The organism is Sulfuricella denitrificans skB26, assembly GCF_000297055.2.
Taxonomy (GTDB): domain Bacteria; phylum Pseudomonadota; class Gammaproteobacteria; order Burkholderiales; family Sulfuricellaceae; genus Sulfuricella; species Sulfuricella denitrificans.
The window spans coordinates 1,147,605-1,262,947 of sequence record NC_022357.1 but is presented as its reverse complement, the minus strand read 5'-3'; the positions used below and the strand labels follow the sequence as shown (position 1 = coordinate 1,262,947).

105 protein-coding genes and 5 tRNA genes (1 of these 110 only partly in view) are annotated in these 115,343 nt (G+C 55.6%); 50 read left to right on the top strand and 60 right to left on the bottom strand.

Features of this window, described 5'->3' with window-relative positions:
• Positions 1-129 precede the first annotated feature (129 nt).
• Complete coding sequence (locus SCD_RS16070) at positions 130-363, top strand: hypothetical protein (RefSeq protein WP_084607451.1); 234 nt, start codon at positions 130-132, stop codon at positions 361-363.
• A gap of 61 nt (positions 364-424) precedes the next feature.
• On the opposite strand, the gene SCD_RS06170 is transcribed toward SCD_RS16070, so the two are convergent.
• The 22 genes from SCD_RS06170 to SCD_RS06065 all read right to left on the bottom strand — a co-directional run bounded on the left by SCD_RS06170 (position 425) and on the right by SCD_RS06065 (position 19,967).
• On the bottom strand, positions 425-1,189 hold the full coding sequence (locus SCD_RS06170; protein ID WP_009205974.1) for an MBL fold metallo-hydrolase: 765 nt from the start codon (positions 1,187-1,189) through the stop codon (positions 425-427).
• 17 nt (positions 1,190-1,206) lie between these two features.
• Positions 1,207-2,352, bottom strand: a complete 1,146-nt coding sequence (gene bamC, locus SCD_RS06165) for an outer membrane protein assembly factor BamC (protein ID WP_041673353.1) — start codon at positions 2,350-2,352, stop codon at positions 1,207-1,209.
• Positions 2,353-2,368: 16 nt separating this feature from the next.
• Positions 2,369-3,247 carry a 4-hydroxy-tetrahydrodipicolinate synthase gene (gene dapA, locus SCD_RS06160; protein ID WP_021035810.1) on the bottom strand — a complete coding sequence of 293 codons (879 nt, stop codon included), beginning with the start codon at positions 3,245-3,247 and terminating at the stop codon, positions 2,369-2,371.
• A 55-nt stretch (positions 3,248-3,302) separates the two neighbouring features.
• Complete coding sequence (locus tag SCD_RS06155) at positions 3,303-5,123, bottom strand: adenosylcobalamin-dependent ribonucleoside-diphosphate reductase (RefSeq protein WP_009205977.1); 1,821 nt, start codon at positions 5,121-5,123, stop codon at positions 3,303-3,305.
• 77 nt (positions 5,124-5,200) lie between these two features.
• A complete protein-coding gene (locus tag SCD_RS06150) occupies positions 5,201-5,428 on the bottom strand; it encodes a hypothetical protein (protein ID WP_009205978.1) in 228 nt (75 codons plus the stop codon).
• 93 nt (positions 5,429-5,521) lie between these two features.
• Positions 5,522-5,962: a class I SAM-dependent methyltransferase gene (locus SCD_RS06145; protein ID WP_232504436.1), complete on the bottom strand. Its 441-nt coding sequence runs from the start codon at positions 5,960-5,962 to the stop codon at positions 5,522-5,524.
• Between the two features lie 83 nt (positions 5,963-6,045).
• Positions 6,046-6,840 (bottom strand): flagellar biosynthetic protein FliR, encoded by a 795-nt coding sequence (gene fliR, locus SCD_RS06140; protein ID WP_009205980.1) that lies wholly within the window; start codon positions 6,838-6,840, stop codon positions 6,046-6,048.
• Positions 6,841-6,850: 10 nt separating this feature from the next.
• A complete protein-coding gene (fliQ, locus tag SCD_RS06135) occupies positions 6,851-7,120 on the bottom strand; it encodes a flagellar biosynthesis protein FliQ (RefSeq protein WP_009205981.1) in 270 nt (89 codons plus the stop codon).
• Complete coding sequence (gene fliP, locus SCD_RS06130) at positions 7,117-7,845, bottom strand: flagellar type III secretion system pore protein FliP (RefSeq protein WP_051338838.1); 729 nt, start codon at positions 7,843-7,845, stop codon at positions 7,117-7,119. Before fliP ends, fliQ begins: the two co-directional genes overlap by 4 nt.
• A gap of 115 nt (positions 7,846-7,960) precedes the next feature.
• The gene (gene fliO / locus SCD_RS06125) at positions 7,961-8,422 is read right to left on the bottom strand and encodes a flagellar biosynthetic protein FliO (RefSeq protein WP_021035809.1); all 462 of its coding nucleotides are present in this window, start codon (positions 8,420-8,422) and stop codon (positions 7,961-7,963) included.
• Positions 8,419-8,922 carry a flagellar motor switch protein FliN gene (gene fliN / locus SCD_RS06120; RefSeq protein WP_009205984.1) on the bottom strand — a complete coding sequence of 168 codons (504 nt, stop codon included), beginning with the start codon at positions 8,920-8,922 and terminating at the stop codon, positions 8,419-8,421. Before fliN ends, fliO begins: the two co-directional genes overlap by 4 nt.
• Positions 8,915-9,916: a flagellar motor switch protein FliM gene (gene fliM / locus SCD_RS06115; protein ID WP_009205985.1), complete on the bottom strand. Its 1,002-nt coding sequence runs from the start codon at positions 9,914-9,916 to the stop codon at positions 8,915-8,917. The genes fliN and fliM overlap by 8 nt, the downstream gene beginning before the upstream one ends.
• A 38-nt stretch (positions 9,917-9,954) precedes the next feature.
• Positions 9,955-10,449, bottom strand: coding sequence for a flagellar basal body-associated protein FliL (gene fliL / locus SCD_RS06110; protein ID WP_009205986.1), 495 nt, complete (start codon positions 10,447-10,449; stop codon positions 9,955-9,957).
• A gap of 253 nt (positions 10,450-10,702) precedes the next feature.
• The gene (locus SCD_RS15640) at positions 10,703-11,734 is read right to left on the bottom strand and encodes a flagellar hook-length control protein FliK (protein ID WP_009205987.1); all 1,032 of its coding nucleotides are present in this window, start codon (positions 11,732-11,734) and stop codon (positions 10,703-10,705) included.
• A gap of 61 nt (positions 11,735-11,795) precedes the next feature.
• On the bottom strand, positions 11,796-12,257 hold the full coding sequence (gene fliJ, locus SCD_RS06100) for a flagellar export protein FliJ (protein WP_009205988.1): 462 nt from the start codon (positions 12,255-12,257) through the stop codon (positions 11,796-11,798).
• A 19-nt stretch (positions 12,258-12,276) separates the two neighbouring features.
• Positions 12,277-13,677, bottom strand: coding sequence for a flagellar protein export ATPase FliI (gene fliI / locus SCD_RS06095; protein ID WP_009205989.1), 1,401 nt, complete (start codon positions 13,675-13,677; stop codon positions 12,277-12,279).
• A 35-nt stretch (positions 13,678-13,712) separates the two neighbouring features.
• Complete coding sequence (locus SCD_RS06090) at positions 13,713-14,318, bottom strand: flagellar assembly protein FliH (RefSeq protein WP_009205990.1); 606 nt, start codon at positions 14,316-14,318, stop codon at positions 13,713-13,715.
• Positions 14,311-15,303 carry a flagellar motor switch protein FliG gene (gene fliG, locus SCD_RS06085; protein ID WP_009205991.1) on the bottom strand — a complete coding sequence of 331 codons (993 nt, stop codon included), beginning with the start codon at positions 15,301-15,303 and terminating at the stop codon, positions 14,311-14,313. The genes SCD_RS06090 and fliG overlap by 8 nt, the downstream gene beginning before the upstream one ends.
• Positions 15,296-16,912 (bottom strand): flagellar basal-body MS-ring/collar protein FliF, encoded by a 1,617-nt coding sequence (fliF, locus tag SCD_RS06080; protein ID WP_009205992.1) that lies wholly within the window; start codon positions 16,910-16,912, stop codon positions 15,296-15,298. Before fliF ends, fliG begins: the two co-directional genes overlap by 8 nt.
• A 96-nt stretch (positions 16,913-17,008) precedes the next feature.
• The gene (fliE, locus tag SCD_RS06075) at positions 17,009-17,329 is read right to left on the bottom strand and encodes a flagellar hook-basal body complex protein FliE (RefSeq protein ID WP_009205993.1); all 321 of its coding nucleotides are present in this window, start codon (positions 17,327-17,329) and stop codon (positions 17,009-17,011) included.
• A 107-nt stretch (positions 17,330-17,436) separates the two neighbouring features.
• The gene (locus SCD_RS06070; protein WP_009205994.1) at positions 17,437-18,771 is read right to left on the bottom strand and encodes a sigma-54-dependent transcriptional regulator; all 1,335 of its coding nucleotides are present in this window, start codon (positions 18,769-18,771) and stop codon (positions 17,437-17,439) included.
• Positions 18,772-18,800: 29 nt separating this feature from the next.
• The gene (locus tag SCD_RS06065; protein WP_009205995.1) at positions 18,801-19,967 is read right to left on the bottom strand and encodes a sensor histidine kinase; all 1,167 of its coding nucleotides are present in this window, start codon (positions 19,965-19,967) and stop codon (positions 18,801-18,803) included.
• Between the two features lie 336 nt (positions 19,968-20,303).
• On the opposite strand from SCD_RS06065, the gene SCD_RS06060 reads away from it, so the two are divergent.
• The 6 genes from SCD_RS06060 (at position 20,304) to SCD_RS06035 (ending at position 26,564) form a co-directional block, all read left to right on the top strand.
• Entirely contained in the window at positions 20,304-21,257 is a 954-nt protein-coding gene (locus tag SCD_RS06060; protein WP_009205996.1) for a chemotaxis protein, read from the top strand.
• 12 nt (positions 21,258-21,269) lie between these two features.
• Positions 21,270-22,202, top strand: a complete 933-nt coding sequence (locus tag SCD_RS06055) for a chemotaxis protein (RefSeq protein ID WP_009205997.1) — start codon at positions 21,270-21,272, stop codon at positions 22,200-22,202.
• 107 nt (positions 22,203-22,309) lie between these two features.
• Positions 22,310-22,699, top strand: a complete 390-nt coding sequence (cheY, locus tag SCD_RS06050; protein WP_009205998.1) for a chemotaxis response regulator CheY — start codon at positions 22,310-22,312, stop codon at positions 22,697-22,699.
• A gap of 16 nt (positions 22,700-22,715) precedes the next feature.
• A complete protein-coding gene (cheZ, locus tag SCD_RS06045) occupies positions 22,716-23,462 on the top strand; it encodes a protein phosphatase CheZ (protein WP_009205999.1) in 747 nt (248 codons plus the stop codon).
• A 37-nt stretch (positions 23,463-23,499) separates the two neighbouring features.
• Positions 23,500-25,332: a chemotaxis protein CheA gene (locus tag SCD_RS06040; RefSeq protein WP_009206000.1), complete on the top strand. Its 1,833-nt coding sequence runs from the start codon at positions 23,500-23,502 to the stop codon at positions 25,330-25,332.
• 14 nt (positions 25,333-25,346) lie between these two features.
• On the top strand, positions 25,347-26,564 hold the full coding sequence (locus tag SCD_RS06035; RefSeq protein WP_009206001.1) for an EAL and HDOD domain-containing protein: 1,218 nt from the start codon (positions 25,347-25,349) through the stop codon (positions 26,562-26,564).
• A gap of 74 nt (positions 26,565-26,638) precedes the next feature.
• Here the strand turns inward: SCD_RS06035 and SCD_RS06030 are convergent, their stop codons facing one another.
• Together SCD_RS06030 and SCD_RS06025 are read right to left on the bottom strand one after the other, a co-directional pair.
• A complete protein-coding gene (locus SCD_RS06030; protein WP_009206002.1) occupies positions 26,639-27,022 on the bottom strand; it encodes a gamma-butyrobetaine hydroxylase-like domain-containing protein in 384 nt (127 codons plus the stop codon).
• Between the two features lie 130 nt (positions 27,023-27,152).
• Positions 27,153-27,998 (bottom strand): SDR family oxidoreductase, encoded by an 846-nt coding sequence (locus tag SCD_RS06025; protein WP_009206003.1) that lies wholly within the window; start codon positions 27,996-27,998, stop codon positions 27,153-27,155.
• Between the two features lie 120 nt (positions 27,999-28,118).
• Between SCD_RS06025 and SCD_RS06020 the strand changes: the two genes are divergently transcribed.
• The 3 genes from SCD_RS06020 (at position 28,119) to SCD_RS06010 (ending at position 29,993) form a co-directional block, all read left to right on the top strand.
• Complete coding sequence (locus SCD_RS06020; RefSeq protein WP_009206004.1) at positions 28,119-28,589, top strand: hypothetical protein; 471 nt, start codon at positions 28,119-28,121, stop codon at positions 28,587-28,589.
• A 129-nt stretch (positions 28,590-28,718) separates the two neighbouring features.
• Positions 28,719-29,129 (top strand): hypothetical protein, encoded by a 411-nt coding sequence (locus tag SCD_RS06015; RefSeq protein WP_009206005.1) that lies wholly within the window; start codon positions 28,719-28,721, stop codon positions 29,127-29,129.
• A 117-nt stretch (positions 29,130-29,246) separates the two neighbouring features.
• Positions 29,247-29,993 (top strand): MlaA family lipoprotein, encoded by a 747-nt coding sequence (locus tag SCD_RS06010; RefSeq protein WP_009206006.1) that lies wholly within the window; start codon positions 29,247-29,249, stop codon positions 29,991-29,993.
• A 43-nt stretch (positions 29,994-30,036) separates the two neighbouring features.
• Here SCD_RS06010 and SCD_RS06005 read toward each other — a convergent pair whose 3' ends face one another.
• From SCD_RS06005 to SCD_RS05990, 4 genes are all read right to left on the bottom strand, one after another.
• Positions 30,037-30,963: an MBL fold metallo-hydrolase gene (locus SCD_RS06005; RefSeq protein WP_009206007.1), complete on the bottom strand. Its 927-nt coding sequence runs from the start codon at positions 30,961-30,963 to the stop codon at positions 30,037-30,039.
• A gap of 27 nt (positions 30,964-30,990) precedes the next feature.
• Entirely contained in the window at positions 30,991-31,965 is a 975-nt protein-coding gene (locus SCD_RS06000; protein WP_009206008.1) for a dimethyl sulfoxide reductase anchor subunit family protein, read from the bottom strand.
• A gap of 99 nt (positions 31,966-32,064) precedes the next feature.
• Positions 32,065-32,796 (bottom strand): 4Fe-4S dicluster domain-containing protein, encoded by a 732-nt coding sequence (locus tag SCD_RS05995; RefSeq protein ID WP_009206009.1) that lies wholly within the window; start codon positions 32,794-32,796, stop codon positions 32,065-32,067.
• Positions 32,793-35,690, bottom strand: a complete 2,898-nt coding sequence (locus SCD_RS05990) for a molybdopterin oxidoreductase family protein (protein ID WP_009206010.1) — start codon at positions 35,688-35,690, stop codon at positions 32,793-32,795. Before SCD_RS05990 ends, SCD_RS05995 begins: the two co-directional genes overlap by 4 nt.
• Positions 35,691-36,448: 758 nt before the next feature.
• Between SCD_RS05990 and SCD_RS16580 the strand changes: the two genes are divergently transcribed.
• From SCD_RS16580 to SCD_RS05975, 3 genes are read left to right on the top strand one after another with little or no spacing between them, the layout of a single operon-like run.
• Positions 36,449-36,634 carry a hypothetical protein gene (locus SCD_RS16580; RefSeq protein ID WP_009206011.1) on the top strand — a complete coding sequence of 62 codons (186 nt, stop codon included), beginning with the start codon at positions 36,449-36,451 and terminating at the stop codon, positions 36,632-36,634.
• A complete protein-coding gene (locus SCD_RS05980) occupies positions 36,631-38,403 on the top strand; it encodes an autotransporter assembly complex protein TamA (RefSeq protein WP_009206012.1) in 1,773 nt (590 codons plus the stop codon). The genes SCD_RS16580 and SCD_RS05980 overlap by 4 nt, the downstream gene beginning before the upstream one ends.
• On the top strand, positions 38,403-42,155 hold the full coding sequence (locus tag SCD_RS05975) for a translocation/assembly module TamB domain-containing protein (protein ID WP_009206013.1): 3,753 nt from the start codon (positions 38,403-38,405) through the stop codon (positions 42,153-42,155). The genes SCD_RS05980 and SCD_RS05975 overlap by 1 nt, the downstream gene beginning before the upstream one ends.
• A gap of 117 nt (positions 42,156-42,272) precedes the next feature.
• On the opposite strand, the gene SCD_RS05970 is transcribed toward SCD_RS05975, so the two are convergent.
• Complete coding sequence (locus tag SCD_RS05970) at positions 42,273-43,577, bottom strand: chloride channel protein (RefSeq protein WP_009206014.1); 1,305 nt, start codon at positions 43,575-43,577, stop codon at positions 42,273-42,275.
• Between the two features lie 551 nt (positions 43,578-44,128).
• Positions 44,129-44,665 (bottom strand): MarR family winged helix-turn-helix transcriptional regulator, encoded by a 537-nt coding sequence (locus SCD_RS05965; protein ID WP_084607579.1) that lies wholly within the window; start codon positions 44,663-44,665, stop codon positions 44,129-44,131.
• A gap of 348 nt (positions 44,666-45,013) precedes the next feature.
• Here SCD_RS05965 and SCD_RS05960 point away from each other — a divergent pair, with 348 nt between their 5' ends.
• Entirely contained in the window at positions 45,014-45,397 is a 384-nt protein-coding gene (locus SCD_RS05960) for a DUF6394 family protein (RefSeq protein WP_009206016.1), read from the top strand.
• A 20-nt stretch (positions 45,398-45,417) separates the two neighbouring features.
• Positions 45,418-47,148 (top strand): potassium channel family protein, encoded by a 1,731-nt coding sequence (locus SCD_RS05955; protein ID WP_009206017.1) that lies wholly within the window; start codon positions 45,418-45,420, stop codon positions 47,146-47,148.
• A gap of 24 nt (positions 47,149-47,172) precedes the next feature.
• Here the strand turns inward: SCD_RS05955 and SCD_RS05950 are convergent, their stop codons facing one another.
• From SCD_RS05950 to SCD_RS15635, 5 genes are all read right to left on the bottom strand, one after another.
• Positions 47,173-48,084, bottom strand: a complete 912-nt coding sequence (locus SCD_RS05950; RefSeq protein WP_009206018.1) for a mechanosensitive ion channel family protein — start codon at positions 48,082-48,084, stop codon at positions 47,173-47,175.
• Positions 48,085-48,200: 116 nt separating this feature from the next.
• The gene (locus SCD_RS05945; RefSeq protein WP_009206019.1) at positions 48,201-49,220 is read right to left on the bottom strand and encodes a carbohydrate kinase family protein; all 1,020 of its coding nucleotides are present in this window, start codon (positions 49,218-49,220) and stop codon (positions 48,201-48,203) included.
• A gap of 412 nt (positions 49,221-49,632) precedes the next feature.
• Positions 49,633-50,970, bottom strand: a complete 1,338-nt coding sequence (locus tag SCD_RS05940; RefSeq protein ID WP_009206020.1) for an ArsB/NhaD family transporter — start codon at positions 50,968-50,970, stop codon at positions 49,633-49,635.
• A 1-nt stretch (position 50,971) separates the two neighbouring features.
• Positions 50,972-51,433, bottom strand: a complete 462-nt coding sequence (locus SCD_RS05935; protein WP_009206021.1) for a CBS domain-containing protein — start codon at positions 51,431-51,433, stop codon at positions 50,972-50,974.
• A gap of 46 nt (positions 51,434-51,479) precedes the next feature.
• Positions 51,480-51,884 (bottom strand): hypothetical protein, encoded by a 405-nt coding sequence (locus SCD_RS15635; RefSeq protein ID WP_009206022.1) that lies wholly within the window; start codon positions 51,882-51,884, stop codon positions 51,480-51,482.
• Positions 51,885-52,326: 442 nt separating this feature from the next.
• On the opposite strand from SCD_RS15635, the gene SCD_RS15630 reads away from it, so the two are divergent.
• The 10 genes from SCD_RS15630 to SCD_RS16830 all read left to right on the top strand — a co-directional run bounded on the left by SCD_RS15630 (position 52,327) and on the right by SCD_RS16830 (position 59,297).
• Positions 52,327-54,342, top strand: coding sequence for a GGDEF domain-containing protein (locus tag SCD_RS15630; protein WP_084607447.1), 2,016 nt, complete (start codon positions 52,327-52,329; stop codon positions 54,340-54,342).
• Positions 54,343-54,609: 267 nt separating this feature from the next.
• Positions 54,610-55,863, top strand: a complete 1,254-nt coding sequence (locus SCD_RS05920; RefSeq protein ID WP_009206024.1) for a tyrosine-type recombinase/integrase — start codon at positions 54,610-54,612, stop codon at positions 55,861-55,863.
• Positions 55,860-56,435 carry a hypothetical protein gene (locus SCD_RS05915; protein WP_009206025.1) on the top strand — a complete coding sequence of 192 codons (576 nt, stop codon included), beginning with the start codon at positions 55,860-55,862 and terminating at the stop codon, positions 56,433-56,435. Before SCD_RS05920 ends, SCD_RS05915 begins: the two co-directional genes overlap by 4 nt.
• A gap of 39 nt (positions 56,436-56,474) precedes the next feature.
• Positions 56,475-56,705 (top strand): helix-turn-helix transcriptional regulator, encoded by a 231-nt coding sequence (locus tag SCD_RS17105; protein ID WP_009206026.1) that lies wholly within the window; start codon positions 56,475-56,477, stop codon positions 56,703-56,705.
• Between the two features lie 2 nt (positions 56,706-56,707).
• Complete coding sequence (locus SCD_RS05905; RefSeq protein WP_009206027.1) at positions 56,708-57,004, top strand: helix-turn-helix domain-containing protein; 297 nt, start codon at positions 56,708-56,710, stop codon at positions 57,002-57,004.
• A 4-nt stretch (positions 57,005-57,008) separates the two neighbouring features.
• Entirely contained in the window at positions 57,009-58,058 is a 1,050-nt protein-coding gene (locus SCD_RS05900; protein WP_009206028.1) for a plasmid recombination protein, read from the top strand.
• A complete protein-coding gene (locus SCD_RS05895) occupies positions 58,055-58,324 on the top strand; it encodes a hypothetical protein (RefSeq protein WP_009206029.1) in 270 nt (89 codons plus the stop codon). Before SCD_RS05900 ends, SCD_RS05895 begins: the two co-directional genes overlap by 4 nt.
• Positions 58,311-58,484 carry a hypothetical protein gene (locus SCD_RS16535; RefSeq protein WP_009206030.1) on the top strand — a complete coding sequence of 58 codons (174 nt, stop codon included), beginning with the start codon at positions 58,311-58,313 and terminating at the stop codon, positions 58,482-58,484. Before SCD_RS05895 ends, SCD_RS16535 begins: the two co-directional genes overlap by 14 nt.
• A gap of 17 nt (positions 58,485-58,501) precedes the next feature.
• Positions 58,502-58,693: a hypothetical protein gene (locus SCD_RS16370; RefSeq protein ID WP_009206031.1), complete on the top strand. Its 192-nt coding sequence runs from the start codon at positions 58,502-58,504 to the stop codon at positions 58,691-58,693.
• A gap of 304 nt (positions 58,694-58,997) precedes the next feature.
• The gene (locus tag SCD_RS16830) at positions 58,998-59,297 is read left to right on the top strand and encodes a hypothetical protein (RefSeq protein WP_009206032.1); all 300 of its coding nucleotides are present in this window, start codon (positions 58,998-59,000) and stop codon (positions 59,295-59,297) included.
• A 225-nt stretch (positions 59,298-59,522) separates the two neighbouring features.
• Here SCD_RS16830 and SCD_RS05885 read toward each other — a convergent pair.
• A tRNA-Ser gene (locus SCD_RS05885) sits at positions 59,523-59,612 on the bottom strand.
• Between the two features lie 35 nt (positions 59,613-59,647).
• On the opposite strand from SCD_RS05885, the gene mltF reads away from it, so the two are divergent.
• Positions 59,648-61,138, top strand: coding sequence for a membrane-bound lytic murein transglycosylase MltF (gene mltF, locus SCD_RS05880; protein ID WP_009206033.1), 1,491 nt, complete (start codon positions 59,648-59,650; stop codon positions 61,136-61,138).
• 79 nt (positions 61,139-61,217) lie between these two features.
• Here the strand turns inward: mltF and serS are convergent, their stop codons facing one another.
• Genes serS through lolA form a run of 3 tightly spaced genes read right to left on the bottom strand, consistent with a single transcriptional unit; the run spans position 61,218 to position 64,461 of the window.
• Positions 61,218-62,504, bottom strand: coding sequence for a serine--tRNA ligase (serS, locus tag SCD_RS05875; protein WP_009206034.1), 1,287 nt, complete (start codon positions 62,502-62,504; stop codon positions 61,218-61,220).
• A gap of 12 nt (positions 62,505-62,516) precedes the next feature.
• Positions 62,517-63,830: a replication-associated recombination protein A gene (locus SCD_RS05870; RefSeq protein WP_009206035.1), complete on the bottom strand. Its 1,314-nt coding sequence runs from the start codon at positions 63,828-63,830 to the stop codon at positions 62,517-62,519.
• Positions 63,823-64,461 (bottom strand): outer membrane lipoprotein chaperone LolA, encoded by a 639-nt coding sequence (lolA, locus tag SCD_RS05865; protein ID WP_009206036.1) that lies wholly within the window; start codon positions 64,459-64,461, stop codon positions 63,823-63,825. Before lolA ends, SCD_RS05870 begins: the two co-directional genes overlap by 8 nt.
• Before the next feature lie 827 nt (positions 64,462-65,288).
• Here lolA and SCD_RS05860 point away from each other — a divergent pair.
• The 3 genes from SCD_RS05860 to SCD_RS05850 all read left to right on the top strand — a co-directional run bounded on the left by SCD_RS05860 (position 65,289) and on the right by SCD_RS05850 (position 69,002).
• Positions 65,289-66,050 (top strand): VPLPA-CTERM sorting domain-containing protein, encoded by a 762-nt coding sequence (locus SCD_RS05860; protein ID WP_041673348.1) that lies wholly within the window; start codon positions 65,289-65,291, stop codon positions 66,048-66,050.
• A gap of 487 nt (positions 66,051-66,537) precedes the next feature.
• The gene (gene hflX, locus SCD_RS05855) at positions 66,538-67,893 is read left to right on the top strand and encodes a GTPase HflX (protein ID WP_009206038.1); all 1,356 of its coding nucleotides are present in this window, start codon (positions 66,538-66,540) and stop codon (positions 67,891-67,893) included.
• Between the two features lie 68 nt (positions 67,894-67,961).
• Positions 67,962-69,002, top strand: a complete 1,041-nt coding sequence (locus tag SCD_RS05850; RefSeq protein ID WP_041673347.1) for an RNA methyltransferase — start codon at positions 67,962-67,964, stop codon at positions 69,000-69,002.
• A 212-nt stretch (positions 69,003-69,214) separates the two neighbouring features.
• Here the strand turns inward: SCD_RS05850 and SCD_RS05845 are convergent.
• Positions 69,215-69,289, bottom strand: a tRNA-Val gene (locus tag SCD_RS05845).
• Positions 69,290-69,421: 132 nt separating this feature from the next.
• Here SCD_RS05845 and gltX point away from each other — a divergent pair.
• The 4 genes from gltX to SCD_RS05825 all read left to right on the top strand — a co-directional run bounded on the left by gltX (position 69,422) and on the right by SCD_RS05825 (position 71,181).
• Positions 69,422-70,810, top strand: a complete 1,389-nt coding sequence (gene gltX, locus SCD_RS05840; protein ID WP_009206040.1) for a glutamate--tRNA ligase — start codon at positions 69,422-69,424, stop codon at positions 70,808-70,810.
• 54 nt (positions 70,811-70,864) lie between these two features.
• Positions 70,865-70,940: transfer RNA gene (locus SCD_RS05835), tRNA-Ala, on the top strand.
• Positions 70,941-70,951: 11 nt separating this feature from the next.
• Positions 70,952-71,027 (top strand) — tRNA-Glu (locus tag SCD_RS05830).
• Between the two features lie 77 nt (positions 71,028-71,104).
• Positions 71,105-71,181: transfer RNA gene (locus SCD_RS05825), tRNA-Asp, on the top strand.
• 51 nt (positions 71,182-71,232) lie between these two features.
• Here SCD_RS05825 and zwf read toward each other — a convergent pair.
• Together zwf and gnd are read right to left on the bottom strand one after the other, a co-directional pair.
• Positions 71,233-72,738 (bottom strand): glucose-6-phosphate dehydrogenase, encoded by a 1,506-nt coding sequence (gene zwf, locus SCD_RS05820; RefSeq protein ID WP_009206042.1) that lies wholly within the window; start codon positions 72,736-72,738, stop codon positions 71,233-71,235.
• Positions 72,735-73,655 (bottom strand): phosphogluconate dehydrogenase (NAD(+)-dependent, decarboxylating), encoded by a 921-nt coding sequence (gnd, locus tag SCD_RS05815; RefSeq protein WP_009206043.1) that lies wholly within the window; start codon positions 73,653-73,655, stop codon positions 72,735-72,737. The genes zwf and gnd overlap by 4 nt, the downstream gene beginning before the upstream one ends.
• A gap of 386 nt (positions 73,656-74,041) precedes the next feature.
• Here gnd and SCD_RS05810 point away from each other — a divergent pair, with 386 nt between their 5' ends.
• The 3 genes from SCD_RS05810 (at position 74,042) to SCD_RS05800 (ending at position 75,256) form a co-directional block, all read left to right on the top strand.
• The gene (locus SCD_RS05810) at positions 74,042-74,458 is read left to right on the top strand and encodes an AF1514 family protein (protein ID WP_009206044.1); all 417 of its coding nucleotides are present in this window, start codon (positions 74,042-74,044) and stop codon (positions 74,456-74,458) included.
• Between the two features lie 74 nt (positions 74,459-74,532).
• Positions 74,533-74,901 carry a hypothetical protein gene (locus tag SCD_RS05805; RefSeq protein ID WP_009206045.1) on the top strand — a complete coding sequence of 123 codons (369 nt, stop codon included), beginning with the start codon at positions 74,533-74,535 and terminating at the stop codon, positions 74,899-74,901.
• Between the two features lie 127 nt (positions 74,902-75,028).
• Entirely contained in the window at positions 75,029-75,256 is a 228-nt protein-coding gene (locus SCD_RS05800; RefSeq protein ID WP_009206046.1) for a hypothetical protein, read from the top strand.
• 9 nt (positions 75,257-75,265) lie between these two features.
• Here the strand turns inward: SCD_RS05800 and SCD_RS05795 are convergent, their stop codons facing one another.
• The 4 genes from SCD_RS05795 to SCD_RS05780 all read right to left on the bottom strand — a co-directional run bounded on the left by SCD_RS05795 (position 75,266) and on the right by SCD_RS05780 (position 77,924).
• The gene (locus SCD_RS05795; protein ID WP_041673745.1) at positions 75,266-75,937 is read right to left on the bottom strand and encodes a methyltransferase family protein; all 672 of its coding nucleotides are present in this window, start codon (positions 75,935-75,937) and stop codon (positions 75,266-75,268) included.
• 68 nt (positions 75,938-76,005) lie between these two features.
• Positions 76,006-76,713, bottom strand: coding sequence for a DNA polymerase III subunit epsilon (gene dnaQ, locus SCD_RS05790; RefSeq protein ID WP_009206048.1), 708 nt, complete (start codon positions 76,711-76,713; stop codon positions 76,006-76,008).
• Between the two features lie 3 nt (positions 76,714-76,716).
• Positions 76,717-77,193, bottom strand: coding sequence for a ribonuclease HI (gene rnhA, locus SCD_RS05785; protein ID WP_009206049.1), 477 nt, complete (start codon positions 77,191-77,193; stop codon positions 76,717-76,719).
• Positions 77,190-77,924: a class I SAM-dependent methyltransferase gene (locus tag SCD_RS05780; protein ID WP_232504435.1), complete on the bottom strand. Its 735-nt coding sequence runs from the start codon at positions 77,922-77,924 to the stop codon at positions 77,190-77,192. Before SCD_RS05780 ends, rnhA begins: the two co-directional genes overlap by 4 nt.
• A gap of 34 nt (positions 77,925-77,958) precedes the next feature.
• On the opposite strand from SCD_RS05780, the gene gloB reads away from it, so the two are divergent.
• On the top strand, positions 77,959-78,720 hold the full coding sequence (gene gloB / locus SCD_RS05775) for a hydroxyacylglutathione hydrolase (RefSeq protein WP_009206051.1): 762 nt from the start codon (positions 77,959-77,961) through the stop codon (positions 78,718-78,720).
• A 179-nt stretch (positions 78,721-78,899) separates the two neighbouring features.
• Complete coding sequence (locus SCD_RS05770) at positions 78,900-80,549, top strand: lytic transglycosylase (protein WP_161626924.1); 1,650 nt, start codon at positions 78,900-78,902, stop codon at positions 80,547-80,549.
• 25 nt (positions 80,550-80,574) lie between these two features.
• Here SCD_RS05770 and SCD_RS05765 read toward each other — a convergent pair whose 3' ends face one another.
• From SCD_RS05765 to SCD_RS05750, 4 genes are read right to left on the bottom strand one after another with little or no spacing between them, the layout of a single operon-like run.
• Entirely contained in the window at positions 80,575-82,584 is a 2,010-nt protein-coding gene (locus SCD_RS05765) for an ABC transporter ATP-binding protein (RefSeq protein WP_009206053.1), read from the bottom strand.
• On the bottom strand, positions 82,581-83,987 hold the full coding sequence (locus tag SCD_RS05760) for an ABC transporter permease (protein ID WP_041673742.1): 1,407 nt from the start codon (positions 83,985-83,987) through the stop codon (positions 82,581-82,583). Before SCD_RS05760 ends, SCD_RS05765 begins: the two co-directional genes overlap by 4 nt.
• Positions 83,987-84,964, bottom strand: a complete 978-nt coding sequence (locus SCD_RS05755; protein ID WP_009206055.1) for an ABC transporter permease — start codon at positions 84,962-84,964, stop codon at positions 83,987-83,989. The genes SCD_RS05760 and SCD_RS05755 overlap by 1 nt, the downstream gene beginning before the upstream one ends.
• The gene (locus SCD_RS05750) at positions 84,961-87,111 is read right to left on the bottom strand and encodes an ABC transporter substrate-binding protein (protein WP_009206056.1); all 2,151 of its coding nucleotides are present in this window, start codon (positions 87,109-87,111) and stop codon (positions 84,961-84,963) included. The genes SCD_RS05755 and SCD_RS05750 overlap by 4 nt, the downstream gene beginning before the upstream one ends.
• A gap of 120 nt (positions 87,112-87,231) precedes the next feature.
• On the opposite strand from SCD_RS05750, the gene fabI reads away from it, so the two are divergent.
• Positions 87,232-88,035: an enoyl-ACP reductase FabI gene (fabI, locus tag SCD_RS05745; protein WP_009206057.1), complete on the top strand. Its 804-nt coding sequence runs from the start codon at positions 87,232-87,234 to the stop codon at positions 88,033-88,035.
• Here fabI and SCD_RS05740 read toward each other — a convergent pair.
• Positions 88,032-89,216: an iron-containing alcohol dehydrogenase gene (locus SCD_RS05740; RefSeq protein WP_009206058.1), complete on the bottom strand. Its 1,185-nt coding sequence runs from the start codon at positions 89,214-89,216 to the stop codon at positions 88,032-88,034. The genes fabI and SCD_RS05740 overlap by 4 nt on opposite strands.
• A 202-nt stretch (positions 89,217-89,418) precedes the next feature.
• On the opposite strand from SCD_RS05740, the gene SCD_RS05735 reads away from it, so the two are divergent.
• The 8 genes from SCD_RS05735 to SCD_RS05700 all read left to right on the top strand — a co-directional run bounded on the left by SCD_RS05735 (position 89,419) and on the right by SCD_RS05700 (position 97,831).
• Positions 89,419-89,964, top strand: a complete 546-nt coding sequence (locus SCD_RS05735) for a DUF302 domain-containing protein (protein ID WP_009206060.1) — start codon at positions 89,419-89,421, stop codon at positions 89,962-89,964.
• 64 nt (positions 89,965-90,028) lie between these two features.
• A complete protein-coding gene (locus SCD_RS05730) occupies positions 90,029-91,750 on the top strand; it encodes a tetrathionate reductase family octaheme c-type cytochrome (protein WP_009206061.1) in 1,722 nt (573 codons plus the stop codon).
• 4 nt (positions 91,751-91,754) lie between these two features.
• Positions 91,755-92,357: a cytochrome b/b6 domain-containing protein gene (locus SCD_RS05725; protein ID WP_009206062.1), complete on the top strand. Its 603-nt coding sequence runs from the start codon at positions 91,755-91,757 to the stop codon at positions 92,355-92,357.
• A gap of 246 nt (positions 92,358-92,603) precedes the next feature.
• On the top strand, positions 92,604-92,996 hold the full coding sequence (locus SCD_RS05720; protein ID WP_041673345.1) for a hypothetical protein: 393 nt from the start codon (positions 92,604-92,606) through the stop codon (positions 92,994-92,996).
• Positions 92,997-93,071: 75 nt separating this feature from the next.
• The gene (locus SCD_RS05715; RefSeq protein ID WP_009206064.1) at positions 93,072-94,316 is read left to right on the top strand and encodes a YeeE/YedE thiosulfate transporter family protein; all 1,245 of its coding nucleotides are present in this window, start codon (positions 93,072-93,074) and stop codon (positions 94,314-94,316) included.
• 25 nt (positions 94,317-94,341) lie between these two features.
• Positions 94,342-95,496 (top strand): rhodanese-like domain-containing protein, encoded by a 1,155-nt coding sequence (locus SCD_RS05710; RefSeq protein ID WP_009206065.1) that lies wholly within the window; start codon positions 94,342-94,344, stop codon positions 95,494-95,496.
• Between the two features lie 93 nt (positions 95,497-95,589).
• Positions 95,590-97,224, top strand: coding sequence for a tetrathionate reductase family octaheme c-type cytochrome (locus SCD_RS05705; RefSeq protein WP_009206066.1), 1,635 nt, complete (start codon positions 95,590-95,592; stop codon positions 97,222-97,224).
• 4 nt (positions 97,225-97,228) lie between these two features.
• Positions 97,229-97,831 (top strand): cytochrome b/b6 domain-containing protein, encoded by a 603-nt coding sequence (locus SCD_RS05700; RefSeq protein ID WP_009206062.1) that lies wholly within the window; start codon positions 97,229-97,231, stop codon positions 97,829-97,831.
• A 187-nt stretch (positions 97,832-98,018) separates the two neighbouring features.
• Here SCD_RS05700 and SCD_RS05695 read toward each other — a convergent pair whose 3' ends face one another.
• Genes SCD_RS05695 through SCD_RS15625 form a run of 3 tightly spaced genes read right to left on the bottom strand, consistent with a single transcriptional unit; the run spans position 98,019 to position 105,296 of the window.
• Positions 98,019-101,378 (bottom strand): EAL domain-containing protein, encoded by a 3,360-nt coding sequence (locus SCD_RS05695; protein WP_009206067.1) that lies wholly within the window; start codon positions 101,376-101,378, stop codon positions 98,019-98,021.
• Positions 101,379-101,385: 7 nt separating this feature from the next.
• Positions 101,386-101,817, bottom strand: coding sequence for a response regulator (locus tag SCD_RS05690; protein WP_009206068.1), 432 nt, complete (start codon positions 101,815-101,817; stop codon positions 101,386-101,388).
• On the bottom strand, positions 101,814-105,296 hold the full coding sequence (locus SCD_RS15625) for a PAS domain S-box protein (protein ID WP_051338781.1): 3,483 nt from the start codon (positions 105,294-105,296) through the stop codon (positions 101,814-101,816). The genes SCD_RS05690 and SCD_RS15625 overlap by 4 nt, the downstream gene beginning before the upstream one ends.
• A gap of 652 nt (positions 105,297-105,948) precedes the next feature.
• On the opposite strand from SCD_RS15625, the gene SCD_RS05675 reads away from it, so the two are divergent.
• Positions 105,949-106,362, top strand: coding sequence for a glycine zipper 2TM domain-containing protein (locus tag SCD_RS05675; protein ID WP_198408612.1), 414 nt, complete (start codon positions 105,949-105,951; stop codon positions 106,360-106,362).
• 99 nt (positions 106,363-106,461) lie between these two features.
• Here the strand turns inward: SCD_RS05675 and SCD_RS15620 are convergent, their stop codons facing one another.
• From SCD_RS15620 to clpB, 3 genes are read right to left on the bottom strand one after another with little or no spacing between them, the layout of a single operon-like run.
• Positions 106,462-107,319 carry a TlpA family protein disulfide reductase gene (locus SCD_RS15620; RefSeq protein WP_051338780.1) on the bottom strand — a complete coding sequence of 286 codons (858 nt, stop codon included), beginning with the start codon at positions 107,317-107,319 and terminating at the stop codon, positions 106,462-106,464.
• 2 nt (positions 107,320-107,321) lie between these two features.
• Positions 107,322-107,744, bottom strand: a complete 423-nt coding sequence (locus SCD_RS05665; RefSeq protein WP_021035803.1) for a secondary thiamine-phosphate synthase enzyme YjbQ — start codon at positions 107,742-107,744, stop codon at positions 107,322-107,324.
• Positions 107,745-107,776: 32 nt separating this feature from the next.
• Positions 107,777-110,389: an ATP-dependent chaperone ClpB gene (clpB, locus tag SCD_RS05660; RefSeq protein ID WP_009206073.1), complete on the bottom strand. Its 2,613-nt coding sequence runs from the start codon at positions 110,387-110,389 to the stop codon at positions 107,777-107,779.
• 163 nt (positions 110,390-110,552) lie between these two features.
• Here clpB and SCD_RS05655 point away from each other — a divergent pair, with 163 nt between their 5' ends.
• Together SCD_RS05655 and SCD_RS05650 are read left to right on the top strand one after the other, a co-directional pair.
• Positions 110,553-111,314 carry a hypothetical protein gene (locus tag SCD_RS05655; protein WP_009206074.1) on the top strand — a complete coding sequence of 254 codons (762 nt, stop codon included), beginning with the start codon at positions 110,553-110,555 and terminating at the stop codon, positions 111,312-111,314.
• Positions 111,311-111,805, top strand: a complete 495-nt coding sequence (locus tag SCD_RS05650) for a TlpA disulfide reductase family protein (RefSeq protein ID WP_009206075.1) — start codon at positions 111,311-111,313, stop codon at positions 111,803-111,805. Before SCD_RS05655 ends, SCD_RS05650 begins: the two co-directional genes overlap by 4 nt.
• 114 nt (positions 111,806-111,919) lie before the next feature.
• Here SCD_RS05650 and SCD_RS05645 read toward each other — a convergent pair whose 3' ends face one another.
• The 3 genes in view from SCD_RS05645 to glcE are tightly spaced (at most 28 nt apart) and all read right to left on the bottom strand, a layout consistent with a single transcriptional unit that may run on beyond the window.
• Positions 111,920-113,101 carry a pyridoxal-phosphate-dependent aminotransferase family protein gene (locus SCD_RS05645; RefSeq protein WP_009206076.1) on the bottom strand — a complete coding sequence of 394 codons (1,182 nt, stop codon included), beginning with the start codon at positions 113,099-113,101 and terminating at the stop codon, positions 111,920-111,922.
• A gap of 28 nt (positions 113,102-113,129) precedes the next feature.
• Positions 113,130-114,353: a glycolate oxidase subunit GlcF gene (gene glcF / locus SCD_RS05640; protein ID WP_009206077.1), complete on the bottom strand. Its 1,224-nt coding sequence runs from the start codon at positions 114,351-114,353 to the stop codon at positions 113,130-113,132.
• Positions 114,354-114,357: 4 nt separating this feature from the next.
• Positions 114,358-115,343 carry the 3' portion of a glycolate oxidase subunit GlcE gene (glcE, locus tag SCD_RS05635; protein ID WP_009206078.1) on the bottom strand. It continues 79 nt past the right edge of the window, so only the last 986 of its 1,065 coding nucleotides appear in the window; its start codon lies off the right edge, out of view; it ends in the stop codon at positions 114,358-114,360.

The window sequence follows — 115,343 nt, the reverse complement described above, 5'->3', positions numbered from 1 at the left end:
ACCTGCTAAAATTGCGGAATCGGTTGGACATCGTTGATGTGAAAGCCGATTTGCATCAATGATATTTAAATTGTATAAATAGCGTGTAGTCAAATCTTAAAACCCAAGTTTTTATTAAGGAAACAATAAATGAAACATTCCATTCTGCTCGCCGCTCTGTTGGCCCTGACCTTGACCGCTTGCGGCAAAAAAGAAGAAGCTGCTGTTGCCCCTGCTGTTGAAGCTCCTGCTGCAGTCGCTCCAGTTGTTGAAGCTCCTGCTCCTGCCGCTCCTGCTATGGAAGCGCCTGCCGCTCCTGCTGCTGACGCTGCTGCACCTGCCGCTCCTGCTGCTGACGCTGCTGCACCTGCTCCAGCCAAGTAAGCTTCACGGCTCAGCAAAAAAAAGCCGGCCTACGGGCCGGCTTTTTTATTTCACTCCGCCGCTAAACAATCTGGCGCCAGCCAAACCCATCCAGTTGATCGGCCACCCCGATCCATTCCGGCTCACAATTTAGAACATCACTCAATGCGGCGCGGGCAAGCTTCGGCGTATTGTTCTTTTCGCTAAGATGCGCAGCAATCAAGTGCTGCAACTTACTGTTATCCAGACTTGCCAGCAACCTGGCCGCCATGCCGTTATCGAGATGGCCGAAACGGCCCGCAACCCGCTGCTTCAGCATGGGCGGATAAGACCCATCGCGCAACATGTCAGAATCATGATTGCATTCCAGCACCAGCGCATCGCAGCCACTCAGAATGGCTTCGATATGTGGCGTGGATCCGCCGGTATCGGTCAGCACGCCCAATCTTTTGCTACCGCTGCTAAAGGCATACTGCACCGGCTCGCGAGCATCATGGGGAACGGGGAAAGGCTGCACTTCGATCTCGTCTGCCTGAAATACACTGTGGCCATCAATCAGACGAATATCTGGCAGGGTTTGCGCAAGGGGGTGGTTTGTGAAGGTGCCGTGAGTCAGCCATACCGGCAACTCATACCGGCGCGCGAATCTGACTGCACCGCCGATATGATCGGTATGTTCGTGAGTGATGAGGATACCGGTCAGGTCTTCCGGCTGTAAATTGAGGCGCGATAGCCGAGCAACCGTTTCCCGGATGCCGAAACCGCAGTCTAGAAGCAAGCGGGTTTGCTTGACCTCGACCACCAGGGCATTGCCCCGGCTGCCGCTACCCAGAGATGCGAAACGCATTGACGCGCCCCGCAGTATTATTTTAACTGCTCTAACAGCAAGTTAAGAATTCTGGTTGCAGTCTCGGAGTTGTCAACCGCACCGTCCTTGTTCAAAATATTGACCGCACTACCCTCGCTCGTGGCCATTACCTGTATACGGTACTGCTCCTGCTTGTCCTGGTTTTTGCTATCGCTTTTCCAGAAGGCTAGCTTGGACATGAAACCTTTTTCATCCTTCTTGCCATCAATATCGGGGTCGACATAGCGAACGAAATACAGCCCCTTGGAGCGGTCACGATCAACCACGGTAAAGCCGACCCGGTCAAGAGCCAGTCCGACACGACGCCAGGCACGATCAAAAGTATCGTATACCGTTAGGCTACCGGCACCTTCCTGAGTACGCGTCACCTTGGCCCGCTCGCGCTTGCCATCTGCCACCATCATGGCCTGGGAACGCACCTCATCGACTCCGAAGCGCACCATCAAGCGACGCAACATGTCGGCCTCAAGTTCCGGGTCGGCTGGGCGTGGCTGCCACACGGTCCGGTTACCGCCATCGCCACCTTCGATCACTTCGTACATGCCGCGATGGCTGATATAGATTTCAGTAGTGCCCTGCTCTACTCCGCGTTCCAGTCGGGTGCGGAATTTATCGCGTTCGGCAGTGGAATAAAGCCCATCCATGACCTTACTCAACACGCTACGAATCGCATCCTGAGGAATTTTGGCGCGGTTTTCCGCCCAGTCAGTTTCCATCACACCGGATTCAGGCACTTCCAATTTTATGAGGAAACCATTTTCCTGCCAGAACTCCTTGGCAACCGGCCATATCTGCTCAGGCGTAGCATTCACCACCAACCAGCGCTGCGAGCCCGCACGTTCCACCCTGACCTTGTCCTGAGAGGGCAGAAGATTGGACGTCGCCACCGTAGTCTGTGGCTGACCCGCTCTTTCCTTGTTGTACACTGACAAGGTAGCACTGCCTTGCGGGCTGACATCGGGCACGGCAAAACGGTTATCCGCTGTCGGCGAAGTCAGGTCGGGCGGAATTTCCAGTGGCGGAAGCTTGCCTGCCGACTTGTAGTCAATCTTTTTACTCTCCAGCAAGGACGTCGAACCGCAACCCGCCATTAGCGCGACCGCTGCTATCACCACAAATGAAGACCAGAACCTGTTATTCATAGACACCTTAAATAATTTATTGCAGCACGCCGGCCTGGCGCATAGCCTGTTTCAAAACTTCGTGATGAACAGCAGAAAGCGGGGTCAACGGCAGGCGTATGCCCTCGCCAGTCAATCCCATCTGCGCCACCACCCATTTAACCGGAATCGGATTGGCTTCGACAAACAACTTCTGGTGCAAGCCCAACAACTTGTTATTGATGATGCGCGCCGCAGGCAGATCACCCCTGAATGCCGCCTCGCACATTTCATGCATCAAACGGGGCGCCACGTTGCTGGTCACCGAGATTACACCATGACCGCCGAGCAGCATCAATGCCAAGCCACTACCATCGTCACCGCTGTATATGGCGAAATCCTGAGGGGCGCGCAGCAACAGGTCGCTACCGCGCTCGATATTGCCGGTTGCATCCTTGATGCCGACGATGTTGGGAATCTGCGCCAGCCGCAACACTGTGTCGTTCAACAGGTCGCAAGCGGTGCGGCCTGGCACGTTGTAAAGAATTTGCGGAATGTCCACCGCCTCGGCAATCGCCTTGAAGTGACGGTACAATCCTTCCTGGGTGGGCTTGTTGTAGTAAGGCGTAACCAGCAAGCAATAATCCGCGCCAGCCGCCTTGGCACATGCCGTCAGTTCGATCGCTTCGCTGGTTGAGTTGGCGCCAGTTCCAGCAATCACCGGAATGCGCCCGGCCACCTGATCCACCACGGTGCGGATCAGCAGGCAATGCTCATCGAAATTCACCGTCGGGGATTCGCCCGTGGTGCCAACGACGACGATGCCGTCGGTCCCTTCTGCCAGGTGAAAATCCACCAGCGCACGCAAACGATCCAGATCCAGACTGCCGTCATCGTGCATCGGCGTAACGATCGCGACCAGACTGCCTTTAAGCATGAAAGTTTTCCACAAAAGTTTGTATTTTACCCGAATATCAAGTTGCGCGAAATGCTCAATCCGCTTCGCGCTCAATCGAGCAGCACTGCTTTTCGACAGAGCCTCCATTGGCATGCAAAACCTGCCCGGTGACCGGGTTGGGACGAAAAACGGTACAGCCCTTCAGGCCCATATCATAGGCCATTTCATAAATCGAGCGAAATGCGTCGAAGTCAAATTCAGCCGGCACATTGATGGTTTTTGAAATGGCGCTATCAACATGAGACTGAAGCGCTGCCTGCATCCGGATGTGCGCCTCCGGCGCAATTTCATCCGCACGAACGAAGGCTTTGGGTAACGAAGCATCCTCGCCATATTGCAGGCGAAATTGACGACAGGCATAGTCGGCCAGATTCACCTCACTAAGGCCACCATCAGCCCCGCGGATGCGCCGAGTGTACTCCCAATCGAAAATCGGCTCGAGTCCGCTTGAAACATTGTTCGCCAGCAAGCTGATGGTTCCGGTCGGTGCGATAGCGGTCAGATGGCTGTTGCGCAAGCCGTGACGCCTAATCCCCTGAACGATATCAACAGGCAGGGAGCGAATGAATTCACCAGCCAGGTACGGATCGGCCTGGAATGCCGGAAAAGCCCCTTTTTCACGTGCCAGATCGATCGATGCCCGGTACGCACTGTGACAGATCATCTCCATCACCTTCTCTCCCAGCGCAAAAGATTGCGGGCTGCCATAGCGTATTCCGAGCATCACCAGAGCATCGGCCAAGCCGGTAAGACCAAGTCCGATACGCCGCGATGCGCACGCGGTATGCGCCTGCTTTTGCAGTGGGAAATGGGAAAGGTCGTAAACATTGTCGAGCAGGCGCACGGCCGTCCCCACAGTCGCTGAGATTCTTTCCAAATCCAGATCGCCATCAACCATAAAGGGGCGCCGGACAAATTGCGTCAGGTTAATCGCACCCAGATTGCAAGCACCATAGTGCGGCAGAGGGATTTCGCCGCAGGGATTTGTGGCGCTGATCTGTTCGCAGTACCACAGGTTGTTCATGCGGTTGACACGATCAATAAAGATCACGCCGGGCTCGGCGTAATCATAGGTTGCCCGCATGATTTTGCCCCAAAGTGCCCGAGCTCCGACACGACGCAGCACTTTGCAACGGCGCGGCTTGCCGCTGCCTGACCACGTTCGCTCCACCACCTCACCGATCGATTCATCCCCGGAAAGCGGAAACACCAGCGGCCAGTCGGCACCCTCCCGAACCGCGCGCATGAAATCGTCCGTCACCAGCACCGACAAATTGAAATGCCGCAGCGCACCGGGATCCCGTTTTGCCGCAATAAAAATTTCGATGTCCGGGTGGTCACAGCGCAATGTTGCCATCATCGCACCACGACGCGCACCGGTGGAAAGAATGGTGGCGCACATGCTATCCCAGATACGCATGAACGAGACCGGCCCGGAAGCAGTTACGCCGACACCACGAGCCGGTTCTCCGCTCGGTCGCAGGGTAGAGAAATCATAGCCGACCCCTCCGCCTTGCTGCATGGTCAGCGCGCCTTCCTTGAGGGCTTCAAAAATGCCGTCGAGAGAGTCTTCCACTTCACCCATGACGAAACAGTTAAACAGCGTAACTCGGTGAGAGGTGCCTGCTCCGGCGAGAATACGCCCACCCGGCAGAAAACGGAAACTCTCGAGAATCTGGTAGAAACGCTGCTCCCAGATTGCCTTATCCCGCCGCTCCATCCCGGCAAGCGCGCTGGCGACACGACGCCATGTGTCCTCGACGTTCAGGTCGATGGTCTTGCCCGACTCGCGGTAACGATAGCGGGTATCCCAAATATGGGAAGAGATGTCTGAGATAAAGGGCCCATCACTCATCGAGGACTTCCAAAATAACAAAGGCGAGAACCGCGTTCGCAGTTCTCGCCAATTTTAAAGGACTCAACGTCCGCTAACTATCTCTGGGAAGAGTACATCCGTTCCAGAAAAGTCTCGGCGTCCATAGCCGCCACATCCACCGGCATCCCGCCAGCGCATTGGAACTGATAATGGATCAACTGTGCGGCAATTTCTGCCGCCCTGTCTTGCATCATCGCAATAACGGGATTCCAGCCAGCGCACATCACCTCAGAAGTATAGTCGCTCTCCACTTTTACAGAGCACATATCCATAGTCACTATCATGATTCACCTCCATTATCTCGCCCATATGTTTATCTTGCGCCTGTAAAGGTTATATCGGGTACGGCTGAGAAAAATAAAGGGATAAATGAAAATTTACTTCTTGGTCTTAATTGCACAAACCCGCTGCACTACGGCACGGTTATTTTCAAAAACGCACAACTCCTCATAAGCGTTGACTTCCAGCTGACCTTTTATTAGATCAAGCAATTCCCCTGACTTGAGAAGATAGTCCGGGTTACGTGGCCTGCCTAACCATTCATTGCCTTCGGAAAATGTTTCATAAATCAGCACCCCACCCGCAGCGAGTGCTTCGAACAGACGACAAAACAGAGGGCGATGCAAATAATTGGTAACCACAATACCATCGAACTCTCCGGCAGAATATGGCCAGGCTTCGCCTTCAAGGTCTGCCTGGCGTATAACAGCACCAGACAAAATGGACAATGTGGAAACATCACGATCCACCGCTTCGACCTGAAACCCAGCCTGAATCAGGAAGCGAGTGTGTCTGCCGGTACCGCAAGCTACGTCCAATACCCGACCGCCGCCACGAATAAGCGGAGCGCAACGCACCACCCATTCGGAAGATGCGGAAACAAACCGTAGATATGGAACCATCAGGGCTCTGTGGGATTTGCCAGACGCAAGACTTGCATCGCCATCTGCAAAGCGTCATGAAGCAAACGGTCAAACAAGGGAACGAAATAAGGAAAAGCGATGCTCAGCACGACAAATCCGGCTGCCAGCGTGATCGGGAATCCAACCGAGAACACATTCAGTTGCGGCGCGGCACGAGTCATGATGCCCAGCGCCAGGTTGGTAACTAACAGGGCCGCCATGATAGGCATGGAAAGCAGCAACCCGGCAAGAAATATCTCCCCACCCCAACCTGCCAGAGCACGCCAACCGGCCGCGGAAAAAGGTTTGAGTGACACCGGTAATGCCTGAAAGCTTTGAGCCAATAGCTCGATCATATACAAATGACCATTCAGGGCCAGAAACAACAAGGTGGCGAGCAAACCCAGAAGCTGCGCCACCACGGGAGACTGGGAAGCATTTTGCGGATCGAAAAAGGTGGCAAATCCCAACCCCATCTGCATGCCAGCAATATTACCGGCCATTTCCACTGCTGTGAAGATGATGCGCATGATGAATCCAATCGCCACGCCAATCACGACCTGTTGTGCCAGAATCAAGAGACCGATTGCAGAACCCGGTTCCACCGCTGGCATGCTACCAAGAATGGGCGACAGAACCAGTGTGAGGACAAGGGCCAGACCAATTTTCACCCGCAAAGGAACGCTGGGATTGCCTAAAATAGGTGCGCTACTGACTAAGGCAAGGATACGAAAAAATGGCCAGATGAAAGCACTCAGCCAGGCGCTTAACTGGACTGAAGTGACGCTGATCATCCCGGCACGGCTAGCCCACCAAACCTGGAATACTGGTATACAGGCGGCGGGTAAAATCCATCAACAGATTTAACATCCATGGCCCTGCCACTACCAGCATGACAAACATTACCAGCAGCTTGGGGATGAACGACAGGGTCATTTCATTGATCTGCGTAGCGGCCTGAAAGATACTCACCACCAAGCCGACGGCCAGTGCTGAGAGGAGCAACGGCGCCGACACCAGCAGGGTGATTTCTACCGCCTGCTGACCAATAGTGATCACGCTTTCCGGTGTCATGTGTAGAAACTCTGCACCAGGGAACCGATAAGCAGATTCCAGCCATCCACCAGCACGAACAGCATCAGTTTGAAGGGCAATGAGATCACCATCGGCGACAGCATCATCATACCCATAGACATCAATACGCTGGCCACCACCATGTCTATAATCAGGAATGGTAGAAACACCACAAAACCAATCTGGAATGCGGTTTTAAGCTCGCTGATCACATAGGCCGGCACAAGAATTTTCATCGGCACCGCTTCCGGTCCGGGCAAAGGTGCGCTGTTGGAAAGTTTGACAAACAGCGCCAGATCATCCTGGCGCGTCTGCCGCAACATAAAGGCTTTCAATGGTGCGGCCCCCTTCTCCAGCGCCTGGTTAAAATCGATTTTTTGTTCCGCATAAGGCTGATAAGCCTCTGCATAAATCTTATCGAACACCGGCGCCATGACGAAAAATGTCAAAAACAGGGAAAGGCCGATCAGAATCTGATTGGGAGGTGCCTGCATCGTGCCGATTGCCATGCGCAACAGCGACAGAACGATGATAATACGGGTAAACGCCGTCATCATTAGCAACACCGCTGGCAAAAATGTCAGCGCTGTCATCAATAGCAGTGTCTGAATACTAAGGGTATAAGTCTGGGCACCACCTGGCCCTGGCACGCTGGTAAAAGCAGGCAATCCTGAATTGACCGCCATGGCAGTTAACGGCAGAAGTACACCCAGCGCCAGCAACATGGCGGCAAACAACGATTTTATCCCAAGGGTAGTGGTAAGCCTCAGCCACAACCGATGAAACAGCGGTACGCCATGACCTCTTCCCTCTCTCACTCCAAGAGGAAGCAACCCTGTTCTATTTCCCAAGTTTGCGCCCCTGCATTGCCTGTTTGAGCCATACCGAAAATCCGTTCTCTTCTCCACTGGACGGCACTTCGGAAAATGCCCCCCCTTCCGGTTTAACCAACGTATGCAGGGTGTTCACCTGACCCGGTGCAACCCCCAGTACCAACCAGGTTTCACCAATCTCCACCAGCACCAATCGCTCCTTGGGACCTAGCGCAACACCGCCGATTACCTTGACTGCTCCGCCCGCACCTATCTGACCAGGGGAGAAACGTCTGAGCAGCCAGGCTGAGCCGGCCACCGTCACCAGCACCAAGCCTAGACCTAACAGAACCTGGAACATACCCCCAAAGGAAATTGGTGAAGCAATCGGTACTGGAACGACTGGCTCAGCGGCCAGGATCGTGAAAGATAGTAAAAACAGAGAAAGCCCAACGGAGAGTCGCGCCACCGTCTCGTTCATCGGACTCATTTATGTAGTCTGCGTATGCGTTCGGTAGGCGAAATAATGTCGGTCAGGCGAATTCCGAATTTGTCGTTCACCACCACCACCTCACCCTGGGCGATCAGGCAACCATTGACCAGCACGTCCATCGGCTCGCCCGCCAGACCATCCAACTCCACCACGGATCCCTGGGCCAGTTGCAACAAACTGCGAATTGCCAGCTTGGTGCGCCCCAGTTCGACTGTGAGGTTGACCGGGATGTCCAGGATCATGTCGATGTTATTAGGCGCACCGGCAGGAATACCGGAGGGGGAAAGCTGCTCGAACTGGGCCTTCGCTGCGGCTGGATTGCTTCCGGCAAACATGGCTGAAGCATCCTGCGTCGCAGAGGTGGCCTGCTCGGCTAGTGCCGCACCCCAATCGTCCTCAGCCGGAGTACCGGCAGATGTATCCGCTGTCGCCTGCTCAGCCATCGCAGCCGCCCAATCGTCTGTACCAGCAGAATTTTCAGCGTTTTCGTCAGCCATGTTGGCCTCCGAGGCCGGATTCGTCATCCGCGCCGGCAATGATTTTGTTCACCTTGAGCGCGTACTGACCATTGAGAATACCATAATTGCATTCCAGCACAGGAACGCCATCCACTTCAGCAACAATCGCTTCGGGAATATCAAGGGAAATCACATCCCCCACTTTCATATTCAGAATTTGTCCAAGATTAACCGGGGCCTCGCCCAGGTTCGCAACCAGATCCACCTCTGCTGATTGCACCTGCTTCGTCATCAGTTTTGCCCAGCGATGGTCCACCTCCATGCGCTCGCCCTGCATGCTGCTATACAGAATATCGCGAATCGGCTCGATCATAGCATAGGGCATACAGATGTGAAAATCGCCACCACCAGATCCTAATTCGATGTTGAACGTGGTGACTACCACTACTTCGCTGGGCGTGGCGATATTGGCAAACTGGGTATTCATTTCGGAACGGATATATTCGAAGTCAACCTGGTAGACTGATTCCCAGGCTTTCTTGTATTCGGAAAAAACCACTTCCAGCATACGTTGAATGATGCGCTGCTCTGTCGGCGTGAAATCACGACCTTCCACGCGCATATGAAAACGCCCATCACCGCCAAACAGGTTGTCCACAACCAGAAACACCAAATTCGGATCAAAAATAAACAGCGACGTGCCGCGTAGCGGCTTGATTTGCACCATGTTCAGGTTGGTCGGCACGACCAGGTTGCGAACAAATTCACTGTACTTGAGAACACGCACCGGGCTAACAGAAATTTCAGCGGTGCGACGCATAAAATTGAACAATGCAATACGGAACAATCGGGCAAAACGCTCGTTGATAATTTCCAGGGTGGGCATACGACCCCGGACGATTCGCTCCTGCTTGGCCAGATTGTAGGGACGAGCACCCTCTCGGCCCTCGTCAGCGGCGACAGCCTCCTCCTCTCCGGTTACACCCTTGAGTAAGGCATCAACTTCGTCCTGAGACAGTATGTCGTCTGCCACATGCGCCCTTTAGGAATTATTACTGCCCAACACCCTCATCACTGAATGACAAAGGATGTGAAAAACACACCTGTCACGCCCTTGCCCGCAACTTTGGCATTAAGTGGTTTGTTTACCTGCTCCTGAATTTCAGCACTCAATTTCTGCTTGCCCTCCAGGCTGGCGATCTGCTCGGCACTCTTGCTCGAAAGGAGTAACAGCACACCATTACGAATTTCCGGCATATGTAGTTTAACCAGATCAACCACAGTAGAGTCAGTCACTTTCAAATCAATCCCGACCTGGAGATAATGTTCGCCGCTCCCATCTGCCTGCAAATTGACGGTAAAGGTCTCCAGCGTCACGAAAACCGGCGACTTCGGCTTTTCTTCCTTGTGCTCGGTAGACTTTGTATCTGACTGGGAGAAGTACCATGCCGCACCACCACCCGCACCGCCCAACGCCAACAGAATACCGAGAATCAGAAACAGTTTTCCCTTCTTCTTGGGTGGCTCATCCGCCACGACCTCTTCTTTCGCCTTGTCCCTTGCCATGCCTCGTGTCCCTTTGCCCTGCTACTTCAGTTGCCCATTCCAGTTAATTCCAAAATAGACAGCTAAACAATATTAAAAACAACCAGTTTCAGATGATATTTTATGTTCTTTATAATATCAACTCAAATATAATGCAAGGACTACCGTAAACCAAAACCTGTTGCTGCCCACCATTTTATCGCCAGATAAAACAAAAAGCAGCTATCTCATTGAGATAGCTGCTTTATTTTTGCCAAATGGTCGTATATTGATTTCAGGCAAAAATATCAACCATGCCATCGCGAGCCAGTCCAGCAGGCCGCCCCGACATGGTCAACGGGGCTATAGCACCCTCCGATCCCAGCCCACCGCGATTTCCCTCTTTACCATTCCTCTGATCAGACGCTTGTTGCTGGCTGAAGGATTCCGAGCCAACCGTCACATTGCCCAGCATGATACCGCTGTCTGCCAGCATTTCGCGCAACCGCGGCAATGCCGTCTCGATTGCCTCGCGCACAGCGGAATGATGGGAAACGAACAAAGCGCTAGCCTGATCGTTACTAATCGTCAAACGCACCTCGAGCGGCCCGAGATTGGGCGGGTTAAGACGCAGTTCAGCCACTTGATGACTCTGGTTAGCCATCCAGACAACTTTCTCGCCGACCGCTCCACCCCATTCAGCTGAACCGACTCTAGGTGCGACGGGCAAAGTCGGTAACGGCTCCGGATTTCGGAACATGACTGCCGTAGCGGAAGGATTTGCCGCAGCAGGTAAGTAAGTCGAATGAAATTCCCCACCCGTATCGCCTGCTGGAACTTCCACCAGATCAGCCAGCTTGCCGGCAAACCCCTGCTCCGGGGACATCCCTGGCGGCAAGTTTTTGCCGTTGGCGGCAAATCCTGCCGCCAACCGGATTTCGCCAGCCTTCGGCAAGTGTATCAGCGGCTTTTCCGAATCGGTTTCGGCTGGAATTCCTGCTCCAGCCCCTGCACGAGCGGGAGATACCGAAACAAACATTGCAGCAGTCAAGACAGACAAATCAACGGGAAGCACTGCTGCGTCTGCATTCGCAACAGGCTCTGCAGTTTCGTTAGCTGCGGCCAAGGAAAGCCCATCGTCTTCTTTTTTCTCAAGCAGCGAAGCAATCCCCCTCAACTGTTTGGTAAGAACCGCCCCGAAATTAATTTCCGACGCGCTCTCCAAGCCATCCCCAGCTTCCGTGGCAGGGGCGACTAAGGCTGATACCTGACTGATGCCGGCACTGGCTTGCGGAGAGACAGCAGGAGTAATAGATAATTGTGGCATCGGCCATCCTTTCGCAATCACTTTAGGTTTAGCCGTAAATTAAGCAAGACGCATACCAACATCAGGTGTCAGGAGGATCCGTTGGCTCTTCATGCTTGAATTTATTGCCGGAAAGCTCATCCTGCTCACGCTGCTCGAGCTTGTCTTCACGCTTTCGCTCGCTGATCAGATGACGCTGAGACAGCGTATCGAAGGCCTTGAGTTTGCGCTGCTTCGCCTGCCATTCATGACGACCATCTTCCCAGCGTTTTTTGCAGCGTTCCACTTCTTCTGCTTGCTGGCGGATGGCGGCCTCGATTTTGCCTAGGAAAAGTTGAAAGTCCCTGAGGGAGCTCACCTGCATGCCCAATTTCGTGGTCTGCAACAACTTTGCTCTGTAATCTTCACGATAGACTGCCAACTGCTGGAACTTTTCTTCTGCAACCTGCCACTTTACCTTAAGCGTGTGCAGATCGCGCGCCGCAGCATCCGTATGATTCTGGGCAAGATCCAGAAGGGGCTGGAGAGGAAATCGCCTCGGCATATCTATTCAAGTTTCGCGCTTAAGTATTGAACATTGTGGTCAGGCGACTGCGACTGTCAGCGTAGCTATCGCACTGGTGCATATCCTGCTGCAGGAAAGCCTCCAGTTGGGGATAAAGCGCCATTGCCTCGTCCAGCAATGGGTCGCTGCCTCTGACATAGGCGCCCACGCTGATCAGATCCCGGCTGCGCTGGAAGCGGGAATAGAGCAGCTTGAATCTGCGCACCCGTGCCAAATCTTCCGGCGCAAGAAGTTCAGTAATTGCCCGACTAACCGAAGCTTCGATATCAATAGCAGGGTAATGTCCCTGATCGGAAAGGCTGCGCGACAACACGATGTGGCCATCAAGAATAGCTCGGGCGCTGTCCGCGATCGGATCCTGCTGGTCATCACCTTCCACCAGCACGGTATAAAATGCGGTAATGGACCCCCCGCCTGCCTGGCCGTTGCCGGCGCGCTCGACCAGTTGTGGTAGCTTGGCGAATACCGAGGGCGGGTAACCTTTAGTAGCCGGCGGCTCGCCGATGGCCAAGGCAATTTCGCGTTGAGCCATGGCATAACGTGTGAGCGAATCCATAATTAATAGAACATGTTTGCCCTGATCGCGAAAATGCTCTGCGATCGACGTCGCATAAGCTGCGCCGTGCAACCGCAGCAATGGCGGGGTATCAGCCGGTGCGGCGACTACCACGGAACGCGCCAGCCCTACAGGCCCCAGGATATTTTCGATGAACTCCTTGACCTCGCGACCACGCTCGCCGATCAGGCCAACCACGATCACATCTGCGCTGGTAAAACGCGCCATCATACCGAGCAAAATACTCTTGCCGATACCGCTGCCGGCAAAAAGACCCATCCGCTGCCCACGACCAACAGTCAGCAAGGCATTGATGGCACGCACGCCAACATCCAGAACTTGCCGGATAGGAGCTCGACTAAGTGGATTGCAGGGACGACTGTGCAGCGGCACGTGGTGAGCCAGATTCAGAGGCCCAAGAAGATCCAGTGGACGCCCGGCACCGTCCAGAATGCGCCCCAGCAACTCATCGCCCACCTGGACCTGGCGCACACGGTCTTCGGAACGACGCCGTACGTGAGGCGATCCACCCTGCCTGGAGACACGTTGCACCGGGGTATCCACCGGCGTCACCCGTGCACCCGGCACCAGTCCGTACACGTCGGTGGAGGGCATGAGAAACAATTTTTCACCGGAGAAACCGACCACTTCGGCATCCACATCATGCCCTTCAGGCAGATGAACGGTACAGCTACCACCTACCGCAAGCCTCAGACCTACCGCCTCCATCACCAGCCCGGCAACCCGGGTCAGACGACCAGTCAAGAGCCAGGGGCTGACAACGGATACGGTCTCACTGCATTCCTGCAAAAAACTATTCCAGCGTTCAGAGGGAGACGTCATAATTTCTGCCCGGACGACCCATACGTCCCAAGGGACTATTCAAGCCATGCACCTTCTCTACCCAGGGCGACGAGGATTCTTTCCCAGCGATTTTCCATGGTTGCGTCAATCTCGCTGTTCGTCGTTTCCACTCGGCACCCGCCCCGCTCCACGCGGCTGTCTTCGATCAGCTTCCAATGAAAGTGGCTCAACTCGTCCGCCATCAGCGATCGCACCAGTGCCGCGTCATCCGGATGCAATTTTAGGTGTGGATGCTGGTTAGCCTGAGGAAGGCCGCTCACCGCCTCGCGAATCACCGGCAGAACCAGCTCCGGCCGTACTCGCAAAGCCTCTCGCAACATTTGCTTGGCGACATCCAGTGCCAGAGAAAGCAGGTTCTGTGTCAATGTTTCATCAAACTGGTTCAGCGCCCCACCCAACGCCGACATCAGTTGCGCCAACCGAGCCAGCTCTGCATCGACCTTGCCCTTGCCCTCCTGGTACCCGGCGGCAAATCCTTCCTGGTAAGCCTGCTGCTGGATATTCTCGACTTCTTCGGCGGTCGGCAAAGGCACGGTTGTTCTTGCCGACCCATCCAGTGAATTCAGCTCCCAGCGCTGATATGCGCTCAATTGCTCCTTGGGGATGATATTACTAGACAAAACTTTCCTCTCCCGCGCCACCGATCACAATCTGGCCTTCATCGGCCAACTTGCGCACGATCTTGAGTATTTCCTTCTGCTCCGCCTCGACTTCACTGATGCGTACCGGACCCTTTGCCTCGAGATCATCGCGCAACATTTCAGCAGCCCGCTGCGACATATTCTTGAAAATTTTCTCTCGTAGCTCCTCGCTCGTACCCTTGAGCGCAATAATCAGGGATTCAGACTGCACCTCTCGCAACAGCAACTGTATTGAACGATCGTCGATATCGAGTATGTTCTCGAAAACGAACATTTCATCCTGGATTTTCTGTGCCAGTTCGGGGTCGTAATCGCGAACGCTGGCTATGATCGAGGTTTCATTAGCGGTGCCAACATAGTTCAAAATTTCTGCAGCCGCCCTGACGCCGCCCATCACGCTTTTCTTGAGGTTGCTGGCGCCCGACAGCAACTTGGTCAGCACATCGTTCAATTCCCTCAGCGCAGAAGGCTGAATTCCGTCCAGCGTAGCGATACGCAGCACTACATCGTTGCGCAGGCGCTCGGTAAAAAGACTCAGTATCTCACTGGCCTGGTCCCGCTCAAGATGAACCAGAATGGTGGCAATAATCTGAGGGTGCTCATTCTTGATCAACTCAGCCACCGAAGCACCATCCATCCACTTCAGGCCTTCTATGCCACTAGAATCTTCGCCATGCAGGATGCGATCTATCAGACTGGCCGCCTTGTCCGAGCCTAACGCCTTGGTCAGAACACTGCGAATATATTCATCGGAATCAGCCAAGCCGGCCTTTTCTCCTGCCTGGAACATGAAGTCATGCATCACCCGCTCCACCTGGACGCGGTTGACGCTATCCAGGGCTGCCATGGCAGTCCCGAGTTTCTGCACCTCCTTGGGACTGAGATGCTTAAATACCTCGGCGGCCTCCTCCTCTCCCAAGGCCATCAGCAAGATGGCGCTTTTCACGACCCCATCATCACTCATTGCCGCCGATCCAATCCTTGACTACAGTAGCTACCACTTTCGGTTCCTGACGCGCAAGGTCCTTGACTGACCGCAAGCGCTCCTCGTACCCCAGAGTTGGCGCAATCGCGAAACCTTCAGCCTCTTCCTTCTCAACCACTGTCGGCGGTGGCGGAGTCGACAGTTCTTTCAGCAGGGGTCGCAGCACTTTGAATACCAGGAAGAACACGATGCCGGCAATTAGCAGATTCTTGGCGATATCCTTGACCAGAGAAATCGTTGATGGATCTTTCCAGATTGGTGCAGCCGGGATTTCCTCCGTCATCTCACTGCTGAATGAAGCATTCACCACATTGAGCGTGTCCCCACGGTCCTGCCTGTAACCCATGGCCTCCTTGACGAGATTGCTGATCTGCGTCATTTCTGCGCTAGTCAAAGGCTTGGTGCTAATCTTCCCATCTTTGCCCGTGGATTTCTTGTGATTCACCACGACAGCCACAGACAGGCGCTTGATGCTCCCTACTGGCGACTTGACATGCTTGATGGTTTTGTCCAGCTCGTAATTGACGGTCGACTCCTTATGTCCACCCCCACCTGAAGGCTGGGCAGGCGCCGCAGCCACAGCAGTGGCTGCAGGTGCCGTAAGCGGTGCAGCCGCCGTACCCGGCGGCTGATTTGACAGGGCGCCAGGCACGCCGCCTGCAGCCTGTCCTGCTCCCGCGGTGTTTTCATTGCTTTGTTGACTGCGGATTGCCGCCTCGGCAGGGGCCGGGTTAGGCCTGAAGGTTTCAGCCGTCTGTTCGGTCTGGGAGAAATCCAGCTCTGCCGCAACCTGTGCTCGCACGTTTTCCACACCGGTAATCGGGCTGAGAATACTTTCGATACGTTTGATGAAACTTTGTTCAACCTGACGTAAAAATTCCAGCTGACTCGGGTCAAGACCAGCACTTTCCTTACCCTCGGCTGCAGAGCTCAACAGATTGCCGTTTTGATCAAGCACAGTGACATTCTTGACCGGCAAGTCCGGCACGCTGCTTGATATCAGATGAACAATACCGTTGACCTGGGCCTTGTCCAGTGTACGCCCGGGATGGAGGCCGACAAGCACGGATGCGCTGGGATTTTTCTGCTCGCGGGTAAACACGGACGGGCGCGGAATTGCCAGATGCACGCGCGCGCCCTGCACGGCAGAAAGAGACTGGATGGAACGGGTCAACTCCCCTTCCAGAGCACGCTGGTAGTTCACCTGTTCGAGAAACTGACTGGTACCCAGCTTTTGGTTTTCCATCAGCTCAAAGCCGACCACACTACCTTTGGGAAGGCCCTGTGATGCCAGTCGCAGACGCACGTCGTAAACCTGACTGGAAGCAACCAGGATGGCACCCCCTCCCTCCGCCATCTTGTAGCGTACGTTCATCTGCTGCAGGGAATTAATGATCTCGCCGCCATCCCGGTCGGAAAGGTTGCTGTAGAGGACGCGGTAGTCTGGCGTTTGCGACCACATCCAAGCGCCGGAAACCAGCGCGATGGCAGCCGCAAGCGCCAGCATCAGCCCAATTTTCTGGCCGCCGGATAAACGGTTGAATTCTCTTAGACGGGCGAAAAGTGATTGCTGTGGTGCGACAGCCATATTATTTTACGCCTTGACTCCGAACTTGCGAGCGTTTGATCTTTGCCCCCGAACGAGGGAATACAGTAATGACTAGTGCAACGCTTTGCATTCCTATCAAACTTGCATGCTCATGACTTCGTGGTACGCCGACACCAGCTTGTTACGCACCTGCACCATAGTTTGAAAGGAAAGATTGGCTTTCTGCAGAGAAACCATCACCTCCTGGAGGTTCGCATTGGGATCGCCCAGCTCGAATCCTTTGGCCAGATTGGCAGAATCCTGCTGCGTGGTATTCACCTGATCCAGCGAAGCCTTGAGCAGCGCCGCAAAATCCGGTCCTTCTGTCGATGCAGAAGCGGGCTCCTGGCCGGCAGCCAGAGCCGAGGCAGCACGCAGCTGTCCAAGTAACTGGTCAATTCCCTGTGTAGTATTCATCGCTTGTCAGGCCTCCAGCTCGAATTATAGCTGTTTATCCATTACGACTGCCATTTTTTGCCCATCGCAGAATAAAAATAAAGCACATTTCATGCCCAATTTTGTTGTCATTGGCCCGTTTCTTCACTTTCTTCACGGTACTGTTGCAGCTTGTAACGCAAGGTACGCTCGCTCATGCCCAGCTTTTCCGCGGCACGCTTACGCGAACCGCTGACTGAAGCCAGGATCTCCAGAATATGCGTCCGCTCCAGCGTTTTCATATCCACCGCTACTCCGGCAGCGACCGCTTTCCCAGCTTGCGGCACAGCCAGTCCAGATTTGGGCAGAAGCAAATACTCTGTCTCCAGCATATCGCTGGGCGACAAAATCATGGCACGCTGAATAACGTTTTCAAGCTCCCTGATGTTACCCGGCCAGGCATATTGCGTCAATTGCTCGGCAGCCGCAGCAGACAAGCCGATTCCGGGCCGGCCCAGCGCGCCGCTCAAGCGGCCAATCAGATATCGAGCTAACGGCACGATATCCAGCGGACGCTCACGCAACGGCGGCAATTCCAGAGGAAACACGTTGAGGCGATAATACAAATCCTCACGAAAGTTACCGCGCGCCACTACCTCGCCCATATCGCGATTGGAGGTGGCAATGATCCTGATATCGAGTGGAATCGCCTTATGCCCGCCGACACGCTCCACCTCGCGCTCCTGCAACACCCGCAACAGCTTGGCCTGGAGCGGCATCGGCATTTCGGATACCTCATCCAGCAACAGGGTACCTCCTTGCGCCTGCTCAAACTTGCCCGCATGGGACTGGGCCGCGCCGCTAAAGGCGCCTTTTTCGTAACCGAATAAAGTGGATTCGAGCAGGTTTTCCGGAATTGCCGCGCAGTTTATCGCCACGAAAGGCTTGTCGGCACGTGGACTGTTAATGTGGATGAAACGCGCCATCACCTCCTTACCGCAACCGGACTCGCCCGTAACCAGTATCGTCGCACTGGTAGCGGCAACCTTCCGTGCCAACCCCAGCAACTCGACCATGCGAGGATCTTCAGCCGCCATTTCAGAGCCGTTCGCCGGTTGTGCAGAAAGCATATAACGCGCCACCTCCGCCAACAGACTGTCCGGCTCGAATGGCTTAGTCAGGTAAGTACACGCCCCTGCGCGCATCGCTTCCACCGCCTTGTCGATCATGCCATAGGCAGTCATCAGTAGTACCGGGACATCAGGATAGACTGACTTGATTTCGCGTAAAAGAGTATGCCCATCCATGGGGTGCATCTGTACATCCGTCACGACCAGGCCGACCCTGCGCTTACCCAGCACCGCAAGCGCCGCCAGTCCATCGGAAGCATCCAGCGTCTCGTAGCCGGCCAGACCCAGCGTGTCGCACAATGCTTCGCGCAAGTCTCGGTCGTCCTCAACGATCAGGATAGGCAGTGTTTTCATTGGATTCGCAATTTTTTCAATTTTCCGGATTATAGCTTGGGTAGCCGTAGAATGAATTCACTACCGCAACCAGGTGCCGACTTGACCTGAACCGACCCCCGATGCGCCTCGGCCACGCCGCGTACAATCGCCAACCCCAGACCTGTCCCGTCAGTGCGAGTCGTATAGAAAGGCTCGAACAGGCGCTCCTGGGTCGCACTATCGATTCCCTTGCCATTATCGACCACAGCAATCGACACCTGGCCATCACCTCCCACTTTACCCTTCAGACTGACCTGGCCGCCCTCCGGGCAAGCCTGCATGGCATTCTCCAGCAAGTTGAGCAAGGCGCCAGTCAAAGCCTTTCGACTGCCCATCACGACTGCATCCTGGCAATCATCACTAATCCTGAAATTTAACCCGCGCTCCGTCATTTGCGGCTCCATCACCTGCTGCAGATCAACCAGCACGGAAGACATCCTAACCACATCCTGCCCCGCACCCTCCCCTTTCACGAACGACAGCATGTCCTGGATCAGGTGCTCAAGGTGACGAAGACGCGCCAACACTTTATCTGCAAAGCGGACCCGCTCGTTTTCAGGTAAATCAAGCTTTTTCAAGTGGGAGGTATAGAGCAGAGCGGTAGCGAGCGGTGTGCGCAACTGATGCGCCAACCCCGCCGCCATCTCACCCATTGCGGACAGCCTCTGATGCCGCTGCAACTCGCGCTGCATGGCGTAGGCTTCGGTCATGTCATGAATCAGCAGCACTTGCCCGCCGGCGGCGTCCAGAGGGCTACTGGACATACTGACCCGACGCGGTGCAGCCCCGCTGACCGGTGCCAGATCCCATTCATGCGGCACCACGGTCTGTGCCAGCACGCGCGCTGCGACCCCCACCCAGGCGTGCCCTACAAGAGATTCCCCCAACAGTTCCAGGGCGGCTGGGTTCAACTCGATAATAGTACCCTGCTGATCCAGCACCACTACACCTGCCGGCATGGCGTAAAGCAGATGCGACAGACGCTGAGACAGCGCCTCCTTTTCCAGCAACTGCCGTCGCAATTCCACATTGGCGACCGCGAGTTCACCGGTCAGGCGCTCCACCTGCTGCTGCAATTCCTGGTAAGCACCGGTAAGCTGCGCAGAAGCCTCGTTGAACAACGAAAATGCCTGCTCCAGCTCCTTCGGGTCTACCTGATTAGGGGTATTCGACAATACATTAAGCTCCGTGGCAGATTCATGCAGAAATCATACCGTAATTGATCCGATCGTTGTTGAACGGTTAACCCTTGGCACAGAACCCGAGAACATTTACCGAACACCAGAAAACCTCGCCTTGCCGCCCGCACAACACCCAATGACCGGAGACGATAGGACGAGAGATTTGCATTAATCACGTAAGCAAATTTAATATATAACTCCGAAAACAGCGAATATCCGACCGATTTACAGAATGCCGCTTAACAATATTGAGGTATGATATGGGAAAATGTCCTGCCTTGAGGCCCAACTGAAGGTTCTGGATCAGGACTTTTCACGGAGAGCAACAACATGTCACAACTCTTAAAAAATATTGACGCCCGCACCAAACTGGCTGGCACCAACAAGTTAGAGATACTGCTATTCACCCTGGGCACGAACAGCCGCACCGGGCGCAAAGAAACCTTTGGTGTCAATGTTTTTAAGGTGCGCGAAGTCATGCGTGTACCTGCGATCACCCACGCCCCGGACATGCCGTCCTCGGTTGAAGGCATGGTCAGCCTGCGCGGCGCCTTGGTGCCCGTTGTTGATCTGGTAAAATATTCCGGTGTGGAAACCGACCAAAAACCGGAAATCATGATCGTTACCGAATACAACGGCCACACTCAGGGTTTTCTGGTGGAAGCTGTCGACACCATTCTGCGCCTCGACTGGGCGGCCATGCGCGTCCCACCCGACATGCTCACTGCGCAAATGGGGGGACTGGTCACTGCGGTCACCGAGTTGGAGGACGGCCGTCTGGTCATGATGATGGACGTGGAAAAGGTACTTTCTGAAACTAGCCGGTACGATGACGAATACCTGTTCAACAACATCAAACCCATTGAAGTGGAAAACCGTACCATCTTTTTTGCCGACGATTCCTCCGTCGCCCGCAACCAGATCTCGCGCACCCTGGATGCCATGAACATCCGTTACATCAGCGCCAATAATGGCAAACAGGCGTGGGATGAACTACAAAAAATTGCCAGTCAGGCTGATGCAGCTCATGTCCCGGTCAGCAGCTTCATACAGCTGATTCTCACCGACGTGGAAATGCCGGAAATGGACGGTTACGTACTCACCAAACACGTCAAGAGCGATTCTCGCTTTGCTGGCATTCCAGTTATCATGCACTCTTCATTGAGCAGCGATGCCAACCAGCAACTTGGCCGGTCGGTTGGCGTGGACGAGTATGTTCCTAAATTCGAACCACATAAACTGGCGGCCACGCTCACCCAGTTATTAAGCGAACCTCTTAAATAAATGGGGAATAATATGGAAAAGCGCAACCAGCTCATCGATGCAGTGGACGCCAGAACCAAACTGGCCGGCTCCAACAAGATGGAAATCCTGCTCTTCTCATTGGGCAGCGGAGAAATTTTCGGCATTAACGTATTCAAGGTACGTGAAGTCTGCCAGACTCCCAAGGTTACAAAATCCCCTAATATGCCAGATGGCGTCGAGGGAGTGATCTCCCTGCGCGGCAATATCATCCCGGTGATCGCGCTGGCCAAGATTATCAATCTGAGGGAAGTACCGGAAGACACTGGACACACCATGATCGTCACCGAATATAGCCGGCATACTCAGGGCTTCCTGGTGCATGACGTCGATCGCATCATTCGCGTTGACTGGGACCAGGTCAAACCCCCTCAAAGCATGTTGACCGGCAACGATGGCCTGATCACCGCGATCACGGAACTATCCGACGGTAAACTGGTTTCAATTCTCGACGTCGAACAGATTCTGGCTAACGCCATTGGAATCGAACCCATGCCCGACCTTGCCCCGATCGAAACAGATGCAGAACCAACAGTATTCTTTACAGATGACTCGGCGATCGCGCGCAAGGAAATCGTCATGGTGCTGGACAAGCTGGGCGTTAAATACCAGCAGGCCACCAACGGCCTGGAGGCGTGGGAAAGGCTGCAGAATATGGCAGCCCGTTCCCAGCAGGATGGCTCCACGGTGTACGACCAGATCAAGGTCATTCTCGTGGACGCCGAAATGCCCGAAATGGACGGTTATGTCCTGACGAAAAACATTAAATCCGACCGGCGATTCGAAGGCATCCCGGTAGTCATGCATTCCTCACTTTCGTCGGAAGCCAACCGCGACATGGGTAAACGTGTCGGCGTGGACGCCTATGTTGCCAAGTTCGATCCGGCCGTTCTGGCCGACACTTTACGTCCTCTGTTACTCAGATAGACAGTCCGATGAAGCACAGTAGCAAATTCAGGCTAACGCCCTAAACCGCGCCATGGCATCGTACAATGGCGAGATGAGCACAAAACACATTACCCGCGGAGTAGTCCATGGCCGATAAGAACATGAAATTCCTGATCGTCGATGATTTTTCGACAATGAGAAGGATTATACGCAATCTGCTGAAGGAGCTGGAATTCACCAACGCAGACGAAGCCGAAGATGGCGTAGCTGCACTCGCCAAGCTGCGCGGCGGCAATTTCGATTTCGTGGTCAGTGACTGGAACATGCCCAACATGACCGGCATTGAACTACTTCAGGCCATCCGAGCTGATGACACGCTGAAGCACTTGCCGGTGTTAATGGTAACCGCCGAAGCCAAGAAGGAAAACATCATCGCGGCGGCCCAATCTGGCGCCAGCGGCTATGTCGTCAAGCCTTTTACGGCTGCCGTACTGGAAGAGAAGCTAAATAAAATTTTTGAAAAAATGGGCAAATGATTAAAGGAGACGCTCGGTGAGTAACGTTATTTCAGGCAGCGGGGATTCCGACGATCTGGAAGCCCTGTTCGATAGCATTGTCATGGCCGGCAGCACACAACCAGCCGCATCCGAAATAAAACAGGACACCGCAGCGACCGACCTGACAACTGAGCCCGACGACGAGAGCTTATTCTCGCAAATCGGCCACTTGACACGCAAGCTGCACGATACGCTGCGTGAGTTGGGTTATGACAAAAAACTGGCAGAAACAGTCGATGCTATACCCGACACCCGCGAACGCCTCGCCTATATTGCAACCATGACACAACGAGCGGCGGAACGCGCACTGACCGCCACTGAAGTCGCCCAGCCTATTCAGGAAAAGCTCGAAGCGGGTGCGATAGGGCTCAGCTCCAAATGGCAGCGCCTGTTCGACAATCAGCTCAGCCTGGAAGAATTCAAACAACTGACGGAAGAAACCCGCAGCTATCTGAAAGAGGTCCCCAGCCAGACCAAGGCGACCAATGCCCAACTAATGGAAATCATGATGGCGCAGGACTTCCAGGATCTGACCGGCCAGGTGATCAAGAAGGTTATCGATATGGCCCATCAAATGGAACGGGACATGCTGCAATTGCTGCTGGCGACGACGCCTGCCGAGAAGAAAACTGAAATGGATACCGGCTTGCTGAACGGGCCGGTAATCAATGCAAAAGGCAGAGCTGACGTAGTGACCAGCCAAGTCCAGGTCGACGATCTGCTCGAAAGCCTGGGCTTTTAATACAACACGCAATTAAACTCGGTAGCTGGGAGAAACCATGAGCCACTTCGCCGGAATGGAAGAGTTACTACAGGATTTTCTGACGGAAGCGGGTGAGTTGCTGTCTGATGTAGACAACAAATTAGTCGAACTGGAAAAACGCCCCAGTGACAAGGCGCTGCTAAACGATATTTTCCGCGGATTCCACACGATCAAGGGTGGCGCCGGCTTTCTCAATGTCAACGATCTGGTCGGGCTATGCCACCGCACCGAAAACCTGTTCGACAAGTTACGCACCGGCGAACTAACCCTGACCGCCGAGATCATGGATGTCATCATGAACGCAACCGGCGTGGTACGCACCATGTTCGGCTCGCTCGCCCAGTCGCAACTGCCGGATGCAGCAGATGCCGCTATTCTGAAAGCATTGGACTGCGTTCTGGCTGGTGAAAAGGTGGTGCTAGCGACCCTTGCCGCATCAGGTGAGTCTAACCACGCAGATCAGGCTACCATCCAAGAATCCGGAGGTCCGGATTGGCAGGCGTTGTACCACACCGTCACCGGCACGCCGGCGGAAAGCATAACCGCATCCCAAGTTATCCTCCCTATGGAGATTGCACCTGTTATCCAAGCCTCAGCCCAGGTCAACCTTGCGCCCCGCGCCAAGGCGCCCTCTGCCCAGCAGCCTGCCGCCAAGGAAACAACTATCCGCGTAGACACCTCGCGACTGGACATGGTGCTCAACCTTTCCGGCGAAATCGGCCTCACCAAGAACCGTCTTACCTGCCTGCGTGCGAACATCCTCCAGGGCAAGACCGACGGCGACACCCTCAAGGCACTGGACGAAGCCGTCAGCCATCTGGACCTGTTGGTGAGCGATCTGCAAAATGCGGTGATGAAAACCCGGATGCAGCCGATCGGCAGGCTGTTCCAGAAGTATCCGCGCCTGGCGCGCGACCTTGCCCGGCAACTGGGAAAAGAAGTTGAATTGCTGATCGTGGGTGAAGAAACCGAAATCGACAAAACCATGATCGAGGATCTTAACGATCCTATCGTCCATCTGGTGCGTAACGCAGTGGACCATGGGGTGGAAAGCACGCAGGAGCGCATCGCCGCAGGCAAGCCGACCAAGAGCCTGGTGAAACTTTCCGCCATGCAGTCAGGTGATCACATCGTTATCGAGATTGCCGACGATGGCAAAGGCATGCGGCCCGACACCATACGCCGCAAGGCTATCGAAAAAGGGCTGATCGATGCTGAAGCAGCAAATTCACTGGATGACAGGCAGTCTCTGCATCTGATCTTCCTGCCCGGCTTTTCGACCAAGGACGAGATTTCAGACGTTTCCGGACGGGGTGTCGGGATGGACGTCGTGCGCACCAACATCCAGAAACTGAATGGTCGAATTGACATCAATTCAGTCGTCGGTCACGGCACAACCATTACCATCTCCCTGCCGCTGACCCTGGCCATTCTCCCCGTTCTGGTGGTACGCCTGGGTGAACAGCCTTTTGCTGTACCACTTTCCATGGTACGTGAGATCATCCCCATCAACCCCGCAGAAATCCAGCGTGTTTCCGGCCGAGCAACCATGGTGGTGCGAGATGAGGTTCTACCAGTAAGGTCCCTGGCCAGCCTGATTGGCTGGCCGCAGGATGGCACACCATCATTCGGTGTCCTGATGCAAGCCACAGCGACCAACTTTATCCTGGCTATCGACGGCTTCATCGGTCGGGATGACGTAGTCATTAAACCGCTGCATGACATCAAACCCAAAGGCATAGCAGGTGCCACCCTGTCCGGTGATGGCTTGGTGGTGCTGGTGCTGGATATCGAGGAGCTGCTGGAAATGAGCACCCAAGCGACTCATGCATCAATGTTTACTGCGTAAGGGCTAGAACTCTAATGCAAGACCACGTCTATCTCGCCCGCCAGCCGATCGTTGACAATCAGCAAAAAATCATTGGTTATGAACTTCTGTTCCGCCGTAGCGCAGAAGCCACCCATGCCAGCTTCACCGATGACCATCTGGCCACCTCCAAGGTGCTGGCCAACATGCTCAGCAACATGGGAGCAGAATGGCTGCTAGGCGACAAATTGGCCTTCATCAATGCCTCCACCTCCATGCTGATGAGTGATTTCCTCGAACTGCTACCGGTCAACCGGGCAGTGCTGGAAATTCTGGAAACCACACATGCGACTCCGGAGCTGCTGGCACGCTGCCACGAACTCCGCACACTGGGATACCGCCTGGCCCTGGATGACTTTGAGCTGACACCGGAAAGCGCCCCGCTGCTGGCAATCGCAAACTTCATCAAACTGGATGTCCAGAAGCTTAATGCCAGCGGCCAGCTTGAAACTCATGTTCGCGCCTTGGAAAATCATCCTGCCCAGCTGATTGCAGAAAAGGTCGAAACCAAACGCGAGCACAATATTTGCAAAAAACTGGGATTCGCCTATTATCAGGGCTATTATTTTGCCCACCCGGAAACGCTGAGCGCCAAGGTTATCAATCCTGCCTACGCCGTCGTGCTGGAACTGCTCAACAAGGTGCGCAACAATGCGGAAATCAAGGATATCGAATCTTCTTTCAAACGTGACGTAGCCCTTTCCTTCAAGCTGTTGCGTTACATCAATTCTGTCGGCTTTGGCCTGTCCTGCGAAATCCAGTCACTGCGCCACGCACTGGCGATTCTCGGTTATCAGCAGCTGTACCGCTGGCTGACCCTCCTACTCGTCACCGCTGGAGAAGGCAGCACCTCGGCTGCCCTGATAAAAACAGCCGTCACCCGCGGCCGCCTGACCGAGCTATTGGGCAAGGATATGCTGGATGCGGCCGATCGCGACAACCTGTTTATTGTTGGAGTATTCTCGTTGCTCGATGCCATGCTGGAAATGCCCATGGACGAGGTGCTGGACAAGCTCTCTCTGCCGGAAGCGATCTCCGATGCACTGCTGACCCGGCAAGGCCTCTACGGCCCCTTCCTGGATCTGACTATAGCTTGTGAGGAGGGGGATTCCGACCAGATTGAAAAACTGGCGTTTTCTCTGCAACTGGAGCCGGAAAAGATCAACCAGGCTCACCTTGCCGCACTGGCCTGGGTAGAAACACTGGGGATATAACCGGCTCGGTAATGAGCAATGGGTGACGAAAATCTTTCGACCATCACTCCTCTCCCATTTCCCATCACCCCACTTCAGAGGGTAGCCGGTTCGCGGCGGGCACCCGCCTCATTCATGCGCTCTACATATTGCTTCCAAAGCGCTTCCTGACGGACACCCAAATCATGCAGATAATCCCATGAGTACAGGCCGCTATCATGGCCATCGGAGAAAACCAGTTGTACTGCATAGCTGCCCACCGGCTGAACATCCGTAATTTCTACATTTTTCTTTCCAACCTGCAATACTTCCTGCCCAGGGCCATGACCGCGCACCTCGGCAGAAGGCGAGTACACCCGCAGGAATTCGCAAGGCAGCTCAAAACGCAGCCCATCGGAAAACGCAATCTCCAGCATGCGTGATTTCTGGTGAAGTTTGATTTCCGTTGGTATCGGCGTTTTACTATCCAATCCTGCCATATTCATTCCTTTCGATAATTCGATTCAGTAGACACAATAAGCGAGAAATCCAGATTCTAGATGGGGGAGAGCAAACAAAATTTCAAGCCTGCAAACCACAAGGAAAACCATCCAGTCAAATCAGTCCAAGCTATTTACTGCCGTCCCCTCCTACCGAGGCAAGTAGCTTATCCATCCAGCCATCAGGCAAAATCCGCTTAAGCGTGGCAAACAAGTGAGTAGGGACGGTCACGTTATACCGAATTTTTGGATGCTTGCACTCCAAAGCATGAATCACTTTATCCAGCACCGCCCCGGGTGGGAGCGTAAACGGCACTGCGGCACCCTGCTTGACCAGCCGACTCTCCATGGCCAGGTATTTCTCGCGGTGGGCACTGCGTTCCACATCGATATTGCGCTTGTAGACCTCAAATGAATTCGCCCGAAAACGACTCTCGATCGGCCCCGGCTCGATCAGGGAAACATGAATGCCGCTACCGCGAAGTTCCAGCCGCAGCGTATCTGTAATACCTTCCAGCGCATATTTGCTGGCGATGTAGGCGCCCCGGTAAGGCAATGCAACCAACCCCAGCACCGAGCTGTTCATAATAATGCGGCCGTGGCCCTGAGCGCGCATCATCGGCACCACCCGATTGGTCAACTCAACCGTGCCGAACAGGTTGGCCTCGAACTGCTCGCGCAATACTTCACGCCTCAGATCCTCCACCGCGCCAGGCTGGCCGTAAGCGCCGTTGTTAAACAGGGCATCGAGTTGCCCTCCACAGCGCGCCAGAACCTCATCCATCGCACGATGAATGGAGACCGAATCTGCCAGATCGATCTGCACGCTTTCCAGGCCTTCAGCCTCAAGCGACCGCACATCCTCCGCCTTGCGAGCAGAGGCAAAAACACGGTAGCCGCGCTTTGTCAGTCCTGCGGCAACGCAACGCCCGATTCCGCTGGAACAACCTGTGATCAGGATATTTTTGGGGATCATGGCGCGCCCAGATTTTGAGCATCAACCCTATTCACTAACATTCCAAAGGAATTTATTGACAACACAGGCCCATCTCCATCAAAGTAATAAAAAAATCAACAAGATCCAACGTGGAGTCTCATGCTACCAACCCTAGAGAACGCTCTGGAAAAAATCTCCGAGCTAGAAAGCCGCATTGCCAGGCTGGAAAGAATGGTCATTGGCAGCAGTGAGCCCGCCGCCAACCCGCATCCCCCAACCCTTTCAACCTTACTATGCGGCGATGGCGAGGCAGCCTTCCCTCAACTCAATGCGGGTGTAACGGAAGCAGATGGAGAAATTAAAACGGCGACCGACACCAAACCCAGCCAATCTGAAATCACCAACGACAAATCCGCTCTCGAAACGGTCTTTCCTAATATCGCGGAGAATCTTACTCTGGTTTGGGGCAACCCGGAATGCGAGGGCTATCTCAACAAGCTGATGATCAATAATCGCAGTAATCGTCAGGGCTTCAGCCTGGATGTCATGAGTGAGCTGATGCTTCTGCTGGCCATTACAGAACGTGCACACACTGACATATGGGCAGATTCCATCAAAATCGGTGACTAGCGTTAAGCCGTGAAATGTACGACCGGAAACCAAGCTGACAGCAACCAGACTCACTTCCATACCAAAAAGATATATTGGCAACACCGGCCTCACTTGAAATAAATAACAATATTCAAAAAGGAGGCACGCTTGCTATTAACCCCGGAAAACCCCCAGGAAATAGCTACCGAACTGGAAAGCCGCATTGCCAAGTTGGCGGGAAGGGCCATCGATAGCAGCGCGCCCGGTAACAGCAAAGCCCCCCTGCCTCGACTCAATGCGGGATTGGCGAGAGAATCTGTCGGAATCACACCTGCCCAGCCGAAAGCAGACCCCAGCCTATCCTCCATAGAAGCTGATTTTCCCCATATTGCGGAAAAACTTGTCCTGGTTTGGGGCCATCCTGGATGTTTCTCATACCTGAGCGAACTGATCATCGACAACCGTGGCAACCGCAAGGGCTTCGATCTGGATATCATGGGCGATTTGATGCTACTCTTAAAAATCACGGAACAGGTGCCCCCTGATCAGTGGGCAAGCGCCCCAGGCAGGCATCGCTAGACAGTGACAGTCTTCCAGTCACAACATATCCTGCAATGCTTCATAACCCGGATAGTTCCTACATCAGGAAATCATTGATACAATGGCCAACTGAAAATAACATCGGATACTGCAATAATGCGTGCAAACTTTTTCAAGCTCCCGACCGTGATGCTATTAAGCCTCTCCCTGCTCGGCTGCGCCACTAACGGTGACCCGCGCGATCCTCTGGAACCGCTCAACCGCGGCATCTACAAATTCAATGATGCGGTGGACAAAGCGGTGCTCAAACCGGTTGCCACAGGATACAAGGAAGCCATGCCTGATCCGGTGCGCACCGCCGTTGCCAATTTCTTTTCCAATCTGGATGACATACTGGTGCTGCTCAACGATCTGCTCCAGTTCAAACTCGAACGGGCCGCCACTGATTTCAGTCGTCTGGTCTGGAACACTACGGTCGGCATTGCCGGCCTGATCGATGTCGCCACCTCGATGGATCTGCCTAAACATAACGAAGACTTCGGACAAACGCTAGGATATTGGGGTGTCGACACCGGTCCCTATCTGGTGCTGCCATTCTTTGGCCCCAGCACCGTGCGAGATGCCGTTGGAAGGGTAGTTGATTCCCACTTCGATCCGGTGGTACAACATACGCCGGTCCCCGAACGCAATTCGGCGATTGCCATCGACACTGTGGATACCCGTGCGCGCCTGCTCGATACGGAGGAAATTCTGGATGAAGCCGCTCTCGACCGCTACGTCTTTCTGCGTGATGCCTATCTACAGCGGCGCCGTGGTTTAATTTATGATGGCAATCCACCACGGGAGAAGTTCGAGGATTTCGATGATCCCGTTCCTTCCGCTCCAGCCTCATCCCACCCCTGAACTCAGGATACTCCGCACGTAGCAGAGCGATTAACAGCTGCCGCTAGAAATTCGCCGCCTCAACCTCGAGGTAGGCGCGGCTGATATTTCCGCCCATGTTGACTTCATATTCCTTGAGCTTTTTCCATTCGGCAAGATCCAGCGTATTGCGAATTTCGCTATCGCTCAGGCCTTTCTTGTACCCAGCTTCCACACCGGCATAGAAACCAGCCAGGAGCTTATGCAACTTAGCCACGTCCGCCATGGTCATCAATGGTCCATGGCCAGGCACGATGGTGGTAGCTTTGAAATCCTGCGCCTTGGCGAGAGCCTCTACCCAGTTGCGGATATGACCGTCGCGCATCACCGGAGTTGTTGTATTAACCAGAATATCCCCACCGATCAGCACCTTATCATCCGGAAGATAGACCATCATGTCACCCGGCGTATGTGAGCCACGGGGTACCCACAACAGCATTTTCACACCTTGAAGGTTGCGGTCACTGGTGCTTTCTTCCTTGAAGGTAACCATAGCTGGCACTGGACGGGTACCGGGAAACTTGCTACCAATCATGCTCTCCATGATCTGTATCCATTCCTCACCAGTTTTCTCAACCAGCACCTTGCACTGTTCTGAACTGAGGATTTCTGCACCCTTGAACGCGACATTGCCCAAATGATGATCGCCGTGGTGATGAGTATTAATAATATGGGTAACCGGCTTAGGCGTAATTTTGGCAATCGCTTTCGCCAAATGTTTGCCGACCACATCCGTGCCGCCGCTATCCACCAGAATCACCCCCTGATCACCGATGATCACGGTGCTGTTCACCATGTAACCCTGATTATGTTGGCTCGGCAAACCCATCGGACCGAGCAGAGCGTACACACGCTCGTTGATTTTCACGACCCTGGGCTCGGGAATTTGTGCTTTGGCCCACACGGCATTAGTAAAAAACAAGATACACAAGGTCAGGATAACGCGACTCATGATTTCTCCATTTAACACCTGCAATAATCAGGAAATAGTCTGGTAATAAAGGTTCTGCGGATGGTTGGCCTGTGCGAAGAAAAACCAGCGCTCGGCGAGCAGGCCCACATATTGCACCAAAAAAGCGGCAAACAGCAATCCACTTAAGGAAGCGTATAGTCCACCGGCCAATAGCAGGAGCGGAAGCACGAACACCAGCACCAGAAACACCCATTTGACCGAGCGCAACAAACCCGCGCCCTTGCCATGGAAGAACTCGCGGGTGTTGAATGAACCTCCCATAAAGCCCTGAGATTTCTGCACAATCTGGCCGTGGCGCACACCAATCGCCGTTTGCAACGTGGATTTCGGCTTAAGACGCGCATTGCGAACCAGCGATGCGACACGTGTCACCAGCGCCAGCAGAGTAATCACCATCGCCCATTCGCCGTAAAACCCGACCAGATTGGGTGCAGCGTATACCGAATAAGCTGTCGCCAGGGTGAAGCCTGAAGCGCTGCCGAGGAGCAGGTAATTCACAACCGTCAGCGGACTATGCCATTCCTGCAAAAATTTCAGGCAGGCGTATATCATCGCAGTACACAGGAACAATGCGAAGCACAGTACAGTACCGAGCACGCCGAGCACCATTGTCGCATCCAGAGTCAACGTGCCGAAGGTAACGAGTGAGGCATGCCAGCCAAGGAAATGCGCCACACCATAGAGGAATACCACACCCATGAACGCCGGCAACACGATCACCTCACGCGACAGCCAGGAGGTGCGCCACTTCGCCGCCGAGCGCCATGCCCGCTCGGGATGACCGAGGTGGAAGAAGGAAGCCACCAACCCACCGATCAGGAGCAGCAAAGCGATCAAGCTACCTATCGCATAAAAACGGCCATCTGCCTGCGGCAACAAATGGAAAAATGCATAAACCTGGCCGGTGTAAAGGGCCAGGAACAACCCCTGGCCGGCGCCAATCAGGGTGGTGAGGAAAATCACTGAAAACGCGGGATGCATAAAAACTCCAGTTAATAAAGTCCTGAGTCCTGTGTCCTGAGTAAAACCCCGCGTAGCGCCAACTACTCAGGGCTTTCCTCTCAGGACTCAGGACTATGCTTACCAGGAAGTGACGTCGTCCAGAGACGGCTCGCTCTTGTCCGGTTGCGGTAGCAGACGCTCTTTCTTGAGCGGGTTGTCGGCACGCATCAGTTCATCAGCATGTATCCTGATCTGAGTCTTGCGCCTTGGCAGGTAATGGTTGGCCGGTTTGGTGCCCCACTCTGGCATCAATGCATAACCGCCGCTTTCCCGGATCGCCACCGAAACCACCGACTCCGAATCATGCACGTCTCCGAACAGACGTGCACTGGTCGGGCAGGCCAACACGCACGCCGGCTTGCGCTCCGCTTCAGGCAAGGACTGGTCATAAATCCGGTCGACGCACAAGGTGCACTTCTTCATCACTTTCTGATGCTCGTCGATTTCTCGCACACCGTAAGGGCAGGCCCAGGAGCAATACTTGCAGCCGATGCACTTGTCGTAGTCCACCAGCACGATGCCATCCTCCTTGCGCTTGTATGAAGCACCCGTAGGGCACACGGGCACGCAAGGTGGATCCTCACAATGCAAACAGGATTTGGGGAAATGCACTGTCTCGGTATTGGGGAAACTACCGACCTCAAAAGTCTGCACCCGGTTGAAGAAGGTGCCGGTCGGGTCAGCGCCGTAGGGACGGTCACCCGACATGGCCCCCGCTGAACCGGAGGTATTCCATTCCTTGCAACTGGTGACGCAGGCATGGCAGCCGACACAAACATTGAGGTCGATGACCAGGGCAAGCTGGGTCATTTCCACTCTCCTTTTCCAGCAAAAAAGGCCTGCCAGGCACGCCGAACCTTGCTGGTGCCGGGTGCAGCAGGCACTGGCACGAACTGCGGGGAGGTCTGCTCCGGCTCACCCTCAGCCGCTTTGTAGATTTTCACCTTGACGTCATACCATGCCGCCTGTCCAGTGACCGGGTCGGAGTTGGAAAGGTGAATGCCATCACGACTGGCCGGCAATTCTTCGGAAATCAGATGGTTCAGCAGGAAACCCTTTTCCGACTCGTTCGCTTCGGGCGCCAGATTCCATGCCCCCTTGGCCTTGCCGATGGCATTCCAGGTCCACACTGTACCCGGCTCGAGCGCCTCGCTAAAACGGCACATGCAACGCACCTTGCCATGCATCGATTCGACCCAGATCCAGTCGCCGTCGGCGATACCCTGAATCTGTGCGGTCACGGGGTTCACGAACAGGTAGTTATGGGCGTGAATCTGACGTAGCCAAGCATTCTGCGAATCCCACGAATGATACATCGCCATCGGCCGCTGGGTCACCGCGTTGAGCGGATATTTGGCGTTATCGCTGAGCTGTATCTCCAGCGGCTCATAGTAGAACGGCAGCGGGTCGAAATACGTCTCGATGCGCTGCCTCAGGCGCTCGGGAGGCTGACGCCCATCAGTCTTGCCTTGGGCGGCGAGGCGGAATTTCTGCAGCACTTCGGAATAAATATGGATGTTGATCGGCTCCGCATAGCGAGTCAGGCGGTGGCGCTGCGCCCATTCCAGATAGCCCTGGTTCCAGTTGCGCATGTACTGGTAGGATCGCGGCAGGTGGTATTGATAAACACAGTTGTTCTTGGCGTACATTTCCCACTGACGCGGATTGGGCTCGCCGCGCATGAACTTCTCCCCGCCCTTGCCGCGCCATCCGGCGAGAAAGCCGATGCCGGAACCCGGCTCGGTTTCGTAATTGGTGATGAAATCGGGGTAATCGCGGTACTTGCGCGAGCCATCCGGGTTGACGAACACCGGCAGCTTGAGGCGCGAGCCCAGTTCGATCAGCACCTCCTGAAACGGCTTGCACTCGCCGGTAGGTGGCACCACTGGAATACGCACCGAATCCACGGGGCCGTCGAATTCCGAAATTGGCCGGTCGAGCATGGACATCACATCATGACGTTCGAGATAAGTCGTATCCGGCAACACCAAGTCAGCAAATGAGGTCATTTCAGACTGGAAGGCGTCGCACACGATCAGGAAGGGGATTTTGTACTCGCCGTCCTCGCGCTTGTCCTTCAACATGTCACGCACCTGCACCGTATTCATCGACGAATTCCACGCCATGTTCGCCATGAAGATCAGCATGGTGTCGATCGAATAAGGATCACCGCGCCAGGCGTTGGTAATGGCGTTGTGCATCAGACCGTGGACAGCGAGCGGGTATTCCCAGGAAAATGCTTTGTCGAGCCGCACCGGCTCTCCATTCTCGTCGACAAACAGATCCTCCGGCTCGGCAGGCCAGCCCAGCGCCATGCCGCCCAGCGGCGTATTCGGCTGCACTCCTTCCGGACCCTTAGGCGTCTTGGCGCAGGGTGGAATCGGCCGCGGGAACGGCGCCTTGTGACGAAACCCGCCGGGCCGGTCGATAGTGCCGAGCAGGCTCATCAAAATGGACATGGCACGGATGGTATGAAAGCCATTGGAATGGGCAGCCAAGCCGCGCATGGCATGAAAGGCAACCGGATTGCCGGTCACCGTTTCGTGCTCCTTACCCCAGGTATCGGTCCAGGCGATTGGCAACTCGATCTTCTGATCGCGCGCGGTAACGCCCATCTCGTGGGCAAGGCGACGAATGGTTTCGGCCGAAATGCCGGTAATCCCTTCTGCCCATTCCGGCGTATAGTCCTCGACGCGCTCCTGAAGGAGTTGGAAGGAAGGCTTCACCGGTGTGCCATCGTGGAGCTTGAATTCGCCACGGAGGAAGGGATCAGCGCCCTCGCTGCGGGTAACCACCGGTTTGTTGGAAATACGATCCCACCACAGCTTGTTCTGCGGGTCGAAGCAACCCTCCTCCTCCGGCACCTCGGTGCGCACGAACATGCCGAACTCGCTGCTCTTTTCGTCTAGGTTCACCAGTTCGGCGGAGTTCGAGTACTGCACCAGAAAATCGCGGTCGTACAGGCCGAGGCGGATGATTTCGTGGATCAGCGCCAACATCAGAGCGCCATCCGTGCCGGGGCGGATCGGCACCCACTCATCAGCGATGGCGGAATAGCCGGTACGGACCGGATTGATCGAAACGAAGCGACCGCCATTGCGCTTGAACTTGGACAACGCCATCTTCATCGGATTGGAGTGATGATCTTCAGCTGTGCCTATCATCACGAACAGCTTGGCACGATCCAGATCGGGCCCGCCGAACTCCCAGAACGAGCCACCTATCGTGTAGATCATGCCGGCGGCCATGTTAACCGAGCAGAAGCCGCCGTGAGCAGCGTAATTGGGCGTACCGAACTGCTTGGCGAACAGCCCGGTCAGTGCCTGCATCTGGTCTCGGCCGGTGAACAGCGCAAATTTTTTCGGATCGGTAGAGCGTATCTTGGCAAGCCGATCCGCCATCAGAGTAAATGCCTCTTCCCAGGAAATTGGCTCAAACTCACCTGCCCCCCTCTCGGAGCCTGGCTTACGGCGCAACGGTTGGGTCAGGCGTGCAGGAGAGTACTGCTTCATGATGCCGGAAGAACCTTTGGCACAGATCACGCCCTGGTTCAGGGGGTGCTCGGGGTTACCCTCGATATAGCGTACCTCGCCGTTTTTCACCGTGACACGAATACCGCAGCGGCAGGCGCACATGTAGCAGGTCGTATTCTTGACCTCGATACTGTCCTTTGAATTTTCTGTATGACCGACTGATTGCTGCATGATTATTTTCTCGCTAAGCCAGTGAGCCCCAGCTTACTCAGGCTGCAAATTAATGTGACTATCCAAACTGATTTTACAGCCATTATGAAATCAGTTTGTTAACATTTATTTATAGGTTTATAAGTATTTTGATACAGTCTAATATGCATACCAAATCTTACTTTAGTTCAGCGGCGCAAAAAAGGGCGAAAACAAAAGGAGACTGCAAGATGACGAAGAGGGCGTGACCCATCAACAAACCCAATACACAAATGCAATTACAATGAGTTACAAAATAATCGACATGGTTTCCAGCTACCGCATTTAGCTACAATTTTAGCCGCACAATATGCTCCAACCATCCAGGATAAGTATTGCACAGATGAAAGTACAAAAAAAGCGTGCTTAAGCAAGCACGGCAACCATAAGGGGCCCTTGTCTTTGCTCGTCACAGCGGTCTCGTAACCGTCAATTTTCATGTTCTTGTACATAGCCCGGATCCACATCAGGCATTTTGGCTGAATCTGCCAGAAATGTAAGCCTGGGAATCAGGATAGTTCAACACTAATCATGGCATCCAGTACACACCGCGTTTGGAAGAGAACAGTCAGGCCTTTATACTAAAGCAAACAGGAAAACCAACCCTTGGCAGTTTGAGCCAACGCCCATGAGTCATGGCTTGTTCCATTCCGCAGTCTGTCCGAAAGATGGGGTTACTATGCCATGACGAGAATGCGGTAAGCACACGCTTTCTAAGCGCCAGAGAAAGGAAATTTAAAATGAAACTATGGCACAAAATTATCATCACGATTGTCGCCATGCTTATCACCAGTTTCGTAGCCGGTCGGCTATGGCTAATGGCTTTCGATTTTGTCATACCCAGTTATCTGGCTGGTGTGGCCGGTGGTTTGGCGGCGATCCTGGTATGGGAGCTCATCCGCTGGATACGCAAGAAAAATCCATGAAACTGTCGCCATTTACTGCTCTGGCGTACGTCTGCATCCTGGCTTTGGTGGCCATGGCGCAGGGCGCCCTTGCCTCTGATGGCCAGGAAACTTTTGGTTATGACGTCGAGCTTCAGGTGCCCCTTGCTCAGCGCAATCTGTTGGAAGACCATCTCGACCTCTACCGCTGGCGCGGCAATGAACGCATGGATGAAATCCAGCTACAGCGGCTAGTCCGACTGGCGCCGGAACAGATACGCGAATTTCTGGCCACTGAGGGTTTTTATTCGCCTCAGATCGACGCAAAAATGGCATCTAAAAATGGCCGGTGGGCAGTCATGCTGATTGTGGACCCGGGCGAGCCAGTGCATGTAACCGCTTTCGACCTTCAAGTCACCGGCCCCTTCGATGATGGTTCCGCAGAAAACCGTACGCGCCAGGAAAAGATGCAGGCGGATTGGGGCTTACGCCCCGGCGCAGTGTTTCGCCACGATGACTGGGAATCCGCCAAGCGAAAAGCCCTCAAGGCATTGCTGCTCGATCGCTACCCGGCTGCTTCAATTGCAGACAGCCGCGCTACCGTTAATCCGGAAACAAAGAGCGCTGAACTTCAAGCCACCCTCGACAGCGGTCCGGCTTTTACCTTCGGCACGTTAGAAATCAAAGGTCTTCAGCGTTATCCTTCCAGCATCATCGAGCGTATGAATCCCATCAAGCCTGGCGAGCCCTATTCTCAGGCAAAAATACTGGGGTTACAGGCTCGGATACAGGACAGTCCTTACTTTTCGAGTGCTGCCGTGAGTGTGGAAACTGACCCCAAACAGCCAACCAGCGTACCCGTTCAGGTTGAAGTAATCGAAACGCAATCCAGGAAACTGGGCTTCGGCATCGGGATGAGCACCGACACTGGCGCACGTGGCCAAGTGGACTATCGAGATCTCCACTTTCTCGACCGCGCCTGGCGGCTTGGCGGTACGCTTAAACTCGACCAAAAAATCCAGTCTCTAGGCGGCGATCTGCAGTTCCCCCTGACCGAAGAAGGATACCGCGACAGTATCAACACCCTGCTAGAACGCACTAACATCGTGGGGGTTGTGACCCAAAAGCTCGTTGTGGGCGGCAAACGCACCTTCATCCAGGGAAAAACAGAAACCAGCTACGGCCTCCGCTACCTGGTTGAACAGCAGGATGTCGATGGAGGAGCAAGTACGCAAAACTCTACGCTTAGTCCTACCTACTCCTGGACGCTACGCAACATAGACAATCTCCTCTATCCAACCCGCGGTTATCTGGTGAACCTCCAGGCAGACGCAGCAGCACGTGCCCTTCTGTCAGATCAGGATTTCTTGCGTGGCTATGGCCGAGCTGTGTATTTCCACCCTTTAAGTAAGCGCGATCAACTAATCCTGCGCGGCGAATTGGGCGTGGTGGCAGCCAAAAGCCGCAATGGTATTCCATCGGATTTTCTGTTTCGCACTGGCGGTGATCAGACGGTGCGTGGCTACGCCTATCAAAGCCTTGGAATACATGAAGGGAACGCAGTCGTCGGTGGCCGCTATCTGGCGGTTGCCAGCGCTGAGTATGTTCACTGGCTGACAGCCCAATGGGGTGCGGCTGTTTTCGTCGATGGTGGTAATGCCGCAGACTCTTTAAGCAACCTGAAACCGGTATATGGTTACGGCGCGGGTGCACGCTGGAAGAGTCCCGTTGGCCCGCTGAATATTGACATCGCTTACGGTCAGGACAAAAAGGAGGTGCGCATGCATTTCTCGCTGGGATTCAACTTTTAATGCTAAACATGAGACTCAAGAAAACTGGCGTCTACGCCATCCGCACATTACTCGGCATGCTGGTCATTGTCGCCATTCTGGCCTGGCTAACAGGGACAGAATCTGCATTACGCTGGGGCGCGCAACAGGTCGAGCAAATGAGTGACGGCAAGCTTGTTCTGCGCACTGTGCACGGCTCTCTGTATGGCCCGCTGCGTATCGAATCCCTCAGTTTTAAAACCGCCGAAAAACGCTTCGAAGTGAAAGGGGTCAACCTGGACTGGGCTCCCCTCGCGCTGATCAAGGGACACATCCAGTTCGACCGATTTGCTTTGCAAGAGCTGAAGATTGTCGAGATCAAGCCGAGTGAAGAGCCCATCACGCTGCCAGAGACCTTGCATTTGCCGGTCACATTGTCCGCTCCCGCCATTACCATAGACCGAATCGTGCTTAAAATTGGCGGCACGGAACAAGTTCTAAGCGGCATCAAACTCAGCGTGGACAAAGCAACTGATAGCTACAAGCTGAATCTGCGAAATATTGTGACTGAATGGGGAAGCGCACAGGGCGAAATGGTGCTGGGAGACACCAAACCATTTAAAGTGCAGGCGCATATCAGCCTGCAGCAGACAGAGGGGACAACCTATAGCACCGTTGCGGATGCCACAGGCAATTTAACGCAACTCCTGCTTAAAGCCAAAGCCAGCACCCTGGGTGGTGATGCAGAAATCCATGCCAAGCTCACGCCGTTCGATGAACTCCCTCTTGCCGAAGCGCAAATCAAAGCACAGGGCATGAATCCGGCGCTACTTCGCAAGGACCTGCCCAAAGCCGACCTCAGCGCAGTGGTTACCGTGGTGCGCCAGGGCGCAAAAGACCTGAAAGGGAGCATCGTAGTCCACAATTCTCTGCCCGGACCGTGGGATGCATCGCGCTTGCCGCTGCGCGAGATTGCGACCCTGTTTGCCGGTACGTTGAGCCACCTGGATCTGAGCGCAATTCACCTGGACCTGGCCGACGCCGGTGAGTTCAAAGGCGACGGTCAGGTCAGAGATCAGCAATTGCAACTCGATCTCGCCACTGCAAACTTCAATCCCAAAGGGGCGCATAGCAAGATGCGCCCGATGAAACTTGCCGGTGAGATTCACCTGCAAGCAGCGCCAAAAGGCCAGCAGCTAAAGGCTGATCTGCGTTACCAGCATTTTCAACTCCATCTGGATGCACGGCAGCAGAATGCGGTTATCGAATTACGCGAAGCTATCGTCAAAGCGGGTGCCGGCAGTCTCGCTCTCCACGGCACGCTGGCGCTGGAAGGTGCTAAATCATTCCAGTTGGCAGGCGCCTTACAGGGGTTCAATCCATCCGATTTCGGAGACTATCCGGCAGCCAGGGTTAATGCATCAATCTCCGGCACCGGCCATCTTGAGAAAGAACCACAGGCCACTGTGAGATTTACTATCGCTGACAGCCACTTCCGACATCAGCCACTTTCCGGCCAGGGCAATCTGAACGTTTCCACCACGCGCATATGGGACAGTGAGGTCATGTTGCGACTGGCTCGCAACCGATTGGAGGCAAAAGGTGCTTTAGGCAGTCCAGGTGATCGCCTCAACTTCCAGATTGAGGCTGACGATCTTGCCATGATAGATCCGGAACTCGGCGGGCAAGTGCATGCCAAGGGCGCGCTGGAGGGACGGTTTGCTGCGCCATCCGGTAATTTCGACGCAAAAGTCAGCGGCCTGTCCTGGCGCAAGGAATATCGCGTGGCCAATTTGCAAACCGAGGGACGCCTGGACAAGGGAGTGGATGGCCCGCTATCTCTGAAAACCACCCTGCATGGTCTGACTACACCGCAACTGCACATTGACCAAGCCAGCTTGATCGCACAGGGAACCCGCATCAAGCACACGTTGCAACTCCAGGCTAAAAATCCCGATTTCGATATTGAAAGCCGGTTTGCCGGCGGCTGGAGCGACAAGTCAGGATGGTCCGGTCAAATGCTGAACCTGGTTAACCGCGGGCGCCATAAACTGGCACTCAAGTCACCGGCAAAAATGGAAGTAGCCCAGCAACATTTTCTGCTAAGCAGTGCGCACTTCGATTTCGTTGGCTCCAGCATTGTCTTGAATGAGCTTGCCTATAATACCGGCCAGATTTCAAGCCACGGGGAATTAAAAGGCATGCCTCTAGCCTACCTGCAAGGGTTCGCAGAAGAGAATACGGACATTCAGACCGACCTCACACTGGGTGGAAACTGGCAGTTTGCCCTGCGTGACAAAATTAATGGGCATCTCGCTTTATGGCGCGAGCGCGGTGACGTCACTTTCCCCAGCATCCCGCGACCCACTTTAGGTCTCAGCCACCTCACCCTGAATGTGGATGCAGTAAACAACCAGTTGCAAGGCCGGTTAGAAGCTACCGGCACCAACCTGGGTAGCTTCAAGGCCAATGGGCAAAGCCTGCTCTCATCCCGAAACGGGTCCTGGGGTATCGCCGGCGACGCACCCGTACAAGGAAATGTTACCCTTGCCATGGAATCCTTGGCCTGGATAAAGCCGCTGCTCGACAAAACCGGCGCACTGACTTTTGACGGCTCCCTTAAAGCACTCGTGCATGTGGGCGGCACCTTCGCACAACCCAGACTGACCGGCAATATAAACGGAGACCGCTTCATCGTGGCATTGCCAGACCAGGGTCTGCATTTCACGGAAGGGCGCTTTCAGGCGGAATTGCAGGATCAGACGTTGCTTCTCAAAGACCTGACAGTTCGTGGCGGAGACGGAAACCTCAAAGGTCAGGGCCGGGTCGCATTTGAAGGGGGGGTGCCAGCCATGCAGTTATCGTTGAAGGCAGACAAACTTCAAGTCCTCTCCCGTCCGGACCGCCTTCTCATTCTCAGCGGAACGAGTGATGCAACGATTGCCGGAAAAGAGATCAAACTAACTGCAAAGCTCAAGGCAGATAAGGGGTTGATTGAACTACCCAAAGGCGGCACTCCAACGCCAAGCGAGGATGTCGTCGTATTGGGCCGGACCAAGGTGATCGAGAAAAAAACGCCGCAATACAACCTGAGCTTCAATCTTGATCTGGATCTGGGTGACAAATTCTTTATAAAAGGCAAAGGACTGGATGCACAACTGGGTGGGGGGTTAGCACTCAGGGGCGCAGATAACGCACCCCTTACCTCCCGCGGCAGCATACGCGTGGTAACAGGAAGCTATTGGGCTTATGGACAGAATCTTAAAATCGAGCGCGGCATTCTTAACTTCCAGGGGCCTATAGACAATCCGGGTCTCAACATTATTGCCTTACGAAAAAACCAGCCTGTCGAAGCGGGTGTGGCACTCACCGGCACAGCACAATCGCCAAGCGTGAAGCTGGTTTCCAACCCCAATGTTCCCGACAGTGAAAAACTCTCCTGGCTGGTATTGGGCCACGGACTGGAAGACTCCAGCGGCCAGGAATTCAGCGCACTGCAAGCCGCAGCAGGAGCACTGCTGGCGGCAGGTGAATCAGTCTCCCTGCAGCAGAAAATCGCCCATTCGGCTGGGCTGGAAGAAGTCAGCCTTAAAGGTGCGGGCGGTCTGGAGAGCACTGTACTTTCCCTGGGCAAACGACTGTCTTCACGCGCCTACCTCAGCTACGAACAGGGGCTCACCGGTGTTGGAAGCATCGTGAAGATCAACTACACGCTCACCAAACGGCTATCCGTCCGGGCGCAAGCCGGTCTTGCACCCGCAGTGGATCTTTTCTACACCTTCAGTTTTGACTGACTATCAGGCTGGGCAGAAGGGACGGCTTGAATTGAGCCATCCAGGAAGTGGCTTGAGGCGGGTGTGCCTCTGACCAGTAATTCTTCTAATAAATATTAGCGGCTACCCGATTCTGACTCATTGCTGTTCCATACGGCGCACGAAACGTTCGGCGAGAGCTTTGTACAAGGGTTCGTGGTAAACGATACGCGAAATTCCGTGCGCGATCAGCGCAGTAGCCATAAGAGGCAGAGCGAGGCTGTGATTGTTGGTCATTTCCATGACGATGACGAAAGAGGTAAGCGGTGCCTGGGTAACGCCCGAGAAATAGGCGACCATGCCCAGGACAATTACGGTGTCGGCGGGGACGAACGAAATGAAGTGAGAAAAGGTGGCTCCCATTCCTGCACCGACAGCTAATGACGGAGCAAATATGCCGCCGGGTATCCCGCTCAGATAGGAAACCAGCGTCGCCAGGAACTTGAGTACGCCAAAGCCCAGATAGTCAGCATCCCCGTGCTCCAGGATGTCGTGCACCTCGTCGTAGCCGGTGCCATAGGTGTGTTGTCCGGACAATGCACCCAGGCCGGCCAGAACTAATCCGCATGCTGCTGCGAATCTAACCGGATGCGAACGCATCCAGTGCCCCATCACCCCGCTCCAGCCATCGTTGGCGCTAATCAGCAGGCGCGCGAACAATCCTCCGAAAAGCCCCCCTGCCACTCCGCAGGCGAGGACAGCCAGCCAGCCAATGCCTGTGTCGATCGAAGTCGATACCGTACCGAAGTAGGTGTAGTTGCCGAGGACGGCATGAGCAGCAAGCCCTGCGAAGATGACGGCAGTGAGAATAAGGCCATTGGTGCGCTGCTCGAAGGAACGGGACAATTCTTCGATAGCGAAGACAATCCCGGCCAGGGGCGTATTGAAAGCCGCTGCAACACCGGCAGCACCGCCGGCAACGATCAGACCCTTCATTTGATCCTGGTGCGTGAAGCGGGAAAACTTGCGCAGCGAATACATGATCGATGCGCCGATCTGTACTGTCGGCCCCTCGCGGCCCACCGATGCACCACTGCAGAGAGCCAGAAGCGTGAGAACTATTTTTCCCACCGCGATACGCAGCGACAGGAGCTTGCCCAATTGTTCCAGGTTCTGAATTCGCAGTGCCGCGATAGTTTGAGGAATGCCGCTACCTTGAGAACCCTCAAAAAATCGCCTCGACAGCCAGACTGACAATGCAAGGCCCGACGGCATGATGACAAAAGGGAGCCAGGGCGAAATCGAAAGTATCCAGTGGAACCACTCATAACTAATCCGTGCGCCCAAAGCAAACAGAACCGCCGCTGCGCCCACTGCGAGCGCGCCACCCCAGAACACAAGGCGCAATAGCCATTGTCTCGGCGACAGCAGGTTATCCAAATGGTCGTTGTCAGTCATGTGCATGAATTATCAAATTTTTTTTTATTGTCGTTGAAAGGCAGTGCTCCAGCCCAGCCCCTGGGAAAGCAAACATATTGCACGCTTCCATGGAATGGACAGGTTGGCCTGCCGCTTCTACTTCTTACGATCAATATTCTATCCGATAGCGCCATCATTTGTTGCCCTCATCAGCGTGTACCTGTTCCACGCTTGGCGCCAGAGGGGTAGTGCTGACGATGCCGATTGCCCCGTGTGCTCGCTGGGTACCTCTCGTACGACCAGCACAGCAAGGCTGTGCCCACAGTTAGAGTGCCTCGGACTGGCGGATGAAAATGCAACTCACGTGCTTCGGGATAACTCCCTGCCCTGCGCGCAGCATTCCACGTTTGCCGCACGCGGCGAGCTCCGAAAACTGATTGAGACGGGGTTCCACTCGCTGCTCACTTTGGTAAACTGGGCCATTGCGCCGACTTGACTTCCAGCCAGACTCCTGATGGCTGGTGCGCGTTGCTTTTCCTGGTTGGGGTTCAGGCAAACAGGTTTAATTTTTACAGCGTCCCGGATGAATTATTAAGCTACAAATCGGAAGGAATTAGATCTGAAAGCGGTTTCATGGCGGCGGTTTCATCCCTGACCTCGATTTCATCGAGCAACAGGGCGAGACTTCTGTTCAGGCTGTCCAGCACCTCATCCGGCAGTCGATTGAGCGCTTCCGGGAGCACGCCACGCGCTGGCTGCGGAGCACTTGCAATAATTCGCATCCCTTCTTCCGTGAGAAACAGGCGGACTATCCGCTGGTCAGCGTCATTGCGTTCTCTTCGAATCAGGTTGCGTTTCGTTAACTTGTCGAGCAGGTTGCTTGCAGTCGACATGTGCAGGGACATGGCCTTGGCGAGATCGGAAACCCGTTGCCCTGGATTTCCTGCTACCTCCCTCATTACCCACAGCTGGGCACCGCTCAGCCCACATTGATCCTCGATCCGGCGGAAGTGCTGTTGTGCCGAGCTGACGATTTGACGGAATTTTTTCAGGGCTTCCAGCGACTTCTCGCGCAAAGCGGATTCTTGGGCGGCCGCCCTGCGGGTATGAGTTGATTCGTTTTCCAATGGCATGCGAACGTATTTGTACAAAATAATTTTGCACAATACAGAATTATTGATTACCCCTCAAGTTATTTCCAACACTGAAACCGTGTAATCTTGATTAAAACAAATATTAAATCAGTCGTTTGTATGAGTGATATAAATTTCTTCTGGCGTTTTTTATAGCCTTATGAAATAGATCAGCGTTCTCTTTTTAATGAGGAAACCGCTGATCTATTCGTCGCACCGGCGAAAGCCGGTGTCCAGTGTTTTGAATTTTCCAGATTCCGACCTTCGCCGGAATGACGATTTGTTATTTAATCAGCGCTTCCTTAGGCTAAAATAGGCTTAGCGGAAAATTTACAGGGGTTTAAAGCAATGAATCTTGAAAAAGTGATCTTCGCGTTTTTTATCGTTCTCGCGCTGACTCTGAACTTCGGTTTTTTTCTGGGCAGCATCGACAACCCGGTCCACCACAGCGTTTATGAGCTGTTCGCCGCCATCGTCATCAGCCTGATCGCCACTATCCTGAAATTCGGCGATCGCACCCATCTCGGCGCGGTACTGCTCGCCACCAGCCTGGTGGCCGACTTACAGCTGATCGCGGCAGCGGTTTTATGGGGGATGGCGGAGCATGTCATGCAATCCGGGCTGACTCCCCACATCATGGCGATCATCGTTTCCCTGTCCGGTGGTGCGTTGCTCGCCAATATTACCTCGGTGGTGCTGCTGGTAGCCGAAACCATCGCGGTGCGCCGCTGACCGTCTGACGAGGGCCTGCCATGCACAATATCGTGTATGTCCTGCTGCGGCGCATTCATGTGCCGTTGATCGTGCTGGTGTGTGTGTATGCCGTTTCCGTTCTGGGTTTTGTCCTGATCCCCGGCATGGATGGGCAGGGCAAACCGTGGGACATGAGTTTCTTCCATGCCGTCTATTTTGTCAGCTTCCTGGGTACCACCATCGGGTTAGGCGAAATTCCCTATCCGTTCACCGATGCGCAGCGTCTCTGGGCCACGATCAGCATCTATGGCACCGTGTTCGCCTGGTTATATGGCATCGGTGCTGCCCTGTCGCTGTTGCAGGATCAGGCCTTTCAGTCGACTCTGCGGGTAAACGCCTTCCGCCGATCGGTCAGGCTGATCACGGAACCGTTCTATCTGGTGTGCGGCTACGGCGACACCGGCAGCACGCTGGTGCGTGCACTGTCCGATGCGGGCTACCGCTCGGTGGTGATCGAGATCGACCAAGGCCGCATCGTTGCGCTGGAACTGGAGGATCTGGGGATGCCCGTACCCGGACTGTGCGCCAGTGCCGTCGAGCCCAAGATCCTGGTGATGGCGGGTCTGGATCGCCCTAACTGCATTGGTGTGATCGCGCTGACCAATGTGGATGACGTCAACCTCAACGTCGCGATTACCGCCAAGCTGCTCCGTCCTCGCGTTGCCACTATCGCCCGGGTGGAGTCGCGTTCGGTCGAAGCCAATATGCTTTCCTTCGGCACCGACCAGGTATTCAACCCCTTCGATACCTTTGCCGGGCGTCTCGCCCTGGCGCTGCATTCGCCCGGCATGTTTCTGCTGTATGAATGGATGACCGCCGTGCCGCACGAGTCCTTGCGCGAGCCCCTGTTCCCGCCGCACGGGCGCTGGATCCTGTGCGGCTACGGCCGCTTCGGCAAGGCAGTGTATGAGCGTCTGGTTGCGGAGGGTGTCCAGGTAACTGTTATCGAGGCCACACCTGAAACTACCAACGCACCGCCAGGCACCATCTCCGGCTCAGGTACCGAGGCTGCTACGCAACTCGAAGCCGGCATCAAGGACGCGGTGGGTATCGTGGCCGGCACCGACAACGATGCGAACAACCTGTCCATCATCATGACTGCGCGCGAACTCAACCCTGGCCTCTTTATGGTCGCACGCCAGAACCAGCACCAGAACAACATCATTTTCAGGGCGGCCCAGCTTGATCTCACCATGAAACGCGGCAGCGTGATCGCTAACAAGATTTTTGCCCTGACCACCACGCCGCTTCTGGCAGAATTTTTACAAGTGGCCCGGCTCAATTCCAACGAATGGGCCAACCAGCTGGTGAGCCGCATCGGCGGCATCTCCGGCGACGAGGTGCCGCAGACCTGGGCGCTGGAAATTACGCCTGCAGCCTCGCCGGCCCTTTATGCTGGTATTGCGAGGGGCAGGCGAGCCCGCATCGGCGATCTTTGCCGCGATCCGCGCAATCGCGATGAATGCCTGCCTTGCATTGCGCTATTGATCAAACGCGGAGATGCCGAGATTCTGTTGCCAGCGGACGATGAAATGCTGCGGCGAGGAGACCACATCCTGCTCTGCGGCCGTGACGGCGCAGGTCAGCAAATGGAATGGATCGCGAAGAACCACAACGTGTTCAATTATCTCTATTCCGGCGAAGAACGCGCCAGCGGCAGCGTCTGGCGCTGGCTTACGCGCGAAAAGGACCATCCGGCCGGCGAGGAAGGTCCGGAGCCAAGGCGCTGACGACGGGTGCTGGCCGGTGTAGCCTTATGCCGTTTCGGTACGCTGGACGAGGTGCAGGGGTGCTGCCGAGCCGTCCTTAGCCTGGCCGGCGTAAACAGTCAGGTGGGGATAGGGAATCTCGATGCCGTGGCGGTCGAAAGCCTGCTTCAGCCGGCGCAGATATTCACGGCGAACTCCCCACTGTTCCAGAGGCAGCACCTTGAAGCGGCAGCGCAGGGTCACGGCCGAATCGTCCCACCGATCCACGCCGGCCATTTCCATCGGCTCCATCATCTTGCCGCCGAAGGTCTCGTCTTCGCGCATCCCGGCACCGACCTGGCGCATCACGTCCATCACCTCGTCCATGTCTTCACGGTAAGCAACCCCGACGTCGATCACTGCGTAGGCGAACCCCCTGCTCATATTGGTGACAGTGGTGATGATGCCGTTGGGGATGAAATGGACGTTGCCGTCATAATCGCGCATCTTGATGTAGCGCAGGGTGACTTCTTCCACCAGTCCGGCCTTGCCGCCCGCCTCCACCACGTCGCCCTGCCTGACCTGGTTTTCCAGCAACAGGAAGATGCCGTTGAAGTAGTCCTTGATCAGGCTTTGCGCTCCGAAACCTACCGCAAGGCCCAGCACCCCGGCAGTGGCCAGGATCGGTGCGATGGAAATACCCAGTTCGCTCAATACGACCATGCCAGACACCACGTAGATGACTACCGAGGCGATATAGCGGAACACCCGGCTCAGGGTTTCGATGCGCTTCAGATCCTCCAAGTTGTTATCCGCCTGGCTCCTCAAGTAAGCCTTTAACATCCTGATGGCCTTACCGGAGAAGCGCAGCAGTACCCAGGCCATGATCAGGATCAGGAGGATGTGCATGGCGGGCTGGGAGAACTGCAACAGCTCCTTCAGATTGACCAGGTTAAAAACGTCAGATAGTTTGTCCATTGATTTTCCTTGTGTGTGTGACTTGCCGGGCTGATAGGGTCGGCTGACCCTGCCGGACAGGGGTGGTTGCAGGTGGTTGAACATGCCCAGAAAGCGCGCTTGGCCGTCCACGCATCTCACGCACCGGGACTTTGTACCGGCTCAGGCCGAGCAAACTGTTCAACAGAAAGTGTAGGGTGGTTTCGCTTTTTATCGAGGCCATCATCCAGTTTCCATTCCTTCAGGAATGCCTGATAGAAACTTGGGTCATCCGGGATGGCACCGCGTATTCCGCACACGGCGGCGGCAAAACGATTGGCCCGCGACAAGGTGAGTCCGGCCGGCCATCCTCTGAGTGTTCCGAGGATGAAGACGGCAGCGAAGCCATCTCCTGCGCCTACCGTGTCGACAATGCTGCCAGTCGGCACACTGCCTTCGGTCTGCGTTTCCGTCCCGTCCGCAGTCAGTTGCCAGGCACCTTTCGCCCCGCAGGTAACCAGCAGCCGTCCCAAAGAAAACTGTTTGATCAGAGCTGCCGCCTGCTCAACGGCACTGTCACCCGGCAGCTTCAGTTGCAGGGCGATGTTTGCCAGTTCCTCGTGGTTCATTTTTACGAGGTCCGCGCGAAGCAGCGAGCGTTTGAGTGTTTGCGCGTCGTACCAGGGCTCGCGCAGGTTGATGTCCAGCATGCGAGGCGCGCCGATACTCCGGAACAGGCTGTTCAGGGCTCGTCTAGAAATCTTGTTGCGCTGCGCCAGGGTTCCAAAATAGATCAGCTCCGGCTGAGTTGACAGGGCGACCATGCGCGCCACACCGGCATGGATAAAGTCGTAAGCCTGATTTGGGGAAATCTCGAAACGGTATCCACCCTGCTCCATGTGTACAACCACCTGACCGGTCGGATGAACAGGGTCGCACTGCACGCCCAGAGGGTCCATCCCGAACCGGGCCATGCTGGCGAGCAATTCCTCCCGTAGGGCATCATTGCCGGTGCGCGTGATCAGCACCGGATGCAGGCCGAATGCCTGCAGGTGACGGGCCACGTTGAAGGGCGCTCCGCCCAGTACGCTACGGTCGGGAAACCTGTCCACCAGGACTTCGCCGAACAGCGCTATGGTTCCGGTTCGCGAGCTCGGTTTGATCAACAGCCTGGGCAAGGTGCTTTCCTGATTTGCAACTTTAGGATGTGGGATGTGATAGTCCTCCTGACAATATAGTATTGTACAAAACTATTCTGCAGATGCCGAATTTATCTGACATAAATTCGCTCATGAAGGACCATGACATGCCGAGGAATGTAACCCAACCACATAATATTTATAGGAAATTCTGCACGTGAAAAAATAAGGGGGGCAGATCGAAGCCGTCGGAAAACTGAACGGTTAAAATTTACTCAAAACAATCCCGCCGAACTATTTGCTTCGTGAGGTAATTTGCAGCATCACGGGCGCTTACCTGCCGAACCGTGGGTAGGTTCGGCCATCCGTCCATCATGACATTTAAACCGTGCCCCATGGCGGATGACCTCGGTAAGGTCGGCTCATTCCCGGTTGGTTGGTAAGGCGGTTTTCACAGGTAACGCAAGTAAAGATAAACGCTGGATACCGCGATACTGGCAAGCATCAGCGGGAAGGCCAGCAGCATAAAGGGAAGGAAGCGGATCGGCTGCCCAGCACGCTCGGCGAAGCCGGCCACCACCAGGTTGGCGCTCGCCCCCACCAGGCTGCCGTTGCCCCCCAGGCAGGCGCCCAGTGCCAGCGACCACCACAAGGTGCTGAGTTGCTCCGGGCTGAACACTGCCCCCATTTTCTGGATGACTGGAATCATGGTGGCGACGAAGGGAATGTTGTCGACGACCGCGGAAAATATCGCCGAAGCCCACAGGATGGTAATGGTAGTAGTGGGGAAATCGCCGCCGGTCACTTCCAGGAGCTTTCCGGCCAGGAGATCAAGCGCACCGGCCTTCTCCACGCCGGCTACCACCACGAACAGGCCGACGAAAAAGAAGATCGTCACCCATTCCACTTCGCCCCAGGTGCGATGTGTCTCGTGGGACTGCTCTTCTGCATCTTTCCCTAAAGCGCGCAATAAAAGCAGGAATGCAGCACCGAACATGGCGATGGTGCCGGGTTCCTGGCCGATGTGGTGGGCCATGACGAAGCCAGCGATCACCAAGCCGATTACCGTCAGGGATTGCTTGAGCAAGCGGGTGTCGGTGATTGCCTCCTTGGCGTCGAACGCCATCACTTGCGCCCGGTCTTCTGGCGTGGCGCGCATTTTGCGGCCCCAGATCAGATAGAGCGGGATCAGGGTCAGAGCGAAGATAATCGCGGCAATCGGCCCCAGATTTACTACAAAATCGGAGAAGGTCAGTCCGACCGCCGAACCGATCATGATGTTGGGAGGGTCGCCGATCAGGGTGGAGGTGCCGCCAATATTGGAGGCAAAAATAATGGAGAACAGATAGGGATAGGCAGAAACCCTGAGCGAATCGGTGATGAGCAGGGCCACCGGCACGATCAATAATACCGTGGTCACGTTATCGAGCAGAGCAGAAAATACCGCCGTGATGGCGGAGAGCATCACCAGCAAACCCCAGGGCTCGGCCTTCACCCATTTCGCCACAACGATGGCAACATACTGGAAAACCCCGCTCTTCTGGGTGATCGCCACCAGCACCATCATGCCGGTGAGCAGGCTAATAGTATTGAAGTCGATGCCGGCAACGGCCTCGCTTTGATTCAGGACACCGGAGAAAATCATCAGCCCGGCGCCGAGCAGGGCCACGATGGAGCGGTTGATCTTCTCGGTGACGATGGCCGCGTAGGTCAGCACGAACACCGTAAGCGAAACGACCAGCGGGCTCAATCCCAGAATCACCTGGGAGGCAGCAGCGGTACCATGCATCTCAAACTCCTGCCTGTTGCACAATATAGGCGAGCAGGGTATGCCGACTGAGCATGCCGCGCAGCCGGCCATCCTTGCCAATGACCGGCAGAGGGGAGGTGTTTTGGCTGAGTAGCAGGGCCGCCTCCAGAAGAGGGCAATCTTCATCCAGAACAGGCATGTTCTTTTCCGCCAATTCGCCGACGGAACGATGTTCCAGGCCATGCAGGTGGGAACACAGCAACGGGGTGGCGTCGCCGGCAAACTTCAGGTCTGACAGGCCATGCTCCATTCGTGCGCTGACCGGAATCAGTTCGGAAAGGATGGACTGGGTGCTGACGATGCCGATAAAGCGGCCATTTTCGTCGCACAGGGGTAAATGATTGATGTGCTTTTCCAGCATCAGCTTGAGGGCACCAAGCAGGCTGGACTCCAGGCGTAGCTCGATGGAGGGTGGGTAACGGGGTATAGATCGAATGGTCATAATGATTTTCTAATGGAATGGGGCGCGGAAACGCCCGGGGGTATGGCTAAAGGCGATCCAGGTATTCGTCGGCCGGCTCAGTGTTGGGTCTGTGCTCTGGGCTGTGTGCACTGCTCAGGTAGATCGAGCGCAGGTGTTGCTCGCGGGATGGCGCTCTGAGGTTTTCAAGTATGCATGATTCGCTGTGGTAGATCAGGGCACGCTTGATTTTATGTAGCAGCGAATTGTCGAGATGGTGTCCATGATTCACTAGCAGGTCTTCCAGTACTTCCAGCGTGTGCTGGCTCAGGTCGTAGCGTACGGATAAGCAGCTATCTTCTGTATCGACACTCACTTCCAGCTGGGCCAACTCGCCAAGCAGCTTCATGGCATGGGAAAAGTTGGGTGGTGGCAGTCTTGAAAAGTAGATGCGACGAACTTTGTGCAATGCCGGATGGGCGGTTTTTTCCATCTAACCTCCCGTGATTCGTAGAGCCTGAATTCGATCTGGGAAAGTGCCGGGGCCATTGTCCCTAGTGGTTTCTAAATGACTGGCACCGATGCCAAATGATAGTTCCGCTAATCTTGCCATGTCAAGTTTAACGCTGCAGCTTTATCTGCTTATGCTTAAAGCCAGTCCACGGTGCTGTTCGGGGCAGCCACGTTAATTTAGGTATTAAAACTGGCTTAATGGCGCATAGAGGTGTTGTTGCACTACCGTTCGGAAGAGATATATCGAATCATTCGGTCAAGCCATAAAAAACCCCCGCTGAAGCAGGGTTTTAATTTGGCTGAAAAGCCGGGAGGCCGAATTACATCATGCCGCCCATGAGTTACTAACTTGTAACTGGTTTCCGCTCTCTTCTACGACTACGCTGTCAGCATTAACCATAGCAGCCCAGAGGGCATTGGCCATGAAAATATCGGCCGCTTCATATCCCCATCTTCGAAGTTGGCACTCAACCTTGCCGGCGGTGCTAACTATAGTTTTCTTGCTGCTGGCGCATTCGAACTGGCGGGCCTACGAGATCGCCCGCGATGAGGTGATCCACGCCGAGGCCGACATGGTGCGTCTGGCCGATTCCGTTGCTGCCTTTCAGAAAACGTTAATCGATCGTACTGCCCAACAGCTGCACATATTGGGCGGGATTTCGCCGTCAGAAAACAATAACTCGGCCGCGTGTGACAAATTTCTAGCGCGCCAACTGGAGATTTTTCCGCCATTCGACAATCTGGCTTTTGCCGAAGCAAACGGCGCGGTGACATGCAGTGCACGCTCCAACACTATCCCTCTGCCCTCCTTGCTTCCCGGCGCGTCCTCGCCTGACAAGCCTTTGTTGCTTTCCCTGGGCAGCGATGAACTGGCGCTCGCCTTGCCTCGCAAATCCATCCAAGGGCGTGCGGAAGGCTGGGTAATTGCCATGCTACCTGTCGCGGCCTTCTTCCAGGCTAACTCGCAGGGTGCCGTATTCTCCTTGGTGCATGATGGCGGGTTGGTTGCTGCGTACCCTGCCAAAAACGCCAAGGATAGCCGCAATCCATTGTTTATCAAGTTCATGCGGGCTCTTAGGCCTCCAATGGCAACGCCACTGGCTATTCAGGATGGAACGGACTGGTTGTATGCAGCTCAGGTGAAAGGCAGCGCAAAGGAACTGTGGCTACTGGCGCGGCTGCCCACTGACGCGGCGACTGGGCAATTGATGCGCATGGCGGCGCTGATGGCGATGACCATCTCTCTGGCCGGGTTGTCTATTTGGGTGCTGTGCAGCCAAGCCAGCGCATACTTGGCCGCGATCAATTGGCGACGCTTCGACTTGGCCACGAAGGTCGAACATGCCGTTGCTACGCTGCATAAAAGACTGCGCCAGATGCAATGGAACAAGGCACAGCCTTCTGAAGGCAGCAATACCGAGTTGCACGTCGCTTATCAAAAACTTAAACATTCATTCGCCGACGAAGCGGAACGAATGCGGCAAATCACGCTGCTGGACGAGTTAAGCCAGGCGTTGCAAGGCTGCATCGACAGTACGGAGCTGACCGAGCTGATAGCGCATTCCGCCGTCGCCTTGTTTCCCGGAAGCAGTGGTGCGCTGTTGCTGAATGCGACATCGGACGTAGTGGAGTTGCATCATGCCTGGGGCGGCAGCATCCATCAGGAAGCATTCCCGCCACAGGATTGCTGGGCGCTACGCATTGGCCACCCTTATCACGCCCAGCAGGCAGGCGCCGTATCCTGCGCACACCTGCGAGAAAAGCATGCGGATTATATTTGCCTGCCATTAATCGCAAATAGCGAAATACTTGGCGTGCTACATCTGTCCAGGCTGGGCGAAAACACAATAGAATCTGGCATTCCCTGGGCCGCGGAGTCTATTGCCGAGCGTACCGCTATCGCTATTTCCGTAATCAGGCGGGCGGAACAGTTGCAAATCCGCGCCACGCGGGATGCACTGACCGGCATCTACAACCGGCGCTTCATGGAGGAAGCGCTGGCCATCGAGCAGAGCCGCTCCGAGCGCCGTAGCTCGTCCATTGGTTTGATGATGGTGGATGTGGATTACTTCAAAGGCTTCAACGACACTTTCGGTCATGATGCGGGGGATGCCGTGTTGCGCGGCATCGGTCAATTGCTACGCCGCACCATGCGTGAAGGGGACATGCCGTGCCGCTACGGCGGTGAGGAATTCGCGGTCATCCTGCCCGGTGCCGATCTGGCTCAGACACACCAGCGCGCGGAAGCAATTCGCACCGCAATCGAACGTTGGGAGCCTCAGCAAGAGGGGCACTCCTTCGGGCAAGTCACCGTTTCAATCGGCATCGCCGCCCTCCCCCTCAACGGAAATTCGTGGCAAGCCGCTCTCAAGGTAGCAGACGAGGCGCTCTATGCGGCTAAGCGCGGTGGAAGGAACCAGGTAACGGCGCCGGCCTAGTCGTCAGAACGACCGTTCAGCCTACCCAATATTTTTTTAGAGAAGTAGAAAAACAAAACGCCACATTAAGTGGCGTATTTGCTTGTTACTTGGCGGAGAGGGTGACTGACGAACCCACGTTCTCACACTTTCGCAATCATCCAACAACCTCCAATATTGTCAGCATGTTATATCGCTATTCATTCGTCACAGTTCGCCATAGTTTGCTATAATCCACGTTAGCGGGTAAGAACGCGGGTAAGAACTGATAGTACGGCGGAGACAGCCATGGCGAAACAGATCGGGTTACTGGCAGCACGACAAGTTGATACCCTGAAGGCTGGTTTTCATTCGGACGGTGGAAACCTTTATTTGCGGGTGAAAGACACCGGGGCAAGAAGCTGGGTTTTCAGATACAAGCTAGCAGGCAAGGTCAGAGAGCTAGGCATAGGCTCAAAAAACGACCGTTCTTTAGCTCAAGCGCGTGAACTGGCAGGCAAGATGCGGACAGCTCTCGCAGACCACAAAGATCCCGTATGTGAGCTAAAACAGGGATTAGACCTCGCAACAAAAACGTTCTCAGATTACGCAAAAGAATTAATCGAAGCCAATCGGCCATCATGGCGCAATGCCAAACATGCCGCACAGTGGACAGCAACGCTAGAGCAATACGCCTACCCCACTATTGGCAGCAAATTACCTGCCGATATTTCGCTGGCAGACGTGAAAGCAATCCTGTTGTCGATGTGGTCAACCAAAACCGAAACAGCCACCCGATTACGTCAACGCATTGAGGCAGTGCTGGACTATGCTGCCGTACACGAACTGGACTATGCTGCCGCACATGAAAAAATCCATAGCCGATACAACCCAGCAAGATGGAAAGGCAATCTGGATAAAATTCTGCCTGCACCCAAAAAGGTAACTAAGCGTGTCCACCATGCTTCAGCGCCTTATGCAGATGTGCCGGGCATTATGTCTGCCTTGAGAGATAAAGATTTTCTGTCAGCGTACTGTTTGCGCTTCACCATCTTGACGGCAGCTAGATCGGGAGAGGCTAGAGGCGCATTGTGGCGTGAGATCGATTTCACTGCTAAGACGTGGACAATACCAGCGTCCAGAATGAAGGCAGACAACCTCCACCGCGTGCCGCTATGCGACGAAGCCATGCAGATACTAGCCAAGATGCAGGAATGGCGTTTAGACAAGGCAGAACGCGTCTTTAATGGTGAGCGCGGAGGTCTGTTATCTGATGTGGCAGTAAACAAAACCCTGCACAGCATCATTCAGGATGTAACTGTCCACGGCTTCAGATCATCATTCAGGATGTGGGGCGCAGAAACCACAGCATACCCAAGCGCAGTCTTAGAGGCCGCACTGGCACACACAAACCCGAACGAGGTAGAGGCCAGTTATCAGCGCAGTGACCTATTTGATCGGCGCAGAGAGTTGATGCAGGCATGGGGCAATTACTGTGGCAGCAAGGGCAATGTTATCCAGCTAGTACCAACGGAAAAAGAAAGTGTGAAGGGGCGCGCATGAAAATGCCACCACTACCGGACAATGTGCTGGATATGCCCGATTATGAATTGGGCGGCTTGTTGCTAGGATGGTTTATTGCTGTGCAAGCAGATGACCTAGGTATTCCATTTGAGCAGATTAATCAAATTCCAGAACATTTTGCAGAGCAAGTCAGAAAACGCGTCCTCACCATCGAGACAGATACGGTTGAAAATTTCGCGGTTGAAAAGGCGCTACATAAGGCGGCTAGCGGAGATTTTGAAACAGCCGGGAGATTTATACGGGAGCATATGATTAGTGGCGGAGTTTCAATCGTTTCAATGAAATTTGCGCCGATTGGAATCAAATTCACCAGAGGGCGCAAGCCCAATACCGTCAGCCCAATACGCAAAGCAATTGCCAAGCTACTGAAGGCAAACAGCGCCATAAAAAACCCTGAGATATGGGAGAGCATGAAACACAAATCACCGCGCGGATGGACTGCCTGCGACAATCATTTGGGCAAGTATTTCGAAGGCCCGGAAAACAAAAACATGAATTACGAACGGTTTTGTAATGTTTGCAGCGACGAGCGAAAGAAGATCAAGCAATAATTTCACGGGTTAGCGAACCAGTGAAACGACTTTGAAACGATGCGTACTCCAACGTTCAACTACGGAGATACGCACACCATGACAACCACACAACCACGCCTAATAGCACTTCCCGAAGTATCAACAATCACCAGCTTACGCAAAACCGCCTTGTATCAGCTCATCAAGGATGGAGAACTGCGCCCTGTAAAACTTGGACGAAAGACCGTTTTCGCGGAGTCTGAGATTATCGCTTGGGTGAATGAACGCCTTGCAAGTCGGGGGGCGTAATCATGGACAACAAAAATGGAAACGCCCCGCTGGCAGGCAAGGGCGAAGGTAAAAAAACACGTTCGAATTTTAACTCATTTGAAGCACAGCGCCAACGCCTGATGGATTGGTTTAGAACGCACGGCATGATCGACACCATAACCGCACGGCGTGACTTGGATATTATGATGCCTGCTGCCCGGGTGCATGAATTGCGGCATCGCCACGGCCACCAGATCGACTTGGTATGGGTGCAACAGCCAACGGATTGCGGACGGTTGCATCGTGTCGGGCAATACGTGTTTCACCCTGAGGCGTAACGCCATGGAACATATCCAGGTATTTCGTATCAAGAAGCTGAAGGGCAGCGGCATTATCGCTGTTGCTGCCCGTCATAACCTTCGTGAGATGCAATCAGAGATAGGCTCTGACAGCCACATTAACCCGCGCATGACCTCACATAATCTTGTATTGCGTGGAGCTGTGCGTGCTGCCGATGTAGCAGCGCAAGCAGTTAACCTAATGGAACAGGCGCAGCTAAAAAAGCCACTGCAAAAGAACGCTGTTCACGCTCTTGAGCTTCTTTTCAGTTTACCCATTTCGTCGGGCATTGCAGAACAGGATTATTTTTCTGCCGCTGCCGACTGGGCTGAAGGTTTTTTTGAGATACCAATTCTGAGCGCGGTTATCCATAACGACGAAGCAGCCCCACATTGCCACATAATTATGCTGCCACTGTTTAACGGCAGAATGATCGGCAGTGCAATGGTGGGCAACAGGACGCGCCTGCTAGCCATGCAGACTGATTTTCACACCATTGTAGGGCAAAGGTATGGATTGAAGCGTGGAGAGCCAACAAAGCGTTATAGCAGGGCTGCCAGAGCAACGGCAGCGGATAGCGTAGTCACTGCATTGCGAAGAGTACCAAAGAGCCTTGATGACCCCGCTATCCGTGACGCGTTACGCGAAGCCATAGCCGAGACAATGCCTGTTAATTTGATGGCGCTGCTCGAATTGGATTTACCGGCAGTCAGAACACCGAAACCGAAAACCTTGGCCGAGATAATGACCAAACCATGTAAACCTGAAAAGCCTATAGGGTTTCAAAGCAAGAAGCCTATAGGGTTTGCAGCCACAATCAGCACCAAAAAAGATCAAACCCTATCCTGTGTAGGCTTTGCAGATTCAACAATCCCTGTTTCACCAGATAACGCTCTAAATCAAAACGAATACACCCGTGAAAGCGAGAACGGACAAGCTGCAACGTATTGGGATGAAGACCAAGGCAAGTTTATCCAGCCACCAGCAAGGGCAAAACTGAAGTCTGCCGAAATTGATCGGGTACGAGTAGCAATTCAAGGTATGCAACGATGACGACCAAAAAGGCAACAGAACAGCCTGTAGTCCACGAAGGGCAAGTATTGAGGGCGATACCCACCCCCCAGTTAAAACTTGCCACAATCGAGGATTGCAGGCGCGAAATGGCACGCGTTTATCGTGATGCCAGAACAGCAACTACAGAAACGGCAGACGCTTCAAGGTTGGTTTACATGCTGACTTCGATTGCAAAGATGATTGAGATCGGCACACTGGAGCAGCGACTAACCGCATTGGAGGATAAACAGCATGGCAACACTTGAAAGCAGGATTGTGGCGCTAGAGCGTCAACACTGCGCCACTGGCATCAAGCTGGCAATACGTGCTGACGGTGAAACAGATGAACAGGTTAGAGCGTGTGCTGGCCTTGAAAACTGGCCGGGGCAAGTAATTTTTATCAGTGCTGTTGATGCCAAACTTTAATTGGGGAGAAGTGAATTATGATTAACAACCTTTCAACTCGGATTACAGCACTAGAACGAAAGACTGCAAAAACGCCCAAAATATTTAGCATCATTTGCAAAGGCGCGACACCGACACCAGAAGAACAAGAGCAAATAGACGATGCAGAAAAGCGTGGAGAGTTTGCTGTCTGCCGTTTGATTGTTACACCTAAAAATCATTACATCTAACTTCCTGGCTCCTTCGTCATATTGGCACCTTGAATAAAAATGGTGCAGCCTTGCCTACTCTAGACAGAGGGCGCTATGTTCAATAAAACTTTTTGGGAAAGCGAGGGAAAGCAAAGAATTGCTGCCCTTGTGATTGGCTCAATAGCCGCTGGTGTTGCAATTAGCTGAATTGTTGGAGTGGCAGTGTTTTTTATAACGGTTGCAGTTATGCCTAATATCCATAGTTAATGGATTAATTAGCCTGAAGCTTCCATGGTATGCTTTTGCCAATAAGAGGTCTGCGCCTCAACTCAAGGGGGATGCGATGAACGCACTAGATCTATTCTTGACATTAACACCCCATGAACGCGTATTGGCTATTCTTAAATCAAGGGAAGATTTCCCGCGCGATCCACGCCCGGCTATGCGGTGTATTTCAAATAATCCTGATGAGACGTTCTGCTGTTTCGACGACGAGGTATCCACCGAAATTGGAGCTTACATTAAGCTTCTTGGACACCTTGGGCAACTCGACGTAACTGATATTGAAGCGGTCGCACGAGCGGGGGAATTGTACGTCATTGCAATTGCGACCATACGCATATGCGCAGCAAAGATAATCTGAGACGCTGCGCACGAAATCCCGACAACATCCTAAATTCCGTGTGTATGGCCGAGAAATGGAGCAAATTCTCGTGCGTCCGTTTCACTAGACGACCAACAAAGTCAAACCTGATCTAACACTCACAGTTTCTTACCCCAACAATGTTTTTGGGTAAGAACAGCGGCAAGAACGCCAGAAAGCAAAAACCCGCAAAGCCAATAGCAGTGCGGGTTTATGTTTGATATTTGGCGGAGAGGGTGGGATTCGAACCCACGGTAGGTTTGAACCTACGCCTGATTTCGAGTCAGGTACATTCGACCACTCTGCCACCTCTCCGCGAGGTCTGCATTCTACCAGCTCAGGAAGGATAGTTGAACCATGAAACATGGACAAAATCACAAAAGAAGGTCAAACTTTTGACCATGCGCCTGTTTATTCCGCTCATCCTTGCGCTGGGAATGGGGTCGTGCAGCATTCCAGAGGCTCCCATCCCGCCGGTGCAGGAAAACCACGAATTGGTGGTTCTGACCCGCAATAGCCCCACCACCTATTATGAGGATGCACAAGGCAATTATGCCGGGTTGGAATACGACCTGGTCAAACTGTTCGCCCAAGAACTCGGCGTCGATGTCCGTTTCGTCGTCGCCACCGAGTTCAGCAAAATCATCCCCTTACTGACCAAGAAACAAGTACATCTAGTTGCCGCAGGGCTAACCATCACTCCGGAACGAAAAAAAATCATCCGTTTTGGCCCTGCCTATCAAACCGTTCAGCAGCAAATCGTTTACAACACTTTCGCTTTGAAGCCCGACGGCATTGAGGATTTGATCGGAAAAAGAATCGAGGTCATCGCCGGTAGCAGCTATGTGGAAAGGCTCAAGCAAGCCAAGAAAAAAGCCCCCAAGCTGGCGTGGCATGAAATCAGCACCACGGAAATAGAAGAATTGCTGGAGAAAGTGGCGAATGGCGAGGTGGACTATTCCGTCGCCGATTCCCATTTCGTTTCCATGACACAGAATTTCTTTCCTAATCTTGGCGTTGCCTTCAACCTGGGCGAACCGGAGCAATTGGCCTGGGCATTTCCGAAAGACGTCGATCCCTACCTGTACGGCAAGGCCCAGCAATTTTTCGACCGCATCCAGAAAGACGGAACGCTGCGGCGCCTGCTCGATCGCTACTACGGCCACATCGACCGTCTGAACCGCATCGACGTGGCTACCTTCCTGGAAAAAATGAATTCGACCTTGCCGAGCTACCGGAAACTGTTTCAGCAGGCGCAGGAAATCACCGATATCGATTGGCGGCTTATTGCCGCCCTGGGTTACCAGGAATCACACTGGAATCCCCTGGCCACTTCGCCGACGGGGGTGCGAGGCCTGATGATGCTGACCTCGGACACGGCCGACTACCTGGACGTCAACGATCGGCTCAATCCGAAAGAAAATGTTTCTGCGGGGGCCCGCTACCTTCTCGCACTGAAAGAAGCTCTGCCGGAACGGATTCCCGAGCCAGACAAGACCTGGATGGCTCTGGCCGCCTACAACGCGGGGATGGGCCACCTGGAAGACGCGCGGATTCTGGCACAGAGGATGAAATTGAACCCGGACTCCTGGACCGACATGAAAAAAGCCCTGCCGCTACTTAGCAAAACCGCTTACCACACCACTCTCAAGCACGGCTATGCACGTGGCGGCGAATCAGTAATTCTGGTGGAAAACATCCGCAACTATCACAACATCATGATGAAATTTGAACCTGCCTATAATTCTCCATATCCGGTACTGACCTCCGCCAAGAGGGAACACAGTCTTGCCGAATCTCCAGAGCACCCAGATAAGAAAGTAACGCTGAAGGCACAGTAATATACTGCCATTAGCTGTCTGGTAATTTTTGCTGCGGAGTTACATTGGCTACGCAAACGTTAGCCTTCAATGAAATTGATCAGATCACAGCCTCGATAACCTTCTGTCCGCCCATATATGGCCGCAGTGCAGCGGGAATATCGACTCCCCTATCAGCACGCTGATAATTTTCCAGAATTGCCACTAGCGTCCGGCCAACAGCTAGGCCGGAACCGTTGATGGTGTGCACCAGCTCCGGCTTGCCTTTCTCGTTACGGTAGCGCGCCTGCATGCGCCGCGCCTGGAATGCCTCGAAATTGCTGCATGAGGAGATTTCCCGGTAAGCGTTCTGCGCCGGCAGCCACACTTCCAGGTCGTAAGTCTTGGCGGCAGAAAAACCGATATCCCCACTGCACAGCGCCATCACCCGGTAGGGCAGCTCGAGTTTTTTCAGAATGGCTTCTGCCTGGCCGGTCAGCTCTTCCAGCACCTCGTAGGATTTCGAAGGGTGGGCAATTTGCACCAACTCCACCTTATCGAACTGGTGCTGGCGGATCATGCCGCGCGTATCTCGGCCGTAGGAGCCAGCCTCGGAGCGAAAGCACGGCGTATGCGCGACGAACTTTAGCGGCAGGTTTTCCAGCGCCACAATCTCGTCGCGCACCATATTGGTCACAGGCACTTCAGCGGTGGGGATCAGGTACAGCTTCTCGGTTTCGTTCTTCTGCACCGCAAACAGGTCGGCTTCGAATTTCGGCAGCTGCCCGGTGCCGCGCATGGAATCGGCATTCACCAGATAAGGCACGTAAACCTCGGTATAGCCGTGCTCCTGAGTATGCACATCGAGCATGAATTGAGCCAGTGCCCGATGCAGCCGCGCAAGCTGACCCCGCATGACCGAGAAACGTGCACCGCTGATTTTTGCAGCCGTACCGAAATCCAGCTGATTCAACCCCTCGCCCACATCGACATGGTCCTTGACTGGGAAATCGAAGCTGCGCGGCACGCCAACTTTTCGCACTTCAACATTGTCATTCTCGGATTTGCCGGTAGGTGTGGTTTCGTGTGGCAGATTGGGGATAGTGAGGAGAATTTCATTCATCCTGCCCTGGATATCTTCCAGATTTACTTCGGCAGTTTTCAGCTCGTCGCCCAGATTGGCCACTTCCGCCATGATGACGCTGACATTCTCGCCCTTGGACTTGGCTTGACCAATCTGCTTGGAAGTGGCATTGCGCTTTGCCTGCAACTCCTGAGTGCGGGTCTGGATCGTCTTGCGCTCCATCTCCAGCGACTGGAAGGCGGCTGCATCGAACACGAAACCCCGTGCCGCCAAACTTTTCGTCACTCCATCCAGATCGTTGCGCAGCAATTGTATGTCCAGCATAAAAACTCCCTGTTATTTCCTGTTCTTTGTTTTCGCGTCCAGTTCCCGCAAATGCGCCAACCGTTCACCGATCTTGCCTTCCAGTCCGCGCGGCGATGGCTGGTAAAACTCGACTCGCGGCATTTCTTCCGGGAAATAATCCTCGCCCGCGGCATACGCCTCCGATTCGTCGTGGGCATAGCGGTAAGCGTGGCCGTAGCCCAGTTCCTTCATCAACTTGGTCGGTGCGTTGCGCAGATGCAACGGCACCCCGCGGCTTTTGTCGTTTTTCACGAAGGCGCGGGCATTATTATACGCCACGTAAGCGGCATTGCTCTTGGGCGCACAGGCCAGATACAACACGGCCTGCGCCAGCGTCAGCTCACCCTCCGGACTGCCCAGCCGCTCGTAAGTTTCCACTGCATCCAGCGCCAGCCTGAGCGCACGAGGGTCGGCGAGGCCGATATCTTCGGTCGCCATGCGAATGATGCGGCGACCGAGATAAAGCGGGTCGGCACCGCCATCCAGCATGCGTACCAGCCAGTACAGCGCGGCATCGGGGTTGGAGCCTCGCACCGACTTGTGCAGGGCGGAAATCTGATCGTAAAATTCCTCACCGCCCTTGTCGAAGCGCCTGCCGCTCCGGGCCAGGGCGTTTCTGACCAGTGTTTCGTCAATCTGCTCGACGTGGCCGGTTTCTGCCGCCGTCTTCATCTGCTCCAGCAAATTCAGCAGGCGCCGCGCGTCGCCATCGGCGTAACCGATCAACAGACATTTAGCCGCATCGTCGAAAATCAAGCCATGCAAGGCGATGCCCGCCGCACGTTCGAACAACTGCGCCAGTTCTTGCTCGGATAAAGACTGTAATACATACACTTGCGCACGTGACAGCAGCGCGCTGTTTACTTCAAATGAGGGGTTTTCAGTGGTGGCGCCGATGAAGGTCACCAGCCCCTGCTCCACGAATGGCAAAAAGGCATCCTGCTGCGACTTGTTGAAACGGTGAACCTCATCCACGAACAGGATGGTGTGACGACCGTATTGCTGGAGATTGAGCTGCGCCCGGTCGATCGCCTCACGGATGTCCTTGACCCCGGAAAGCACCGCCGACAGGGCGATAAAATCGGCGTCGAAGGCCAGGGCCGTAAGACGGGCGATGGTGGTCTTGCCCACACCCGGCGGACCCCACAGGATCATGGAATGGAGCTTCTTCGATTCGAAGGCCAAACGCAACGGTTTGCCGGGGCCAAGCAAGTGAGACTGGCCGATCACCTCATCCAGAGTCTGAGGGCGCAACCGCTCGGCCAGTGGAGCACCGGACGGAGCGGCGGAGAACAGATCAGTCACCGATCACGTCCACGCCCTTGGGCGGCGAGAATTTGAACACCTCGGGTGCAAGCTTCGGGTTCCGCTCCAGGCCGGAAAAGCGAATCATGGTGGTCTGGCCGAAATGGTCGCGTAATTCCATCACCTCGAGCCCTTTTTCGGAGAAACCCATACGCATGCTCTCGAACGTACTCTCCTTGTCCTTCGGCATCGCCTCCAACCATTCCATGGTGCCGCGCTTGCCCATGTCTTTCAGGTCAAAGTGTTTCTCGATCTCGTTGTTTCCCGCCAGCAGCGCCGCAGGGCTTGAGCCTAGCGCACTATCCATCTGCTTCACCGTGACCTGCTGGAGATCGACGTCGTACATCCACAGCTTAGCGCCATCGCCGACAATCAGTTGCTCATAGGGTTTTTCGTAGGCCCAGCGAAACTTGCCTGGACGGGAAAACATCATGGTGCCGCTGGTTTCCTGAACCGTAGACATTTTTTTGTCCAAGACAATTTGCTTGAATTGGGCTCGGGCGGATTTGACCTCGGAAAGAAAGGTTTTGAGACTATCCAGCGACGAAGCATCCGCCGGCAAGGAAAGCAGGCTGGCCATAGCCATACAGCCACTAAGCATAAGCAACAAAGTACGGGGATATTTTTTCACAAAGCCTCGTAAGGAGAAATTTAGCATCGGCCGGACAGAACAAAACAAAGGGAATAGTGGCAAATAATATTATTTCATTAAAAGCAAGGCGTTGGAGACCACCAATTCACGTTCAGACAAGTTATGGCTTCCATACCGAAGGGGCTGCCTCAAGATTTTCTGGGCATTTTGCCCAACCCGCCCCTACCTCCTGAGCTGCCATGCAGAAGGTGAAGAATGATACCAGCTTACATTTCTGTAAGCCATTTTTGCCTATAGGGATTTTCATTTGCATGGGAGTTTTTAGCGGAAAATCAAATAAAGATTTTTGGCTGAAGTGTGCCATAAGTAGAAGCTGGCGAACGACAGCTTTCTAGCAAAGTAGTTGCATGACATGGCCTTCGGTTCAGTGCCAGGAACAGACGTACGAGATAAATTCAGGTGATTGTCGGAATTCTTTGAACTAGTCGAAACTGGTACACCCCCCTATTTATCACGTATATGCCAATTTTAGACATTCAAACGCCACTCATGATTATGAAATGTTGTCGAAATTCTTTACTTGCCTGAACATCGCGTTGTCATTGCTATTGCAGGTAATAAACGAACATCCGATGGTGCCTCAAAGAGGAATTCTCGTGGTTCTTTGTCGGATAACTTTACAATTTCCACTTCATCGTCTCTAGCTCTCTTGCTTGTAAATCCTAATAAACATTGGTATCCCGGTATGTTTGTGCTAACCGGCATGATATTTGCATGATGCATCCTTCGATACCTAGAAGTCGCGTGCACTTCACTCCAAACGCGCCAGGTACATAATTAAAGACATAAAAAAACTGGAGGAATTAATGAAAAATCATGCAATGAAGTTCACCATCGCGGCGTTGATCATGTCAGCGCCGATCACGGCCATGGCTACGACCGTCTTCCAGACTTTTGGCACACTGCCCGTGACTTTTGGCGGCAGCGGTATTCCGAATAATGCGGTCGCCGCCAGTTCGGTGTTTGTGAATGGAAGTGATCAGATCACCCTCGGTCTGACCGCCCATGGCCGCTATTCCAACCCCACAGTCACCAATAATGGCGCGGGTGTCTTTTACGCAGGGTCCGGTAGCAACTGCGGTATAGCAACCGACCCGGTGGGTTGTCCCAGCGCCAGCCAAGGCGCACTGTGGAACTTCGGCTTTTTCGTTGGCGTGTCCGGTCCCAGCCACCTGTCTGATTACAATTTCAATCTCTACTACGACTTCAATCCTGGCGCGAATACTCCAGTGGGCAGCCTCGGTGTCATTAACGTCAATAATGCAATCATCGCCGGCGGCGGTAATCCCAGCACCATGACTGTGACCCAGGATTCACAGAACCTGTTGTTCTCGTCCTTTTCAGTCTCAATCCCCGGTGTCATCACCGCGCCGGGTGGTGCGTTCAATCCCAACGCGCTAGGCGAGTACAGCTTCTATCTGACGGCTACCACTAATACCGCTTTCCCTGCGGCAGTCGGCACCGTGGGCATCGATGTGCAAGTTGTTCCCGTCCCCACGGCTGCCTGGCTTCTCGGCTCTGGCTTGATTGGCTTGGCGGGTATTGCACGGAAGCGCAAACCAGTTTAATAAACGCTTTCGCTTACCAAGACGGCGACCAATTGGTCGCCGTTTTTTGTTACTGGTTTCAAACTTTGAATGACCGTTCAGTGTCGGTTGTTGCACATCACGATGGTCGGCTTTCGGGCAGGGTATTTACATGGCCGTATGACCGTTCCGGGTCGATAGCGCCTGTAAACCTTTCTCCACAGCGGACATTGGTATCAAGGTTCGGCTGCGTGCCAGAAGCAAAAGCTCAGGCTGAGCAGCACGATTTTCTTTTGTTCGGCCTTTGCAGTCATTCGATGTAACCAATAGTTGCTCAATTTGAACGTCTACTATCGAATATTGAGTAGTCGCGCGTCGGGCCCGAAACTGTGATAGGCCGTTCTGGAATGCCGAGCTCGAGACAGGCTGAAGGCTTGGACGTGGGGACTAAGCATGGTCAATACCGGCGACTGTTGCATAGTCAGGGATATACTATGCGGCTACTCCCACTAAGAGAAGCAGTCCCCGAATGCGAAAAGAAGTCAAAGAGAAGCCCAAATACGCCGTCGTGGCGTCCGTGCAACTGCCGAACGTGAGCGACGTCGAGTTCGAGTCATCGCTGGCCGAGCTACGCGATCTGGCAAAGACACTGGGTTTCGAGATCGCCGCCACCTTCACGCAGAAGCGCACCAGCTTTGACACGACGGCCTACCTTGGCGCCGGAAAGCGGCAGGAGATACGCGCTTTCGTGGACAACGAACCCGAGCCTGTAGAGCTGGAAAGAACGCCACAGGCCGCCGCCGATCCCAGCGCCGGCAAGATCGATGTCGTCTTTGTCGATCACGAAATCTCGCCGTCGCAGGCGCGCAACCTCGAAATCGAGGTTGGCTGTAAGGTAATGGACCGCACCATGGTCATCCTCGAAATCTTCCACCGCCACGCCAGTTCCCGCGCCGCGCGCGCACAGGTGGAAATCGCACGTCTCGGCTACATGGCGCCGCGCCTGCGCGAGGCGGCAAAGCTGGCGGGGCCGCAAGGGCGGCAGCGCAGTGGCACCGGCGGCCGCGGTGCTGGCGAGTCGCACACCGAGTTGGACAAACGCAAGATTCGCGACCGCATCGCCGAACTGCAGCTTGAGATCGCCGCTATGGACGTCGAGCGCAAGACGCAGCGCTCACGGCGGCAGGAGCGCCAGGGACTCGCCAACGTCGCGCTTGTCGGCTACACCAACGCGGGCAAGTCCACCCTGATGCGCGCACTCACCGGCAGCGAGGTGCTGGTCGAAAACAAGCTCTTCGCCACGCTCGACACCACCGTGCGCGCCCTCCAGCCCGAGAGCAGGCCACGCGTGCTAGTCAGCGACACGGTCGGCTTCATCAAGAATCTGCCGCACGGGCTCGTCGCCTCGTTCAAGTCAACGCTCGAGGAGGCACTCGATGCATCGCTGCTGCTCCACGTCATCGATGCAAGCGATCCCGGGTTCGAACGGCAGCTCGAGGTCACCGACAAGGTGCTGGCCGAGATCGGCGCGAAGGACGTGCCGCGCATCCGCGTCTTCAACAAGATCGACCATGTCGGCACCACAGAGGCACAAGCTGAACGCGAAGCGGCGCTGCGCACGCAATACCCCGATTGCATAGTAATGAGCGCACGCCGCACTGGCGACGTTGCAAAACTGCGCGAGGCAATCGTCACATTTTTCCAGCAGGGTCTCGTTGAGGCCGAGCTTTTCCTTCCCTGGTCGGCACAGCAGCTGCGCGGCGAAATTTTTGCGAGTTGCGAGGTGCGGGAGGAGCGCGCCGACAGCGAAGGCGCGTTCTTGCGCATTCGCGGCGATCGCGAGACGGTGAAGGGCTTGTGCGAACGATTCGGCCAAGCACAATGACCTGATGTTCCACACAGGATGCAATGCAAAGGCATCCGCACCTCCCGTGCTATCATCCGCCCCCATCCATGCGTATTCAAGATATCCGACAACGTCTGCGCGACTTGGGCGCAGCGCCTTGCCATGAGGGGCGCGTGCTGCGAGCCTGGGCTCAGGGTCTGTCCCTGGACACCAAAAGGCAGCGCGCCGAGAGCTTTCTGCCCCTGGCCGTGCGCGATGCCATACCCGGCCTCACCGCCGAGTTGCAGGGGTTAGCGCGCCTGCATTCCAAGCACCCCGGTGAGGATGGCTCGGTCCGGCTGCTGGTGCAGCTAGCAGATGGCCAGACGGTGGAAAGCGTGCTGCTGCCCCGGGAGGGGCTGTGCGTCTCCACCCAGGTCGGCTGTGCCGTGGGCTGCGTATTCTGCATGACTGGCCGCAACGGCCTGCTGCGCCAGCTGGGCAGCGCCGAAATCGTCGCCCAGGTAGTCCTGGCCCGCAGCCGTCGAGCAGTGAAGAAGGTCGTCTTCATGGGCATGGGGGAACCAGCCCACAATCTGGACAATGTGCTGGAGGCCATCGACCTGCTCGGCACGGAGGGCGGCATCGCTCACAAAAACCTGGTCTTTTCCACCGTCGGTGACCTGCGCGTGTTCGAGCGGCTGTCACAGGCCACGGTGAAGCCCGCCCTGGCCATCTCCTTGCACACTACCGACACCGCCCTGCGCCGGCGTCTGCTCCCCAAGGCACCGGACATCACGCCAACTCAACTGGTGGAACTGGGCGAGACCTACGCCCGTAGCACCGGCTACCCCATTCAGTACCAGTGGACCCTGCTCGAAGGGATCAATGACACGGATACAGAGTTAGAGGGTATTGCACGTCTGCTGGACGGCAAATACGCAATCATGAACCTGATCCCCTACAACAGTATCGACGGCTTCGACTACCGGCGCCCAAGCTGGGAGCGGGCTATCGAGATGGCGCGCAGCCTGCACGGGCGCGGCATCCTCACCACGTTGCGCCAGTCCGCGGGGCAGGATGTGGAGGGCGGTTGCGGGCAGTTGCGGGCGCGGACGCTGGTGGAGGCGAATAGTGTGCTTCCGGCTGCGTCATCGCTGGTTCTGTAGACCCCTTGACGCGTCAATGAGATGGGCAACGTGCGTAATACGTTCGTGCTGATAAAGCAGGTTCGGGAAGGCTCAGATGGCTGACGGCTCAACGGTCTAGTATCAAAAACCGATAAACCAAAATGTGGCCGGATGTGAAATAAAGCATAGCTTGGCAAGCTGGCTTGGTTATGCTTAACGGCACAAGGACAAGCTTAGCGAACCATGGTATTTGGTGGGAGATACTGGGATCGAACCAGTGGCCCCCCGCGTGTGAGGCGGATGCTCTACCGCTGAGCTAATCTCCCGAAGCCGGGCATTCTAGCGGAAACCGCACGGGGGGGCAAGCCCGTGCTGGCGCATATTCAGCCCACTCAATTTCTACGAAGTTTAACCACGATTGTCGTAAAATAGGCACTTTTATCCTCCCGTAAAAGAACATGGTCCGCACTCGTTTCGCTCCCAGCCCTACCGGCTACCTGCATATCGGCGGCGCCCGCACCGCCCTGTTTTCATGGGCCTACGCGCGCAAGCACAAAGGCACTTTCATCCTGCGCGTCGAAGACACCGACCTTGAGCGCTCCACCGAAGAATCGGTGCAGGCCATTCTGGACGGCATGAACTGGCTCGGCCTCGGCTACGACGAAGGCCCTTTCTACCAGATGCAGCGCATGGAGCGCTACAAGGTAGTACTCCAGCAACTCCTGGACGAGGGCAAAGCATATCATTGCTACGCCAGCCGGGAAGAGCTGGACAAGTTACGCGAGGAACAACAGGCAGCCGGTCTGAAGCCACGCTACGACCGCCGCTGGCGCGACTCCAAAGCCACTCCGCCCGCCGGCGTTCAGCCCGTGATTCGCTTCAAGAATCCGCTCGACGGCGCGGTGGTCATCGACGACATGGTCAAGGGCCGTGTCGTGGTCAGCAATGGCGAGCTGGACGACCTGATCATTGCGCGTAGCGATGGCACGCCGACCTACAATTTCTGCGTGGTGATCGACGACTGGGACATGAACATCACCCACGTTATCCGCGGCGACGACCACCTCAACAACACCCCACGCCAGATCAACATCCTCAAGGCGCTGAACGCGCCACTGCCGCAATATGCCCATGTGCCGATGATCCTGGGTCACGACGGCGAACGCCTGTCGAAACGACACGGCGCGGTCAGCGTGATGCAGTACCTGGAAGATGGCTACCTGCCGGAGGCACTGCTGAATTACCTGGCGCGCCTGGGCTGGGCACACGGTGATGAGGAGGTATTCGATCTCGACCAGTTCGTCGAATGGTTCGACCTCGATTCAATCTCGAAATCGCCAGCCAAATTCAATCCGGAAAAACTGCTCTGGCTCAACCAGCAGTACCTCAAGAAAACCGACAGCAAACGCTTGTCCGAATTGGTCGTGCCGTTTCTTGAAACAGACTGCTGCAACCCCGAAACCGGACCGAGCATGGAAGCGGTTATCGACCTGCTCAAAGAGCGAGTAAACACCGTCGAAGAGCTTGCCGACGCCGCCGTGTATTTCTACCGGCCGTTGACACCCTCGCCCGAACTGATGGCCGAGCATCTCACGCCGGAAATCATCCCGGTAGTCCGTGAATTTCAGGAAAAACTGGGCCAGGTGGAATGGAACAAGCAGTCCATCAACGGCCTCATGAAATCGGTCGTGGCCGAACACGGCCTTAAATTTCCCAAACTGGCAATGCCGCTGCGCCTGCTTGTCACCGGAGAAACGCAAACACCTTCAGTTGATGCTGTGTTAGAATTGATCGGTCGCGAGGAAACTCTGAAACGGATTTCAGCGCACATGAAAAGCTTTGCATAGCCGCACAATCCTGTTGACAAGCAACCCCAGCGCCAAGTATAGTGGCGGCCTTTCGGGGGTATAGCTCAGCTGGGAGAGCGCTTGCATGGCATGCAAGAGGTCAGCGGTTCGATCCCGCTTACCTCCACCAAGTTTTATTAGGTCCCCATCGTCTAGAGGCCTAGGACACCGCCCTTTCACGGCGATAACACGAGTTCGAATCTCGTTGGGGACGCCAGTCTAATCAGGGGCCTGGAGAAATCCGGGCCCCTTGATTTTGCACCAAGTCTGAATTGGTGCTTGATCGAGCAGTTTGGAGTGGTAGTTCAGTTGGTTAGAATACCGGCCTGTCACGCCGGGGGTCGCGGGTTCGAGTCCCGTCCACTCCGCCAACATTAAAAAAGCCAGCCGCTTAGGCTGGCTTTTTTTATCTCCTTCGGCCCTTAATAAGCCTGCGAATCACCGCCATTGATATCGAGCGAATGCCTCCAGAACTGGTCGTCTCGGTCGAACAGGCGGTAGGTGCCGCGCGGCCCCCAACTGCCGGCGGGATAGGAGTTGATGAAATCGCGCTCCATCGACCAGACTTTCAACACCGGATCCACGACGCGCCATGCTGACTCCACCTCGTCGATGCGCAGAAATAGCGAGTGATCGCCCAGCATCACATCCAGCAGCAATCCTTCATAGGCGTCGTAATCCTCGTCGCTACCCTTGCGGTAAGTCGCATCCAGGCTAATCGTGCGCGTGTTCAGATCCAACCCCGGAACCTTGACCTGCAGTTCCATTTTCAGGCAGTCGTTAGGCTGGATGCCGAGCAAAATCCAGTTGGGGTGAGAGCGTTCGTGATGGGCCTGCCGCAGCAGATTCTGCGGCGGATTTTTGAAACGGATACAGATTGCCGAACTGTTTTCCGCCATGCGCTTACCCGTGCGCAAGTAAAATGGCACCCCGGCCCAGCGCCAGTTGTCGACGAACAACTTCAGCGCGGCATAAGTTTCCGTGACACTGTCCGGCGCTACGCCGGGTGCCTCCATGTAGCCAGGAACCGTCTTGCCATCGATAGTGCCACTTGCATACTGGCCGCGGAAGGCATGAGCATGCACCGCGTTCTGGGTAATCGGCCGGATGGCCTTGAGCACTTTGACCTTCTCGTCACGCAAATGCTCAGGGGTCATGCTCACAGGTGGCTCCATCGCCACCAGCGCAAGCAGCTGCATTAGATGGCTCTGGATCATATCGCGCAGCGCCCCTGCACTCTCGTAATAATCAGCGCGACACTCCACACCCAGAGTCTCGGAATGAGTAATTTGAACGTGGTCGATGTAATGGTGGTTCCACAGCGGTTCCAGCAAAATATTGGCGAAGCGGAACACCATGATGTTCTGCACCGTGCCTTTACCCAGGTAATGGTCGATGCGAAAAATTTGCGGCTCGTCCAAGTGTTTGTACAAACTGCTCTGCAAGGTTTGCGCGCTCAACAGATCATGGCCGAAGGGCTTTTCGATGACGACACGACGCCAGCCTTTTTTCTCCTTGAGCAGGTCGACTCCGCCCAACTTTTCGATGATGGCGGGAAATTCCGATGGCCGCACAGACATGTAGAACACCGCATTGGGCGGAAAAGTGGAGTCCTCGTCCAGAAGTTTATGCAGCTTTCGATATGCATCCGCATCGTCTGGCGGATTGGGATGATAATGAAGCCGGGCGCGGAATCGCTTGAACGCATGCTCATCATAGCCTTGGGGGTACTTGTTGCCCAGCATGGTCGCCACTTCGTCCAGCCACTGCTCGCGAGTCCACAGTTCAAGGCTGGAGGAAAGTATCACCATTTTTTCCGGCAAGCGCCCTGCCATTTCAAGACGAAACAGCGCGGGGATCAACTTGATCCGGGCCAAATTTCCCCCGGCACCAAAAATCACCAGGGTGCAGGGTTCCAGGGTTTTCATTTTCCTCCCCCCGTCTGCTTCACTGCATGACCCCCAAACGCGTTCCGCATCATGGAGAGCAAGCGGTACCCGTAGCCGGTCTCATTCTGGCTGGCGAAACGCATTTGCAGCGCCAGGGTCAGAACGGGTGCCGCCACGCCCTGCTCCACCGCCTCCACGACGGTCCAGCGCCCTTCGCCCGAGTCAGCCACATAAGGCGCCACATTGTCCAGGGCTTGATCGCTTTTTAACGCCTCCGCGGTCAGATCCAGCAGCCAGCTTCGTACTACCGAACTGTGCCGCCACAATTCTGTGATCTCCGCCAGGTCGAGCGAGAATTCCTGCTTTCCACGCAGCAATTCCAACCCTTCGGCCATCGCCTGCATCATGCCGTACTCGATACCATTGTGGATCATCTTGGTGAAATGCCCCGAGCCGACCGGACCCACATGCGCCCAGCCGCGATCTGCGGCGGGAGCCAGCGCCTTGAGAACCGGCTCCATGATCTTCGCGACTTCCGGGGTCGCTCCCACCATCAGGCAATAGCCGTTGTCCAGCCCCCATATACCGCCTGATGTGCCGGCGTCCATGAAACCGATACCCTGCTCCGCCAGCCAGTTGCCGCGGCGCTGGCTGTCTTTGTAATTGGAGTTTCCGCCATCGATGACGATATCGCCCTTGGCAAGCAAAGGAGCCAGCTCACGGATTTGCTTCTCGGTTGGTTCTCCGCTTGGCAACATCAGCCAGACCACGCGCGGCGACTGGAGCTTGCTTACCGCATCCTCTACGGAAGAAGCCCCAACCATGCCCTCCTCCGCAACAAGACTGACCACCATGTCCAACGAGTGATCATAGCCGACCACTTCAATACCGCCACGACGCAGCCGCCGCGCCATGTTGCTGCCCATTTTCCCCAGTCCCACCATTGCTAGCCGCATCGCTCACCCCTTTAATTGGTAATTAACTTCACTAAAACTAATTGTATGCCTTAAGACATTGCTGAAGAAGAGCATACACGGTGTTTTCCCGTAGCGTAAAGACGTATGGCTTTGGGTTTCTCCAAATACTCGGCTAGGAAAAACCACCGGTACATTAAATTCACCTACTCCGTTTTACTATTTAAAAATACAGATATTACCCGATTGATTTACTCAACTAATACGCTATATTTATAAAATGAATAATGACTATTCATTTGGCTTCCTGAGAGGCAATTCATTTCAGGCATGTCGTCTGAGAACAACAGAATCTCTTTCGCAGACTTCACATTGAACCAGCGGCCTACTTCAATTTTGGGACGCCTTCTAATTCTAAGGAGAGAAAGATGAAAGAAGCTCACATCAACTATTCAGGCATGGATCTGGACTACAAAATGGCCAGCGGACTGGCTGCCTCTTTTGCTGAAAAAGATCCATACATCACCGAACCTGTCATGGTTGCCTGGCACGACAGGAAAACATCACGGATGTCGCCCATGATCGCGGGTGCCGACACCGATACGCGCTGGCTCGATTACGGAGCAAGCCACGGTGGCAAACTTGAAATAGAAATAAACGGTGAATTCGAATTCATCTTCGCCGATTCAAGCGCCTTTGATCAATATGGTCCCAGCCCGTATATCAATCTGCACGACAGCCTCGGCAATGAGTACCTGTGCCAGATCAATGCGCTACGCGACCCGCACGACCCAAGCAAGGAAGCCTGCGTGGTTCTGGACGACCTGACCAGCAAGCTGACATGAGGCCCAGCAGTTTGTGGCTTCATGTCGAACCGAGTCTGTAAACAGTAGCGTTTACCCTTATGGAGGTACATACCATGTCAGAGAACAATTCTCTTGTTGCCACCTATGCAAATCACACTCTGGCCAAGGCCACCGTCAAGAAATTGCACAAAGCCGGGCTGGACATGAGCAAGCTGTCCATCGTCGGCAAGGATGAAAACAAAATTTTAAAAAAAGTAACGATGGTCGGTGACCTGAATGAACTTGGCGCGGAACAATATAGCTGCGTTTCCAGGGAAACCATTCCTGATTACGAAGCCGAATTAAAAGCCGACAGGCTGCTTCTCTTTTTTCACGGAACGGCCGATGAAATTTCTCAGGCCAAAAGCATTATCGATACAACCCACCCTGAAGGCTGGAATGGAAACGTAGGCTGTTCTGTTTACTACGGATGCCTTGATTAACACCAGCCTCATATCATTGCGATTTTTTAGCCGAGATCGCAGTGTGAACCACAGAGTGGCTGGTTGCCCATGCCTGTAATGCGCAAGTGGCCAACCACCTCGACAACTTCAAGCAAGGAGAGCAATCATGTATATGGCTGACTTTCTCATCAATGTGCACCCAGAACTTCCCTTAACTGATCGAATGCATCTGGAAGATGAAATTGGCTACATGAACGGTGTCGTATCGGCACACTTTAGTCCGGGACACCCCCATATGATGACTATTGCCTACGACCCAGATACGGTAAGTTCAAGTGTGGTGCTGGCGCGCGTATGCGGCCATGGCATCGAGGCGAGCAAAATCGGTTTGTAAACCGACCGCTCAGGGTCGCTCCGGCGATCGTTCCGCCGCCGATACCAACGCGGCGGCCTCCTTCGCCGTGAGCGACTTCCAGGGCAGGGGGATAAGGCCGGGTACCCGTTCCATGTAACACCGGTAGGCATCCCCATGATAGACCACCAGTTTCTTTTCCTCCAGCCGTGAACCGATGATGAAATAGGCCGTCATCATCATGCCGGACAACAGCATTGCGGCATTCATGTCGCGGGTCCAGATCAGCACCAGCCCGAAGGAATACCACGGATGTCGCACATAACGATGGAGTGGTGAAAGATGGAAACCCTCTTGGTCCTCCACCCGTTGAGTGCGTGACTTCCACTGGCGCAAGCCGAGAAATTCCTGGGTATCGTAATAATTCAGTGATTTTACGAAACCGAACAACGCTGCCAATGTCAGTCCATTCGCCAGCCAGGCACCCATACTCTGCCAGGCCCATAGCGCTGGACCGGGGTTACGAACCATCAGCCAGAGTATCGGCAGCAGCATGATAGCCGCAAGAATATTGTAACTCAGCCGATACAGCGGCATTCGCTCCGGGTAATGCAAGGCAACCCAGCTCTTCACCTGAAGCGAAGCCAGCGCCGAATGCAGGACGAAATATCCCAGCCAGAAAAACGCCAGCAAAGCCATATCCCGCCAATCCGATTCAGTCATGCCATGTTCCGCCTTTTCTTGCCAGCCACATTGCATATATATTGCGATAGGACAAGGTCGCCAAGGATTCAGGCACCGCTTTCAAGCGCCCGCCACAGGCAGGCGCCCTTGCTGGCCTTGTCGATCTCGTCAAGGTAGGCGCGGTGCATCTCCATCTCGTCTGGCGTAGCCGCCAAGACCATCAGGTCATGCGGCATGAAATCCCCACCCAGATCAGCGTGATTACCCCCCTCTTCAACGGATTCGATCATCAGGCTGTTCTGTCCGCGCGTCATGGCGAGATAAACTTCGGCAAGCAGCTCGGTATCCAGCAGGGCCCCGTGCAAGGTGCGGCTGGCATTGTCCACAAAATAGCGACGGCACAGCGCATCCAGATTGTTTTTCTGCCCCGGATGCAGATCTTTGGCCATTTTCAGGGTGTCGACCACGTCCGGACTATATTTTCCGACCGGTTCCAGACCGATCAGTTTCAGCTCCATGTTGAGGAATCCGAGATCGAACGGCGCATTGTGGATAACCAGCTCTGCGCCGCTGATGAACTCGATAAAATCCTGGGCGACATCTCTAAAAAACGGCTTGTCCTGCAGAAATTCCAGGCTGATGCCGTGCACCTGCTGCGCCCCCGGGTCGATCTCGCGTTGCGGATTAACGTAATGATGAAAATGGTTTCCGGTCAAACGCCGGTTGATCATTTCAACCGCGGCTACCTCGATGATGCGGTGACCCAGATTGGCGTCCAGACCAGTGGTTTCAGTATCCAGAATAACTTGCCGCATTTTTTATCCTCGTAACTCTTCGACGCCCTGATTGGCCAGCCTGTCGGCCCGTTCGTTGCCTTCGTGGCCGGCATGCCCCTTGATCCAGAGCCATTCGATCTCGTGCTGCGCGGCCAGCACGTCGAGCTGCCGCCACAAATCATCGTTCTTCACCGGCTTTTTGTCGGCCGTGCGCCAGCCGCGCAGCTTCCAGGCATGTATCCACTCGCTGATGCCTTTCTGCACGTACTTCGAGTCGGTATGCAGCCGGACGATACAGGGGCGCGACAAGGCTTCCAGCGCCCGAATCACCGCGGTCAGCTCCATACGGTTGTTGGTGGTGAGCTTCTCGCCTCCGCAGAGCTCCTTTTCATGCCCGGAATAGCGCAGCCATGCGCCCCAGCCACCCACGCCGGGATTGCCCTTGCAGGCACCATCGGTGTAGATCTCCACGATGTTGCGCCGCAGCTCTGGAATTTCCTTGTTTTCATCCATTTTCATTGCCCAGATATTCTATTGTTGATCATTTTCTGTGGCGCCGGGGCGAGCACTTTCTTTGCTGCAGAATTTCTGTTCCAGTTCGGCATGATCAAATGCATCCCGACCACCTTCTTTTTCGCCTGCAGAAAATAGACGCCTCCCGCCAGCGCCCACCAGCGGTCACCCGCCGGCTCCATGAAATGAAAGCGCCGCAGCCATTTTTCGCTGCGTACCGGCGGTTCATAGCAGCACATCCGACCGGCCACGACATCAAAACCCAGCAATGCCAGCCAATCCTTGATGCGCGGCAGGGAAATAAAATCCCCATTCCAGGGGTAATGCTGCTTGCGGCTGGGCAGAAACCGGGGCAGCCCCCACAGGCTGAATGGGTTGAAGCCACTGATAATTACCTGCCCCTCCGGCCTCAGCACCCGTTCCACCTCGCGCAAAATCTGGTGGGGGTGAGCGCTGAATTCCAGCACGTGGGGCAGCAGCAGTAAATCGATGCTCTGACTGGCGATCGGCAAACACCCCGGCTCGGTCAGTAATTTAATCTCTACTTTCCCATATTCAGAAAATTGCGCCGCGGCAGCGAACCGCATCTGCATGCGATTCGTACGCAACAGGTCGGATTGGGCGAAACCGATTTGCAGCGCATTGAAGCCGAAAATATCTGCCACCACCTGATCGAAATAGGTCTGTTCGCGCTCGATCAGATAGCGGCCGAGCGGAGTGGCTATCCATTCATCCATTGACATCGCACAGGGTTAATTCGAACATATCATCATGAAGATCATTCCCGTTCCCGCTTTCGAGGACAACTACATCTGGCTGATTTGCGACGAGCGCTACGCCGCAGTTGTGGATCCAGGCGATGCCGAGCCAGTATTGGACTACCTCGGCCGCCACGGGCTAAGCCTTGCTGCCATCCTGATCACCCACCACCACGGCGATCATACCGGCGGGATTGAAGCCCTGTTAGAACACGCCGCCGTGCCGGTTTACGGTCCCCGCAAGGAAAGTATTCCAGGCATTTCCAACCCGGTCGGGGAAGGTGATACGGTGCGATTGCCGGACTTGGGCGTGGAATTCGCCGTCCTCGACGTCCCTGGCCATACCGCCGGCCACATTGCCTATTATGGCGCAAATTCCCTGTTTTGTGGCGACACGCTGTTCACCTGCGGTTGCGGTAAGCTGTTCGAGGGCACCCCTCTGCAGATGTATGCCTCGCTGCAAAAATTTGCCGCCCTGCCCGACGATACCCAAGTATATTGCGCCCATGAATACACCCTGGAGAATATCCGCTTTGCCAAAAAGGTTGAGCCCGCCAACCGCCAACTCCTGGAGCGCGAAGCGCGCGACATCCAAACCCGAGAACAAGGCCGCCCCACCCTGCCGTCCACCCTGGCGCTGGAAAAAGCCACCAATCCTTTCCTGCGCTGCGAACATCCCGCCGTGATTGAAGCCGCCGTGCATTTTTCCGGCAGCCCGCTGGACAATGCCGTCATGGTCTTCACCGCTATCAGGGAGTGGAGAAACCGCTTCTAGTTCAGTAGATTACCCACCAGCTCCGGTAGCGCAGCCAGCGAAGATATTCCTTGACGTGGGTAGGGGTTCTTGGCTACCATCGGCGGAGTTTTAATTTCGCTGAACAATCAATAACAAGCATGCGCCTTATCCCCTCTTTAATTCTGTCACTGGCAAGCGTTTTCGCGCTGCATTCGCCGATGGCAAACGCGGATGATGTGTTTGGCGCTGATTCCTCAGAACAACCTGTCAAACAGGCACTGGCTGAAACGAGCGATGCAGAGACACCTCTGCTGCTTCAGCCCAGTACCGGACTTCTCGGCTCCCAATTAAAAAAAGCCCGCGTCGTGGTCTCGCTGGATGAACCCGTCGATTTGTGGGATCGCATCCGCGATGGCTTCACCATGGAGGAACTGGATTCACCCCTGGTTCAAAACCATGTTGCCTGGTATGCCAACCGTCCTGACTATGTGAAACGCATGGTAGAGCGCAGCCAGCTTTACCTGTACCACATCGTCGAAGAAGTCGAAAAACGGGGAATGCCGACTGAAGTCGCCCTGCTGCCGATGATAGAAAGCGCCTTCAATCCCAAAGCCTATTCCACCAGCCACGCCTCCGGCATCTGGCAGTTCATCCCTTCCACCGGCAAGCACTTCGGCCTGGAACAAAACTTCTGGTACGACGGTCGCCGCGATGTCACGGCGGCAACGGATGCGGCGCTGGACTACCTGCAAAAACTCCATGACATGTTCGGCAGCTGGGAACTGGCATTCGCCGCCTATAACTGGGGCGAGGGTTCAGTGCAACGCGCCATCGCCAAAAACCGGAAGATGGGACTGCCCACCGACTACCTCAGCCTGACCATGCCGCCCGAAACACGTAATTACGTGCCCAAGCTGATGGCGGTCAAACAGATTGTCATGAATCCAGAAGCAGCAGGGCTCGACCTGGCTTCCATCCCCAACCGCCCCTATTTCGCCAGCGTCACCACCACCCAGCGCATTGACGTCGCCGTAGCCGCACGCCTCGCCGGGATGCCGCTGCACGACTTTGTCTCACTTAATCCCGCCTATAACCGGCCCGTCATCAACTTCAAGGGTTCACGTACCTTGCTACTGCCAGTGGACAAGGCCGACACCTTTTCCAGCAACCTGGAAAACTATGACAAGCCGCTGGTTTCCTGGAAATCCTACACGCCGGCACGTGGAGAAAAAATCGATAAGGTTGCGCGCCGCTTCAGCATCAGCGTTGCCCGGCTAAAAGAAATCAACAGCATCACCAAGCACAACAAACTGGCTGCCGGCCAGACTCTGCTGGTACCGCTCAGCCACAACGAAGCGGCTATCCCCGACTTTGACGAAGTTGCTCAGGCAAGCGAAGCAGAAGACGCCGCACCATTGCGGGTCTCATCCCGCTTTGTTTATGCCGTAAAGAAGGGCGACACCCTGGTCAGCATCGCCAAACACCACAAAGTCTCGGCGCTGCAAATCAAGTCCCTGAACAATCTCAAGTCCAACCGCCTCAGCAGCGGCCAGAAACTGGTCATCCGCCAGGAGACCCTCACTTCTCGCAAGCTTGCAGCGGTCCAGGTCCAACCTGTGAAACAAACGGCAATAGCCAAGGCTAAGACTGTGAAATTCGCTGCAACGAACAATGCTAAGCCTGTGAAACTGGCCAGTGCTAAACGCAGTCAGCGCTATTACACCGTGCGCCACGGCGACACCATGGCCAGCATCGCCAAACAATTTAATGTCGCGACCAACGATATCCAGCGCTGGAACAATATTTCCGGCAAGCGTGGCCTCACCCCCGGCGACAAAGTCACCCTGATGCTGCCTAGCAAGGGCTGATTCATCTCCGGCATCCGCCGGTTTGCTACTTTTCAGAATACAGATAACAGCTAGCACTGTGTGTAGCGCTGAAGCCAACCATGGCCGGGTAGTTTTGCCGGCATGCGGCCATGGCCTGCGGACAACGCGGATGAAAATGGCAGCCTGACGGCGGGTTCGCCGGCGAAGGCAAATCCCCTGCCAGACGAATGATTTCCCGGCGCGCATCGCCCACCACCACCGGCACGGCCGAAAGCAGCGCACGGGTATAGGGATGACGCGGCGACTGCATTACCTCTTCCACCGTGCCCCGTTCGACAATCCGTCCCAGATACATCACGGCCACCTCGTGGGCAAAATACTCGACCACCGCCAGATTGTGGGTGATGAACAGATAGGCCAGGCCCAGTTCATCCTGCAGCCCCTTGAGCAGGTTCAGGATTTGCGCCTGCACCGAGACATCCAGCGCGCTGGTCGGTTCGTCACACACAATCAGTTGCGGCTTCACCGCAAGTGCGCGCGCAATGGCGATGCGCTGGCGCTGCCCACCGGAAAATTCGTGGGGATAGCGGTACTTGCTGTCGGGAGAGAGTCCGACCTGCTGCAGCAAGCGGTCCATGCTGTTCTGGCGGTCGCCCGAACTCGAAGCCGCCCCCAGCGCAATCATCCCCTCCTCGATGATGTCCGCAACCCGCATGCGCGGATCGAGCGAGGAATAGGGATCCTGAAATACGATCTGAAAATTGGTACGCCGAGCGCGCAACGTGGCGCCCTTCAACTGCGTCAACTCATCGCCGGAAAAACGCACGCTACCGGCAGTGGGGCGAATCAACTGCAGGATACTCTTGCCCACCGTGGTCTTGCCGCAACCGGACTCGCCGACCAGCGCCAGAGTGCGGCCGGAATGGATCGCCAGCGACACCCCGTCCACCGCCCTGACATGGCCCGCCACCCGCTTGAACAGGCCTTTATGGATGGGGAAGTGAACCTTGAGATCGGCCACCTCCAGCAACGGCCGATCAGCCCTTACCTCTGGCAGAACGACAGGAGATGGCAGCGTTGCTGCTGCTTCGCAGGCAGCATGTTCTGGGCTTTCCAGCAGGTGACAGCGCACCTGATGGCCCGACGTAACCTCGCTCCAAGCGGGAACTTCTTCTCTACATTTCTGCCAGGCAAAATCGCAGCGACCGGCGAAACGGCAGCCGGAAAACTCCTGGTCTAGTGGCGGCACGCTGCCGCGGATGATCTCCAGCTGCTGCCCGCGACGCGCCGCGCCAGGCAGCGAAGCAAACAGCTTGCGGGTGTAAGGGTGCTGCGGATTGGCGAAGAACTCCTCGCGCCCGGCCATTTCCACAATTTCACCTGCATACATCACCGCCACGCGCTGTGCCATTTCCGACACCACACCGAGATCGTGGCTGATCAGCATCACCGCCATGCCACGCTCATGCTGCAATCGGCGCAACAGCTCCAGCACCTGCGCCTGGATGGTCACATCCAGCGCCGTGGTCGGTTCATCAGCGATCAGCAGGTCGGGCTCGCACGCCAGGGCGATGGCAATCATCACGCGCTGCTTCATGCCGCCGGAGAACTGAAACGGGTAGTCGTGGTAGCGCGCTTGTGGCGCGGGAATACCTACCGCATCAAGCAATTCCAGCACTCGCCCCTGCGCCGCCTCACCCCGCAAGTCGGTGTGACGATGCAGGGTCTCGGCGATCTGCTGACCGATAGTCATGACCGGATTGAGACTGGTCATCGGTTCCTGGAAGATCATCGCGATACGCTTGCCACGCACCGCGCGCATGGCAATCTCCGGCAAACCCAGCAAATCCAGGCCGTCGAGGAGAACCTTGCCTGTTTCAATATGCCCGGCCTCAGGCAGCAGACGCATCAGGGACAGCGCCGTCATCGACTTGCCGCAACCCGATTCACCAAGGAGGGCAAAAGTCTCGTGGGGATCGATGGAAAAGCTCACGCCGTCCACTGCCCGTACCTGGGTTTTGCCGGCATCCAGCCGAACCCTGAGGTTTTCGACGACTAGCAGCGGCCCGCTCATCTCACCCTCGGATCGAACGCATCGCGCACGCGATCGGAAAACAAATTGGCCGACAGCACCAGCACGAACATGAAAACGAAGGCCGCCAGCAACGACCACCACACCATTGGTTCGCGCGCCATTTCCAGCCGCGCTCCGTTGATCATGTTGCCCCAGCTCTGCATGGACGGGTCGACACCGACACCGACATAGGACAGCACCGCCTCGGCCAGCACCAGAGCGCTGAAATCCAGCACGATCGAGATCAGCACAATGTGCATCACGTTGGGCAGGACATGGCGGGCGATGATGCGGAAATGGCCAACACCGAATGCGGTTGCCGCCTGGATGAACTCCATTTCCCGCACTTTCAGGGTCTCACCGCGCAACAGCCGGCACAGCCCGGTCCAGCTGGTGATGCCAAGGATCACGCAGAGGAACAGCAGGCGGAGATCAGCGCGTGCCGCCACGGTGTCGAACAGCTCCTGGTTATTGTCCATGTAGACCTGCAGGATCAGCACAGCCGCCGCAATCAGCAACACGCCAGGAATCGAGCTGAGGGTGGTATAGGTGTACTGGATCACGTCATCCACCCAGCCGCGAAAATAGCCCGCCATGATGCCGAGCAGCAGGGCAAAGGGCAGCATCACCAGCGTGGTGAGCGTGCCGATCATCAGGCCGGTACGGATGCTTTTCAGCGCCAGGTAAAATACATCCTGGCCGACCTTGTCGGTGCCGAAAATGTGATACTTGACGGAAAATACCGTGGCCAGACAGCAGAACAAAATCAGCAGCCCGATGGTGGCCAGCAGGGTGCGCCAGGGAATCTCGTCGCGCCCATGTCGGATCATCACCCAGGCCGCGCCGATCGAGATGCCGCGACGCCGCGCCAGCCACAGCGCCAGGACCAGAGTCAGCCCCGCGCCCAAGGCAAGCGCATAAACGCCCCCCCGCAGCGCCGTAACGACCACATCTCCCGTCTGCTCCCGCACTGGATCGCGCAAATGCGCCCCACCGTACTTCAGGCGCGGATAGTCGCGTACCTGCTTGCCTCCCGGCAGTTCTATGGTTTCCTTGGTATAGAGATGGGCAGCGAAAGGCGCGGAATAGGTTTTTTCCACCTGTTTTCTGAGCGGACCAACCATCAGGTCGAATACGCTCAACACCTCGGGCGAATAGTGCGTCTCCGCACCATTTCCCTGTTTCTCCAGCGGCAGACGGAAATGCAGAGAATCGAACACGCCGACGGCGACAAACGCCAGCAGCACCAAGGCGGAAGCCACCCCGCTACGGCTGCGCAGCAAGCGCCGCCAAGGCTGGAGTAAATGCTCGCGCTGCCGCACCCGCCAGATGTAAAACGCCACGCTGACCAGCAGCAGCCAGAGCAACATGTCGGTCCACAGAAGAACGGGCTTAAATAGCATCATTCCAGCCTGATCCTCGGGTCAACCAGCGTGTAGGAAATATCCGTCAGAATCAGGCCGACGATGTACAGCACCGAACCGAGGAACACCATGGCGCGAACGATGGCGAAATCCTGAGCATTGATGGCGTCGATGGTATAGCTGCCGAGGCCGGGGATGCCAAAGAAGGATTCCGAGATCAGGCTGCCCATGAACAACAGCGGGATCACCACCACCGCGCCGGTGAGGATGGGGATCATGGCATTTTTCAGCACGTGACCGAACAGCACGGAAAGCTCCGACAGCCCCTTGGCGCGGGCGGTTCTGACGTAGTCCCGTGAGGTTTCTTCAAGGAAGATAGTGCGGTACCAGCGTGCGCCCGAACCGATGCCGCCGATGACACCGATCAGCACCGGCAGGATGAGGAACTTGAGCGCACTGCTACCGGTATCGAAGCCGGAGATCGGCGTCAGGTGGAGTAGTTTGCTCACCAGATATTGCCCGCCGATGATGTAGAACAGTCCTGAAATCGACATCATCGCCACACATAAAACCACACCGGAGAAATCAATGTACGTGGCTCTGAAAAAGGCCATCAGCATGGCAAAAGTAATATTGATCGCCAACCCGACCACGAATACCGGCAGTGCAATCGCCAGGCTCGGCCACATCCGCGTTTTAATGTCGTGGGCGATGTCGCGCCCCTCATCGGAGCGGCCGAAATCGAAGGCGAACATGCCGATGGATTTCTCGAAGAAAATGGTGTCGCTGGCCTGCTTCGCACCTTGCGCCGCACCGTTCCACATCAGCGGTTTGTCGTAGCCGCGCTCGTGCTTCCACTTCGCGATTGCCTCAGGCGTGACATGCTTCACGCCCAAGTGGATGCGCGCCATGTTATCCGGCGTGTTGACCACGAAGAACAGGGCGAAGGTGAGCAGGTTCACCCCGATCAGAATAGGAATGGCATAGAGAATGCGGCGGATGATGTAGTTAATCATCGGGCTGCCTGCCTTTCCTTGCGACGGTAAGCCGCGACGGCCGGCACCAGCCCGGCCACTAGCACGGCGGCCAGCAGACCCAGTGGCCACAGCATCGGCTCATTCCACTCACGCTGCTTTTTGGCACGCAAACCGGCATCGATGCGGACGTATTTCAGTCCGTTGTTCGCCATCAGGTTGGGCTTGACGTTCTGGTACCAAGCGTGAAAAAGGCTGTATTGCTTGGGGTGGAAGCCCCAGATCCAGGGTGCATCCTGGCGCGCGACCAGGAGCATTTCGTCGATGATCTTCTGGCGCTCCGGCCCGTTGTCCATGTTCTTCATTCGCTCGAACAAACGATTGAATTCCGGGTTGTCGTAGTTGGCCGAGTTCTCCCCCTCACCTTTCACCCGCGCATTGGGTCCATAAAGCAGAAACAGGAAATTCTCCGGGTCAGGGTAATCGGCGTTCCAGCCCCAGTGGAAAATCTGCGCGTTGCCCTTGCGAATCTTGTCCTGGAAACGGTTGTAGTCGGTGTTGCGCACCACCAGCTGCAGGTCGACCGCCTGGAACTGCTTGCGTATCCAGTCGAGCCGCGCCTTGTCGTCCGGACCGGTGGCGGTAATATCAAGGTACAACATCAGCGGCTTGCCGGTCTTCTCGTCGCGCCCGCCCGGGTAGCCGGCCTCGGCCAGCAGCTTTTTGGCGTATTCGAGGGGCTTGCGCTTCGGCTTGCCGGCGACCCAATCGTAGATATAGGGATTGATGCCCTGCTCGCCCTCATGCGCACCGAAAATCCCGGGCGGAATGGGTCCCTGCGCAGGGATGCCGCGACCGTTGGCGAAAATCGAAATGAATTCCTCGTAGTCAATCGCGATGGAAACCGCCTGCCTGAGCTTCTTCGCTCGCTCCGAAAGTCCGCCCACCACCGGATCGAGCATATTGAAACCATAATAATAGTTGGTGGCGGTCACCGTAGTTTGCAGGCGGATGCCCTTCTCTTTCATTGTATCGGTCACATTCGCCTCACCCTGGGTGGCGACGCGCACCGCCTGATCGAAGCTGTCGGAGCTGATGCCGGAGGCATCGTAGTAACCCTGCAAAAACTTGTTCCAGTAAGGAATGCTTTCTTTTTCCAGGCTGTACACCGCCTTGTCGATGAATGGCAGTGGCTTACCAGCATCATTCAACAGACCGGCAGCGGCGTCGCCGGACTCGCCTTCGGTCGGATATGTCTCGCCGTGGAAGTTCGGATTGCGCTCCAGCACCATGCGCCGGTTCGGGTCGTTTTCCGTCAGCATGTAAGGGCCAGTGCCTATTGGATACCAATCCAGGGTGAGATTCTTCTCCGCCATACCGGCCTGCCCGTAGAAACGGTCCGCTTCCGGCGGCACCGGTGCGAAAAATGGCATCGCCAGCCAATAAAGAAATTGTGGATACTTGCCCTTGAGTTTCACCCGATAGGTATAGCGATCCACCACCTCCACACCGGCCAGCGGGTAGCGCGTCAGATCCAGACTAGCATCCGGCGGCATGGTCTTCTGCGCATCATTCAGAACCTTTGAATACTCCTTCAAGCCAACAATGTACTCGGCCATCATGCCAAAAATTGGCGAATTCAATTTAGGATGCGCCAACCGCTTTATTTGATTAACATAATCCGCCGCCTCCAGCTCGCGCGTGCCGGTATGAGGAAAATCCGCCAGCTTGTAGACCTTGGCCAGATCTTCCGGTTTCAGATCGTGATACAGATAGCGCCCCTGCTCATCGCGGGCAAAAGCAGGGTGCGGCTGATAACGGACGCCCGGCTTGATATGGATTTCGTACACGCTGAAGGCGATTTTTTCCGGTGCGCTATCGGCCGGCAAGGGCTGGCCCTGCGTATCGAGGAACAGCGGCTTGGGTAGTTCGGTGGCGCCGAGCGGAATCAGCGTATAAGGGCGCTTCAGGTAATGGTACTGCAGCGGCGGCTCGTAAATCTGGCCAGTAAAGGTAATTTCGTTGGAGCTGTAGGACTGCGCCGGATCAAGATGCTTGGGCCGTTCTGAAAACGATGAATAGGCGATATTTCTGCCCTCGTCGGCGACCGGATAGGGGCTGTTCCAGGGCGGCGCGCCACAGGCCGCCAGAAACACGGTCAACAAGGCAGTTATCAGGGATAATTTCATCGGGTTTCAGTGTATCGCAAGCAACGGCAGGGTGCCAAGCAACGATATCCATGTGGAGATTTGGGTTATAATGCGGAATAAATATCGATTTCCGAACAACCCGCGATTAAGGGAATAACAATGGGCTTTCTGGCAAACAAAAAAATCCTGATTACCGGGATGATCAGTAACCGCTCCATCGCCTACGGCATCGCCATTGCGATGAAGCGCGAAGGCGCCGAACTCGCCTTCACCTACCAGGGCGAGAAGGTCAGGGATCGCGTTGCCGGCCTGGCGAAAGAGTTTGGTTCCGACCTGGTTTTCCCTTGCGACGTCGCCAGCGACGAAGAAATCACTCAGCTGTTCATCGACCTCGGCAAGCACTGGGACGGGTTGGACGGCATCATCCACTCTATCGCCTTCGTACCGAAACAGGCTCTGGCCGGCGACTACGTCGACTCCGTCACGCGCGAATACTTCCAGATTGCCCACGACATCAGCTCCTACAGCTTCACCGCGTTGGCCAAGGCCGGACTGCCGATGATGCTGGGCCGCAACGCCGCCCTGCTGACCCTGTGCTACCTCGGCGCCGAACGCACCGTTCCCCACTACAACGTGATGGGCCTCGCCAAGGCCAGCCTCGAAGCCAACGTGCGCTACATGGCGGCGAGCCTGGGTCCGAAAGGCATCCGCGTCAACGGCCTCTCCGCCGGCCCGATCAAGACCCTGGCGGCAAGCGGCATCTCCGATTTCGGCAAGTTGCTTTCCTACAATGAGAAACACGCCCCGATGCGTCGCAACGTCACCATCGAGGAGGTCGGCAACGTCGCCGCCTTCATGTGCAGCGACCTCGCCAGTGGCATGACCGGCGAAATCACCTACGTCGACGGCGGTTTCAACATCACCGCGCTGGGCAACGCCGAGGAAGCTGTAGCGGGTAATTAAAGACAGCGCAGCAAAATTTCTCTGACCTCCCCATCGGTCAACACGATGGGGTTGGTCTTCATGCTGCTGCCACGACTGTTCGCCACGATCAGGTCCAGATCGGCTTCACGGATGCCATAAGCACCCAGGCCCTGCACCTTCATTTTCCTTGTCCATTCCCTGAGCATATCCACCAGGAACAAGCGCGCAGCGTCATCGTCCAGGTGCTTGCGACTGAACATTCGACCGATTTTGGCGTATTTCTCCAAGGCAGGACTGCGCGGTTCGCGCTCCCCCAGCACCCGAATATTGATCGCCGTCGCCTCTGCCACCGTCGCGCCGCAAGCCACGCCATGCGGCACTGGAAAGAGTGCCCCCAACGGTGCCGCCAGTCCGTGCACCGACCCTAGCCCCACCTGCGCCAGGGTAATACCCGAAAGCAACGCGGCATAAGCCATTCCCGCCCTGCCCTCAGCCGCCTTTTCGCCGTCCTCATACCAATCCAGAAGACCTTCGCGAACGTAACCGAGACCACTCAGCGCCAGCGCATCAACTAAGGGATTGGCCCGGGTGGAAACAGTGGATTCCAGCAACTGGGTCAGCGCATCCATGCCGTTGGCAGCGATCAGGTCAGGCGGACAGGTGGCAAGCAGCGCCGGGTCCACTACCGCATATTTCGCCACCAGCAGGTCGTGGCGAAAGGACTTCTTGAAACCGTCCGGCCCGTGCATGCTGAGGACGGCATTTTTGGTGGCCTCAGAGCCGGTACCTGCGGTAGTCGGCACCGCAATAAAGGGCAGCGACGGCCCTCGATAAGGTAACTCCGGCCCCACCCCTTCGAGGTGGTCCATCACCGAATTGCCATGGGGCAGCAACCCGGCAATCGCCTTGGCAGCATCCAGCACGCTGCCACCGCCGATGCCCAGCACGATTTCGATGCCGGCATGGCGATATACCCTGACCGCCTGGTCCACCAAACCAGGCGAGGGTTCCTGCGCTACCACCATGTCTTCCCAGGACAGCCCCCTCCCCTTGAGGGCGTCAACCAATCCCTGCCAGTACAGCGAGGCACGAAATGACCTGCCTCCGGTAACGATCAGGACACGTTTCCCCAGTGACTGGAGCAACTCGGGCACATCGCTCAGGCGACCCTCACCAAAAATAATTTTTGGCAGGCCCGAAATGGAAAATGGAGATATCATGTCAGCGACAATTCAAGCAGAAAGCCCAATTCTACTGGATTTACACCCTATTAAATCAATAAGGACTTCAAGATATTTATGTCTTGTATTATTCGAATATAAGAATATAATCAAAATTAAGAAATGTGGTCTTGGGGTTGGTATGTATAATATTATTTAAGGCAAAGTTTTAATATCAGTCTAAAAATGGAGAGCAACCAAAATGTTAAAAATTATCAGTGGTTTTATTGCTGCACTAGTCTTTGTGGGGTTCATGGCTTATAACTTCATGAGCAGCCTGATGTTCTGGGAAGTGCCCAGCCCTTTCGGCGTAGAAGAAACCGTCGCACGTATCCAGCAGAATATCCAGAATGTCGGCAACGGCTGGGCTCTGGCTGGTCTGCGCAATCCGGCTAAAGCCGTTGAAAATGATGGCGGCAATGCCTTGCCGGTACTGATGGTCGAAGCCTGTAGCACGAGGTACTCCGGCCCCATTCTCCGGGACGACACCGTCCGTTTCCTCTCCATCCTGATGCCCTGCAAGATTTCCATTTACAAGAAAAATGACGGCAAAACCTACATTGCAGGGATGAATGCCAGACTGATGGGCAAGATGTTCGGCCCCTTGGTGGGCGAAGTCATGGGCCACGTCGCAGATGATCAGGCCAAGTTCATCATCTTCGATGCGAGCCAGCCTGCACCCCCGATGATCAAAGGCACGCCTGGCGCAGCCGGTGGCGCAGCTACAGGTGGTGGTGGCGGCTGCTAAGCAGCCAGGTACCAGAAATGCCTAAAGCGGATTATTCGCAAAAAAGATCGTATCAGGAGGTACTATGTTGTCTAAATTAAAAATTGCCCTGTCCACACTGGTGGCAGGGGCCACGGTGGCAGCGCTGACCGCTTTCGCCACGCCAGCTCCTACCCCCGCGCAGACGGCGGCTAATGCAGCTCCGGCCGCACCAATGTCTGCGGCCGCGCATGCAGCAATGTCTGCACCAGCGGCGGCAGCAGATCCAGCAGCCATAGTCAAAAAGGAAAGCAGCTCAACCGCTGACCACAGCAAATTCAAGGAGTTGCAGAAGGATTTCAAATCAGGGCCAGAAATCACCAAGGCCTGCCTGACCTGCCACACTGAGGCAGCCAAGCAGATTCAGAAGACTAAGCACTGGACTTTTGAATTCATCAATCCCGAGACCAAGCAAAAGCTGGGCAAAAGAAACGTCATCAACAACTTCTGCACCGCCGTGGAATCGAATCAGAAATTCTGCAACGCCTGCCACGTCGGCTACGGCTGGGAGGACGACAAGTTCGACTTCACTGCTGAAGAAAACGTCGACTGCGTCGTCTGTCATGAATCCACCGGCACATACCGGAAAGTTCCAGGGTTGACGGGACATCCTGCGTACAAGGATATGGAATTCCCGCCACATTCCGGCAAGATCGTCAAAGCCCCTGATCTCGCCAAGGTTGCTCAGAGTGTCGGAAAAACCAGTCGTGCGAACTGCGGTGCATGCCACTTCTATGGCGGTGGCGGTGATGCAGTGAAGCACGGCGACATCGACAGCACTCTGAAAGACCCGCCCAAATATCTCGACATTCACATGGAGAAAAAAGGGCTGAACTTCAGTTGCGGCACTTGCCACATGACATCCGCCCACCAGGTTCCCGGCAGTCGCTACGCTCCAACTGTAGCAGGAGCCAACAGCAAGGACGCGATTCCTCCGCATATGCGCGGCAAGGTTGACAACAGCAACCCCGCCAGTTGCCAGTCCTGCCACGGCAACAAACCGCATCCGGCAAAAATGACCAAGCTGAACGAGCATACCGACAAGATTGCTTGCCAGACCTGCCATATTCCGGAGTACGCTCGCGGCCAAGCCACCAAGATGAGCTGGGACTGGTCGACGGCCGGCAAGCTCACGCCAGAAGGCAAGCCCTTTACAATCAAGGATAGCGCCGGGCACAGTGCCTACGACAGCAAAAAGGGCAACTTTGTTTGGGAATCCCACGTTATCCCGGAGTACATCTGGTTCAACGGCAAAGTGAATTACACCCTGAGCGACACCAAGCTGGATCCCACCCATGTGGTGAAGATCAATAGCTTCGAGGGCAGCCCTACCGACGGCAAATCCATGATCTGGCCGGTCAAGGTATTCCGTGGACAGCAACCTTTTGACACAGTTAATAAAACACTGGTTGCACCTCACACCTTCGGTAATGATGATACGTCGTACTGGTCGAACTTCGACTGGGATAAATCTTTGACAGCTGGCATGAAGGCAACAAATAAGCCTTACAGCGGCAAATACGGCTTCGTCAAAACCGAAATGAGCTGGCCGATCACCCACATGGTCGCACCCAAGGCTGACGCACTCACCTGCGCCCAGTGCCATAGCAAGGGAGGCCGTCTGCAGAACGTCAAAGGCATCTACATGCCGGGCCGAGGCGACAACAATCATCTGCTCGACATGGCTGGCTGGGCGCTTGCCCTGCTGACCCTGATCGGCGTGCTGATCCACGGCGCTGGCCGCATCTATGCCCACAGGAAAGGATAAGATCATGACCGTCGAAAGAATCTACGTTTTCAAACGCTTCGAGCGCTTCTGGCACTGGGGTCAGGCCTCGCTCATTATCTTCATGCTGATTACCGGCTTCGAGGTGCATGGCTCCTATCATTTCCTCGGCTTCGCCAAGGCGACGAGTCTGCACACCATCGCCGCCTGGTCGCTGATCGGCCTGTGGGTGTTTGCCATCTTCTGGCACTTCACTACCGGCGAGTGGAAACAGTACATCCCGACCACGGACAAGGTGGTGGCCATGATCAAGTTCTATTCGGTCGGCATCTTCACCAATGCGCCGCATCCGTTCAAGGCGACCACGCTGAAGAAACACAACCCGCTGCAGCGCCTGGCCTATCTTGGGGTGTTGCTGTTCATCGGACCCTTACTGTGGCTCACCGGATGGCTCTATCTGTTCTTCAGTGACTGGACGGCATGGGGATTGGATAAGTATATCTCCCTGGAGTGGGTGGCTTTCTTCCACACCGCCGGCGCGTTCATGATGCTGCTGTTCCTGATCGCCCACGTCTACCTGACAACGGCCGGCCATACCCCGACTTCGCACATCAAGGCGATGATTACCGGATGGGAAGAGGTGGATTAACTAGTCTCCTCCCTCCATCCAGAAGCCGGACAGTGAAAACTGTCCGGCTTTTTTATTGCTTATATGTCTCCTATAATTTCTCACTGGAGATTAGCTCTGTTCATCATTTTATTCAGGCAGCGGGATTTGAAAACGTATACCTGTTTTTTTATTGGACATCGTTATCCTGTTAGTCTATTATTTTATGAAGAGATGGCAATTGATTACATTTTAATATTCAATAATAATTATGAGGAGAGTCTTAACATGAAAACCAAGCTTTCGATCTCAATTGTCCTGGCCATACTGGGCACCACGGCTTATACCACTGCACAGGCCTATGATGGCGACTGGAAAGTCGGCCGCATTTACTACCGTCAGGTATGCACCAGCTGCCACGTTGCAAAAACAGAAAAAGCCATTGCACCCACTTCCAGGACCAAGGCTGAATGGACTGCCTACCTTCAGGCAGACAAACACGCCAAAGGCAAGGACAGCGTCAAGCAGTACATCAGCCAGCAATACCGCGCCAGCATCAAGGCCACCAACAAGGCTGCCGAGAAATTCGCCGATGTACCCGATCAGCAACTCATGGAAGACATCAAGGCCTTTGTGATCAAAGGCGCGAAGGATGGCGACAGCCCGGCCAGTTGCAGTTAATCAAAACAGCCTGATCGTGTTGTAAAAAACGGGAGCGCCCGGCGCTCCCGTGAGTTACTTGCCTGAGGTGCTACCATGAGTACTGAAAATGGTTCTGCTTGGCTCGCCGGCTTCAAGGCGGACTACGAAACAATTTTTGTCGAAGATTGGTCGCCCTATCTGGGCGGTATCTTGCTGGTGCTGGTGATTATCGGCCTGATGATCAACGGCCTGTTCTGGGGGGTGTTCGGCGGAGTCAAGTTCTGGGGCGACTGGTTCAACAACCTGATCGGTCTGGGGCCGCTTCTCGGCGTACCTCAGGAACTCGACAGCTTTCTCATGCACCGCATGTCGCTGATGAACATCATGCTGGTGCTGGGTGCATTCTGTGCAGCGCTGCTGTCACGCCAGTTTCTTCCGCGTCGGCCACCGAAACTTGAGTACATCTGGGCCGCACTAGGCGGCTGCCTGCTAGGTATCGGCGCTGCGCTGGCCGGTGGCTGCACCACCGGCGGCTTCTTCAACCCGATTCTGCATGCCTCCCCGGCGGGCTGGGCCATGTGGGCAGGTTTGCTATTAGGTGCAGCCATCGGCCTCAAACTGTTGATGTGGACGCTCGAAAATATCGAGTGGGGTATGGTGGCTCCGCCCCCCATCAGGCTTCCGGAAGGCGTGTTACGCATCTATCCCTTGCTTGGGCTAGCCGTGGTCGTGGGCGTGCTGTTCTGGGCCACCCAGTGGTATGGCTCCAGCAACACGCAGCTGGCTGCCCGCGCTGTGATCGTCCTGGCGGGTTTCGCTATCGGCTTCATCATGCATCGTTCACGCCTGTGCTTTGCACGTTCCTTCCGAGAGCCTTTCATGACCGCCGAAGGCGACATGACCAAGGCCGTCATCCTGGCTCTGACCATCGGCATGGTCGTATCCTCGCTGCTGTTCCAGAAAAAAATCATCGATCCCTATGTCGCCATTCCGGCGACTTTCTGGATCGGCTCTCTGTTGGGCGGGCTGATCTTCGGCATCGGCATGATCTTCGCCGGCGGCTGCGCTTCCGGTTCTCTGTGGCGCATGGGTGAAGGGCATGCCAAGTTGTGGGTGACGATTTTCTTCTTTTCCTGGTCAGGTTCCATCGCTAGCGCACTGCTCAAGAAATTCAAGATCACGTCCATTGATGAAAGCAATGTGGAGTCCTTCGAGAAGACGGCTGTCGGCTTCCAGGCCTACCTCCCGGATATGCTGGGCGGCTGGGGCTGGACCTACCTGATTAGCGGTTCTATCCTGCTGGTGTGGTACCTCCTGGTTCGCTACAACGAATCGACTGAAAAATTTACCGTCATTTGAAAATTTAATTTCAAGGAGTCCACAAATGAACTTGAAACTGCATAATCTGGGACTTACCCTGGTTTTGTCGCTGTTCATCGCCCTGCCGACCGTATCTTGGCTGACACCGGCTCATGCAGAACAGGTCAAGGCGAAGGAAGGCTGGTACAACAAACTGGTGGATATCGAATTTGTCAAACAGAACGTCGACATCCCCCCCAAGAAGGACGTTATGCTGATTGACTCCCGCCCTGCAGCACGTCAATACGACCCCGGCCACATCCCCGGCGCGTTAAGCATCCCGGATAGCAAATTCGACCAGATGGCCGGCAGCCTGCCTCAGGACAAGAGCACGCTGCTGATTTTCTACTGTGGTGGCGTGGAGTGCATGCTGAGCCACAACTCTGCCTTCAAGGCGGAAAAGCTCGGCTACACCAATATCCGTGTTTATGCCGACGGTTCTCCCGACTGGGCGGCCAAGGGCACGGGACAAGCCGTCTCCGCGGCCTACATCAAGAAGCTGCAAGACGAAAAAGCCAATTTCATGCTGATAGATGCCCGGCCCAAGCGTACGTTCGACAAGGGTGCCATTCCAGGCGCAGTAAATATTTCAGACAGCGAATTTGACAAGCATGTGGACAAACTGCCCGCTGACAAGGCCGCGTCTCTGATTTACTACTGCGGCGGCCTGGAATGTGTACTTAGCGTCAAATCTGCGGAAAAGGCACGCAAGCTGGGTTATACCGACGTCAAAACTTATGTTGAAGGCTATCCGGAGTGGGCCAAACTGTATGGTGAAGCAGTAGTTCCGACCGTTGCCAGCGGCGCTGGCGAGACAGCCAAGGCTGCGGCCAGCATTGAGGCCGGTAAGGAAAAAGGCAGCATCTCGGTGGCGTCCTTCGAACGCATCATGAAGGAAAATCCGGATTCCCTGCTGCTGGTGGATGTGCGCGATGCCAAGGAATTCAAGGCAGGCACCGTCAAGGGGGCAATCAACATTAGCATCGGCGATCTGGAGAAAAAGATCTCAATCCTGCCCAAGGACAAACCCATCGTCTTTCTGTGTGGCACGGGAGCTCGTTCAGGAGAAGCCTATGACACGGCAAAACTGCTGCGTAGCGAACTGCAGGTATATTTCATTGATGCAGAAATGAAATTCAACGCGGATGGCACGTTCAGCATCAAGGAACGCGGCAAATAAATCCACGGCTTCAAGGCGGGTGACCACCCGTCTTGATCCTGTTGCGACAACAATCAGATCTTTCACTGACATCATGCTTCGGAAGGATACGCCATGAAAACCCAGCGCCCCCAATGGTCCACCGTCATCGCATTTGCCGGCTGGCTGGCCACACTGTGCGCCCTGACCATGAGCAGCATGGCTGGCGCCGCCAATACATCCACTGCCGACCACAGCAAGTTCAAGGCACTGCAGCAGCCGTTCGCAACCGGCCCGGATGTCACCAAGGCCTGCCTCTCCTGTCATACCGAAGCCGCCAAGCAGGTGCACAAAACCAAACACTGGACCTGGGAATTTCTCAACCCGGAGAATAATCAGCGCCTGGGCAAAAAGAATGTCATTAACAATTTCTGTATCTCCATTTCGCAGAATTATGCCACCTGCACTTCCTGCCATGCCGGTTATGGCTGGAAGGACAAGAACTTCGACTTCAGCTCGGAAATTAATGTCGACTGCCTGGTCTGCCACGACCGCACCGGCAATTACAACAAACCACCCGGCCTTGCCGGGCACCCGGTATACAAGGAAATGGAATTTCCTCCCGGCTCCGGCAAGATCCTCAAGCCGGTGGACCTGACCAAGGTCGCCCAGAAAGTTGGAAAGACCAGCCGTGACACCTGTGGCGCCTGCCACTTCAAGGGCGGTGGCGGCGATGGCGTGAAACACGGCGATATGGATAGCTCGCTGGCTGCGCCTGAAAAGGAACTCGACGTCCACATGGATGCTTCCGGCGCCGATTTCACCTGCGGTACCTGCCACAAGACTTCCAGCCACGAAGTGCCGGGCAGTCGTTACACGCCCACCGCGCAGGACAAGGGCGGCGCCCACATGCGCGGCAAGGCGGACAGCAGCAACCCGGCTACCTGCCAAGCCTGCCATGGCGATCAGCCGCATCCGGTCAATCTGACCAAATTCGACAATCATGGCAAAAAGTTGAATGAACACACCAACAAGATCGCCTGCCAGACCTGTCATATTCCGGAATTCGCGCGCGGTGGCGTGCCCACCAAAATGTCCTGGGACTGGTCAACTGCCGGCAAGATGGGACCAGATGGAAAACCCATGACCAAGAAAGACAAGAAAGGCCATGCCACCTATGATTCCAAGAAAGGGGATTTCGTACTTGCTGAAAATGTCGTCCCGGAATACTACTGGTTCAACGGCAAGGTGACATACACCCTGCTCAGCGACAAGGTCAGCAAGAGCGATGTCGCAACCCCGATCAACCGTATCGGCGGCAGCCCAACCGATGGCAAGTCGATGATCTGGCCAATGAAGGTAATGCGCGGCAAGCAGCCCTTCGACCCGGTCAACCATACCCTGGTTATGCCGGATACCGCCGGCGACGACAAAATCGCCTACTGGAAAAATTTTGACTGGGAAGTATCCATTACCAGTGGCATGCAGAACATGGGCGCCCCATTCTCAGGCAAGGTCGATTTCATCAAGACCGAAATGTTCTGGCCCATCACCCACATGGTCGCGCCAAAAGAGAAGGCCCTGTCCTGCGTGCAGTGCCACGACGCCAAGACTGGAGGCCGCCTGAAAGAAATCAAAGGCATCTACATGCCGGGCCGAGGCGACAACAATCATCTGCTCGACATGGCTGGCTGGGCGCTTGCCCTGCTGACCCTGATCGGCGTGCTGATCCACGGCGCTGGCCGCATCTATGCCCACAGGAAAGGATAAGATCATGACCGTCGAAAGAATCTACGTTTTCAAACGCTTCGAGCGCTTCTGGCACTGGGGTCAGGCCTCGCTCATTATCTTCATGCTGATTACCGGCTTCGAGGTGCATGGCTCCTATCATTTCCTCGGCTTCGCCAAGGCGACGAGTCTGCACACCATCGCCGCCTGGTCGCTGATCGGCCTGTGGGTGTTTGCCATCTTCTGGCACTTCACTACCGGCGAGTGGAAACAGTACATCCCGACCACGGACAAGGTGGTGGCCATGATCAAGTTCTATTCGGTCGGCATCTTCACCAATGCGCCGCATCCGTTCAAGGCGACCACGCTGAAGAAACACAACCCGCTGCAGCGCCTGGCCTATCTTGGGGTGTTGCTGTTCATCGGACCCTTACTGTGGCTCACCGGATGGCTCTATCTGTTCTTCAGTGACTGGACGGCATGGGGATTGGATAAGTATATCTCCCTGGAGTGGGTGGCTTTCTTCCACACCGCCGGCGCGTTCATGATGCTGCTGTTCCTGATCGCCCACGTCTACCTGACAACGGCCGGTCATACCCCGACTTCGCACATCAAGGCGATGATTACCGGATGGGAAGAGGTGGATTAACTAGCCTCCCCTCGCAAACAAAAAATGGCCACTAATTTTAGTGGCCATTTTTTTGTTGCGTGAATGCAATCAGTTCCGATGAATAACGGGGCAGGCTCGGTTCCCTCTCGGTCCACGCCTATAGCGGGAAGGGGCGCCGTATGAGTTCCATAACTGACTTGTCTGAACGCTCACCGTCACGCGAGCTTCACGATTGCAGTGGACCAGTCCCGCTCAAGAAGCGAGTAAATTCCTCCGCAGGCAGCGGGCGACTGAACAGATAGCCCTGGAACGCATCGCAACCATGTTGCGCCAGGAAGTCTCGCTGGGCTTCGGTTTCCACGCCTTCCGCCATAACCTTCAAGCTCAGGCCGTGCGCCATGCCGATGATGGCGATAGCGATTTGATTGTCATTGCTGTCATTCGGGATGTCGTGCACAAAGCCCTGATCGATCTTGATCTCATCGATGGGAAAACGCTTCAGATAGGCCAGGGAGGAATAACCGGTGCCGAAATCATCTATGGACAGACGTATGCCCAGCGCTTTCAAGTCCTGCAACAGGACGACCACCTCTTCGCCATGGCCCATGATCATGCTTTCGGTGAGTTCCAGCTTGAGCGTCTCGGCGGGCAGTCCGGTTTCTTCCAGGATGGCGGCGACGCGAGCGACGATATCGGGCTGCTGCAACTGGCGCGCGGAAAGATTAACGGCCATCGACAGGTTCGGCATACCGGCATCGAGCCAGGCCCGCGCCTGAGAGCAGGCCTGGCGCAACACCCATTCGCCCAAAGGCACGATGAGGCCGGTCTCCTCCGCCAGTGGGATAAAGCGGGCCGGCGAGATCAAGCCCTGTTGCGGGTTATTCCAGCGCACCAGGGCCTCACAGCCGATCAAGCCACCGCTTTGGATGTCCAGTTGGGGCTGGTAATGCAGCAAGAATTCACCCTGGGTCAGTGCATGCCGCAGGCGCGCTTCCAGATCCAGCTTTTCGTTGGCTATCACGGTCAGGGACGGCGTGTAGAAGGCGTAGGTGTTGCGGCCCGATTCCTTGGCCTGATACACGGCCACATCGGCGTGCTGGACGAGTTTGGTGCAGGAAGCGCCATCTTCCGGAAACAGGCTGATACCGATGCTGGCTCCGATAAAGACTTCGTGTCCGCTAGGCAGGTGGAAGGGTTGATCCAGCAAGCCGATCAGATCCTTGGCGACACCCGCTGCCTCCTCCGGGCGTTGCAGATCCTCCATGATCAGCAGAAACTCGTCGCCACCCAGGCGACCCAGAATGCCCTCGCCCCGCAGCTGCTCCCCCATGCGCCGGGCCAAGGCTTCCAGCAGTTCGTCACCCACCGGGTGGCCCAGACTGTCGTTAATGTTCTTGAAGCGGTCCAGGTCAATATACAGCACCGCAAGGCGCTGCTTGTGCAACTCGGCAGTGGCCAGGGCGTGCTGCAGACGGGATTGCAACAGCTGACGGTTGGGCAAAGCTGTCAGTGGGTCATAGTGGACGAGGTGCTCGAATCTGGCCTCCGAATCCTTGAGCTGACTGAGATCGGTCATCACGCCCACGTAGTTGCCGGGCAGGCCGTCGCTGTCGTACACGGTGCTGATGATGAGCAACTGCGCAAAAAGTTCGCCGTTCTTGCGCCGGTTCCAGAGTTCACCCTGCCAGGCGCCGGTGTCTTTGATGCTGCTCCACATGGCCCGGTAAAACGCCTGATCCTCGCGCCCTGACCGCAGCAGTCCCGGATTGCGGCCCAGCACCTCGGCCTCGGTGTAACCGGTGATGGTCGTGAAGGCACTGTTGACGGAGACGATGAGAGATTGCAGATCGGTGACCATCACACCCTCGCCGACACTCTCCAGTACCGCCGCTGCCAGGCGCAGGGCAGCATCGGCACGACTCCGCTCCACGGCCAGCCCGGCGATGCGGGCAAACTCGCTGATCAGGTCCAGCTCCACCGGGTCGGGTGAACGCGGTTGCCGATAATAGATGCCGAAGGTGCCCAGCACCTGACCGGCGCCGTCCTTGAAAGGGATAGACCAGCAGGCACGCAGCTCGGCACGTTCGGCCAGATCAGTGTATGGCGCCCAATAAGGATGGGTGCGAATATCCTCGACGATGACCATCTCGCCGGTGGCCGCCGATGTCCCGCAGGAACCCTGCCCAACTCCGGGCTTCAGACCATCCACGGCGGCGTTGAAGAAAGCAGGCAGACTGGGGGCGGCAGCGGTATATAGTTGGCCGCTGCGCGTATCTCGCACCAGGATAGAGACCATCAATTCCGGATGTATGCTTTCCAGGCGGGTAACGATTTCTTCCAGGATCATGGACAGGGGACGACCGGCCACCAGGCCATCCAGCATGGCAACCCGTGTTTCCCGTAATTGGTCGGCCATCTTGGCCTCGGTAACGTCGAGCCAGGCGCCGATCCCCTCGCCGACTTGCGACAGACGCAACTCGTCGTGTATCCAGCGGATCCGGCCATGACCGTCGAAGAACCGGTACTCATGCGCAATCTGCCCTGCGCCCGGCAATTCTCCCATTCGGGCCAGTGCCGCGTCGCGGTCATCGGGATGCAGGCGGCTCGACCACCACCCGGGTTGTAGCGCCTGCGCCTCTGTGTATCCCAGCAGGCGCTCGATATTACTGCTGACCCAGACAGGCGTGGCACCTTCCGGATCCAGGCGCAGGGTATAAAGAATCACCGGGCTGGTGGTCAAGGCCCGCCCCAGGCGTTCCGAGACCTCCCGCAGGGCGCTGCGCTCCCGCAACAGTTCCACTTGGCGCAGCACCTTTTCCAGGGTGGCAGGCAGTTCGTGCAGATAGCCGGGGTGTTTGGCGATGTAATCGTCTACCCCGAGATGGATGGCCTTCGCTGCCACCTCCTCACTGCCCTGCCCGGAGACGATGACGATGGGGATGTCCAAGCCGCGCTCGGTGCGCAGCACCTTGACCACCTCCAGGGCATCCAGTCCGGGCAGGCGATAGTCCAGCAACACCACATCGAAGTCCGCTGGCGTTGTTCCATCCACTGGCAAAAGCTGCAAGACCTCGGTGGCATCCCCCACTACAGTCAGTCGGATGTGGGGAGCGAAACGGGCCAGATGACGCCGGGTCAGGTCGATATCGCTAGCAGTGCGCTCAGCATACAGTACGCGTAAAAATCGGGACCGACGGATACGTGCTGCCTGGAAACGTTTGCTGGCATCGTGCAGGATGGCGGGCAGGCGCTCCAGGGATGTAGCGCCCTTGCTCAGGTAGTCATCGGCGCCGGCCTGGAGTGCAGCGACCACCGCTTGCTGGTCGCCCGAACCGGTGAGCATGACCACCGCCATGGGCAGGGAGTGTTGCCGGATCCAGTTCATCAGTTCAAACCCGGATCCATCCGGCAGTTTCAGATCTACCAGGGCCACATCGAAACTGGCGGGCGCCTGCAGACAGACCAGTGCTTCGGCCAGTGTGGCCGCCTGGGTCAGTTCGATGTCGGGGGCATGGCGCGACAGGTGCCGCCGGGTCAGGTCGGCATCGTCCGGGCTGTCTTCGACATGCAGGATGCGCAGGGTCATGTTTTCGTTATCGCGGCGGATGGTTGATGAGCAGCCAGTACAATTCGATCTGGGTCGCCACATCCATGAATTTTTCGAAATTGACTGGCTTGACGATGTAGGAATTGGCGTGGAGGCGATATGCTGCCTTCACGTCCCGATCTTCGCTGGACGAAGTCAGAACCACCACAGGCAGGTCGCAGCTCACCGGGTGTGCACGCAACTGGCGCAACACTTCCAGGCCATCCACGCGGGGCAGCTTCAGATCCAGCAGGATCACCAGAGGCAGGATTTCGCCCGCTTCCCAGCGTGGAATCCAGTCCAGCGCTTCCTGACCGTCGCGGGCCACCTGGATCGGGCTTGCCAGGTTGTGATGCGCGAAGGCGCGCAGGGTCAGATCCAGATCGACCGGATTGTCCTCCACCAGCAGGATGGGACGCAGGATGGAACCGGGGATCATCGCGGTAACTCCAGATAGAATGTGGCGCCCTGGCCAGGCGCACTCTCGGCCCAGACCCGCCCGCCCATACGCTGCATGGCCTTGCGGACGATGGCCAAGCCAACGCCCGTACCGGGGTAATCTTCTACGCGCTGCAGGCGCTGAAAGATATCGAAGATGCGATCGTGAAACTGCATGTCAAAGCCGATCCCGTTGTCATGTAGTTTAAGGATAACAGATTTTTCCGAGGCCGTTCCACGGATCGTCAGCGTTGGCGGCTTGCTGTCGCGAGTGAACTTGAGGGCGTTGTCGACCAGGTTGCGCAGCACCATGGCTAGACCTTCCGGGTCGGCGCGAACAGGCAACTCCTGCAATCCTTGCGCCTCGACAATCATGCCTCGTGCTTCGATATCCTTGCGCCGCTCGTCAAGAACGCCTACCACCAGACGAGCCAGATCCACGCTCTGGCCGGTAAGACTGCGCCGTTCCATGCGGGAATAGACGAGCAGATCCTCGATCAGCAGGCTCATCTGCTCCACGCCATGACGCACATTGTTCAGGAACAGACGGCCCTCTTCATCCAGAAGAGTCTGGTATTGCTCCAGCAGCAGCCGGCTGTAGCCGTCAATGCCGCGCAGTGGGGCCTTCAGGTCATGGGACACGGAATAGGTGAAGGTCTCCAGTTCCTGGTTTGCCGTGTCCAGTTCGGCAGTGCGCTGGCGTACCCGCTCCTCCAGTTCGTCGTTGAGCTGGCGAATATCATCTTCCATGCGCTTGCGCGCGGTGATGTCATTGATGGCGGCGAAGACAGCCGGCTCATGCTCGAAATTCACAATCGACGCAGAAACGAGGGCCAAGAAGGGGCGCCCGTCCATGGTTACCATGCCCACCTCAAGATCATCCACGCGACCGTCTTTTCGCAAATGCTCAATGAAACGATCACGCTGCGCCGGGTTCTGATAAAACCTGTCTGCGGGCTGGCCGATGCCTTGCTCGCGCGATATCCCGTACTGGATTTCCGCGCGGTGATTACCGTAAAGCAATATGCCATCCCGTAAGCGGGAAAGCACAGCGGGAAAGGGAGCCATTTCGAGCAAGGACCGATAGCGGGCTTCGCTCTCCTGCAACACCTGTTCGGCCTGTTTTCGCTCGGTGATATCCTCGGAAAAGATCACGATACCACCCACGGCGCCATCGGCGGCATGCCAGGGCCGCACTTCCCAGCACAGCCACTGAACGGTGCCGTCCCCGCGTTCGAATCGGTCCTCGTCGGCCCGCACCACCTCGCCGGCCAGCCCACGACGATGTACAGTCTTCCAGCGCTCTGAAATTTCTGGGAAGATTTCGTAATGGGATCGACCGAGAATGTTACTGCCTTCCAGACTATAGTCAGTCAGCCAGCGGCGGCTGACGACCAGATAGCGCATCTCGCGGTCGAACATGGCCAAAGCAGCCGGCGCGTGTTCGATGAACAGTCGCAGCCTGGTTTCGCTTTCCTGCAGCGCCGCTTCGGCCTGCTTGCGCTCGGTGATGTCGCGGATCACCCCAAGCAGATTGCCGTCGGGCATCGTGGTCGCAATCACTTCGGCCACGAAAGTCGAGCCATCTTTGCGCCGGAATTGCCACTCTCTCTGGTAATCCTTCTTACCTTTAATGACCTCCAACGCTGGCACAATATTCGTAAGTTCTGCTGCCACCACAATGTCAGAGGCGTGCAGGCCGATCAATTCCTCTCGGTTATACCCAAGCATCCGACATATTGCCGGATTGGCATCGAGGTAATAGCTTTCCTGATCGGCGATAACAATGCCGTCCGGCGCGTACTCGAACAGCGTGCGATAACGTGCCTCGCTCTCCCGCACGGCGATTTCGGACTGCTTCAGTGGTGAGATGTCACGGGCAATGCCAAACACACCCTCTACCTTCCCATCGATCAGCAGTGGGCCTTTGGTGGTCAGGTAAGGCAAAGTCTTACCTTCGACAACGACGGCTTCTTCGTAAGTCTCGGTCGCGCCCCGTTGCATCACGCGCCGGTCGTCAGACTGAAAGCTCTCGGCGACTTCAGCCGGGAACAGGTTGCAATCGTCCGCTCCCAGGATTTCCGCCATGGGCCGGCCGAGCAGGGTCGCCGTTGCCTGGTTGCCGACGACGTAGCGGCCCTCCCTATCCTTAACGAAGATCGCGTCCGTGCTGCCTTCCACCAAGGCATGCAGTGTGGCATGCAGCCGTTTCATCTCCTCTTCCTGCCTCTGGCGCTCGGTGATGTTCCGGGCGATCCCCAGCACGCCCAACACATCCCCTTTGTTGTCGTATACCGGTGTCTTGATGGTTTCGAGCAGTTCGCGGTGGCCATCGCTGGCGAAGGTGACCCATTCCTCATTGGTGCTGGGGCCGCCGGCTGTAATGGCAGCCAGGTCTTTTTCGCGGAAGAAATCGGCCAGGTCGGCCGGCACAAAATCATGGTCGGTTTTGCCCCTGATATCTACCTCGCGAGCTCCAAATAATTGCTCGAAACGTGGATTGCAAGTGAGATACACGCCGTGGGCATCCTTCAGCCAGATCATGTCCGGAATGGTGTTCAGCAGAGCGCGCAGTTTGGCGCTGTGGCTAACCAAAGCTTGGGAATCGCGCACCAGCCGATTGACCATGATCCCAGCTGCCAGCGCTGTCAGCAATCCCATCAGACGGAACAGGATGATACTCATACCCACCTGTTCCCAGCCGTCGACCGGGGTGGCGGCCATCTGCCAGGATCCGCCCGGTAGCGTGATATCCAGGGTCACCGACTGGTTGCCGAAAAGCTTCGCGTCGCCGAAGAACACCGGGCCGTGCGAACCGGTGCCGTCTGTGCCGCGCAGTGCCAGACGCAGGCCGAGGTCGGGGTCGCGCAACCCGGCCATTCGATAGAGTGTTTCAGCGTCGATAACGGCCGAGACCAGCCCCCAGAAATGCCGCTTTCCACCAGATTGGGCGGGAACCAGGAACAACGGCTTACGAACGATAATGGCAATGCCGCCCTGCTGCAACGACAGCGGCCCGGCGATTACCGTTTTGCCGCTGTCCCGCGCGCGCAGGGCGCTCTCCCGTTGCGTGGGATGAGTACGGAAATCCAGGCCCAGCGCGGCCTCGTTACCCTGAAGCGGGTACATCAGGGAAATCACCATATCCGGCGCGGCGGCGATATTGCGCAGAGCATGGCGTTCGTCCACCAGATTACTGGCAATGGCGCTAAAACCGGCCTGATCAATGTCCGGCCGGTTCTCGATGACAGCGGTGAGGCCATGCACCAGGAACAGGTTGGCATTAATCACCCCCTCTAGACGGGCGCGCAGAGTGGAAAGGCGGTTGAGCACATCATTTCTTTCCTGCTCCAGATCGCTCTGACGAGCGAAATGCTCGACGACCTGTTCCGTAGCGAGCACCAGCAACACGGCCAGCAAGGCAAACAGCCAAGGGCGCGCCTTTTCGCCGAAGAAGCGATATCCGGTAGCTAGTATCACCCGCACATATCCCGCCGTATGAAAACGCCGGCTGTATGTCTGCATTTCTTGTGGCAAACGCGATCCGCTGCCACCCAATGAACTAAAGTAGTTAGCATGCCCCCCTTTCGACGTGCTTCAAGATACCGGTAATGCCAGGACACCTGCCAAATGATGCGCTTTCGCATTTACTTGATCAAGTAAGCCCTTGTGAATATGGAACGAACTTGAAGGCCTGATCGAACACGTTAAAAATCTTTGGCCGAATCAGCCTGAGGACCGCTCCGGGTAAACGCAACAGCCGTTTGAATGAACTGTCAAATTTGGATTACTTATCTCAAAACGCTGCATGAGACGTCGCACCTGATCCGGCCATGGAGATTGAAAATCTCAAGTCACACCCTATCGCATCAGAGCATCACTTGGCCATCAGGGTTTCCCCTAAATTTGCTGTGCAATTGTTTTATTAACAGAATTTGGATCAAGATGAAGTGCAAGTGAATGTCTTTACGATCTCAAGGCACAGCGATATTGCGGCTGCCACACAGTACCCTTTTGCGCCAATACACATGCTTACAATTCCTTAACATTTACCTGTGCACGGATTCGGGGTGATGTGCGTTAATCAGGCAAACGCACACACCACTGATAAGGAATAAACATGAACAGGCTTTTGATTCCAGCAATAATTGCCACAGCAGTTTTCAGCGCCAACGCCTTCGCAGACCGCGGCTGGGATGACGACTACCGGGAGCATCGTCGCCATCACCAGGAAAAGTACGTGGTCGTGCATCACGTCTATGAAGAGCCCGAGGTCATCTACCAGGCGCCGCCGGTCGTTTATCGCGAACGCGTCGTGTACCGCGACCGTCCGGTCTATTATGAAGCCGAGCCGCGCTACTACGAGCAGCCAGCCGCTTATTCAGGGGATAGATCGAACCGATTGGTTGGCCAGGTTATCGGCGCGATTGCCGGTGGTGCCCTTGGAAATCAGGTCGGCAGGGGCAACGGGCGAATCGCCGCCACCGCGATTGGCGCAGTCGTTGGGAGCGCAATCGGCGGAAACGTCGTTTACACCGGTTACTGATCTGCACTTCAATAGGGTCTGCCAACCTGAGCCTATCTTGGTCGGTTGGAAACTGACACCACTACACCACCCATTTGGATGGGCCAGAACGGCTACAATCTATTTCCCCGATTTTGCCGCTACGTCCTGCAAGAAGGGGAGATATTGCAACCAGCCCTCAATCGGCCCGACATGCGAAAATACCACGATACCATGCTTGTCGAGGACATAGGTGGTAGGGAATGCAACCGCCAATCTGCGATCAGGTATGGCCTTGCCGTTGGCCAGAGCCAGGGACTCAGTGCCCATTTCCGTAACCCCGGAGTCATGCAAAGGCAGGGATAAATGCCGTTGCTGTGCCCACTGGTGTGCGGTGGCAAAATCCTCCCGCATTTGCAGCAGGACCAATTGCACACCGGAGGAAGCGCCCAGTTCCTGATAAAGCTCCTGCAATTCCGGCATTTCGCGTCGGCAGGGTGGGCACCATGTTCCCCAGAAATGCAACACCACCACCTTGCCGCGCAGGTCGGAGAGCTTCATCGGCTTGCCAGTAGGGCTCTTGATGGCGAGGTCGAAGAAGCGGCTGCCCCGCTCCTTGCCAGTGTAAGCCTTAGCGGCTTTGGCTCGATTCTGGTAGGGGCCCCACAGAGTCGTCCAGCGCTTGGCATCGAACACTATCTTATCGTTGACGACATAGGGCACACAGGGCTGTTCAGTTCCATTCTGGCATGCCTGAATCGCCCCATCGACAGCCGAATCAACAGTCAGCTCACCCCCTTTCCAGGCCCATGCGCCCCCTGGCGCGATCACGAAGGCACGGTGTTTCCCCGCTGTAAGAAACTCCCTGAAGCCTTCCTTTCCCCCGCTGTCGAGGTGCGGTATGGCCGCAGCATCGTTTGGTTTGGCCGCAATGGCAGGCACGCAGGTCAGGCACGCCGCCAAGACCAACGCAAGTTTCAGGATATTTTGAATTGCCATATTCATTCGCCGATCAAATGGATCATTACCTTACGATGCTGCGGATCGTAACGGTGCTCGTAGAGAAAAACGCCCTGCCAGGTACCCAGCACCGGCGCGCCGCCGACAATCGGGATGGCGAGATGGGTCTGGGTCAATGCCGCACGTGCATGGGCAGCCATATCATCATTCCCTTCCTGGCGATGCCGAAAAATCGGGTCACCATCCGGCACCAGCCGTGCAAAAAAACGCTCCAGATCGGCCTGCACTGTCGGGTCTGCATTCTCCTGTATGAGCAGACTGGCGGAAGTGTGCTGAACAAACACCGTCAGCAGGCCCGCCTGAATGTCCGACGAACGCACCCAGTCGCGCAGCTCATGGGTGAACTCATACAGGCCTCGACCTTGGGAAGAAAAAACAGTCAGTTGATGGTGCGCTTGTTGCATTGAAATCAATAAAAAGCCGGCAAGTTGGTATTTTACCTCCTTGCCGGCCGATGCAGCCATGAAAAATCAGGCTTTGACGAACGTAAATTTTCCCTCCTTGAGTCCGCTCTGATGGTGTCCTTGGCCGCGAACTGTCCGGCCAGGATTTCCCGCGCCAGGGTATTTTCCAGATGCGTCTGGATCGCCCGCTTCAGGGGCCGCGCGCCGAACACCGGATCGAAACCCGCTGCGGCCAGTTCGGTCAGCGCTGCGTCAGACACTTCCAGCTTCATCTCCATGGCCGCCAAGCGCTTGGTCAAATACTGCAACTGGATTCCGGCAATGGACTTAATGTTTTCCTCGTCCAGGGCATGGAACACCACCACTTCGTCGATGCGGTTGATGAATTCCGGCCGGAAATAGCTTTTCACTTCCGCCATCACCGCCAGCTTTACCACCTGGTAGTCGTCGCCCTCCATCTGCTGGATCATTTGCGATCCCAGGTTGGAGGTCATCACGATCACGGTGTTCTTGAAGTCCACGGTGCGGCCTTGGCCGTCGGTCATGCGACCGTCGTCGAGCACCTGAAGCAGGACGTTGAACACGTCCGGATGGGCCTTTTCCACCTCGTCGAGCAGGATCACGCTGTAAGGCTTGCGGCGCACTGCCTCGGTCAGATAGCCCCCCTCTTCGTAGCCGACATAGCCGGGCGGCGCGCCGATCAGCCGCGCAACGGAATGCCGTTCCATGAACTCCGACATGTCGATACGGATCAGGTGCTCTTCCGAATCAAACAGGAAGCCGGCCAGCGCCTTGCACAGCTCGGTCTTGCCGACACCGGTGGGGCCGAGAAACAGGAACGAGCCATAGGGCCGATTGGGATCGCCCAGCCCGGCACGCGAGCGCCGGATCGCATCCGACACCAGACGCACCGCCTCATCCTGGCCGACCACGCGCTGGTGCAATTGATCTTCCATGTGCAGCAGCTTGTCGCGCTCGCCTTCCATCATCTTGGAAACAGGTATCCCGGTCGCACGCGACACCACCTCGGCGATTTCCTCCGCGCCTACCTGAGTGCGCAGCAGCTGGTGGGCCGGCATAGCTTCATCAGCCGTATCGGCGTGCTTCAGTTGCGCCTCCAGTTGTGGAATTTTGCCATACTGAATTTCGGAAACCTTCTGCCACTCGCCCTTGCGGGTGGCTGCGTCCATTTCCACCTTGAGGCGATCCAGTTCTTCCTTGATATGCTGGCTACCCTGCACCTGGGCCTTCTCGGCCTTCCAGATTTCTTCCAGATCGTTGTACTCGCGCTGCAACTTGACGATCTCTTGATCGAGCAGAACCAGGCGTTTTTTCGAAGCCTCATCCTTCTCCTTTTTCACCGCTTCGCGCTCGATCTTGAGCTGAATCAACCGGCGGTCGAGCTTATCCATCACTTCCGGCTTGGAGTCGATCTCCATCCGAATCCGTGATGCGGCCTCGTCGATCAGGTCGATCGCCTTGTCTGGCAGGAAACGGTCGGTGATATAGCGGTGAGATAATTCTGCCGCCGCGATGATGGCCGGGTCGGTAATGTCCACGCCGTGGTGCAGTTCGTATTTTTCCTGCAGGCCACGCAGAATAGCGATCGTGTCTTCCACCGAGGGCTCGTCCACCAGCACCTTCTGGAAGCGGCGCTCCAGCGCGGCGTCTTTCTCGACGTACTTGCGGTACTCATCCAGCGTGGTCGCGCCAATGCAGTGCAGTTCGCCACGCGCCAGCGCCGGCTTGAGCATGTTGCCGGCATCCATTGCGCCCTCTGCCTTGCCGGCACCGACCATGGTATGCAGCTCGTCGATGAACAGGATGACTTGCCCCTCCTCCTGCCCCACTTCCTTCAGCACTGCTTTCAGGCGCTCCTCGAACTCACCACGATACTTGGCGCCGGCCAGCAGGCCGGCCATGTCCAGCACCAGCACGCGCTTGCCCTTCAGGGTTTCCGGCACTTCGCCGTTGATGATGCGCTGCGCCAGGCCTTCGACGATGGCGGTCTTGCCCACGCCGGGCTCGCCGATCAGCACCGGGTTGTTCTTGGTGCGCCGCTGCAACACCTGTATCGTGCGCCTGATCTCGTCATCGCGGCCAATCACCGGATCGAGCTTGCCAAGTCGAGCGCGTTCGGTCAGATCCAGGGTGTATTTTTTCAGGGCCTCGCGCTGCCCTTCTGCTTCGGCGTTGTTCACGGCTTCCCCTCCCCTGACGGCATTGATGGCTTGTTCCAGTGCTTCGCGTCCGACCCCGTGCTCCTTCAGCAGGCGTCCGGTTTCACCCTTGTCCTGAGCGGCAACCAGCAGAAAAATCTCCGATGCAATGAACTGGTCACCACGCTTTTGCGCCTCCTTATCGGTAAGATTCAGGAGATTGTTCAGGTCGCGCGAAATACTTACCTCGCCACCATGACCCTCGACCTTGGGCAGTCGCTCGATCGCCTTGTGCAGGGCGGGCTTCAGCGCGCCGACATTACCCCCGGCGCGCTGCAGAAGCGAAGTGGTACCGCCATCTTCCTGGCCAAGCAGGGCCAACAGCAGGTGCTGTGGTTCGATAAACTGGTTGTCCTGGCCGACCGCGAGGCTCTGGGCATCGTTCAAGGCCTGCTGGAACTTGGTGGTGAGCTTGTCGAAACGCATCGTCAATCCCTCTCAATAATAAATAGACATATAACTCCTATATAGGGAATTATCGGGGAATTTCAAGACCAAATAGGACATTCAGCAATAAGCTGGGCCGATGAGCCGTCACAGAGCAATGAGTTTGCGCTACACTTGCCACTATACAACCCGGGTGTACTCCATGCTGACTTCCCGACTTTTCACTCTCTGCCTGGCGTTATTTCTTGGCATCTCCGGTGCATGGGCCGCACCCGCCTCCCTGCGCACGTCCACGGGTTCGGAAATTTTCCTGCGCACCTTTCCCGGCGAAGGAAACACCCTGATGCTAGGCTTTCCCTGCGACGAGGGGCTCGGCACCGAGGAGGCACGGGCATCGCAGTCGCTGGCCCGACTCGGGCTGGAAGCCTGGCTGCCGGACATGCTGGGCGCACACTCCTTGCCGGCATTGGCTAGCAGCATGGATCAGCTCCCGCCCCTGGAAATCGCCGAAGTCATCGGCCAGACCATCAAGCTGTCCGGCAAGAAGGTCGTGCTGGTCACTACCGGACGTGGCGCCCTGCCTATCCTCCAGGGTGCATACATGTGGCAGAATCAGGCCACACCTCAAGAGCGGGCCGCCCTGACAGGCATCATCCTGTTCAGCCCGGAACTCTATTCCGTCAAACCCGCACCAGGCGTGGAGGCGCGTTATCACAGCATCGTATCCAGAACCTCCCTGCCGGTGTTTATTTATCAGGGCCAGCGCTCCCCAGCGCGGTGGTGGCTGGAGCACCTCAAGGTAGAGTTCAGCCTTGGCGGCAGCAAGATCTCAAGCAAGGTATTGCCCAACGTGCGTGGATTTTTCTATTCGGTGCAGGATCCTACTGAGGAAGAAAAAGCGATGACTGACAGACTGCCCGAACTGATACTGGATGCGATCAAACAACTGGAGGCTGCCCGATGAAAAAGCTGATCCTTTTCATTTCATGTCTGTTCCTGCTGACCTCCGCACAGGCGCAGGATCTCAAAGCCTGGAAAGGCGGCCCTACTCCACCGCTGGCACTGAACGGCCTCAACGGCAAACCGCTCAAGCTGGAAGATTATCGCGGCAAGGTAGTGATGGTGCAGTTCTGGGCCACCTATTGCCCGCCCTGCCTCAAGGAAATGCCCTCCATGATGCGGCTCCAGGCCAAACTGGCCGGCAAGCCTTTCGTCATCCTCGCCGTCAACATGGGCGAAACCGAAAAAGAGGTGAAGGATTTTCTCGTCAAAGTGAATGTCGATTTCACCATCCTGATGGATAGCGACGGCATGGCACTGAGCGCCTGGAAGGTTTTTGTCGCCCCCTCCACCTTTCTGGTCGACCCTAAGGGCAACATTCGCTATGCCCTGCAGGGTGGAGCTGAATGGGACGCTCCAGAGTATCTGCAGAAAATAGTGGAATTGCTACCTTAGCGTGGCGACCGCCAAGCCAAAGTTGCCTGGAATGACACAAACGCACCTCACCAAAGACGAACCACCCAGAAAAAAACCCGCGCAAGGCGGGTTTTTTTGTAGTTCGTCCATGACTCAGCCAGCCAACACCTTTTGCGCAGCATCCACTGCGACACCGCGTTTGACAGGGGCTTTGGCGCGTCCGAGCGCATCGTCCAGCGCAGCGAGACACACCAGTATGTTGCGAGGGTTCGAGGCGTGCCCCATCAAGCCGATACGCCATACCTTGCCGGCCATTGCACCCAGGCCAGCACCGATCTCCAGTTGATAATCATTAAGCAGGATATTGCGCACTGCAACCTCATCTACTCCGTCCGGTATGCTGATCGCATTCAATTGCGGCAGGCGATCTTTTACCGGCACGACGAAATTCAGCCCCATCGCTTCCAGACCCGCGCGCAGTGCGAGATGGTTTTTCTGGTGGCGCGCCCAGGAATTTTCCAGGCCCTCTTCCTGCAAGATCACCAGCGCTTCGTGCAGGCCATATAGCGAGTTGATCGGCGCAGTGTGGTGATAAGCGCGTTTGGCGGCTCCGCCCCAGTAGCCCATGACCAGATTCAAATCCATGAACCAGCTTTGCACGGGTGATTTCCGACTCTTGATTTTTTCCAATGCACGAGTGCTGAAGCTCACCGGCGATAGCCCGGGGGTGCACGACAGACACTTCTGCGTACCGGAATAGATCGCATCGATCATCCATTCATCCACCTTGAGCGGCGAGCCACCCAGTGAAGTCACTGCGTCCACGATAGCCAGGCAGTTGTGTTGGTGTGCAATCTCAACCAGCGTTTTTGCATCTGACAGCGCACCAGTAGAGGTTTCGGCGTGAACAAAGGCGACGATCCTGGCGTCCGGGTTAGCTTTGAGTGCATCTTCCAGCTTCTGCGGGTCAACCGCGCGTCCCCAATCGTCCTGCACCATCACTGCGATACCACCGCAACGCTCGACGTTTTCTTTCATGCGCCCGCCAAACACGCCATTCTGGCACACGATGACCTTGTCACCGGGTTCAACCAGATTGACGAAGCAGGTTTCCATGCCTGCAGAACCCGGTGCGGAAACCGGCATGGTCAATTCGTTTTCCGTTTTAAATGCGTATTTCAGCAAAGCCTTCATCTCATCCATCATGGTCACGAATACAGGATCGAGATGGCCAATGGTGGGGCGTGCCATCGCAGCCAGCACACGTGGGCTGACATCGGAGGGGCCGGGGCCCATCAGTATGCGTTGAGGGGGGTGAAATGATTTGATCGCCATGCTGTTTCCTTTTCAGAGGTTAACAAGTTTAGATTGAGGATTGAGGGTGTACCAGTAATTCGATCCAGTGTCGCACCGGCACCTTGCTGGCGCTTTCCAGATGTAACTGGCAGCCGATATTGCTGGTGATAATCACATCGGGTTCAGCCTGCAGCAACGCGGTAATCTTTTGATTCAGCAGTTGTTGCGACAATGCCGGCTGCAGCAGGGTGTAAGTACCCGCAGCACCACAGCACAGATGGCTGTCTGCAACCGGCGTGAGCGTATAACCGCAATATTGCAGAATCTTTTCAACCTCGCCGCCCAGTTTCTGTCCGTGCTGCAGCGTGCAGGAAGACTGACATGCAACGCGTCGCCCCTTTCCGATGCCGGCAAACAGGTCCAGATTTTCATCGCGCAGAATCTCGCTCAAATCACGGGTGAGGGCGCTGATGCGAGCCGCCTTGGCAGCGTAGGCCGTGTCGTCCTTGAGGGCGTACCCATAATCCTTCACCATCACACCGCAGCCGCTCGCGGTCATCACGATTGCTTCAATTCCTTGCTCGACATAAGGCCACCACGCATCAATGTTGCGGCGCATCATTTCTCGCGCGCTATCGGCCGCCGCCAAATGCTGGTGCATGGCGCCGCAGCAACCGGCTTGGGGCGCGCTGACCAGGCCAATGCCGAGCTTATCCAGCACACTTGCAGCAGCAGCATTGGTTGTGGGGGCCGCCAGCGGCTGCACGCAGCCTTCCAGCACTAGCATGCGGCGTTGATTTTGTGTTTGAGGACGCGGCAAGGGTTTGCGCGCGCGCGGTAGTTTGTGGCGCAGCATTGCCGGCAACAGCGGGCGCGCAAGCCTGCCCAAGGCAAATGCAACGCGTAGGCGAGAAGTGTAAGGCAATACGCCCAGCAACACGTGCCGCGCCATACCGGCCCACAGCAAGCGTGGTGAACGCCTTTCGATCTCCTGGCGCCCGATATCAATGAGACGACCAAACTGCACGCCGGATGGGCAGGTGGTTTCGCAGGAGCGGCAGGTCAGGCAGCGATCCAGATGCAAACGTGTCTTGGCGCTGGATTGATTGCCTTCCAGCATTTCCTTGATCAGATAAATCCGTCCGCGTGGTCCATCCAGTTCGGAACCCAGCAACTGATAAGTGGGGCAGGTGGCGTTGCAAAACCCGCAATGTACGCAGGCACGCAAAACCGCGTCGGCTTCGGCAATTTCTGCGCGCTGTAAAATACTATCAGCAATTGCGGTTTGCATGATCTTATAGCCCTGAAACCATGCGCCCGGGATTAAAAATCCGGTGCGGGTCAAAGCTGTTTTTCAGGCGTTGATGGATGGTGAGCAGCGCGGCAGACAGGGGTTGAAACACTGCCTCATCCTGCGCAGAAGCCCGAAACTGGCTGACATGCCCACCAGCAGCAGCAACGCTTTCGCGAATAACGGCGACAGGCTCATCGCTCACTAGCCAGCGCTGCGCACCACCCCAATCCAGCAGCCAGCTTCCTGCAACCGGCAGAGGCGGTGTGGCAGGTTTCACCAGCACGCGATACAGCGGCTTGCTGCTCTGGAAAAATGACAGCTGGTGTTCGCGCAGCGCCAGCCAGAAAGGTGCGGATTTTTCAAGGGCTTCTCCCCCCAACTGTTTCTGTGCGTGCCTGACGGCCTGCTCGCTTCCGGCCAGACGGACATAGCAATGTCCGGAGTGATAACAGGCTGCATCCACCGGCACAGGTTGCGACAACAGATGACTCATCTGGTTGATCGCCTCGGCCTGTGGACATTCATGGATTACAGTAAGGCTGGAGGCGGGACGGGGCAAGACTTTCAAGCTGACTTCCAGCAGCACGCCAAGTGTGCCATGTGCTCCGACCATCAGTCGCGAGACATCGTATCCCGCCACATTTTTCATGACCTGTCCGCCGAAGCGCAGCAACTCGCCCTTGCCATTGATCAGCTTGCATCCCAATACTGCATCGCGTGCGGCCCCGGCATAAGGACGGCGCGGGCCGGACAGGCCACAAGCGATGGTGCCGCCCAGAGTGGCGTATTCGCCAAAATGCGGCGGCTCGAAGGTCAGCATCTGGCTTGCCTCGGCCAATGCGCTTTCAATCTCTGCCAGAGGCGTGCCTGCACGGGCTGTCAGCACCAGCTCGCGCGGGTCATATTCAATCATGCCGCGATGTTCTGACAGTGACAGCACTTCGCCGTCTGCTACGCGCCCCAGAAAGTGTTTGCTGTTGCTGCCGC

Bases quoted from the DNA above. Each gene is read 5' to 3' on its own strand.
- SCD_RS16070 (WP_084607451.1), top strand. From the start codon at position 130: ATGAAACATTCCATTCTGCTCGCCGCTCTGTTGGCCCTGACCTTGACC.
- SCD_RS06170 (WP_009205974.1), bottom strand. From the start codon at position 1,189: ATGCGTTTCGCATCTCTGGGTAGCGGCAGCCGGGGCAATGCCCTGGTG.
- bamC (WP_041673353.1), bottom strand. From the start codon at position 2,352: ATGAATAACAGGTTCTGGTCTTCATTTGTGGTGATAGCAGCGGTCGCG.
- dapA (WP_021035810.1), bottom strand. From the start codon at position 3,247: ATGCTTAAAGGCAGTCTGGTCGCGATCGTTACGCCGATGCACGATGAC.
- SCD_RS06155 (WP_009205977.1), bottom strand. From the start codon at position 5,123: ATGAGTGATGGGCCCTTTATCTCAGACATCTCTTCCCATATTTGGGAT.
- SCD_RS06150 (WP_009205978.1), bottom strand. From the start codon at position 5,428: ATGATAGTGACTATGGATATGTGCTCTGTAAAAGTGGAGAGCGACTAT.
- fliR (WP_009205980.1), bottom strand. From the start codon at position 6,840: ATGATCAGCGTCACTTCAGTCCAGTTAAGCGCCTGGCTGAGTGCTTTC.
- fliQ (WP_009205981.1), bottom strand. From the start codon at position 7,120: ATGACACCGGAAAGCGTGATCACTATTGGTCAGCAGGCGGTAGAAATC.
- fliP (WP_051338838.1), bottom strand. From the start codon at position 7,845: ATGTTGCTGGCGCTGGGTGTACTTCTGCCGTTAACTGCCATGGCGGTC.
- fliO (WP_021035809.1), bottom strand. From the start codon at position 8,422: ATGAGTCCGATGAACGAGACGGTGGCGCGACTCTCCGTTGGGCTTTCT.
- fliN (WP_009205984.1), bottom strand. From the start codon at position 8,922: ATGGCTGACGAAAACGCTGAAAATTCTGCTGGTACAGACGATTGGGCG.
- fliL (WP_009205986.1), bottom strand. From the start codon at position 10,449: ATGGCAAGGGACAAGGCGAAAGAAGAGGTCGTGGCGGATGAGCCACCC.
- SCD_RS15640 (WP_009205987.1), bottom strand. From the start codon at position 11,734: ATGCCACAATTATCTATTACTCCTGCTGTCTCTCCGCAAGCCAGTGCC.
- fliJ (WP_009205988.1), bottom strand. From the start codon at position 12,257: ATGCCGAGGCGATTTCCTCTCCAGCCCCTTCTGGATCTTGCCCAGAAT.
- fliI (WP_009205989.1), bottom strand. From the start codon at position 13,677: ATGACGTCTCCCTCTGAACGCTGGAATAGTTTTTTGCAGGAATGCAGT.
- fliG (WP_009205991.1), bottom strand. From the start codon at position 15,303: ATGAGTGATGATGGGGTCGTGAAAAGCGCCATCTTGCTGATGGCCTTG.
- fliF (WP_009205992.1), bottom strand. From the start codon at position 16,912: ATGGCTGTCGCACCACAGCAATCACTTTTCGCCCGTCTAAGAGAATTC.
- fliE (WP_009205993.1), bottom strand. From the start codon at position 17,329: ATGAATACTACACAGGGAATTGACCAGTTACTTGGACAGCTGCGTGCT.
- SCD_RS06070 (WP_009205994.1), bottom strand. From the start codon at position 18,771: ATGAAAACACTGCCTATCCTGATCGTTGAGGACGACCGAGACTTGCGC.
- SCD_RS06060 (WP_009205996.1), top strand. From the start codon at position 20,304: ATGTCACAACTCTTAAAAAATATTGACGCCCGCACCAAACTGGCTGGC.
- SCD_RS06055 (WP_009205997.1), top strand. From the start codon at position 21,270: ATGGAAAAGCGCAACCAGCTCATCGATGCAGTGGACGCCAGAACCAAA.
- cheY (WP_009205998.1), top strand. From the start codon at position 22,310: ATGGCCGATAAGAACATGAAATTCCTGATCGTCGATGATTTTTCGACA.
- SCD_RS06040 (WP_009206000.1), top strand. From the start codon at position 23,500: ATGAGCCACTTCGCCGGAATGGAAGAGTTACTACAGGATTTTCTGACG.
- SCD_RS06035 (WP_009206001.1), top strand. From the start codon at position 25,347: ATGCAAGACCACGTCTATCTCGCCCGCCAGCCGATCGTTGACAATCAG.
- SCD_RS06030 (WP_009206002.1), bottom strand. From the start codon at position 27,022: ATGGCAGGATTGGATAGTAAAACGCCGATACCAACGGAAATCAAACTT.
- SCD_RS06025 (WP_009206003.1), bottom strand. From the start codon at position 27,998: ATGATCCCCAAAAATATCCTGATCACAGGTTGTTCCAGCGGAATCGGG.
- SCD_RS06020 (WP_009206004.1), top strand. From the start codon at position 28,119: ATGCTACCAACCCTAGAGAACGCTCTGGAAAAAATCTCCGAGCTAGAA.
- SCD_RS06010 (WP_009206006.1), top strand. From the start codon at position 29,247: ATGCGTGCAAACTTTTTCAAGCTCCCGACCGTGATGCTATTAAGCCTC.
- SCD_RS06005 (WP_009206007.1), bottom strand. From the start codon at position 30,963: ATGAGTCGCGTTATCCTGACCTTGTGTATCTTGTTTTTTACTAATGCC.
- SCD_RS06000 (WP_009206008.1), bottom strand. From the start codon at position 31,965: ATGCATCCCGCGTTTTCAGTGATTTTCCTCACCACCCTGATTGGCGCC.
- SCD_RS05995 (WP_009206009.1), bottom strand. From the start codon at position 32,796: ATGACCCAGCTTGCCCTGGTCATCGACCTCAATGTTTGTGTCGGCTGC.
- SCD_RS05990 (WP_009206010.1), bottom strand. From the start codon at position 35,690: ATGCAGCAATCAGTCGGTCATACAGAAAATTCAAAGGACAGTATCGAG.
- SCD_RS16580 (WP_009206011.1), top strand. From the start codon at position 36,449: ATGAAACTATGGCACAAAATTATCATCACGATTGTCGCCATGCTTATC.
- SCD_RS05980 (WP_009206012.1), top strand. From the start codon at position 36,631: ATGAAACTGTCGCCATTTACTGCTCTGGCGTACGTCTGCATCCTGGCT.
- SCD_RS05975 (WP_009206013.1), top strand. From the start codon at position 38,403: ATGCTAAACATGAGACTCAAGAAAACTGGCGTCTACGCCATCCGCACA.
- SCD_RS05970 (WP_009206014.1), bottom strand. From the start codon at position 43,577: ATGCACATGACTGACAACGACCATTTGGATAACCTGCTGTCGCCGAGA.
- SCD_RS05965 (WP_084607579.1), bottom strand. From the start codon at position 44,665: ATGCCATTGGAAAACGAATCAACTCATACCCGCAGGGCGGCCGCCCAA.
- SCD_RS05960 (WP_009206016.1), top strand. From the start codon at position 45,014: ATGAATCTTGAAAAAGTGATCTTCGCGTTTTTTATCGTTCTCGCGCTG.
- SCD_RS05955 (WP_009206017.1), top strand. From the start codon at position 45,418: ATGCACAATATCGTGTATGTCCTGCTGCGGCGCATTCATGTGCCGTTG.
- SCD_RS05950 (WP_009206018.1), bottom strand. From the start codon at position 48,084: ATGGACAAACTATCTGACGTTTTTAACCTGGTCAATCTGAAGGAGCTG.
- SCD_RS05940 (WP_009206020.1), bottom strand. From the start codon at position 50,970: ATGCATGGTACCGCTGCTGCCTCCCAGGTGATTCTGGGATTGAGCCCG.
- SCD_RS05935 (WP_009206021.1), bottom strand. From the start codon at position 51,433: ATGACCATTCGATCTATACCCCGTTACCCACCCTCCATCGAGCTACGC.
- SCD_RS15635 (WP_009206022.1), bottom strand. From the start codon at position 51,884: ATGGAAAAAACCGCCCATCCGGCATTGCACAAAGTTCGTCGCATCTAC.
- SCD_RS15630 (WP_084607447.1), top strand. From the start codon at position 52,327: ATGAAAATATCGGCCGCTTCATATCCCCATCTTCGAAGTTGGCACTCA.
- SCD_RS05920 (WP_009206024.1), top strand. From the start codon at position 54,610: ATGGCGAAACAGATCGGGTTACTGGCAGCACGACAAGTTGATACCCTG.
- SCD_RS05915 (WP_009206025.1), top strand. From the start codon at position 55,860: ATGAAAATGCCACCACTACCGGACAATGTGCTGGATATGCCCGATTAT.
- SCD_RS17105 (WP_009206026.1), top strand. From the start codon at position 56,475: ATGCGTACTCCAACGTTCAACTACGGAGATACGCACACCATGACAACC.
- SCD_RS05905 (WP_009206027.1), top strand. From the start codon at position 56,708: ATGGACAACAAAAATGGAAACGCCCCGCTGGCAGGCAAGGGCGAAGGT.
- SCD_RS05900 (WP_009206028.1), top strand. From the start codon at position 57,009: ATGGAACATATCCAGGTATTTCGTATCAAGAAGCTGAAGGGCAGCGGC.
- SCD_RS05895 (WP_009206029.1), top strand. From the start codon at position 58,055: ATGACGACCAAAAAGGCAACAGAACAGCCTGTAGTCCACGAAGGGCAA.
- SCD_RS16535 (WP_009206030.1), top strand. From the start codon at position 58,311: ATGGCAACACTTGAAAGCAGGATTGTGGCGCTAGAGCGTCAACACTGC.
- SCD_RS16370 (WP_009206031.1), top strand. From the start codon at position 58,502: ATGATTAACAACCTTTCAACTCGGATTACAGCACTAGAACGAAAGACT.
- SCD_RS16830 (WP_009206032.1), top strand. From the start codon at position 58,998: ATGAACGCACTAGATCTATTCTTGACATTAACACCCCATGAACGCGTA.
- serS (WP_009206034.1), bottom strand. From the start codon at position 62,504: ATGCTGGACATACAATTGCTGCGCAACGATCTGGATGGAGTGACGAAA.
- SCD_RS05860 (WP_041673348.1), top strand. From the start codon at position 65,289: ATGAAAAATCATGCAATGAAGTTCACCATCGCGGCGTTGATCATGTCA.
- hflX (WP_009206038.1), top strand. From the start codon at position 66,538: ATGCGAAAAGAAGTCAAAGAGAAGCCCAAATACGCCGTCGTGGCGTCC.
- SCD_RS05850 (WP_041673347.1), top strand. From the start codon at position 67,962: ATGCGTATTCAAGATATCCGACAACGTCTGCGCGACTTGGGCGCAGCG.
- gltX (WP_009206040.1), top strand. From the start codon at position 69,422: ATGGTCCGCACTCGTTTCGCTCCCAGCCCTACCGGCTACCTGCATATC.
- zwf (WP_009206042.1), bottom strand. From the start codon at position 72,738: ATGAAAACCCTGGAACCCTGCACCCTGGTGATTTTTGGTGCCGGGGGA.
- gnd (WP_009206043.1), bottom strand. From the start codon at position 73,655: ATGCGGCTAGCAATGGTGGGACTGGGGAAAATGGGCAGCAACATGGCG.
- SCD_RS05810 (WP_009206044.1), top strand. From the start codon at position 74,042: ATGAAAGAAGCTCACATCAACTATTCAGGCATGGATCTGGACTACAAA.
- SCD_RS05805 (WP_009206045.1), top strand. From the start codon at position 74,533: ATGTCAGAGAACAATTCTCTTGTTGCCACCTATGCAAATCACACTCTG.
- SCD_RS05800 (WP_009206046.1), top strand. From the start codon at position 75,029: ATGTATATGGCTGACTTTCTCATCAATGTGCACCCAGAACTTCCCTTA.
- SCD_RS05795 (WP_041673745.1), bottom strand. From the start codon at position 75,937: ATGACTGAATCGGATTGGCGGGATATGGCTTTGCTGGCGTTTTTCTGG.
- dnaQ (WP_009206048.1), bottom strand. From the start codon at position 76,713: ATGCGGCAAGTTATTCTGGATACTGAAACCACTGGTCTGGACGCCAAT.
- rnhA (WP_009206049.1), bottom strand. From the start codon at position 77,193: ATGAAAATGGATGAAAACAAGGAAATTCCAGAGCTGCGGCGCAACATC.
- SCD_RS05780 (WP_232504435.1), bottom strand. From the start codon at position 77,924: ATGGATGAATGGATAGCCACTCCGCTCGGCCGCTATCTGATCGAGCGC.
- gloB (WP_009206051.1), top strand. From the start codon at position 77,959: ATGAAGATCATTCCCGTTCCCGCTTTCGAGGACAACTACATCTGGCTG.
- SCD_RS05770 (WP_161626924.1), top strand. From the start codon at position 78,900: ATGGCAAACGCGGATGATGTGTTTGGCGCTGATTCCTCAGAACAACCT.
- SCD_RS05765 (WP_009206053.1), bottom strand. From the start codon at position 82,584: ATGAGCGGGCCGCTGCTAGTCGTCGAAAACCTCAGGGTTCGGCTGGAT.
- SCD_RS05760 (WP_041673742.1), bottom strand. From the start codon at position 83,987: ATGCTATTTAAGCCCGTTCTTCTGTGGACCGACATGTTGCTCTGGCTG.
- SCD_RS05755 (WP_009206055.1), bottom strand. From the start codon at position 84,964: ATGATTAACTACATCATCCGCCGCATTCTCTATGCCATTCCTATTCTG.
- SCD_RS05750 (WP_009206056.1), bottom strand. From the start codon at position 87,111: ATGAAATTATCCCTGATAACTGCCTTGTTGACCGTGTTTCTGGCGGCC.
- fabI (WP_009206057.1), top strand. From the start codon at position 87,232: ATGGGCTTTCTGGCAAACAAAAAAATCCTGATTACCGGGATGATCAGT.
- SCD_RS05740 (WP_009206058.1), bottom strand. From the start codon at position 89,216: ATGATATCTCCATTTTCCATTTCGGGCCTGCCAAAAATTATTTTTGGT.
- SCD_RS05735 (WP_009206060.1), top strand. From the start codon at position 89,419: ATGTTAAAAATTATCAGTGGTTTTATTGCTGCACTAGTCTTTGTGGGG.
- SCD_RS05730 (WP_009206061.1), top strand. From the start codon at position 90,029: ATGTTGTCTAAATTAAAAATTGCCCTGTCCACACTGGTGGCAGGGGCC.
- SCD_RS05725 (WP_009206062.1), top strand. From the start codon at position 91,755: ATGACCGTCGAAAGAATCTACGTTTTCAAACGCTTCGAGCGCTTCTGG.
- SCD_RS05720 (WP_041673345.1), top strand. From the start codon at position 92,604: ATGAAAACCAAGCTTTCGATCTCAATTGTCCTGGCCATACTGGGCACC.
- SCD_RS05715 (WP_009206064.1), top strand. From the start codon at position 93,072: ATGAGTACTGAAAATGGTTCTGCTTGGCTCGCCGGCTTCAAGGCGGAC.
- SCD_RS05710 (WP_009206065.1), top strand. From the start codon at position 94,342: ATGAACTTGAAACTGCATAATCTGGGACTTACCCTGGTTTTGTCGCTG.
- SCD_RS05705 (WP_009206066.1), top strand. From the start codon at position 95,590: ATGAAAACCCAGCGCCCCCAATGGTCCACCGTCATCGCATTTGCCGGC.
- SCD_RS05700 (WP_009206062.1), top strand. From the start codon at position 97,229: ATGACCGTCGAAAGAATCTACGTTTTCAAACGCTTCGAGCGCTTCTGG.
- SCD_RS05695 (WP_009206067.1), bottom strand. From the start codon at position 101,378: ATGACCCTGCGCATCCTGCATGTCGAAGACAGCCCGGACGATGCCGAC.
- SCD_RS05690 (WP_009206068.1), bottom strand. From the start codon at position 101,817: ATGATCCCCGGTTCCATCCTGCGTCCCATCCTGCTGGTGGAGGACAAT.
- SCD_RS15620 (WP_051338780.1), bottom strand. From the start codon at position 107,319: ATGGCAATTCAAAATATCCTGAAACTTGCGTTGGTCTTGGCGGCGTGC.
- SCD_RS05665 (WP_021035803.1), bottom strand. From the start codon at position 107,744: ATGCAACAAGCGCACCATCAACTGACTGTTTTTTCTTCCCAAGGTCGA.
- clpB (WP_009206073.1), bottom strand. From the start codon at position 110,389: ATGCGTTTCGACAAGCTCACCACCAAGTTCCAGCAGGCCTTGAACGAT.
- SCD_RS05655 (WP_009206074.1), top strand. From the start codon at position 110,553: ATGCTGACTTCCCGACTTTTCACTCTCTGCCTGGCGTTATTTCTTGGC.
- SCD_RS05650 (WP_009206075.1), top strand. From the start codon at position 111,311: ATGAAAAAGCTGATCCTTTTCATTTCATGTCTGTTCCTGCTGACCTCC.
- SCD_RS05645 (WP_009206076.1), bottom strand. From the start codon at position 113,101: ATGGCGATCAAATCATTTCACCCCCCTCAACGCATACTGATGGGCCCC.
- glcF (WP_009206077.1), bottom strand. From the start codon at position 114,353: ATGCAAACCGCAATTGCTGATAGTATTTTACAGCGCGCAGAAATTGCC.